Here is a 115,343-nt window from a genome sequence, read left to right on the forward strand (position 1 = left end):
GTGGCAACGCTCACGAGGAGCGTGGGCTCACCAGGAGCTCTTGTGCACGCCCGGGAGCTCGCCGCGGTGGGCCATTTCGCGCAGGCACACGCGGCACAGGCCGAACTTGCGGTAGACCGCGTGGGGGCGGCCGCAACGCTGGCAGCGGGTGTAGGCGCGGACCGCGAACTTCGGCTTGGCGTTGGCCTTGTTGACCAGTGCTTTCTTGGCCATGTGCTCAGTTCTCCTTGAACGGGAAGCCGAGGTGCTTGAGCAGCGCACGGCCTTCTTCGTTGTTGGTCGCAGTGGTCACCACGGTGATGTCCATACCGCGCGGGCGGTCGATGGAATCCACGTCGATCTCGTGGAACATCGACTGCTCGCTCAGGCCGAACGTGTAGTTGCCGTTGCCGTCGAACTGCTTCGGCGACAGACCGCGGAAGTCGCGGATACGCGGCAGCGCGATGGAGACCAGGCGGTCCAGGAACTCCCACATGCGGTCGCCACGGAGGGTGACCTTGGCACCGATCGGCATGCCCTCACGGAGCTTGAACTGCGCGATCGACTTGGTGGCCTTGCGGACCTCCGGCTTCTGACCGGTGATCAGCTCGAGGTCCTTGATGGCACCGTTGATCAGCTTCGCGTCACGGGCGGCGTCACCGACACCCATGTTCACGACGACCTTGACGACGCCCGGGATCTGCATCACGTTGGCGTACTCGAACTCGCTGTTCAGCGCGTCCTTGATCTCGGCGCGGTAGCGCGCCTTCAGCCGGGGCTGAGTCTGCTCAGAGGTGGTCATGTCAGATGTCCTTCCCGTTCTTACGGGAGATCCGAACCCGCTTGCCGGTCTCTTCGTCGGTGCGGTAGCCGACGCGGGTCGGGTTACCGTCGGAATCGACGACCATCACGTTGGAAACCTGGATGGGGGCTTCCTGGGTCACGATGCCACCCGAGGACGCGCCACGCTGGTTCGCGGAGTCCGCGACGTGCTTCTTGATGCGGTTCACGCCTTCGACGAGAACCTTGCCGGTCGCCGGGTAGGCCTGGATGACCTTGCCCTTGGCGCCCTTGTCCTTGCCCGAGATGACGAGGACGGTGTCACCCTTGTGCACCTTCATGGTCAGAGCACCTCCGGGGCCAGCGAAACGATCTTCATGAAGCGCTTGTCGCGCAGCTCACGGCCGACCGGGCCGAAGATGCGGGTGCCGCGAGGATCGTTGTCCGGCTTGATCAGCACGGCCGCGTTCTCGTCGAACTTGATGTAGGAACCGTCCGGACGGCGGCGCTCCTTGACGGTGCGCACGACGACAGCCTTGACGACGTCGCCCTTCTTGACGTTCGCGCCGGGGATGGCGTCCTTGACGGTGGCGACGATGATGTCACCGATACCGGCATAGCGACGCGACGAGCCACCGAGCACGCGGATGCAAAGGATTTCCTTCGCCCCGGTGTTGTCGGCGACGCGCAGTCGCGACTCCTGCTGAATCACTTCAGCACCTCCTGGACCTGGATGTATACGTACGCCGGATTGCCGACCCGACGCACATGGTCAGTCACCACCGGACGCGCGCCTGCCAGCGGGAATACCGACCACTGGGGGTTCACTGCCGGATCGCGGGCGCAGAGCTCCCGCAGGCAACCGGTCTAGTGTAGGGGAAAGCCCAGGTCGTCCCAAATCGGGGGTCGGCTGCCGCGACGACCCCACCGTGTGGCCCGCGCGCCGGTAGCCTGTGCGAGCTGGATCGCAACGAGCACGGGTGCGGGTGCCGCATCGGGGAAGGACAATCCTGTGACAATGGATCGCCGCGCATTCCTGATCGCCATGGGGCTGGTGCCCGTGGCGGCGACGCTGGCCTCGTGCGCCACCGACGATCCCACAGTCCGGCTCACCGGTGTGGACATGGGTGGCGGCGATCTGACGATCCGCCCGCAGGACGACCTGTACCGCCACGTCAACGGCGCCTGGCTGCGCGACTACCAGCTGCCGCCGGACAAGGCCTCGGTCGGCGCGATCACCGACGCCAACGACCGCACGCTCGATCAGCTGCGCGCGATCATCGAGGGCATCAGCGATCCCGAGCAGGGGTCCGAGGCCCAGCAGATCAAGGATCTCTACGACGCGCGCCTTGACCTCGACGAGATCGAGCGTCTCGGGATCACCCCACTGGCCGGACTGTTCGAGGCCATCGACAAGGCGCCGGGCAAGCCCGAGCTGGCCAGGGTGATGGCCGAGGCGCCGATCGCCGGGCTGATCGGGATGGGCATCGGCATCGACCGCAAGAATTCCAAGGCCTATATCCCCAGCGTCAGCCAGTCCGGGCTGACGCTGGGCGAGCAGTACTACCGCAAGCCCGAGTTCGCGGCCCAGCTCGCCGGGTACCAGACCTATCTCGAGAAACTGGCCGCCGGTCTGGGCCTGGCCGACCCGGTCGGTGTCGCCCAGCGCACCGTCGACCTGGAGAAGCGTATCGCCGCCGGGCACTGGGACAGCGTGCGCCTGCGCAACACCGACGCCACCTACAACCTGATGAGCTGGCAGGAGCTGACCCAGCTCGGCCCGCAGTTCGACTGGGACCCGTGGCTGGCCGGGATGACCGACCGCCCCAAGTCGCTGTTCGACAAGATGGTGGTGGGCCAGCCCTCCTTCATCACCGCGGCCGCGCAGTTGTGGGCCGAGGTCGACATCGCGATCTGGCGCGACTACCTCAAGGTGCAGGTGGCCGAGAACTACGCGCGCTTCCTGCCCAAGGCCATCGCCGACGCGCGCTTCGATTTCGTGGGCCGGGTGCTCAGCGGGCTGACCGAGAAGCCGGAGATGTGGCGCTCGGCGGTGGGCGTGGTCGACGACAATCTCGGCGAACCGCTGGGAAAGCTCTACGTGGACAAGCACTTCCCGCCCGCGGCCAAGGAACGCGCGCTGGCGATGGTCGCCGACCTGCGCGCCGCCTACCACGACAATTTCACCAACTCGAGCTGGATGTCGCAGCCCACCCGCGAGGCCTCGATCGCCAAGCTGGACAAGATCGTGGCCCAGATCGGCTACCCCGACAAGTGGGTCGACTACTCCTCGGTGAAGATCACCCGCGGCAGACTCATCGAGTCGCTGCTGGCGATCAACACCTTCGAGTCGCGGCGCGCGTTCGCCCGGCTGGGGACCGAGGTGGACAAGTCGGAGTGGAGCATGTCGCCGCAGACGGTGAACGCCTACTACAGCCCGACCACCAACCAGATCGTCTTCCCCGCCGCCTACCTGCAGCCGCCGTTCTTCGACAAGGACGCCCAGGACGCGGTCAACTACGGCGCGGTCGGCTCGACCATCGGTCACGAGATCGGCCACGGCTTCGACGACCAGGGCTCCAAGTACGACGGTGACGGCAACCGCCGCGACTGGTGGACGCCCGAGGACCGGGCCGCCTTCGAGGCCAAGACCCAGCAGATCATCGAGCAGTACGACGTGCTCGTCCCGGAGGGCGCGCCCGAAGGCCAGCATGTGAACGGCGCGCTCACCGTGGGCGAGAACCTGGCCGATCTGCGCGGTCTGCAGATCGCGCTCGCCGCCTACCGCAAGGTCGCCGAGCGCACCGGGGTCGAGCCCGACTACCAGAGCATGTTCTTCTCCTGGGCGCGCCAGTGGCGCGACAAGCAGACCGAGGAGGCGACGCTGCAGGGTCTGCAGGACACGCACTCCCCCAACGAGTTCCGCTGCAATCAGGTGGTCCGCAATATCGCCGAGTTCTACTCGACCTTCGAGGTGAAGGACGGCGACAAGCTGTTCCTGGCGCAGGACCAGCGCGTCACGTTGTAGAACTGCCCGCCACGACCGTAGCTGTAGGTTAGCCTTTGCTGACCTACGGTACCCGGGTCTATGGAGGGTGTTCGATGACCACTGTTCGGATTTCGCGCGGGTGGCGGCGCGGGGCGGTGGCGGCGCTGGCCAGCGCGCTCGTCCTCGGTTTGGCCGCCTGTGGTGCCACCGACGACGACACCGCCGGGGGCGGCGAGCCGGTGACCATCACCCACTCCAAGGGCGAGACCACCGTCACCGGCACACCCGACAAGATCGTCGCGCTGGGCAACCAGTGGCTCGACACCACGCTCGCGCTGGGCGTGGTGCCCATCGGCTACATCGACAATGTCGCCGCGGTCTCCAAGACCACCCCGCCGTGGGAACCGGAGAGCCTGAAGTCGGCCAAGGCGCTCAGCACCACGGGCAATGTCGCCGAGCAGGTGGCCGCGCTGGAACCGGATCTGATCCTGGTCGACCCGTTCATCGCCGATCAGAAGACCTACGACGAGCTGTCCAAGCTGGCGCCGACCTTGCCCGCGCTGACCAAGGACGCCGTCGCGCCCTGGCAGGACCAGGTCACCGCGCTGGGCAAGGTGTTGCGCAAGGAGGACGACGCGGCGGCGGTGATCAAGTCCGTCGACGACAAGATCGCCGCCATCGGCACCGCCAACCCCGGCCTGCAGGGCAAGACCTTCGCCAGCACCTGGCTGGCCAGCCCATCGCAGCTCATGGTCCTCACCGACCCGAACGACGGCTCCGCCCAGCTGTTCACCCAACTCGGCATGACCATCCCCGCCAACCTCACCGCCCAGCCCTCCAACCAGGGCCGCCTGGCGCTGTCCCCCGAACGCGTCGACGAACTCGGCGCCGACCTCCTGCTCGCCGGTTACTCCGCGGGCATGGACGAGAAATACCGCCAACTCCCCGGCTTCAGCGATCTGCCCGCTGTCAAGAAGGGCGCCGTCGTCTTCCTGACCACCCAGGAGATCAGCGCCGTCAACCAGCCCACCGCCCTCTCGGTCCCCTACATCCTCGACAAGCTCGACCCCTACTTCGCCGCCGCCGCGAAATAGCCCTGGTCGAGGGCACGCGTCGCCGCCTCGGGTCGCCGATCCGCGCTGAGGTCAGGGGGCGAGTTTGGCGAGGATCTCGCGCAGGTTCGCGCGCTCCTGGTCGTTCAGGCGTGCGAAGAATTCGTCGGCTTCGCGTGTTCTGGCCTCGGACAGGGTGGTGAGGGTCCGGCTGCCGTGGTCGGTCACCGTCACGAGGACGGCGCGGCGGTCGGTGGGGTCGGGTTCGCGGGTGACGAGACCGGCCTGCTGCAACGCGTCGATCACCTCGGTGGCCGAGCGTGGACTGATCCGCAATGCCTCGGCGATCGCCGACAAGCGCAGCCCGTCGTGCTCCCCGGCCACCCGGAGCGCGCGGGCCTGGTGCGGGGTGAGGCCCAGCGGGGCGTAGGCCGCTGACCAGCGTCGGCGCAGCGTCCTGGCGACCTGCATGAGCAGGTCGCTCTCGTTGTCGGGCATAAACCGGCCTCTCGATGTGTTTCCACTACCAGATAGTGAGGTAACCTCAGCATTACAGCACAACCCGGAGGGGGTTGCACATGGAAGACACTCCCCGCGGCCGCACCCGCCGCACCGATCCGGCCGACCGCGCCCAGCTGCGCGAGTCCCCGGTCTCCCTGCGCCGCGTCGCCGCGCTCTTCGCGCCGTATCGGCTCCAGCTCGCCCTGCTCACCGGCCTGATCGTGGCGGCCTCGACGATCAGCCTGGCCTCGCCGTTCCTGCTGCGCCTGGTGATCGACGACGCGCTGCCCCAGCAGGACATCACCCTGCTGCTGTGGGCGGTGGGCGGCATTCTCGCCGTCACCGTGCTCACCGCGGTGCTCGGCGTCGCCCAGACGCTCATCTCCACCACCGTCGGGCAGCGCGTCATGCACGCGCTGCGCACCGACGTGTTCGGGCATCTGCAACGGCAGTCGCTGGCGTTCTTCACCCGCACCCGCGGCGGTGAGGTGCAGTCGCGGCTGATCAACGATGTCGGCGGCATGCAGTCGGTGGTCACCAGCACGGCGACCTCGATCGCCAGCAATGTCACCACCGTGGTGGGTATCGCGGTGGCGATGGCGGTGCTGTCGTGGCGGCTGTCGCTGCTGTCGCTGGTGGTGCTGCCGCCCGCGATCTGGCTGACCCGTCGCGTGGCGCTGTTGCGTCGAGAGATCACCGCGCAGCGGCAACGTCGGCTGGCCGACCTGCACGGTCAGGTCGAGGAAGGGCTGTCGGTGAGCGGCGTGCTGCTGGGCAAGACCCTCGGCACCGGGCCCATGGCCAACGAGCACTTCGCCACGACCTCCGGCGACCTGGTCGGGCTCGAGGTGCGCTCCCAGCTCGCGGGCCGCTGGCGGATGGCGACGATGAGCATTCTCTTCGCGGCCATCCCCGCCCTGATCTACCTCGCCGCGGGCTTTCCCGCCACCAGCGGCGGCATGACGATCGGCACGCTGGTGGCCTTCACCAGCCTGCAGTCCGGGCTGTTCCGGCCGCTGATGAGCCTGCTCAATGTGGGTGTCGAGATCACCAGTTCGATGGCGTTGTTCAGCCGGATCTTCGGCTACCTGGACCTGCCGGTCGAGATCGACGAACCCGCGCGACCGGTGCGCCTCGACCCACGCGAGGTGGTGGGCGAGGTGCGTTTCGAGGACGTCGGCTTCCGCTACGACCCCGAGGGTCCCGACGTGCTCGACGACATCTCGCTGGTGGTACCACCCGGGACGACGCTGGCGCTCGTCGGCGAAACCGGTTCCGGCAAGACCACTCTCGCCTCCCTGGTCGCGCGTCTGCACGACCCGACCCGGGGCCGGGTGACCATCGACGGTGTCGACGTGCGCGATCTGGAACTGGGCACCCTCGCCCGCATCGTGGGCGTGGTGTCGCAGGAGTCCTACCTGCTGCACACCAGCATCCGCGAGAATCTGCGCTACGCCGCGCCCACCGCCACCGACGCCGAGATCGAACGCGCGGCCCGCGCCGCCCGGATCCACGACCTGATCACCTCGCTCCCCCAGGGCTACGACACCGTGGTCGGCGCCCGCGGCCACCGCTTCTCCGGCGGCGAGAAACAGCGCATCGCCCTGGCCCGCACCCTCCTGCGCGACCCCCGCGTCCTGGTCCTCGACGAGGCGACCAGCGCCCTGGACACCGAAACCGAACGCGCCGTCCAGGCCGCCATCGACGTCGTCGCCCAGGGCCGCACCGTCATCACCATCGCCCACCGCCTGAGCACCATCCGCGACGCCACCCAGATCGCCGTCCTCCACCACGGCCACATCGCCGAACTCGGCGACCACACCACACTGGTGGACGGCGGTGGGCGCTACTCCCGACTGCACGGCGTCACCGAAGTCGCCGCGGCATAGGGAGACCGCGCGATCAGCTCTGGGCTGCCTTGCGGTAGCCGCGGATGGCGAGGCCGCCGAAGATCGCCAGGCCGCCGATCGACCAGGCGATGGTTTGGAGGAGGGGGGTGGCTATGGGGCCGCCGAGGAGGAAGGCTCGCATGGTGTCGATGGCGCAGCTCATGGGTTGGTATTCGACGAGGGGCTGGAGCCAGCCGGGGTAGTTGTCGACGGCGACGAAGCCGGAGTTGAAGAACATGCCGACCAGCACGACGATGGCGAAGATCTGGACGACCTGGCCGCCGATCTTGCTGACGCCCACCATGACCACCAGCGGGGTGAAGCCGATGATGACGATCACCGGCACGGCCAGCACGCCCAGGATGCCGAGCAGACCGGCCTCGAAACGCAGGCCGAGCAGCACGCCGACCAGGACGACGACGATGGTCGCGGCCAGCGCGCGCAGGCATTCGGCCAGCAGCCTGCCGAGCAGGCCCGCGCTGCGGTGGATGGGCAGCACCCAGAGCCGGCGCAGCAGCCCGCTCTCGCGTTCGCCGAACAGCGACTGCCCGGTGCCCATGGCGCCATACATGGTCCCGGCGACGGCGATCATCGGGACGAAGCCGTAGATCGGTTCGTCGCCGCCGCCCATCTCGAGGGTGCGCGAGAGCACGAGCTGGAACATCAGCAGCAGGAGCACCGGCAGCACCAGGGTGCTGGTGAGCACCTCGTGCTGACGGCTCCAGCGGCGCACCAGACGGCCCGTCTCGGCCAGACTCTGATCGATCAGCGTGGTCACCGGCGCTTCCTTTCCACCAGAACGGCCAGCACCGCGCCGCCGATCAGCATGGCGGCGATCCAGATCGCCGACACCGTCAGTTCCGCGGGATAGCGCCCCTCGGACAGGCCGCGCAGCGCACCGGCCACCTGGGAGACCGGCTGGTTGCGCACGAACGGCTGGATCCAGCCGGGGAAACCCTCGGCGGGCACGAATCCGGTGGACACCATCACCAGCAGCAGCTGCGGCACGAACAGCACCGTCGCGCCGAGTTCCGGATTCCCGGTGACGGTCCCGAGCGCGTCGGAGGCGATCACCAGCGCCGCGCCGAAGGCGAGCGTGAGCCCGACGAACACCAGCGCGGGCACCAGCCCGTGGAACCGGAAACCGAACAGCGTGCCGATCACCAGCGCGCCGATCAGCGCCGACAGGGCGCGCACGAGATTGGCCGACATCCGCGCCAGCGGCGGCACCCACGAGCGCACCGGCAGCGCGCGCAGCCGGGTGCCCATGCCGCCGGAGACCTCGCGCGCGGCACGGTCGGCGGCGAACATGGAGGTGAAGAACATCGACTGCACCAGGATCAGCGGCAGCAGGTACTGCGCGTAGTCGATCCCGGCGCCTTCCATCGACTTGCGCAGCGGCACATAGAAACAGATGAAGAAGACCAGCGGCGAGGCGAACCCGAGCACCAGGTCACCCTCGCGCACGGCCGCGCGAATTCCGCGCTCGCTCAGCGCACTCCACTGTTCGACAGGTGGAACCCGTACCGGACCGGGCGGATTCACCGTCGTCATGCGCACACCTCCCGACGGACGTGGACCGCCGTTCCCCGCTGCCCGCTCATGCGACGGGCGCCTTGTCGTCGGACGGTGTGGTGAGCTGGATGAACACCTCGTCCAGCGAGGGCCTGCGCAGCGCGATGTCGATGAGCTCGATCCCGGCGGCGTTGACCCGGTCCAGGGCGGCGGTGAGGGTGGCCGCGCCGTCGGGGGCGGGCAGCGAGACGCGGTCGGCGGACTCGGGCACGGTGGTCTCGCCGAGGCCGCTCAGCGCGGAGACCAGCGCGGGCACATCACCGGCGGCCACCGGGACCACCTCGCAGTAGCTGGCGCCCGCGCGGGCCTTGAGCTGATCGGCGGTGCCCTCGGCGATGACCGTGCCCTTGTCGACGACGATGATGTTGTCGGACAGGACGTCGGCCTCCTCGAGGTACTGGGTGGTGAGCAGGATGGTGACGCCCTGGTCCTTGAGTTCGCGCACCAGCGTCCACAGGCTCTGCCTGCTCACCGGGTCCAGGCCGGTGGTGGGCTCGTCGAGGAAGACGACCTGCGGCTGCCGCACCAGCCCGCAGGCGATGTCGATGCGCCTGCGCATACCGCCGGAGTACTGCCCGACCCGCCGATCGGCCGCGGCCACCAGGTCGAAGCGCTCGAGCAGTTCGTCGGCCTTGGCCTTGGCGGGCTTGCGCCCCAGCCCCATGAGGCGTCCGAAGAGCACGAGATTCTCACGGGCGGTGAGCATTTCGTCGAGCGCGGCGTACTGGCCGGTGAGCATGATCGAGGCGCGCACCTCGTCGGCCTGGGTGACCACGTCGTATCCGGCCACGGTGGCGCGGCCCGCGTCCGGCCGCACCAGGGTGGACAGCACCGAGACCGTGGTGGTCTTGCCCGCGCCGTTGGGGCCGAGCACGCCGAGCACGCTGCCCGCGGGGGCTTGGAAGCTGATGCCCCGCAGGGCCTTCACCTCACCGAACGACTTCTCGACGCCTTCGACGGCAATCGCCGTACTCGATGTCAACGCTGTTCTCCGATCGTGATGGTAGCGAGAGTCCTGTGCGTCACCGAGACACCGAGCCCCCTCGTGACTTTGGTAACGCTAACCTAATGGCCGTATCGGTGGGCGACCCACCTCATGCCCGCAGCAATCCGACCACCTCGTCCAACGACGCGCCGCCCATGATGGCGGTGACCGGCAGTTCCAGCCGCAATTCGTTCTCGACGCGCTTACGCAGGTCGAGAGCTTGCAGCGAGTCCAGGCCGAGCGCGACCAGCGGCACGGCACCGTCGATCGGCTCGGTGGCGTCCAGGCCCATCACCTCACGCAGGGCGAAGCGGACCCGCTCGGCGGTGTCGACTTCGGCGGTGGGCGTGGGGGTTTCGGCGACCGGGGCGGCGACGACCACCGGTTCCGGGGTGACCTCGACCACCGACTCGGGCACCTTCAGGTCCGCGAACAGCGCGCCCAGCCCGAAGGCGGTGAACACCTCGGTGACGCGCGGCCAGTCCGCCGCCACCACGATGACGTTCTCGGCCACGGTGGTGATGCCCGCGGCGACGGCCCCGGCGGGGTCCATGGCCCGCAGCCCGGTGCCGCTGATGGCGGCCAGCGCGTCGTCCTGGTCGGCGCCGACGGCCCGCCACAGTCCCCACTGGACCGAGCTGGCCGCGATGCCCTCGGCGCGGTAGCGTGCGGCGGCGGCGTCGAGCATGCGGTTGACCGCCGAGTACACCGCGTGTCCGCGACCGCCGACGGTGGCCGACAGCGACGAGCACAGCAGCACCCGCCCGCGCGGACCGCGCGGCAGCAGGGTGACCAGGTGGTCCAGGGCCACGATCTTGGGCGCGGCGGCCGCGCGGATGGACTCGGGCGAGGGTTCGGCCGAGGCCGCGTAGTCGACGGCGGCGTGCACCAGCAGGTCGACCTCGCCGAGTTCGGCGGCCAGCGCGCGCACCGCGTCGGGATCTGTGACATCGGCGGTGAGCACCCGTACCTGGGTGCCCCCCGCCGCGATCTCGGCGATCCTGGCCAGCGCGTCGGCCGAGCCGCCGGAACGGCTGATCAGGGTGATCCGCCCGGCGCCCGCGCGCGCGAATTCGGCGCAGAAGTCGAGGCCGAGTTTGCCGGTGCCGCCGACGATCACGACTTCACCGAGGTCGGCGTCGGACAGCCCGCTCACCACCGACTCGTCGGCGACGAGGCGCTTGCCGTACCAGTTCGATTCGCGCACAGCCAGTTCGGGCTCGCCCGCGGTGTGCACCGCGCCGAGGATGAGCTTGGCCCGGTCACCCACGTCGGCGGGCAGGTCGAGATGCCGGAAGGCGACGCCGGGGTATTCGGCGGCCAGGCAACGGAATCCAGCCTGCGCGGCAGCCGGGAACAGACCGGGGAGATCACCGTCGACGACCTGTTCGCCGCCGACGGTGACCAGCCAGATGTCCTTGACCCCGGTGGTGTCGGGCAGCCACGAGCGCTCGCCGAGGAACGCGGCCAGCTCCGTGACGGCCGTGTCGACGCCGTCTTCCACGGCGGGCAACAGGACGGCGATGGTGTCGTAGACCGTTCCGGCGCTGCTGGTTCCGTGTTCGTGGTCGACGATGGTCGCGCCGTGCCGGGGCGCACCTGCGCGCAGCGCCTCGACCAGCTCACCGTGGGTGCCCGCGACGTCGACCACGGCCAGCGCGCGCGGCGGCACCAGGCTGCGGCGCGGCAGGTGCACCCACTGCTCGGTGATGCGCGGCACCGCGACGGGCTCTGGTTCGGCGGGCAGCTGAGCCGTCTTGCCGGTGTAGTCGTGCGGGGCCCACAGGTGCTTGTCGTTGGTCTGGGTGTTCGGGAAGTCGAACAGCGGCAGCCGGGTGGTGCGGGGTCCGTCGACCAGCAGGCCGTCCCAGTCGAAATCGGTGTTGCTCACCGCGATCTGGGCGATGCTGCGGGTGAACTCGGCCAGGTCGGTGGCGGTGCGGCGGGAGGTACCGGTGACCAGGTAGTCGCGCTGGGGGGCGAGAGTGGCCAGGTTCTCCTGCACCGCCAGCATGAGGGTGGGGTGGTCGGCGATCTCGAGCAGCGTGTCGACACCGTGTTCGGCGGCGGCCGCGATGGCGAGGTCGAAGCGCACGCGGTTGCGCAGGTTCCAGTACCAGTAGTCGCCGGTGGGCAGGTCGGGGGTGATGGCCTTGCCCAGTGCGCCACCGAAACTCGGTACCGCCGTCTCGGCGAAGACCGGGCGGTCGAGCTGGCCGACCATGCTGCCGCACAGGATGTCGCGGAACTTGCTGACGATGGAGGTGTGCGCGGGGTAGGCGACCTTGATCTCCTTGGCGAAAACGCCCATCCCGGTGAGGGTGTCGACGGTTTCGGTGATCATGGCCCGCTCGCCGGAGATGGCCAGGATGTGCGCGGAGTTCACCACCGACAGCTCGGCCCAGCCGGAGTTTCGCGCCAGCAGCGCCTCGCACTGGTCGCGGTCGACGCCGAGCACGGCCATGGAGTAGGCACCGGCGATCCCGGCCTCCTGGCTGACGGTGCCGACCAGCTGGGCGCGGATGGTCACCACGCGCACGCCGTCGGCCAGCGGGATCAGCCCGGAGACCACGGCGGCGGCGATCTCGCCCTGGGAGTGGCCGACGGTGGCGGTGGGGGTCACCCCGACCGCGCGCCACATGGCCGACAGGCCGATCATCTGCATGAACAGCGCGGGCTGCACGATGCGTACGTCGTCTTCGAGCTCGCCGTCCTCGTGCAGCAGGTAGGCCAGCGGGGAGATGTCGTAAAGGTCCTGGAAGACGGCCTCGGCCTCGTCGACGGCGGCGCGGAAGGCGGCCGAGTGCTGGTAGAGCATCCGTCCCATGCCGGGACGCTGGCTGCCCTGGCCGGGGTAGACGTAGCCGATCTTGCGCGGAATCGCCGTGCCGCGCACGAGCTTCGGATGCGAGGTGCCCTCGGCGACGGCGCGCAGCGCGGCGAGCAGGTCGGCGCGGTCGGTGACCATGATCAGGGCGCGGTGCCTGCGCGCGACGCGGGTGCGCAGCAGCATGTCGGCGACCGGGGCGGGGCCGAGGTCGGGGTGCTGCTCGCAGTAGGCCAGCACGGCGGCGCCCTCGCGGCGCAGTGAGTCGTCGGTGTCGGAGGACAGCAGCACCGGGATGGTGCCGTCGGGCAGACGATGGTCAGACATGGGTCACCTCTTGGGCGGGCATCGCCACGATGGCGTGTGCGTTGGTTCCGGCGACGCCGAAGGAGGACACCGCGCCGTAGCGGACACCGTCGACGGGCGCCCAGTCCTGCAGTTCCTGGGCCAGGCGCAGCGTCGAGGCGTCCCAGTCCACCTTCGTGGTGGGGTTGTCGGTGTGGCGGGTGGGCGCGATCTGCCCGTGCAGGCCGCTGAGCAGCACCTTGATCAGGCCGAGCAGGCCCGCGGCCGCCTGGGCGTGGCCGAGGTTGGACTTCACCGAACCCAGCAGCGGGCTGCCAGCGCCGTAGACCCGTTGCAGCGCCGAGAGTTCCAGCGGGTCACCCACGGCGGTCCCGGTGCCGTGGCCTTCGATCATCCCGATCGCCTCGGCCGGAATTCCGGCCGCCGCCACGGTCTTTCGCATGAGCTGTTCCTGGGCGTCGGTGCTGGGCACCGCGATCGGGGCGCCCTTGCCGTTGTGGTTGACCCGGGTGGCCAGCAGCTCGCCGTAGATCCGGTGGCCCAGTTCCTCGGCGCGCGAACGCCGTTCGAGCACGATCACGCCAGCGCCCTCACCCCAGAGGGTGCCGGTGGCGTCGGCGGAGTAGGGCTTGCACTGGCCGTCGGTGGACAGCGCGTTGGCCTTGGAGAACTCGAAGAAGCCCGCGGGCGAGCCGAGCACGCACACGCCACCGGCCAGCGCCCACTCGCAGTCGCCCGCGCGGATGGCCGAGGCGGCCAGGTGCACCGCCGCGATCGAGGACGCGCAGGCGGCGTCGACGGTCATGGTCGGGCCGACCAGGCCGAGCCCGTGCGAGATGCGGCCCGAGATGGCGCCGTAGGCGCTGCCGGTCGCGCGGTAGCCGGTGTGCTCGTTGACCTCGGCGCCGTGCGGGCCGTAGTCGGTGTGCGAGGCGCCCATGAAGCAGCCCACCTCGGCCCCGTCGAGGCTGCCGGGGTTGATGCCCGCGTTCTCCAGTGCCCGCCAGGCCACCCGCATGGCGACGCGCTGCTGCGGGTCCATGGCGACGGCCTCGCGCGGGCTGATCCCGAAGTAGCCGGGATCGAACTGCGCCGCCTTGTCGAGGAAACCACCGGAATCGCGGACCGGGCTCCAGCCCTCCTGGCGACCGGCGGCGAACATCCGCGCCAGCGGCCACCCGCGATCGCGCGGGAACGGCCCAAGCAGATCGCGGGATTCGGCCAGGGCCGTCCAGTAGCCGCTGAGGGTCTCGACCCCGCCGGGGGCCTCCACGGCCATCCCGCTGACGACGATCGGATCGTGCTCGCTCATCGGGTACCCACCGTCAGGCCGGTGCCCAGCAGTTCGGCGATGTCGCCGACGTGATCGTGCAGGTAGAAGTGCCCGCCGTCGAACATGCTCACCTCCAGGGGGTGCTCGGTGTGCTGCTGCCAGGAGTACAGGTCACCGATGGAGACGAACTCGTCGTCGCTGCCGCCCAGCGCCAGGATCGGCGCGCCGACGGTGACGTCCTTGCCGCAGACGTAGGCGTCGAAGGCGGCGTAGTCGGCCTTGAGCGCGGGCAGGGCCATGCGCATGAGGTCGCGGTTGCCGAGCACGTCGGCGCCGGTGCCCTCCAGGCCCGCCATGTGCTCGAGCAGCTCGTCGTCGTCGGTGGGGTGGTTGGGCATGTCGGCGACCTGCCAGGGCGCGACCGCGCCGGACACGCCCAGCAGCCGCACCGGGAGCCCGGCGGCCTCGGCCAGCCGGGTGAACTCGAAGGCCACCATGGTGCCCATGCTGTGTCCGAAGACGGTCAGCGGGGCGCCGGTCGCGGCGAACGGCGTGCGGGCGTATTCGTCGAAGGCGCCGCGCGCGAGTTCGGCGATGCTGCCCTTGGCCGGTTCGGCGGCCCGATCCTGTCGGCCGGGGTACTGCAACAGCACCACGTCGAAGTTCTCGGACAGGGCCTTCGAGAAGGGCCGGTAGCTGGACGCGCCGCCGCCCGCGTGCGGGCAGATCACCAGTGGTGGAGCGCCCGCGGTGCGCGGTCGATGGAACTTGCGGAGCCAGCCGGGTGAGCCTGCCATTACCTGTTTCTCCTAGCTAGTGCGGCGGTCACTGCCACATTCGTCTCATCGCCAACATGGCCGCGTCGTCGTCGCCGAGGATCTCCGTCGCGCCGATGCGGCGGTCGAGATCGCCCGCGAGCGCGCGCAGGGTGTTGGTGAAAGCGGTTTCGATGATCTCGGCGTCGCCCGCGTCGAAGCAGTCCTCGGCGTAGAACACGACCACCTGCCACGGTTCGCCCGGGAACAGCAGATCCGCGGGGAAGACCATGACCATCAGCGCGTTGTCGGTGGCTCCGCGCCCGGCGAAGTCCACCAGGTCGAGCTCGCGGGCACCGAGCAGGCGGACCAGCTCGTCGCGGCCGGACGGGTAGGACTGGAACACGAACATGCTGTCGAAGAGCTTGCGCGCGCCCGTGGCCTTGTTGGCTGTGGTGAGGCGCAGCTGGTGGTGCTCGAGCAGTGCCATCCGCCGCCGCTGCGTCTCGGTGACGGTCTCGCGCCAAGTGCGGCCCGCGTCGAGGTCGATGGCGACGGGCACGGTGTTGACGAAGCAGCCGATGGCGGTGTCGACGTCGTCGAGGTCGGCCGGACGACCCGAGACCACCTCGCCGAAGACCGCCGACTCCTCGCCGGTGACCCAGCGCAGCACACTGCCCCAGGCGAGCTGGCACAGCGCGCTGAAGGTGGTGCCCAGTTCGGCGGCGCGCTCGGTGAGCGCGTCGGCCAGCTCCGGCTCGATCGGGAACCGGTGCTGCACCGGCACTTCCGAGCCGCCGGTGGCGCGGTCGGGGGCGACCAGGCAGGGGCGCACGTCGGCCAGGTACTCGGTCCAGGCGGCTTCGGTGGCGGCCTCGGTGGCGCGGGTGTGGCGCAGGAACTCCGCGAAAGTGCCGGGGTCGCCGAGGGGTTCGGTGCCGTTGTCGGCGTAGTCGGCGAAGATCTCGCGCGGCAGCAGCTGACCGGACCAGCCGTCGGTGAGGATGTGGTGCGAGGCGAGCACCAGCATGTGCTGGTCCTCGGGCAGGTGCACCACCGTGGCGCGCATGAGTGGGCCGCGCGCGAGGTCGAAGGGCTTCGCCTGGTCGGCGTCGAGGAAACTCTCGAGTTCGTCGGCGGCCAAGGCGATCTCGTCGACCTGGAAGTCCATCCGCTCGGCCACGATCGCGTAGGGCTGGCCGGACTGCGAGACCGACACCGCGATGCGCAGGTTCGGGTAGCGGTTGAACACGGTGTTCAGCGAGTCGGTCAGCCGGGTGACGTCGAGTGCGCCGCGCACGGTGATGGTGGTCTGCACGGTGTAGGCGTCACGGCCCGCGGTGCTCAGGGCGGTGAAGTAGAGCCCGGCCTGGAGCGGGGCCAGCGGGTAGACGTCGGCGAATCGGCCGTACTGCTTCTGCCAGCGGTCCAGGTCGAGCTGGGAGACCTCGCTGGCCAGCACATCGCTGGGGGTGAGGCGGGCCCGCGGGTCCTCCCGGACCGTCTTGGCCAGCTCGCGCAGGGCGGCCGTCCACAGCGCCGCGAACTCGCCGACCTCGGCGTCGCCGAGCACACCGGTCGGATAGCGGAACGAGGCGCGCAGGGCGGGCTGTTCGCCGGTCTCGACCAGGGCGACGGTATTGATGTCGAGCACGGCCGGGGCGGGCATGGCGGGGTCGGCGTGGCCGCCGAGGTAGCCGAATTCCGGTGCGGCGTCCCAGGTGCTGGCGTCCTGGGCGCTCGCCAGGGCGAAGCGGCCCATGTAGTTGAAGCTGATCTGCGGTGCGGCAGTGCTTTCCAGCGCGGCACGGGTATCCGGGTTCAGCCAGCGCAGCAGCCCCCAGGCGATACCGCCGTCGGGCACCGCGAGCACCTGCTCCTTCACGGCTTGCACCGCGCGGACCATCTCGGGCTCGAATTCCGCACGGCCGCCGCTGATGTCGAGTGCCATCGGGTAGGCGGTGGTGAACCAGCCGACCGTGTTGGCCAGGTCGGCACCGGCGAACAGGTCGTCGACGCGGCCATGGCGTTCCATGGTGACCGACAGGGTGGCGTCGTCGCGACCGCGATCGCGGCGGAAGCGGTGGGCGGCCACGGCCAGGGCGGCGACCTGGATGTCGAGGAAGTCGCAGCGGAAGGCTTGGGCGGCGGTGGTCATGAGGAACTGGGTGTCGTCGGCATCCAGTTCGGCGGTGACCTCGGCGACCGTCGCCACCGTGTCGAGGGCGGGGTCGTAGGCACGCGCGCCCAGCAGCGGGTCGGCGGCTTCGGCCACGGCCTGCCAGGTGGGCAGGGTCGCGGTGATCTCCGGAGACTGCGCGAGGGCGGCGAGGTTGGTGTTCCACGCCTGCACGGAGGTGCCCGCCGTGTCGAGATCGGCGGCGCCGTCCCAGTATTGGCGTAGGTCGTCGTGCAGGATGCGCCAGGAGACGCCGTCGACCACGAGATGGTGGGCGACCAGCAGCAGGCGTCCGGCGGAGTTGTCGTCGGTGCGTAGCCAGACCGCGCCGACCATCCGGCCCGTGGCGGGGTCCAAGGATTCGGCGATGTCCCGCAGTAGCCGCTGGAGCAGATCGCCCGCGGAGGTGACCCATTCGGCCCGCGGGACCAGCACTTCGGCCACCGCTGGGTACCCGATGGCGGTGACGTCGTCCGAATCACCCTGCTGAACAGCAGTATCCGAGTCGACGTACCCGGACTCGACCACGCGGCCGACATTGACACCCGCGCGGCCGACGGCACCCGCACCGGTGACGGCGGCGCGGCGCACAGGTGTGCCGGGGTCCGCTGCCGTCGACGCGCCTCCCGCACTGGTGAGCAGGGGCTGGCCGGACTCCGGCACGAGGTATCCCAGCACACCATCACTGTTCGGCGCCAGGGACGCGCGCAGCAGGGAGTGGCGGTCGATGAGGTGGTGGACAGCGGCGGTGATGCGGTCGAGGGTGGCGTCGGCGGGGGTGACCACGGCGGTGGCCTGGGAGTAGGCGTTGTAGTCCGACGAGCCGGTGGTGAGCAGGGTGGCGATGGGCTGCAAGGGAATCCATCCGGTGCCGTCGCCGGATTCGATGAGCGTCGGGCCCGCCGCCTCGTCGAGGGGGGTGGTCGCGGCGGCGATGGCGGCGACGGTGCGGGCCTCGAACAGGGTGCTGGTGGTGATGAGCAGGCCGCGCTTCTTCAACGCCGAGGCCATGCGGATGGCGCTGATGGAGTCGCCGCCCAGGGCGAGGAAGTCGTCGTCGGCGGCCAGGGCGTTGTCGATACCGAGAACCTGCCGGATGACGTCGGCGACAGCGGTCTCCGCGTCACCGCGCAGCGCGCGACCGTTGCCGGACTCACCGCCGAGATCGGGCTGCGGCAGCGCCTTGCGGTCGAGCTTGCCATTGGCGGTGAGCGGCAGTTCCGTCAGCCGGACCAGGGCGGACGGGATCATGTAGTCGGGCAGCAGCTGCGAGAGCTGAGCGCGGATGACACCGGCGTGTTCCTCGGCGTTACCGCTGGCCAGTGCCGATTCGGGCTCGGCCACGTAGTAGGCCACCAGCACGGATTCGGCGCCGCGCGGCACGGCGACGGCGACCGCCGCGGCGATGCCGGGCACCTGCCGCAGCACGGTGCCGACTTCGCCGAGTTCGATACGGTGGCCGCGAATCTTGACCTGGTCGTCGACGCGGCCCAGGTATTCCAAGCTGCCGCTGGGGTGCCAGCGCACGATGTCGCCGGTGCGGTACATGCGCGCGCCGGGCTCGTCGGCGAAGGGGCAGGCCACGAAGGTACCCGCGCTCAGACCGGGGCGACGGTGGTAGCCCTGGGCGAGCTGGATGCCGCCGAGGTAGAGCTCGCCGGTGACCCCGGTGGGCACCCGGCGCAGCTGCTCGTCGAGCACGTGCACATCGGAGTTCCACTCCGGCAGGCCGATCAGCGCCGAGCGGAAGGCCGCCGGGTCGGCCAGCGCGCCGGAGAAGTCCTCGTGGGTGATGTCCATGGCGCCCTCGGTGGGGCCGTACAGGCCGAGCACCGTGCCACCGAAGACCCGGCTGGCCTCCTCCACCAGCGGCGGCGGGACGGCCTCGCCACCGAGGTAGACGAAGCGCATGGACCGCAACCGCGCCGGGTCGGGCCCGGCATCGAGGAAGGCGCGCACCACGCTGGGCACCAGCGAGATCTGGGTGATCCGGTGCCGTTCGATGATGGCGGCCAGCGCCTCCACATCGGCCTGCCACCATTCCGGCGGCGGCAGCACCGTCGCCGAGCCCGTGCACAGCGCGTTGACCAGCTCGAACACCGACACATCGAAGCCGATGGGTGCCTTCTGGAGAATGCGTTCGGCCGTCTCCGGCACGGTCTGCCCGAGCTTGCCTCGCGTGCCGACGGGGTCGGGCAGCTCACCGCTCGCGTCGGCGCTGCCACCGAAGCCGAGGAAATCGCGCATCCACTGCACGTGGTTGGCCACGGCCCGGTGGTTGATCACCACGCCCTTGGGGCGGCCGGTGGTGCCGGAGGTGTAGAGCAGGTAGGCGGCGTCGAGGGGGTGAATCGGGCGGGCGGGCGCGATCGCGGAATCGTCGAAAGCGGCCAGCGCGGAACGGGTCTCGTCGGTGTGCACGTCGATCACCGGGACCGGCAGTGTGCCGAGATCGCGGTCGCGCTCCCCCGTCACCGCGCGCACCAGCAGGGCGGGCTCGGCGTCGGCGAGCATGAATTCGATGCGGTCGGCGGGGTAGCTGGGGTCCACCGGCACGTAGACCGCGCCCGCGCGCAGCACGGCGGCGAACAGCACCGGCAGGTGCTCGCTGCGCTCGGCGAAGATCCCCACCCGGTCACCGGATCGGACACCGCGCGCGAGGAGCAGGCGCGCGAATCTGTTGACGCGGGAATCGAATTCGGCGTAGTCGAGCTCGATATCGCCGAAGACCACGGCGGTGCGCTCGGGGTAGGTGGCCGCGGAGTGGCGGATCATGGCGTCGACGGTGTCGCGCTGGACGCGTACCCGGCCGCCGCGCGACCAGGTGTCCAGGGCCGCGCGGTCGCGCGCGGAGAGCGTGAGCAGCTCGGTGAGCGGGCGCGGCGCGGTGGCGGCGGCGAGGACCTGGTCGATGTACTCGTGTAGGCGCACGATGGTCGACTCGTCGAAAAGGTCGGTGCGGTAGGTGATCTGGACGTCGACGCGGTCGGCGTGCATGAACGCCTCGACCGCGATGGGCAGCAGCGAGGCGCCGTGGTCGGCGAGCTGCCAGGTGGTGCGCGCGCCGGGCAGCTGGGGGCCGTCGATCTTCTGGTGCAGGAACAGCACCATGGTGTCGAACAGGCGCGAGCCGATATTGCCGGTGGCCTTGTTCACCGCGCGCACCACGGCCTCGGCCGGGAAGTGCTTGTGCCGGAAGGCTTCCGTGGTGACGGCGCGCACGTGCTCGACCAGGTCGGCGAAGGTGTCGACCTGCCCGGTGAAGCGCAGCGGCAGCATATTGCTGAGGTTGCCGATCAGCTGGTCCATGCCGGACTCTTCGCGATTGGCGACGGTGGTACCGACCACGATGTCGGACTGGCCGGTGAGCTGACGCAGCGCCACGTAGTAGGCGGCCAGGAACACCTGGAACGGGGTCACCCGCAGCTGGGCCGACAGCGCGCGCAGGTTCGCGTCGGCCTCGGTGCCCAGCAACCGGTCCAGCCGCACCCCCGCCTCGGAGACCACGGCGGGCCTGCGGTTGTAGGGCAGCGCGAGTTCGGGGACCTCACCGTCGAACTGTCCGGCCCAGAACTGTTCGGTGGCACTGTGATCGGTCTCGGCGAAGCGGTCCTGTTCCCATTCGGCGAAGTCGGCGACCTGCAGGGCCAGCGGTTCGGCGGTGATCTCACCGGTGAGCGCCTGGCTGTAGAAGCGCTCCACATCGCGCGAGAGCGCGGGCAGGGTCATGCCGTCCCAGGCGATGTGCTGGATGACCAGCACCACCACCATGGTGGTGGCGTCCAGGCGCACGAAGCTCAGCCGCAGCGAGGACTCGGCCGACAGGTCGAAGGTGTCGTGCGCGGCCGCCGCGACCAGCTCGGCCAGCGCGGCGTCGGCCTCGGGACGCGGACGGTCGGTGAAGTCCAGCTCGGTGATCCGGGGCGGCAGCTCGTCGTGGACGCGCTGGTAGGGGTTGCCCTGGTCGTCGTTGTGGTAGGTGGTGCGCAGTACCTCGTGGCGGCGCGGCAGCGCGGTGAAGGCGCGGCGCAGGGCGGTGTCGTCGACGTGACCGGTGAAGGTCAGCGCCAGGCACAGGTTGTAGGCGCTGCTGTCGGGCGAGATCTGCTGGTGTGCCCAGACATACCGCTGACCGAAGGAGAGGGCGGCGCGAGCGGGGTCCCGGCGCCGGGCCACCTCGGGGGTGGTGTCCAGGCCCTCCTGCGCAAGGCGGGCACGCATTGCGGCTTGCAGGTCTTCCAGGGATCGCATCTCGGTCTAACCAATCTTCGTACTGCGGTGGTTCGGTACAAGCGGTGCCCGTGGGCAGGTGCTCAGCGAGTGAGTACCGGTTCCGGCAGGTCGATCTCGGCCAGTTCGCACAGGATGCGCGCCACCTGGAGCAGGCGGGCGGGCACGGGTTCGGCGGCGAGCAGGCCCTCGGCGATGCGGCGGACGGTGCGGCCGTCGAGCACCGCGGCCACGCCGAAACCGTCGACGGCGAGCAGGCCGCGCACCTTGGCGGTGAGGGTGGTGGCCAGGATGGAGTTGCCGCCGACATCGAAGAAGTCGGTCTCCACGCCGATCCGGTCGGTGTCGAGCACCTGGGCGGCGATATAGGCCAGCGCGGCCTCGAGTTCGTTGGCCGGGGCGACGTAGGCGCTCACCGCGTCACCGTCGGCGGCCAGGCGCTTGCGGATGGCGGCACGGTCGAGTTTGCCGTTGGTGGTCAACGGGATGCGATCGAGGACTTCCAGCGCGTCGGGAATCATGTACGGCGGCAGGGCTTCGCTCAGCCGCTCCAGCACCGTCGCCGCGGTGAGCGAACCGGCGGTGAGTCCCGGACCCGAATCCGCGGCCTCGGCTCCAACAGCGGTGGTGACGGCGGCGGCGAGGCGGCCGGAGTCGGTGATCAGGGCGACGGCCTCGGTGATCTCGGGCAGGGCGGTGAGCGCGGACTCGATCTCACCGAGTTCCACGCGGTAGCCCCGGATCTTCACCTGGTGATCGGCGCGGCCCAGGAAGTCGACGGTGCCGTCGGGCAGGTAGCGGGCCAGGTCGCCGGTGCGGTACCAGCGCACGCCGTCGCGCTCGACGAAGCGGTCGGCGGTGCGTTCCGGGTCGCCCCGGTAGCCGTCGGCCACGCTCGCGCCGCCGATCCACAGTTCACCGAGCACCCAGTCCGGGCAGTCCTCGCCGCGCTGATTCACCACGCGCAGCGCCACATTGGCCAGCGGGGTGCCGTAGGGGACGTTGTCCCATTCGGCGGGGAAGTCGTCGGTGACCTCGCAGACGGTGGAGTGGATGGCCGTCTCGGTGGTGCCGCCGAGGCCCACGAAGCGCAGGCCGGGCACCAGCGCGCGCAGCCGCTGGGCGAGGTCGGTGCGGACCCGGTCGCCGCCGGTGAGCACCAGGCGCACGGTGCGCAGCTGCTCGGCGGTGCCCAGTTCGAGCAGCATGGTGATCAGGCCGGGCGCGGCGTTCACCACGGTGACACCGGTCTCGGCGATCAGCTCGGACCAGGCTTGCGCGTCGCGCTCGGTCTCGGTGTCCACGCAGACCAGCGCGCCGCCCCGGGCCAGCGGGGAGAAGATGTCGTAGACCGACAGGTCGAAGCCCAGCGCCGACAGGCCGATCGCGCTGTCGTGCTCGCCGACGCCGAACCGGGTGTCGATGGCGTCGATGGTGTTGGCGGCGGCGCGATGACTCACCTCCACGCCCTTGGGTTCACCGGTGGAACCGGAGGTGAACAGGACGTAGGCGAGGTCGTCGGGGGCGCCGACGACGGGGGCGGCCAGCGCGGGACCGGCCAGTGCGTCGGTCAGCTCGACGGCGCGCACCTCGCCGGGCAGGGCGGCGTCGGACTGCTCGGTGACCGTGGAGAGGCCGTCCACCAGCGCGACGCGCACATTCCCGCGCGCCAGAATGCGGTCGCGGCGGGCGGCGGGCTGGTCGGTGGCGATGGGCAGGTAGGTGGCACCGGCGGCGAGGATGCCGAGCACTGCGGGGATCTGGCGGTGGCCCTTCGGCACGATCACGGCGACCGTATCGCCCTGACGCACACCGGCTTCGGCGAGAGCGTGGGCGACCGACAGCGCCTGAGCGGCGAGTTCGCCGTAGCTGGCCGAACCACCGGCACGCCAGCGCAGCGCGGTGCGGTCGGGGCGCTGCGCGGCGCGCGCGAAGAAGGCGGCGTGCAGGGTGCGCGCGCCCAGATCGGCGGCGGTGTTGTTGGCTTCGGCGCGCACGGCGAGCTGGGCTGCGGGCAGGTCGATGGTGAGGTCGGCGGACCAGTCGGCGTCGGCCGCGACGAGCCGGTCCACGATGCGCCGGAACTCGGCGAACATGGCCTCGGCCACGCCTGTGGGCAGCGCGTCGCGACGGATGTCCCAGTTCACCAGCAGGCCACCGCCGAGCTCGGCGACCTGGGCGTCGATATCGACCTGCGGGCCCTGCGAGATGATCCACACCGGCTCACCGAACACCCGGGTGACCCGCTCGGAGAACAGCTCCCCGAGGTCGAGGCCGGAGGTGAACACCACCGACGGGGTCACCGGTCCGCCGCGCAGTTTGCCCAGGTCGCGCAGCACATCCAGACCCTCGTAGGCGGAATGCTCGGCGCAGGTGTGCAGTTCGCGCTGCAACCGCTTGGCGCGGGCCACGGTGGACTCGCGCTCGCTCGCGTCGACCTCGACCAGCACGGAGTTGGTGAAGTCGCCGACCACCTGGTCGATGTCGTCGTGCAGTTGCTCGCGCGCGAACAGCGGGAGGTTGAGCAGGAAGCGCTGCTTGGCCGACCAGCGCGCGAGGGCCTCCCCGAAGACGGTGGCCAGCGCGACCGCCGGGGTGACACCGTTGCGGTGCGCGTTGCGGTGCAGCGCGGCCTTGCTCTCGGCGTCGAACCAGTGGTGCAGGCGGATGCTGCGCGCGGCGTCGGCGCGCTCGTTCTCGGGCACGACCGGCAGCGACGGGATGTCGGGCAGGTCGGTGATCTTGTCGGCCCACCAGGCGGCGTCGGCGCTGTTGTCGGCGGCGTTGGCCGCCTTGGCCGCGAGATACTGGCGGAAGGTGACGCCCAGCGCGGGCAGGGTGTCACCGCCGTCGGCCTCGTAGAGGCTGGCCAGGTCGTCGAGGATGCGGCGGTAACTCTGGGCGTCGGCGGCGACCATGTCGACGTCGAGGTGCAGGCGGTGGCGGCCCTCGGCCAGGGTGCTCACCGCGATGTCGACGACCTGTCCGGCGCCGACATCCATGCGCTGGTGGCTCTTGTCCTGCCGGATGCGCTCGAGTACCTCGGCGGCGTCGGCGCGGGCGCTGAGATCGACGCTGGCGAACACCGGGACCAGCGGCTGGGGCAGGACGCGCTGGGTGCCGCTGTCCAAAAACTGGGCGCGCAGCATGTCGTGGCGGCGCAGCAGCGCGTCGACCGCGCGCCGCAACCGCTCGGGCTCGAGCCCAGCACCGTCGAATTCGACGTAGAGGTGCGCGGCCACGCCACCGAGCGCCTGGCCCTGCCGCCGCCCGACCCAGTAGGCGTGCTGCATGGTGGCGAGCTCGAATTCCTCACCGACCACATCGGGCGCCACAGTCACGGCGGGCGCGGGTTCGGCGGCCCCACCCGCGGCGGCCAGCAGCTCGACCCAGGCATTGATGGTGGGCCGCAGCGCGAGGCTGGAGCTGCGCAGGTCGTAACCCTGCTTACGCCACTTGGCGGACAGGTGCATGAGCTTCATGGAGTGCATGCCCAGGCCGACCAGGTCGTCGTCGAAGCCGATGCTGTCGGGGGCGATGCCGAGATCTGCCGCCACGAGCTCGCGAACTTCCGCCTTGCCGAACATCTGACTCCTCAATCAACCAGAACCGTCCCCCCGGGGACACAAGGCAAGCCTTGCCTAACCTTGCTGGCATCGTAACTCATGAGGGCAACCTATGTTGCTACCCCGATATCGACGCCGTCACACATTCACGAAAAAGGGGAACGGCCGGTAGTCGCGGGATCACCGCGATACCGGCCGTCCGGCTGGATCAGGCCGAGTAGGCCACGACCACGTCGTACCAGCGGCGGGTGAGCTCGGTGAGCCGCGCCGGTGGGAGAACCGCTGTGTTGCCGTCGAACTGGGCGACCAGGCACGGGCGACCGTCGCGAGCGACCATCGCGGTGGTGATGTCGACGGTGAAGCGCAGGGGCAGCGCGGGGTCGACCGCCACGCCGAACTCGGCGGTGAACTCAGCCAGCGGGATCGGCGACCAGGGCCCGCTGCCGAATTGCAGCACGTCGAACCGGCCGAGGTGGTTCAGCCGCAACTGCGCGCGCGCCGTGCGGTCGCGCTCCCCCAGCTCGGGCCTGCCCGAGGCCGGGGTCCAGGTCGCGGCGAGGCGCCCCGGCACGGCCAGGGTCTCCTCGACGGTGAACCAGCCGACCCGACGCGAGTCGTCCTCGGCCGGGCGGCCGTGGGATTCGCGGGTCAACGCGATGGCGCCGGTCTCGTCGGCGGTGTCGGGGAAGGCGGCCGCGCAGGCCACCAGCATCGCCTCGTCCAGGCTCACCTCGTGCTCGGCGCAGGCCGCCAGCAGCCGCTCGGTGTGGTCGGGGCCCAGTTCCACCACCTGCTGGACGGCGTGGGTGGCGCGGTCCAGCGCGGGGTCGGTGTAGCGGTCACCGAGCACGCCGCCGCGGATCACCGGCGCGACCGGAGCCGAATCCACTTCGGCGCCACCACCTTCCGGGGCGATCTCGCGACCCTGTGCCAGGTTGCGCAGGTCGTCGGCGAGGATCAGCCAGGAGACCACGTCCACCGCGAGGTGGTGGATCGAGAGCAGCAGCCTGCCGTCGAGGACGGTGGCCGCGACCATCCGCCCGGCGTCCGGGTCGAGCCGGTGCACGGTCTGCGCCAGGGCGGCCGCCGCGGTGAGCGAGCCGTCGGCCACGACGGTGAGCTCGGCCGCGCTGGAGGTCTGCTCGACCACCAGCACCGCCGCGGCCCCGTCGCGCCGCAGCCGCGAACGCAGCGTGGGGTGGGCCACGGCCAGCGCCTCCAGCCGGGCGACGACCTCGGTGACACCCACGCCCTCGGGCAGCGTGAGCACCTGGCTCTGCGCCAGATACCGGTAGTCGCCGTGGGCGAGGATCTCGTGGGCCAGCGCGGTCAGCGGCAGTTCGGTGCCCGCCGGGGTGACCTCGGTCGCCGCGAGACCGGTCTCGCCGTTGTCGATCCGCTCGGCCAGCTCTCGCAGATCCGCCGCCGCGAGCACGTCTTTCGCGGCCACGCTGTACCCGGCGCCGCGCAGCCGCGAGACCAGGTCGATCACGCCGATGCTGTCGATACCCAGGTCGATGAGGCTGTCCAGGATGCCGATGCGCGCACCCGCGCCGTCGCGCATGGCCGTGATCAGTTCCAGCAGCGCGCGTTCGGTGTCGGTGGCCGGTTCGGCCTCCGGGCCCCGCGCGACCGGGGCGGTGAGCAGGGCGGTGGCGGCGTGCACGTCGAGTTTGTCGTTGCGGTTCAACGGAATCCGCGCGACGTGCACGATCCGGCTCGGCACCAGGAACTGCGGCAGGCGGCGCGCGGCGGCCTGGCGGATCTGCGCGGCGGTGCGGTCGGCGACCACCAGCGCGCCCAGCCGAGTACGGCCGTTGTCGGTGAAGGCGAGGGCGACAGCGTGGTCGACACCGTCGATCTCACGCAGCACCACGGTGGCCTCGTCGGGCTCGACGCGATAGCCGTTGATCTTGACCTGGCTGTCGATGCGACCCTCGTAGATCACGGTGCCGTCGGTGGCGCGGCGCACCAGATCGCCGGTGCGGTAGCGGCGTCCGGCCGCACCGGCGACGAAGGTCGCCGCCGTGGTGGCCGGACGGCCCAGATAGCCCAGCGCCAGCTGACGACCGGACAGGTACAGCTCACCCTGTCCGCCGGGCGGTACCGGACGCAGCCGGTGGTCGAGTACCTCGGCGGTCATGCCGTCGAAGGTGCGACCGATGGTCGGCGCGGCGTGCTCGTGCACGTCGGCCATCAGCGCCTCGACCGTGGTCTCGGTGGGGCCGTAGAAGTTGATCACCCGGGTGTCGGCCAGACCCTGTAGGCGCCGCCAGGTGTCCTGGCTGATCGCCTCGCCGCCGAGGGCGAGCACCGACAGGGGGCACTGTTCGCGCCCGTCGACCGTCTCGAACAGCCCGGCCTCGATCAGCCTGCTGAGCATGGACGGCGAGGTGTCGAAGATGTCGATGCCCTCGGCGCGGATGGCCGCGACGATGCCGTCGGCGTCGGTGCGCACCTTGTCGCCGAGCAGCACCACCGCGTGCCCGCTGAGCAGCGCGACGGTCGGCTGCCAGGCCGCGTCGAACCCGGTCGACCAGCCGTGCCCGATCCGCAGCTGTCCTCCGGCGCGCTCGGCGGCCGGGGCGAAGATGCGGTGTTCGTGATTGGACCAGTGGTTGAGCAGGGCGCCGTGCGGGACGACGACACCCTTCGGGCGACCGGTGGTGCCCGAGGTGAAGATGACGTAGAACGGCGTGCGCTCGTCCGGAACCCGGTGCACCGCACCGCGAGACCCGGCGCCACGCGCTGAGCCGACCCCGACGGCCGACCCATCTCCCAGCCGTCCGGCCGCTCGTCGCGCGGCGGCCCTGGGCGACAGCGGGTCGACGGTCGACGGCGAGGCGCCGGAGTTGCCAGGCCCGTCGACGACAGGCGCCACGGTGGCAGCGGTTCCCCGACGCAGGACGCCGGAGTTGTCCGGCACCAGGTGTGCGAATTCCCTTCCCTCGGAACGCACTTCGGCCAGCAGACCGGCCAGTGATTCGTCGGCCAGCACCACGCGCACGTCCGCGGTCTCGAACATGTACGCGAGCCGGTCGGCCGGAGTCGCCGGGTCGACGTGCACGCACAGACCCCCCGCTTCAGCGATGGCGAAGGGGGCGTGCAGGACTCGGCGATCACGCGGGAGCACCACGGCGACCGCCGTACCGTTCCCGACACCGTGCGCGCGCAGTCCACCGGCCAGCACCCGCACCGCGGAACCGAATTCGGTGAAGGTGTGCTCGCCGATCTCGTCCACCACGGCCACCCGCGACCCGGCGGTGTCGGCGGCGGCCAGCAGCGCCTGCGGCACATTCGCGAACGGCACCGGATGCGCGGGGCCCACGGCCAGCGCGGCGGGTTCGTCGGCCAGCAGCACCGGGACGGCGCAGCCGCGCTCGGCGTCGACGAGGGCGCGGACCACCGCGAGCAGTCGGCGGGCGAGCCGGTCCGGCTCGAAACGCTCGACCAGGTCGGGGCGGATCTCCACGCGGGTGATCAGCTGGTTGTCCTCGACCACCGGCACCACCGCGATCGGGTAGTGGCTGGGCGAATCGATGCGGCGCGGGGCCAGGGTGGCGCCGTCGGCCAGCGGCATGCGCGCGGTGATCGAGCCCATCGGGGTGTTCTCGAAGACCAGCAGCGTGTCGAAGAGCTGGCCCACACCGGCGTGCTTGGTGATCTCGGCGATGCCGAGGTACTCGTGGGCGCGCAGGGCGGCGACTTCACGCTGGAGCTCGGCGCCGAGAGCGGCCGGGGTGCGCTCGTCCATGCGCACCCGCACCGGGATGGTGGTGACCAGCGCGCCGACCAGGCGATCGGCATTGGGCAGCGAGGCGTCGCGCCCGGAGGTGGTCTGGCCGAACACCACGTCGTCGCGGCCGGTGAGGCTGGACAGCACACGGCCCCAGGCCATTTGCAGCACGGTGTTGAGGGTCAGGCCGTTGGCCCTGGCCCAGCGGGTGACCGTCTCGGTCTCGGCGCGGTCGAAGCGGGCCTCGCCGAGCACGGGGATGTCGGCGGGGGCGGGCCCGGCGAGCATCGGCATGGGTGCCAGGCCAGCGAGGGCGGTGGTCCAGGCCGCGATGGAGGCGGCGGTGTCGCGCGAGGCCAGCCAGGCGGCGTGCTCGCGCAGCGGCGGGGCGGGCGGCAGGGCCGCGCCCTCCCCGCGATGCAGCGCCATCAGGTCCGAGAACAGCAGCGGGATCGACCAGCCGTCGACCACGATGTGGTGCGCGGTGCAGATCAGCTCGTAGTCCTGCTCGCCCACCCGCGCGGCGGTGACGCGGAACAGCGGACCGTTGTCCAGGTCGATCCGGATGCGACCCTCGTCCCAGTAGCGCTGCCGGGCAGCGGCTTCCGGATCGGCGGTGTCACGCAGGTCGAGTTCGGTCCAGCCGATGTGCCCGGCGGTGGTGGTGAGCAGCACCGGGTGCGGCAGGCCGTCGGTGACGACCGAGCCGCCCAGGTGCGGATACCGTTGCAGCACTTGGTCGAACGCCTTGCGCAGCGTCGACAGGTCGGCCAGGCCCTCCACCCGCACGGCGAAGGTCACCAGGTACGGGTCCACCGCGCCGGAGGTGGTGCTCACCGAGTAGAGCCCGCGCTGCAACGGCGACAGCGCGACGACGTCGAGGATCTGCGTGCTCACTGCCCGAGCTTCTTCCCCAGCGCCGCCAGCATGGCCGGATCGAGTCCCGAGGCGCTCAGCGGGGCCACTTCGGCCGGGGCCGGGGCGGGTTCGGGCGCGGGCTGGTCGGCGGTCTCATCGATCAGCGCGGCCAGTTCATGGATGGCGGGCGAGCCGAAGACCTGCTGCACATCGAAGGTGTAGCCGTTCTCGGCCAGGTCGGTGACCAGGCGCAATGCCGCGATGGAGTCGCCGCCGAGGGAGAAGAAGGTGTCCTCGCGGCCGATCTCGTCGTCGTCGTCGAATTCGAGCACCCGCCGGATGGCCTCGATGACCGCGCGCTCGGTGTCGGTCTGGGCGGGTCCGCCCTGGCCGGGCAGGCCGAACAGATCGAATTGCGTTGCGGGCGCGGCGAACAGGCCCAGCGTGCACGTCTCGTCGGTGCCCGTGGCCCAGGCTCGGCAGCGCCGTTCCAGGTGGGCGGCGAAGGCGTCGAGGTCGGGCAGGGCCGGGCCCTGGAGGGTCACCACGACACCATCGGCGTCCCCGGCGATGTCGACGACCAGGTCCACACCGTGCGGCTGGACCAGCCGACGATCCAGTTCACGCACCTCGCAGCCACGCAGCCGCGCGGTCCGCGCCGCGGCGCGCACGCCGACCAGCACCTGGAACAGGCCACCGGTGGCGACCGCACCGGCGCCTTTGAGCTGATGGGTGAGCCGCTCGACGCGGGTGCTCGCGTTGGCACGCGCGGTCGCGACGAGTTCGGCGGCCGCGGCGACCTGATCGCGCGGCGTGCCGGTGGTGCTCGTGTCGAACCGCAGCATCAGGTGATTGGCGAAGTGACCGATGGTCTCCTCGGCGCCTTCGGCGTCGCGGCCCTGGTCCAGGAGGCCGACGGCGAGATCGGTGCCGAGGCCCGCCTCGCTCAGCGAGCGGGCGACCAGGCTGGCGAAGGCCGCCGCGCGGTCGTGTCCACCGGCGAAGTCGGCCAGGATCTCCGGGTCCACGCGGAAGCGGCGGACCGGGTCGGCGGACGCGGCGCCCACGACGAGTTCGGCACGCTCGGGCAGTCCGGCCAGGCGCTCGAGCCAGTAGCTCAGCGACGGGTCGTCGGTCGGGGTGGTGGTCAGGCTCTTGAGCTGACGCGGCACGAACTCCGCGAACTGCGCGACCGCCGGGGCGACGGTGCCGGTGTTGTAGGCCGTGCACAGGGCCTCGACCAGCAGGTCGAGGGCGAGGTCGTCGGCGGCGACCGGATGCACGGTCAGCGTCAGGATCGAACGCTCCCCCACCACGAATCGGCGGAGCCGCACCGGGACGCGCTCGACCAGGTCGAAGCGGTGCGCGGCCTCGGCGCGCAGGGCCTCGGCGAGCTGGTTCTGTTCGACCGCGACGGTCTCCACCACCGTGTCCGGCACCGCGACGACCCGCTGATACGGCACGCGCCGATCCGCGGGGAACACGGTGCGCAGCGCGGTGTGCGCCTCGAACACACCGGCGGCCGCGAGCTCGAGTGCCTCGGCGTCGATCTCACCCACGAGTTCCAGGGCGAGGAAGACATTGGCCGCCGGGGTGTCGCGCAGACGCTCGGGCAGCAGGGCGGCCTGCTGCGCGGGCGCCAACGGAACAGGGCGCGCGGGCGAGCTCATCGGCCGACCGCCGCGAAGGTCGGATCGAGGGTCTCGAGCAGGTACGGGATCGACAGCGGGGTGGGGGTGTTCACCGCGCTGATCGTCTTGGTGTCGACGAAGGCGATGCCGCCGGAACGCACCGCGGGCAGGTCGTTGTAGCCGGGCAGTTCCTTGAACTTGGCCTCGAACTGCGGCATCGCGCCGCAGATGAGCGCGTCGGAGGTCAGCTCGTTGAGCCGCTCCGGCGACAGCGCCAGGCGGCCACCGGCGGGGGCCTGGGCGGTGATGTTGGCGGGGATGCTCATGCCGAGGCGGGTGAACAGCTCCGAGGAACCGTCGTTCTGGTCGGCCAGCACCATCAGCTGGGCCGGGCCGGTCAGCATGCAGGTGAGGAAGGTCTTGCCCTTCAGGTTCGGGTACTTCTGCGAGACCGCGTCGATCTTGCCGTTGACACCGGCGATCACCTCGGTGGCCTTGCCCTCCTCGTGCAGCACCTTGCCGAGCACGGTGAGCTGGTCGGACCACTTGTCGACCTGGGCGTTCGGGGTCACCGCGCCGATGGTGGGGGCGATCTGCGAGAGCTTCTCGTACATCGGCTGGTCGACCAGGAAGCTGGGCACCAGGATCAGGTCGGGCTCGACCCCGGCGATCTGCTCGGCCATGTCGCCGCCCATCTTCAGGACGGTCGCCTTCTCCAGCTCCGGCGGGGTCCAGGGCAGCTGTGACTTGCCGCCCATGGCGACGCTGTCGGCGTAGGCCACCGGGGTGATCCCCATGGCCTGGGTGGCGTCGAGCCACTGGCTGCCCAGAGTGACCACGCGTTCGGGCGTCCCGGACACGGTGGTCTCCCCGAAGTTGTGCGTGATGGTCACGCCGGTGCCCGCCTCGGTGTCGTCACCGGAACCACAGGCGACCAGGCCGGAGACCAGCCCGAGCACCAGCAGCACCAGTCCGGCCCGAGAGGCCGCGCGCCTGCGCGGTGCCTTGTTGTCTCGCCGCATAGTCATGGACAGAGCTCCTTGTGTACGCGCCCGCGGATCGTTCAGCAGGTCTTTGTCGATAGTAGGTTAGGCTAAGCGAATTTCAGCCAGCCATCAGTGGTCCAGTGCGCACGATCACCGGTCGGCAGGAGTTCGCCGCCGTCCGGGCCCGCCTGCGCCACGCCACCGATCCACACCTGTCCGGTCACTCCGGGCGGCACCGGGGCACCCGATTCGTCGAGCACCACGACGCGCGCGCCCGGCACCGGACGCACCCGGCCGGACCCGTCGAGCGGCCCCCTGGCCACCGTCCCCGCGTAGCCGGACACCGCGTACCCGACCATGCCGAGCATGCCCTGCGGCGCGGCGACCCGTAGTCCCTTGTCGCCCAGCACATCCCAGCGCCTGGTCCCGGCCTCGGTCGCATCGGCGGGCAGCGCGGTCGCCGTGGCGACGACATGGGTCGCGCGCTCCGACACCACCGCGGCCACGCCCTCGGGCGCGAGTTCCACCAGCGCGCCGTCGGCCAGTCCGGCCAGCGCCTCCACCAGCAGACCGACCGGCCCCGCCTCGACACCGATCACCCGGCACTGCGCCGTGGAGCGCGCGGGATCGGGGCGCGCGGTGTCGCGGCTCGCGGCCACGCCGCGCCGGTCGGCCACCGCGGCGGCCAGAGCGGCGGGGCGGAAGGACGGCGTGCCGGGGAATTCCAGCAGCGTGCCGGTGGTGTCGGCCGCGACCAGTCGTTCGAGGGTGGTGAGCAGCGTGTCGAGCGGGCCGCCTCGCTGTGCCGTGGCGGGGATCGTGTCGTCCGTGGAGTCCTGTCGGTCCCGGGCCGCCAGCGGACCGTCGATCGTGGTGTGTTGGACGCGGGCGGCGGCGAGGCGCGCACAGACCGTACCGAAGTCGAGCGTCTCGGTGCCGCAGCGCAGCGCCGGGCGCACCGACGGGTAGGTCAGCGCGCGGTCGAGCAGGTCGGCGAGATCGGGGATCTCGGAAACCTCGACGCCACAGGACCATTCACCGAGCACCCGCCTGCGTTCCTCGGCGGGCATCACATCCAGATCGGCCAGCGCCAGATCGGGAGTGTCGGCGAACGCGCCGAGGACGCGCAGCATGCGCCGGGCGAACAGGTGCGCGGTGTCACGGTGGTAGCGCTCGGCATTGAGGGTGACCGTGGCGGCGAACCCGCCCTCGTGGTCGGCGGTGAAGCCGAAACCGATATCGCGCAGGGCACCGTCGAATTCAGGGGGCAGCACGGTGGCGGTGAGACCGGCGCCGAAGTGCGGTGCCACCAGCCGGTCCTGGTCGCTGAAGTGCAGGATCGTCGCGTAGCTCTCGGAACCGTCGACCGCGTCGCGTGCCACGTCCTGGTGGCCGTAACCCGCCAGCGCCGTGGCGCGGGCCCGGTCCAGCACGGTGCGCAGCGACGGGTTGCCGCGCAGATCGGTGCGCAGCGCGACCACGCCCGTCAGCGGGCCGACCACGCCCGCGGCCATCGCCTCACCGCGTCCACCCACGGCGGCGCCGAGCACGAGATCCGTTCCGGCACCGAGCTTGTGTAGGAGAGTGAGGACGGCGGCCTGGTAGAGCATGAATTCCGAGGCACCGGCCGATTCGGCCAGCGCCCGCAACCGTTGGCGCAGCTGCGCCGGAACCGGGAATCGGGCCGAATGCCCGCTGACCCCGGCGCGCCGCGCCGCCGACGGCGCGGCGATCGGCAGGTCGGGCGCCGGACCGAACGCCACCGGCGCACCGGCCAGGGCAGCTCGCCAGTAGTCGCGCTGGGCGGCGAGCGCGTCAGCCGCCTCGTCTTCCCAGCGCGCCACATCGGCGAAGTCGAATTCGACCGCAGGCCAGTGCGGTTCGGCGTCGGCCACGCGGGCGCGGTAGGCGATCGCGGTCTCGGCGAGCAGGATGCGCAGTGAGCGGTGGTCGGCGATCAGCTCGTGAGCGGTGAGGACTACGACGTGGGACTTCTTGTCCGCCACCAGGATCCGGATGTCCAGCGGAGGCGCCACGCAGGGGTCGAAGGACTGTCGTACCGCGGCGGTCCGTGCCGTTGCCAGCGCGGGCGCCCCGGAGGTCGGCAGAACGGTGATCGCGATCGGCTCGGCGGACCGTGAGGCGACGGGCACGCCGTCGACCTCGGTGAACACCGTGCGCAGGATGTCGTGTCGGCCGACGGCCTCGACCAGCGCGTGACGCAGCGCGTCGACGTCGAGGCGACCGTCCAGCCGCACCGCCAACGAAACATTGCCCGCGCCCTGCGCATCCGTCGTGCTGTCAGCAGCGACCGGATCGGCTGTGGTGGTCCCGGCGAGTTTCCGCGAACGGTATCGATCCCAGCTCGCCCGTTGCGCCCGTGTGAGCGGTGCCGGGCCCGCGTCGGCCTGTCTGCGCAAGGGCGGCAGGGGAATACGGGCCGGGGGGCGGGATTCGATGAGGGCCGCCAGTCCGGCGACGGTGGGAGTGTCGAAGGGGACGCGCACGTCGATGTCGACGCCGAACTCGGCCCGGATGCGGGCGACCAGGCCAGCGGCCAGCAGCGAGTGGCCACCGAGTTCGAAGAAGGAGTCCTGGGCGCCGATCTCGGTGCGGCCGAAGAGTTGGGCGAACAGGGCGGCCAGGCGGATCTCGGTCTCGGTGGCCGGGGCCCGGTGCGCACCCGACCCGGCGCGCAGGGCCGCGGGGAGGGCGCGGCGGTCGAGTTTGCCGTGTTCGGTGAGCGGCAGCGCGTCGAGCAGCACGAACTCCGCGGGCACCATGTAGTCGGGCAGGGTGGCGGCGACGTGCGCGCGCAGGGCGGTGAGATCGGGTGAGGTCCCGGCGGCGGGCACCACGTAGGCGGCCAGCACCGTGCCGAGCGCCGGGTCGGCCGAGGCCACCACGGCGCACTGACCGACCTCGGGATGACCGGCCAGCGCGGCCCGCACCTCGGCCGGTTCGATCCGGAAACCGCGCACCTTCACCTGCTCATCGGCCCGGCCGACGAATTCCAGTGCGCCGGAATCGTTGCGGCGCGCCAGGTCACCGGTGCGGTAGAGGCGCGAGCCCGGCAGGAAGGGATCGGCCACGAAGCGCTGCGCGGTGAGCGTCGGACGATCGTGGTAGCCGCGCGCCAATTGCGCACCGCCCAGGTAGATCTCGCCGACCACACCGTCGGGCACCAGCCCGAGCCGCTCGTCGAGCACATAGGCGTACACATTGCGGTTCGGGATGCCGATCGGCACCGTCCCCGGACCCTGCGGGCCGACGACGGGCATGTGCGTCGCGCAGACCACGGCCTCGGTCGGGCCGTAGTGGTTGCGCAGTTCGGCGTCGAATACGCCAGCGAAGCGGTCGGCGACCTCGCCGGTCAGCGCCTCGCCACCCACCGGAACATGGCGCAGCGCACCCCATTCACTCACTTCGGGCAGCAGCAGGAAGGTGCTGAGCGTGGAGGGCACCATGTGCAGCACGGTGATCGCGCAGCGCGAGATGAGCTCGGCGATGTGCGCGATGTCGCGGAAGGCGTCGGGTTTGGGCACCACCAGGCAGGCGCCCACAGTGAGGGTGACGAAGATGTCGAGCAGCGAGGCGTCGAAACTCACCGACGACGACTGCAACACCCGGTCCTCGGCGGTGAGGTCCCACTGCGCGCAGAAGCCGATCAGGTGCTCGGCGATCGCCGCGTGCGGCACCGGCACGCCCTTGGGCTGGCCGGTCGAGCCGGAGGTGTAGACGAGGTAGGCCAGATTGCCCGGGCGCAGCGGCCGCCGCCGTTCGGCGTCGGTGGGCGGGTGTTCGGGCAGGTGCAGCGCGGTTTCCTCGGCGGCGGCCAACTCGACCGGGCCGAGCATCAGGCGCGCGCCCGCGTCGGCGTCGAGGAAGGCGATGCGCTCGTCGGGGTAGGCCGGGTCGATGGGCAGGTAGGCACCGCCCGCCTTGAGCACGGCCAGCACCGCGACGATGAACTCCACCGAGGTGCTCGACCGCAGGCCGACGATGTCCTCGGTGCCGATGCCCTGGCCGATCAGCCAGTGCGCCAGGCGATTCGCGCGCAGATCGAGGTCGCGGTAGGTGAGCGCGAGATCGGCGGCGTGCTCGCGGCCGGGGGCCAGCAGGGCGAGGGCGTCCGGGCGGGCGCGGACCTGGTCCTCGAACAGCCGGACCAGGGTGGTCGGCGGGGTCGCGACGAGTTCGCCGCGCGAGAGAGCCAGGAGGTGCTCGCGTTCGTCGGCGTCGAAGAGTTCGAGGTCGCCGAGGCAGGTGTCGGGGGCGGCCGTGGCCCGGGTGAGCAGGTGCCGGTAGTGGCGCAGCAGCCGGTCGACCAGGGCGGGTTCCAGGCGGTCGGTGGTGTATTCGGCGTCCAGCCGGGCACTGTCGGCGCCGACGACGACGCTCAGGCGCAGCGGCAGCCGCGCGCGGCCCGCTTCGTCGTCGAGGCGGGTCGCGGTGACTCCGGCCAGGCGCAGCGGCGCGGGCTCGGCGCGCACGGCGAAGCCCAGCTGGGTGATGACCTCGAGGCCGTCGCGCCCACCGGTGCGGCTGGGGTTGACCGCGCGGACCACGTCATCGATGCCGACGCCGCCGTGCGCGCGGGCCCCGGCGCAGGTGACCTCGGACGCGGCGACCAGCTCGGCGAAAGTCTCGGCGGCGGAACAGGAACCGCGCAGCAGCACGGTATTGCCGTAGTAGCCGATCAGCTCTTCGGTGTCGGCGGCCCTGGTGGTGACGGGGGCGGCGACCAGGAATTCGGTCGCGCCGGTGTAGCGCGACACCGCGGCCTGCCAGGCGGCGAAGAACACCGCGAAGGTCGAGACGCCGTGCTCGGCCGCGAATTCCCCGACCGTGGCGAGCAATTCGGCGGGCAGTGCGGCTCCGGCCCGACGGCCACGCCCGGCCTCGGTCTGCGCGAACTGCGGACGGCCCGGCAGTTCCAGCGCGTCGGGCAGCACGTCGAGGGTCCGGCGCCAGTAGTCCAGCGCCTGCTCGGCCGAGCCCAGCGCCTCCGCCCGGGGCACACCGAAACCGTCCCCGACTGTCGGGGAGTCATCCCGGACCGGCCGCTCGTCCGGCGCGCCGACAGCATCCGAGATCCGGTTGGCAACCGGGACGTCGGTCACGGGCGAGTCCGACCCGTCCGCGTCGAGATACGCCGCCGACAGCGCGGTGGCGAAGATCGATGCCGACTCCTCGTCCCAGGCGATGGTGTGCGCCACCAGCGAGAGCACGAATTCGGCTGCGCCGGTGCGGATCAGGGTGACCCGCAGCGGGGCCTCGCCGGTCAGGTCGAACGGAGCGCCGACCGCCCGGCGCAGCAGCACCGCGACGCGGCGGTCCCGGCTGCGCGCGGACAGTTCGGACAGGTCGTGCTCGGTCCAGCTCGGCAGCACCGCCGCGTCGACCACCTGATACGGCTCGCCGTCACCGCCGAGACCGTAAGTGGCGCACAGGATCCGGTGCCGCTCGGCCACCGCCGCCACCGCCGCGCGCAACCGTCGCACATCCAGTGCCCCGGTGAGCCGGTAGCTCACCGCGACATTGAGCGAGGCGTCGGCCAGATCCCGGGTCTGCAGGAACCAGGCCCGCCGCTGCCCCGGCGCGAGCGGGGCCCGCCCCGGCCTGGACACGGCCGCGATCTCCACGGTGGGCACCCGGCTGGCGGGGTGGGCGACGGTCGTCATGACTTCCTTCCGACCTGGGTTGAACTGATTACTCCGCGGAGTCGGTGAGATATCCACCGCGCCGGAAGAATTCGGCGCCGTCGTGCTCCACGCCGTCGGCGGTGCGCACGCGGGTGATCACCAGGCCGCGGTTCTGGCCGCGCACCGGGTTCGGGCCGCTGACCACGGCGCCGCCGTCCTCCTGCACGATCACGCGACCGTTGGTGCCGCCGTAGCGGGCCTCGGAGACCTTCGCGGCCAGCACCTCGACGCGCTCACCGCGGTAGTAGCTGTAGGCGCGCGGGTACGGCTCGGACAGGGCGCGCACGAAACGCTCCAGGTCGACCGCGTCCCAGGTCCAGTCGACGCGGCTGTCGCGGTCGGAGCGCTTGTGGAAGTAGGTGCGCTCGGACTTGTCCTGCGGACGCCACTGCGCGGTGCCCGACTCGAGCGCGGCCAGGCCCTCGGCGACCGCGCCGGGGATGAGCTCCATGCCCGCCAGCACCAGTTCGGTGCCGGTGGCGGTGGGGCCGATGGGCAGGCGGTGCTGCACCAGGATGTCGCCGGTGTCGAGCTGCTCGTCCATGCGGTGCACGGTGAGGCCGAACTCGGACTCGCCACTGATCAGCGCCCACAGCACCGGCGAGAAGCCGGTGAACTTGGGCAGCAGCGAGTCGTGCAGGTTCAGCGTGCCGTAGCGCGGCATGTTGTAGAGCTCGGCGGGCATCCAGGTGTACCAGCTGTTGACCACGATCACATCGGGCTCGGCCCGCTTGACCAGGTCGATGGTCTCGGCGTCGGCCGACTCGGTCAGATGGACCGGGATACCGTGCTCGCGCGCCAGCTCCTCCACCGAGTCCGACCAGATCCCCTTGTAGGAGTCCTCGCTCGCCGGGTGGGTGACCGCCAGCACGACCTCGTGCTCCGAATCGATCAGAGCCTGCAGGGTTTTACGGCCCCAGGTCTGGAAGCCGAACGACACGATACGCATGAACCGAACCTCATCTTCTCGAATTAGTAAGGCTAGCCTATCCTAGTGCCCTGTGCAGTTCGGACGCGGCCCTGAGTGCCGCGCCGGAGCGCACCGAGGACTCCGCGAGCACCCGGTCGGACAGTTCGCCCAGGCAGCTGAGGTTCGGGAAGCCGGGCCCCTGCGCCATGCCCGCCATGTTCGGCAGGAAGAGCTTGGCCTCCATGCCCGCCACCGCGAGGTCGTGACCGATGGCGGCCTCGAGCCGGGTGCGGTCGATCGGGCCGCCGATGGCCAGCTCGACGAGGTCGGCGGCGTCGGAATCGAACATCTCCAGGAACCACAGCGGCTGACCGCCGGTGGCATCGATCACCAGATCGAAGGTGTGGGTCGCGTCGGGGCGGCGCTCGTTGCGCAGGGTCAGCTCGATGCCGTCGCCGTCGCCGCCCACGCGGACCACGCGGCCCTGCAGGTGGTGCACGCGACTGTCGCCGAGCAGGTTCTCCTGCACCCGCACCGAGAACACGCCACGGTCGGTGCGGCGCACCACATCCCGGCGCTCCTCGATGCTCAGCGCGCGCCACTTGCCCGGGTCGCTGTAGAGGGAGTTCTCGAAGTAGCTCTCGCCGCGGGTGTAGATGGTGGCCGCGGGCGAGATGACCGAGACGGTGAGCACGTCGTGGCGCACCAGTTCGTCCATGGCCGAACCGGCCGTCTCACCGCCACCGATGACGGCGGCCCGCGAGGTGGACGGCAGTTCCCGGCGCCCCACCAGATCCCAGAACTCGGCGATGGACAGCATCTTCGGGTGATCGGCCAGCGCGCGGCCGCTGTTGCCGGGGCCGGTGATCATCAGGGCGTCGGACTGCAACCGGCTCTCGGCGCCGTCGGCGTCGACGACCAGGACCTCCCAGCCCTGCGCGGCGGCGGAGATCGTGCGCACGGTCGCGTGCACCACCTCGACGCCGGACTTGCGCGCCACCCACTGCAGGTACTTGGCCCACACGTGGTGGTGCGGACTCGGCCTGCCGCGGTCGACCCACTCGGCGTAGGTGCCGCGCTCGACCAGGAACGAGGTCCAGCTGAACCCCATCATCGCTTCGTTGATGGCGCGGTTGTGCCCACGCGCCCAGGACGAGTGATAGGGGAAGCCGATGTCCTTCTCCGGGCTGGTGCCCAGACGATGCTGACCATCGGTCCACCCACCGGTCGGCAGCCAATTACCGCCCACCGCATGGGATTCGATCACGACGACCTCGGGAGCGGGGAGTCCCAGCTGCCGCAGCACGTGCGCTTTGGCGGCGACCGCCATGGCCTTGGGGCCCGCACCGACCACCAGAAGTCTGTCCACCGAAGTTCTCCCACGTTCAAGCGTTTGAGCACCCGATTCCGGGGGCACTCTTACATGTTTGCATAGGCTTACCTTATATTGGGGACCGATGCCAGTCACCGTGGTGAAATCACAGACGAGCAGCATCCACTCGCAACGATGGGAACCGAGAAGATGATCAAGAACAAGGTTCGCGCCACCACGGCCGCCTTCGCCCTCACCGCCGCGGCCGTCCTCGGCACCGCGGGCACCCTCGCGACCGCCGCTCCGGCCCTGGCCGGGCCGTCGATCGTGCGCACCACCCCCGCCCCCAGCTCCGGCCAGCTCCAGGCCAAGCTGCAGCTGGTCCTCAACACCGGCGCCGACCGCGGCACCCGGGCCAACGAGCTGGAGAACGGCGCGGCCGGTCTGCCGCTGATGGACCAGATCGGCAGCGTCATGGCCTCGGTCCCCGGCTTCGCCTGGACCGTGAGCAACGCCTACACCGAGGGCTCCTACACCTACGCCGACCTGCTCGTCACTGTGCCCGGCTTCGGCACCTTCCCGCCGATCGCGGCCAGCTGGGTCGATGTCGACGGCACCTGGAAGCTCACCTCCGAGTCGCAGTGCACCATCGCGTACTACGCCTCACTGTCCTGCTGAGCCATCCCCCAGGTCATCCGGCCCGGCAGCCCGCGGTTTCGCGGGGGCCGGGCCGTCGGCTTCTCCGGCGCCCGGATCGCGACAAACCGAGATGGTTAGGTTAGCCTTACAACATGGGTAAAGGAACCAATGGCCTGATCATGAAGGTCTGGCGCGCCGACAACTACGAACTGCGCGTCACCTCGGTGGAATCGGTCACCGACAAGTACCTGCGCATCGGATTCGAAGGCAACGGCCTGCTCGCCGAGCACCCCGCCCATCCGACCCAGTTCATCCGCATCTGGATCCCCGATGCCGAGAGCGACAAGCTGCACCACCGCGGCTACACCCTGATCAACCAGGACCCCGAGAACGACCGCTTCGACATCGAATTCGCCCTGCACGGCGGCCCGGCCAGCCAGTGGGCCGCGCGCGCGGTCGTCGGCGACAAGCTCGAGGCCAGCTCGCTGGGCATGGACGCCTCGCACCCCGACACCGACCAGAGCGACTACGTCGTCTTCGGTGACACCGCCTCGCTCCCGGCCATCAACTCGCTGCTCGACGCGATCCCCGACGCCACCGCCCGCGTCTGGCTGGAATCCCAGTACGACTCCGACCCCACCCTGCCGGTGCACGCGCACGGCAAGCACGAGGTCACCTGGCTCCCCCGCGTCGACGACGGCCGCCTGCTGCGCGAGAAGGCCCAGGAGATCACCTGCACCCCCGGCACCTACGCCTGGGTCGCCTGCGACGGCGCCACCACCCGCTCCCTCGTGAAGACCTTCCGCACCACCCACGCCCTCCCGAAAACGTCCATCAAGGCCCGCGCCTACTGGAAGTAGTCCAGCGGCCTCGGCCGCTGACGGCCGGGATGTTGTAACAGTTGTTGTCGTACACTCGTCGTATGACAGCTCCCCGCCCGGGCTCGACCTCCAACGTCTCGGTGTCGCTGCCCGTCGACGTCCTCACCGCTGTCCGTGATCGCGCGGGGCGGCGGGGCGTCTCGGCATACATCACCGAGGCCGTGCGGCATCAACTCGAGATGGACGGCCTCGCGGAGATCGTCACGGACTTCGAAACCACGCACGACCCGTTGACCGAGGACGAGATCGCGGCGGCCGCCGACGACATGTTCGGCGATACCGGCGAAGCCGACGGCCGGGGTGCCCCGTGAAGGAGCCGCAGGTGCGCTCCGTCGTTCTGGATTCCCAGGCATTCGCTCTCCTGCTGCGGCAGGACCGTGCCATGACCGCGCGCATCGAGGCAGCCCGTCGCAAGGGCATACCGGTGCGGATCTCCGCCCTGACCATCGTCGAGTCCGTCTACGGCAAAACGGATTTCGCGCGTCTCAGCTGGTATCTGGCCCGGCTCCGAGTCGAGTCCGTCACCCAGGACGACTCCTTGCTCGCGGTACGGCTGCTCCGCGACGCGGGCGGCTTGCACGGACACAAGTACGCGATCGACGCCTTGGTCGCGGCGATGGCCCTGCGCGCACCGGCGCCCGCCCTCGTCCTCACCTCGGATCGAGACGACTGGCAGAAGTTGTGCGGAGATCGGGTCTTCGTCCGCGACGTCTGACCGGGAGGATTCCCAGCACGGTGATGCCGAGTCATCCTTGGGAGTGACCCTGAATCCCACCTGACGACGACGCGCGGCGCGGCTGTGATCCGGCACGCTGGACGGACAGTCGTGCGGATGCCGTGCGACCCGATGTCGCCGAGGGGGCCGGGTGTCTGTGATCGACGCCGTGTTGTGGGGTTCCGCCGTGGTGTTCGCGGTGGTGTTGATCGCCTTTCCGGCGCGGGGGCGGCGGGTGGCGCCGCTGGTGTTGGCGCTGCTCGGGGTGGGGATGGTGATGCAGTGGGCCGTCGGCGGGTATTGGCACATGTGGCCGGTGTATCTGCTGATCGTGTCGATGCTGGTCTACGTGCTCACCGATACCGCGCCGCCTCGGCGGCGGATCGTCGCGCGGACCGGGCTCGGGGTGCTCGCGGCGGTGTCGATCATTCCGTGGGTGGTGCCGCCCGTGCCCTCGCTTCCCGCCCCGACCGGGCCGTACGCGGTGGGGTCGGAGATCTTCCGATGGGTCGACGAGTCGCGTGCCGAACCCGCGACCGAGGCCGATGATCGCCGCAATGTCGTTGTGCAGGCGTGGTATCCGACCGCCACCGTGTCCGGCAGGCAGTGGGTATACCTGGACGGATCGACCGATCTGCCTGCGCGCGTCAGCGGGATTCCCGGCTTCCTCCTGCGCTACTACGACCGGATCGACACCCACGCGAGCGCGCAGACACCGGTCTCCGACGCGCGCCCCCGCTGGCCGGTCGTCCTGTTCTCCCCCGGCTACGGCGCGCCCCGCGCCTTCTACACCGGACTCCTCACCGACCTGGCCAGCCGCGGCTTCGTCGTCCTGGCGGTCGACCACCCCTACGAATCCGGCGTCACGGAACTGGCCGACGGCACCATCGCCACCACCGTCGAGCACTTCCCCGCCGACGACCCCGACGGCCTGCGCTTCATGACCGAACGCCTCGACACCCGCACCGCCGACCTCCGATTCGTTCTCGACCAGCTCGAACACCCCGACGCGATGGGCCTACTCGCCACCCACCTCGACACCACCGCGATCACCGCGACCGGCCACTCCCTCGGCGGCGCCACCGCCCTGTCCGCGCTGTCCACCGACCCCCGCCTCCAAGCCGCCGCCAATATCGACGGCACCCTCTACGGCCCCCTCCTCGACCGCACCCTCGACCGCCCGGTCCTGCTCATCGACAGCGACCACGACGAAACCGACCATTCCGCCCGCTACCTCGACGGCAACCAGGCCCTCCTCACCCACCTCACCGCCCCCGGCTTCCGCTACGAAATCACCGAAGCCAACCACTACACCTTCACCGACGCCCCCCAATTCCTCTCCACCCCAGCCCGTTTCCTCCTGACCCATTTCATCGGCGGCAGCCGAGGCACCGCCGAAACCCAGCACACCACCAACGACCTCCTCGTCCCCTTCCTCACCGGCAACCACGCCGACATCCCCGCCGCAGCAACCGCACATTCCGGTATCACCGGCGGCCCGGTCCCCCGCTGAAGACCCGGACCTACGTGCCGATGTAGTACCAGCCTTCGCCGGGGACCTCGAAGCAATCGCCGAAGTAGGTGTCCGGGTACTGGCCCACGTCCATGGACCGGATCATCCCGCAGCCGTACTGCGACGCGTACGGGCCGAATATGCCTGCACCGCTGGAGTCAGCGGTGGCGATGCCGCTGGTTCCGAGAACAGCGGTGGCGATGCCCGCTGCCACCGCCAGCGTGCAGCTGGTGAGTCGTTCGGTTCTTGTCTTCATCGCAACCTCCGATGTCATCCGACGGCCGTACCGTCGGGCTCACCGAGGAGATGCGAACGCCCTCGACTTCGGTTCGCGATCGCGGGCATGGCATTTGAAGTACTGGCTCTGCCCGACCTGCGGTCGGGGTTGTGCTCATGCGGTCAGTGGAGGACTTGGCGGTAGGTCACGGAGTTTCGGGGGTTGAAGCCCGCGCGCTGGTAGAGGCGGTTGGCTGATTCGCGGTCGGGGCGGGAGGTGAGGTCGAGGGTTCGGGCGCCGGATTCTCGGGAGGTGGTTATGGCGGCTTCGGTGAGGGCGAAGGCTACGCCTCGGCCTCGGGCGGATTCATCGACGACTACGTCTTCGATGCGGGCGCGTTTTCCGGTGGGGATCACGTAGGTGACCAAGGTGAGCATGCCGACGATGTCGTCGTCCGCTCGTGCGACGAACAGGGTGATGTGGTCGTCGCCCAGGAGTTCGGTCAGTTGGGCCGTGGTGAATTCGGGTGCCGAACTCGACAGCTGCGGTAGGAGTTTCGAAATCGCCCGCGCGGTGTCGTCGGTACCCCGGCGCAGGACCTCGACCGTGATCTCACCCATGCGATGAACGTAACAAACCACCAACGACTTCCGGTTCGACAAAGGCCAGCTCAACGCACTCCACTGGATCCTGCAGGGCCATCGGCACACATCGCGCAAGCCCGCGGGGCAGTGGCGTCCCGGACCTGTCTATGTCACGGACGCCCGCGATCCGAGCATCGCGGCCTACACCGCGCCCGATGCCGACCGGGTCCCCGCGCTGGCTGACGAACTCGTCGACTGGCTCAACACTCCGGACGACACGCACGCGCTGGTCCGCGCGGCGATGGCGCACCTGCGCCTGGTCGCGATCCACCCCTGGTGCGACGGCAACGGGCGCATGTCACGGTCGCTCCAGACACTGCTGATCGCGCGAGAAGGAGTGTTGGCACCCGAATTCTCGTCGATCGAGGCGTGGCTCGGAAGACCCGGAAACACCTGGGAGTACTACCAGGTGTTGAGCCGCCGAGGTGCGCGTTACCAGCCGGATCAGGATGTCTCCGAATGGATCAGCTTCAATCTGCTCGCCTACCACCAGCAGGCACAGTCGGTGCGGGCACGGTTCGAGCGATCCGGACGGGTGTGGGAGCGATCAGCGGAATTCACTGCTCGAGCCGGGCTCGACGAACGCGTGGTCTCGGCGCTGCACGATGTCGCGACGTCGGGGCGCGTGCGCAGGTCCCGCTACGGGGACAGTGAGGGACTGAGCGTCCAACAGGCTCAACGCGATCTCAAAGTGCTGACGCAGCGGGGCATCCTCGCTCCCGTCGGGCGGACCCGCGCGCGCTTCTACATCGCCGGGGACGACTTCCCGGAAGATGTGCTCGAGCAGGCACGCACCCCCTTCAGCCTGATGGATCCGTATCGACACTGATCACCTTCCGAACGTGCGCGGGCTCTCGGGCCGGAGACAGAGCAGTGGCCCCGCGGATCGGGATCTGCGGGGCCACTGAGGGGGTGGGTCAGGCGGGGATCGGTTCCAGGCGCCAGCCGGTGGCGCGTTCGCGTTCGTTCCAGAAGGCGGCGTAGCGGCCGTTGGCGGCGAGGAGTTCGGTGTGGGTGCCGCGTTCGGCGATGCGGCCGCCGTCGAGGAACAGGATCTGGTCGGCGTGGGCGATGGTGGCCAGGCGGTGGGCGACGACGAGGACTGTTTTGTCCCTGGTCAGTTCGTGGATGCCACGGACGACCACGGCTTCGCTGTGCGGGTCCAGCGCGCTGGTGGCCTCGTCGAGCAGGACGATGGGGGCGTCCTTGAGCAGGGCGCGGGCGATCGAGACGCGCTGGCGTTCACCGCCGGACAGCGAGGCACCGCCCTCGCCGACCTGGGTGTCGAAGCCCTCGGGGAGGCGCTCGACGATCTCGTCCACGCGGGCCGCCCGGGCGGCGCGGTTCAGGTCGTCCTCGGTGGCCTCGGGGTTGCCGATGCGGATGTTCTCGGCGACCGAGCGGTTGAACAGGTAGACGTTCTGGAACACCAGCGACATCTGGCCGAGCAGGGTCTCCGACGGCTGGGCGCGCACATCGTGCCCGCCGACCGAGACCGCGCCGGACTCCACGTCGTAGAAGCGGGCGGCCAGGCGCAGCAGCGTGGTCTTGCCGGAACCGCTGGGGCCCACGATGGCCGTGGTGGTCCCGGCGGGCACGGTGAACGTCAGGTCCGACAGCACCGGTTCGCCGGGGCGGTAACCGAAGCTGACCTCGTCGAACTCCACGGCGGGAGCGCCGGGGGTGACGGCTTCGGTGGCCTCGGGCAGGGTCGGCTCGTCGAGCAGGTCGGTGATGCGGTCGGCGGCCGCGGCGGCCGAGCGCAGTGCCGAACCCAGCTGGGCGGCCTGGTTGACCGGTTCGATGAAGCGCGAGCTCACCGCGATCAGCGCGATGGCGACGGCGGCCGAGATCGAACCGTCGGTCACCTGCACGACCGCGAGGTAGACCAGCACCAGGAACACGGCCTGCACGAAGATCGCGAAGACGACCAGACCGGGTACGGTCGCGACCATCATCCGCATGACCGCCGACCGATGACTCACCAGCGCGGCGTCGAGCTTCTTGTTGCCCGCGCCCACGGCGCCGAAGGCCCGCAGCACCGGCTGGGCCTGCGCGAATTCGACCACGCGCGAATCGGCTTCGGCGGCGGCGTCGTGCAGCCGGGCGTCGGCGCCGGTGTAGGCGCGGTTGGCCAGGTTGTTCACCAGGTAGAGCACGGGCGCGGCGAGCAGCATGGCCAGCCCGATCCGCCAGTCGATGAACAGCATGCCCAGGCCGACGGCCAGCGGCACGATGATGCCGGTGAGCACCTTGGTGAGCAGGTAGGCGATCAGGCCCTGCATCTCGCGGACCTGCTCGACCACCACGCGCGAGAGCGGTCCGGCGTCGCGGCCCTCGAACCAGCCCAGCGGCAGCGCGTTGAGCTTGTCACCGAGGCTGGTCTGCAGACCCGACTGCATGCCGAGACCGATGCGCAGACCGAGCACGGCCTGCAGGTAACCGAACACGATCAGCCCGCCCACGGCGACGGCCATGCCCAACGCCCACAGCCAGGCGGCGCCCAGGTCGTCGTCGATCAACGATTCGAGCACCGGGACCAGCAGCAGATACGCGGCGGCCTGGCACAGCGCCTGGAGCACGATCGCGGCGAGCAGTTTGGGCACGAGCGGCCCGAATTCGGCGGGAACCAGCCGGAATACCTTGCGAATCATCGTGCGTCCTCCACCAGGGCGAGCGTGCCGAGCGCGGCCTCGTTGATCTCCCAGAGCCGCTGATAGAGCCCACCGGCACCGACCAGATCGGCGTGGCTGCCCTGTTCGGCGAGGGTTCCGTTCTCCAGCACCAGGATGCGATCGACCCCGGTGATGGTGTGCAGGCGGTGCGCGATCACCAGCACCGTGCGACCAGCGACGAGGGCGGCCAGCGCGTCCTGCACGGCGGCCTCGGACTCCGGGTCGGCGAAGGCGGTGGCCTCGTCCAGGACGAGCACCGGGGTGTCGGCGAGCAGGGCGCGCGCGATCGAGAGGCGCTGCGCCTCACCGCCGGAGAGGGTGGCGTCGACGCCGATCTCGGAGTCGTAGCCACGCGGCAGGGCGAGGATGCGGTCGTGGATCTGGGCGGCGCGCGCGGCGCGTTCGATGGCGGCGTCGTCGGCGTCGGGGCGGGCCAGCGCCAGGTTCTCGCGGATCGAACCGCGGATCAGGCGCACGTCCTGGAAGACGAAACCGACCGTGCGATACAGCTCTTCGCTGCCGTATTCGCGGATGTCACGGCCGCCGATGGTGATCCGGCCCGCGCCCACGTCGTAGAAGCGGGGCAGCAGTTTGGCCAGGGTCGACTTGCCCGAGCCGCTCGGGCCGACCAGGGCGGTGATGGTGCCGGGGCGCAGTTCGAGGTCGAGGCCGCGCAGCACGTCGTGGTCGGTGCGGTAGCCGAACTTCACGTCCTCGAAGCGGACCACACCGGCTTCGCCCTCGGTCGCCGACGCGGTGTCGGGCGCCTGCTCGAGTTCGGGAGTCTGCTGCAGTTCGTGCAGGCGCAGGGCGGCGGCGCCACCGGCGCGCAGGGCCTGCGAGCCGTAGCCCAGGCCCAGCAGCGAGCTGCCGATCCCCAGGCCGACCAGCACGAAGGGCAGCATGTCCAGCGGTTCGACCCAGCCGAGGCCGACGCCGCCCAGTCCGCCGAGCACCACGACCAGCATCACGAACACCGGCGCGACGACGATGTCGGAGGCGGCCTGCACGCGCAGGATCGGCATCTTCATCCGTTGCGCGGACTGCACCAGACCGTCGACCGAGTCCTGGAATTCGCGGTGCGCCTTGCCCGCCTGACCGAACGCGCGCACCACCTGGATGCCGTCGACGAACTCGATCGCGGCCTGCGAGGTGCGCTTCTCCCAGCGGGTGTAGACGGCGACGCGGTCGCGGCCGTCGCGGTCCATGATGCGGCCGAACAGGCGCACGTAGACGAGCAGCGGGATCAGCAGGACCAGGGTGAGCCGCCAGTCGACGGTGAACAGGTAGCCCAGCGTCACGATCGGCACCACCAGCGCGCCGACGAATTCGAGGCGGGCGTGCGCGACCAGGTAGTGCAGGGCTTCGACGTCGTCGCGCAGGTAGGTCTTGACCTCGCCGGAGCTGCGCTCACCGAACCAGCCCAGCGGGACCCGGGTGAGCTTGGCGGCCAGCGCCCGGCGCAGGCTCAGCTGGTAGCCCGCGTCCACCGCGTGCGACCAGAGCAGCACGACGACCTGCAGGAACGCGCGCACCAGCAGCACCGCCACGGCGGCACCGAACAGCCACCACACGCGATCGGTGTCGACCGGGGACTCGAGCAGTTCGCGGCAGGCCTGCACGATCAGCAGGAACGGCACGACCGCGCAGATCGAGGCGACCGCGACGATCAGACTCGCCACCGTGAGCATGCCCGACACCGGCGCGAGGATCTCCTTGCGCGCCTGCGCCTCCTGCTGCTTCTTCGCCTTCGCGACCGCCTTGGGCGGCCGGTTGCCCGACTCCGCCCCCGGCGGCGGCGCTACCTGCACCGTCATAACGTTCTCGCCTCTCGACTGTTCGCGGCAACTCGCCGAGGATAGGTTAGCCTAAATTGCCCGGCTGTGAACCGGTGGGCAGGGTGGATGAGCTGCGCGGTTGAACACGCGCGCCGCGGGGAATGGCGAAGGTATGTTCGCTCCCCTGCCGTCCTCGGCCGCATGGCGTCAGCACGACGCGCGCACCGGCTTCGAGGTGGCGTGTTTCCGTGACGGCGAGCGCGGGGTCGTCGCCGAAGGCGTGGTGACCGCCGTCGAGGACGACTCGCCCTGGGCGATCGAGTACCGCCTGCGCGTCGACGAGGGCTGGCACACCCGTTCGGCGCAGATCACCGCCCGCTACCCCGGCGCCCGCCGCGCGCTGACCCTACAGTCCGACGGACTGGGCCGCTGGCAGATCGACGGGGTGACCGCCCCAGAACTCGACGGCTGTCTCGATGTCGACCTGGCGGCGTCGGCGTTCACCAACGCCCTGCCGGTACACCGCCTCGCCCTACCCGTCGGCGAGGGCGCCGACACCCCCGCGGTCTACGTCGCCACCGACCTCACGGTGAGCCGCCTCGACCAGCACTACCGCCGCCTCGCCGACGGCACCGCCCAGCGCTACGACTACGCCTCCCGCCGCTTCGACTTCCGAGCCACCCTCGACTTCGACGAGTCCGGCCTGATAGCGAACTACCCCGGCCTGGCCACCCGCACCGCCTGACCCAGCCCCGCACGCCCGACCTCGAGGAGGGCAGGCCGACGAAGTCGGCCGTCGCGGCCCGTCCAAGGGGGCCGCGACTCGAGCGCGCCAGCGCTCCAACAACACTGTTCCTATGCGACGTAGGCAGCAGCCGCCGCTGCCGAAACGGCACGGCCTCGATCCCGCCCGGCTCCGGCTCCCGGAGGACGGGCACTGGGCGACCGTGCGTGAGCACCTGGTCGAACGGTTGCCGAGGGTGGACCCGGCGCGGATCGACGCCATGCTGGCGGCGGGTGAGATCGTCGACCTGGACGGTCCGCTGACCCCGGACGCGCCGTATGTGCCGGGCGGCGCGGTGTGGTTCCACCGCGACCTGCCCGTCGAACGCGAGGTGCCCTTCGAGATCGGGATCGTGCACCGCGACGACGACCTCCTGGTGATCGACAAGCCCCATTTCCTGGCGACCATCCCGCGCGGCCAGCACATCCTGCAGACCGCGCTGGTCCGTCTGCGCCGCGATCTGGACCTGCCCGATCTGATCCCCGCGCACCGCCTCGACCGGGTGACCGCCGGATTGATCCTGTTCGTGGTGAATCCGGCGGCCCGCGGCGCCTACCAGACGATGTTCCACCGGCGGACCGTCCGCAAGGAGTACGAGGCCATCGCGCCCTACGATCCCGCGCTGGCTCTACCGCGCACCGTGCGCAGCCGGATCATCAAGGAGAAGCATGTGCTCGCCGCCCAAGAGGTGCCCGGCGAGCCCAATGCCGAGACCGAGGTGGAGCTGCTCGAGCACCGCGACGGACTCGGCCGCTACCGGCTGCGCCCGCACACCGGCCGCACCCATCAGTTGCGGCTGCATATGAACAGCCTCGGGGTGCCGATCCTCGGTGACGATTTCTATCCGGTCGTCACCGACAAGTCCGTCGACGACTACTCCCGGCCGCTGCAACTGCTGGCCGCCTCGCTCGCGTTCACCGATCCCCTCAGCGGTCGGCCACGCCGCTTCGAGACCGGGCGCCGTCTGCAAGCCTGGGACGACCTGCCGGGATGGTCCGGATCACCTGTCGAGTAGCTCACAGCGCCGCGGTGCCGTGTCGATCTTGATGCTCGCGCACGGCGCCGGTCGGTCCCCGTTTCGGCCGGAAATCGGGCGCTGACCTGCGTTCACTCGACCGTTTCCTTTTCGTGATATTTCCGTACACTCGGTCGGGTGCCCTCACCCGCGTCCGTCGCCGAACCCCGGCCCAAGCTGCACGCGTACCTCGATATCGCCGTGGTCGTGGTCGTGCTGGCCGGGACCAATCTGATCGCGCATTTCACCACCGCGTGGGCCAATATCGTCACCGTGCCGATCGCGGCGTTCGCGCTGCTGGCTCTGATGCGCAAGCGTGGGCTCGGCTGGGCCGAACTGGGTCTGTCGCCGCGGCACTGGCGGCGCGGGACGCTCTACGCGCTCGGCGCCGTCGGCATCGTGCTCACGGCCGTGGCGATCGGCGCGATCCTGCCGGTCACCCGGCCGTTCTTTCTGGCCGACCGCTACGCCACCATCTCCGGCGCGCTGATCGCCTCGATGATCGTCATCCCCTTGCAGACGGTCATCCCCGAGGAACTCGCCTTCCGCGGGGTGCTGCACGGGACACTGGACCGGGTGCTCGGCGTGCGCGGGCTGTTCGCGGCCGGGTCGCTGCTGTTCGGTTTCTGGCACATCGCCTCATCACTGGGTCTGACCAGCGGAAACAAGGGGCTTTCCGGGATCGTCGGGGGCGGACTGGTCGGGCAGGTGATCGGCATCGCGCTCGCGGTGGCGGCGACCGCCGGGGCCGGGGTGGTGTTCACCTGGCTGCGCAGGCGCAGTGGCAGCCTGCTCGCGCCGATCGCGCTGCACTGGTCGCTCAACGGCGCGGGCGCGCTGGCGGCGGCCGTCGTCTGGCACACCGCACTGAGCTGATCGCGACTCGCGTGGCATTCTGAGCCCGTCTTCCGACATGATGTCATGTCAGAAGCACCGTTGTTTTCGATCGAAAGGCTCACCGCCGATGAAACGCATCCATGCCGGGCTCGTCGTGGCAGTCACCGGCGGCGCCGCGGGCATCGGCCGCGAGATCGCCCACCAGTTCGCCGCGGCGGGGGCACGGGTGTGCATCGGCGATCTGTCGGGTCACGACGCGCGGGTCACCGCCCGCCAACTTCCCGGCACGGTGCACGGATGCGAACTCGACGTCACCGACGAGCGCTCCTTCCACAGTTTCCTCGCCACCACCGAGGCGCTCCTCGGGCCGATCGACGTGCTCGTCAACAACGCGGGCGTGATGTGGGTGGGCTCCTTCGACACCGAACCCGACACCGCCACCGCGCGCATGATCGCGGTCAACCTGCACGGCGTGATCCGGGGCGTCCGCCTGGTCGCGCCCGGGATGCGGGCACGCAAGCGCGGACACATCGTCACCATCGCCTCGGCCGCGTCCCGACTCTCCCCGCCCGGCGAGGCCACCTACGCCGCGACCAAACACGGCGTGCTCGGCTATCTCACCGCCGTGCGCGAGGAACTGCGCGGCACCGGCGTCCAACTCTCGGTGATCATGCCCGGCGTCGTCGACACCGAACTGGCCGTCGGCACCGCCACCGGCGCCGCCGAACTCCTCGACCCCACCGACGTCGCCCACGCGGTCATCGACGTGGTCGAACGCCCCCGCTTCGAAGTCTCGCTACCCGCCTACATCAGCCCGCTCGTCCACCTCGCCGGTCTGCTCCCCCAGCGCCTGCGCGACCTCGCCCTGCGCCGCGCCGTCCCCAACCAGGTCGCCGCCACCCGCGGCTCCGCGGCCCGCACCGCCTACGAGAACCGCGTCCTGCGCGAGCCCGACGCCTGACGCACCCGTCCAGCGGATTCCGCTGTGTCGTTGACCATCCCGCGGCCGACGTTTACGCTCTCTGGCAATCACACATATGTTCGATAGTCCATATGTTCGAGTGACGCGGAAGGCGCGAGATGTCCGACGACCGGTCGATCGAGAATGCCCTCAGCACGCCGGACACCGCGATCACCGCCCTCGCGCAGCAGGTGGCGACGGCGCGAGGAAAGATCGGGCTGCAGCACGACACCGCGCTCTACGAGGCGCTGTCCGACTCCGAGATCCGCGCCGAACGCGAACTGGCCGAATGGGTGCGCGCGCAGCGACGGAAACAGCGGCGCCGCGTCGTCGCCGACGAACTCGCCACCGACCGCCGCGACCGCCGCACGGGCGCGCTCATCCGCCGCGCCGACGAGGCCGACGCGCGCTGGCATCGCAAGGCGCTGGCCGCGCGGCGGCGGGTGTCGAGCGCCGATGCCCGGCTCGCGCAGCTGTATCGGCGGTCGGAGTGGTCCTCGCGGGCGCTGATCGGGGTCGTCGTGCTCGGGATGGTCTGGGCGGGTGTGAACGTCCAGCGCAATCTCGTGCCCAGCGGGGACATGAGCGACCCGCTCTACTGGCTCAGCTACGGCATCGAGGCGATGATCTCGATCCCGATCATCGTCATCATGATCACCGCCACCACCGCCGCCCGCTGGGGCCGCGAACTGGAACGCGGCAAGGTCCTGCTGTTCGAACTGGCCCTGCTCGGCACCACCGTCGCCCTGAACGCGGGCCCGCACCTGGCCGCCGGATCCTTCGGCCGCGCCGCCGAATACGCCATCGCGCCGGTGATGGTGGGGGTCGTCATCTGGCTGCACGCCTGGGTGTCGGCGCGGTACGCGCTGCTGATCGAAGCGGCGTCGGTGGGGTTGCCGGGTGAGGTTCCTGCCTACGTGCCCGCCGAGCGGGTGATGTCGAGTGATGCCGCCGTGTCCGAATTCGGTGTCGGCTCGACGGAGCAGGTCGCACCCGTGGAGATGCCGGTCGACGTGACGTCCGCCGAGATCACGGAACTGCCGGACACCTCGGACTCGGATACGGAATCGGCATCCGACGCTCCCGACACCGATATGCGTACCGAACAGCCTGTGGCGCAACGAAAGCAGAGCGCTCGCCGCGTCGCGGTCTCGACCGCTCCCAGCACCCTCGAACTCATCCACAAGGCCGCCGCCGACCACCGGCGCAACGGCACCGACCAAACCGTTCGGATACCCGCCCCCACCACCCGGCGAATACCGGTGGCCGCCGCCGCGCAGACTCCCGCGGGCGACGCGACCGGCACCGACCCGGTTCCCGAGGCGACGGCGCACGCCGACACCGTCGCCCGTGACCCCAACGGCGACACCCCCGCACCCACCGAATCGGTAGTGGTGCACAACGATCCACAACCCCCGGCCGACGAGCCCGAACAGCTCACCCTCACCCCCGACCTCGCGGCAACGACATCGACAACGGCAACGAAGCGACACCCCGCCCAGCCCACCGCGGCCACGTCGCCAACCGCCGCCGACATGCTGCCCTCCGCCGAGGAGACGCCAGCCGTCGACATGGTGTCCACGGCCGACGGCACGCCGACCGTCAGCAAAGTCCCCACCGCCGACAGCACGCCGACCGTCAGCGAAGTCCCCACTGCCGACACGACGTCGAAAGCCGACAAGACGCCGACAGCCAATGGCGCACCTACCGCCGACCAGGCGTCCACCACGCCGACGAACGATCAGCCGCCGACCACCCCCGAATCCCCCGCCGACCAGCACCCGGAGCCCGAGCCCACCCCGGACAACCTCCACGCAGTCGACGAACCACTCACCGACACCCCCGACTTCGACGACCAAGACCTCCCCCACGACTTCGACGACGACACCGAAGTCCGTGCCTTGGCCCGCCAGATCGCCCACCGCAACCCCTTGCGCCTGACCATCGACCAGATCGAGGAGATCCTCGAACTCACCGACCAGTCCTGGTCGGCCCCCAGCATCGGCGCCGAGGTGGGCGTCCCCGGCACCACCGTCACCAACATCGTCGACTTCGCCCGCAAGATCCGCCAGCCCTACGCCTACACCGGCTGACCCAGACCGCGCCCCGGCCCCGATTCCGCTCGGGGCCGGGGACGCTTCTCCTGGCCGCCGATCAGTCGCAGTCGTCAGGGAACAACCGAAATGCCGGGTAGCCGTTCAACGGCCTGAGGACGCGGAAATCGCGACGGTCCAGCGTCAGGATCGCATCGGTGTCGAACTCCGACGCCAGGGCGACCGCGACGGCGTCCACCAGGTCGAGGTCGAGGCTGTCGTAGGTGGCCCGTACCGCGATCGCGGTCTCGAGCTGGGCGGCGTCGACCTGGGCGAGTACCACCCGGGTGGACGCGACACGCTCGGCCAACGATCCGAGTATCCGATCAGCGACCTTTCGGTTCGCGCGAACGGTCGCCACGTGGTGCACTTCGGTCAACGCCATCGGGCTGACCACCAGCGCGCTGGCCGAATCGGCGGCCCGTCGCACGGCGAAGTGCTTCGGGTCCGAGCGATTGAACAACGCGAGCAGGCCCGAGGTGTCGGCGACGACGATCACGCCCGTCGGCTCATTGCCGCACGAATGTCGTCCTTGCTGATCGGGCCGCCCAGATCGAAGGTCTCGTCATCGCCGACCAGCGGCGTGTCCCACTGCCGGTTGCGCAGGAGGTAGGCCCGCAGCGCATCGCGCATGATCTCGTTCTTGGACCGGCCTTCGCCGTGGGCCTGCGCGGCCAGCGCCGCCTCTTCTTCGTCGGTGAGTCGCATCGTCCAAGCCATACGACCAATGGTATCAACCATGACACCACCGAGGTCTGGAGACACGACGAAGGCCCGCTTCCCCAGGGGAAACGGGCCTTCGTGGCAACGATCTCGATGGATCGAGGAGGGACCTTACTTGGCCTTCTCCAGGACCTCGACCAGACGCCAGCGCTTGGTGGCCGACAGCGGACGGGTCTCCATCAGCTGAACGCGGTCGCCGACACCGGCGATCTCGTTCTCGTCATGCGCCTTCACCTTGGAGGTGGTGCGAATGATCTTGCCGTAGAGCGGGTGCCGGTGACGGTCTTCCAGCTCGACGACGATCGTCTTGTTCATCTTGTCCGAGACGACGTAGCCGCTGCGTACCTTGCGGCTGTTGCGCTCTTCCTTGTTCTCGCTCATGCCGCGTCTCCCTTGCCAGCGGGTGCCGTGGCCAGGCCGAGCTCGCGCTCACGCATGACCGTGTAGATGCGCGCGATCTCGTGGCGGACGACGCGCAGACGACGGTTGTTGTCGAGCTGACCCGTCGCCATCTGGAAGCGCAGGTTGAAGAGCTCTTCCTTGCTCTCGCGCAGTTTGGCCACGAGCTCTTCTTCGTTGAGCTCGCGGAGCTCTGCGGCCGGTGTTCCGGTAGCCATCAGAACTGCTCCTCCCTGGTCACGATCCTGCACTTCATGGGGAGCTTGTGCATCGCGCGACGCAGGGCCTCGCGAGCGATCTCCTCGTTGGGGTAAGACATCTCGAACATGACCCGACCGGGCTTCACGTTCGCGACCCACCACTCCGGCGAACCCTTACCGGAACCCATGCGGGTCTCGGCGGGCTTCTTGGTGAGCGGGCGGTCGGGGTAGATGTTGATCCAGATCTTGCCGCCACGCTTGATGTGGCGGGTCATCGCGATACGCGCCGACTCGATCTGACGGTTGGTGATGTAGGCGGGCTCGAGGGCCTGGATGCCGTACTCACCGAACGCCACCGCGGTGCCGCCCTTGGACATGCCGGAGCGGGACGGGTGGTGCTGCTTGCGGTGCTTGACGCGACGGGGCATCAGCATGCGTCAGCCCTCCTGGTTCTCTGCCGGTGCGTCGGCCACAGCGGTGGCGGCGCGACCGACCTCGGTCGAGGTCGCGGTGGTGCCGGCGGAACCGGAACGACGCGGGCGGCTCGGACGCTCGCGACGCGGGCGCTCCGGAGCAGCGGCGGCGGCGGTCAGCTCACGACGACCACCGACGATGTCACCCTTGTAGATCCAGACCTTCACGCCGATGCGACCGAAGGTGGTCTTGGCCTCGTAGAGGCCGTAGTCGATGTCCGCACGCAGGGTGTGCAGCGGAACCCGACCCTCACGGTAGAACTCCGAGCGCGACATTTCGGCGCCACCGAGGCGGCCCGAGCACTGCACACGGATGCCCTTGACGTTCGGCGAACGCATGGCCGACTGGATGGCCTTGCGCATCGCGCGACGGAACGCCACACGGTTGCTGAGCTGCTCGGCCACACCCTGGGCCACCAGCTGCGCATCCGACTCGGGGTTCTTGACCTCGAGGATGTTCAGCTGGACCTGCTTCTTGGTGAGCTTCTCCAGCTCGGCGCGGATGCGGTCGGCCTCCGCGCCACGGCGACCGATCACGATGCCGGGACGCGCGGTGTGGATGTCCACACGGACGCGGTCACGGGTGCGCTCGATCTCGACCTTCGAGATGCCTGCCCGCTCCATGCCGGTGGCGAGGAGCTTGCGGATCTGAACGTCTTCCTTCACGTATTCCGCGTACTGCTTGTCCGCGTACCAACGCGACTTCCAGTCGGTGGTGATACCGAGGCGGAAGCCATGGGGGTTGATTTTCTGTCCCATTTACTTTGCCCCTCCCTTCCGGCGGCTACGAGTGGCAGCGCCGACGGTGGGCACGCTCTCGACCTCGATGGTGATGTGGCTGGTGCGCTTGCGGATCCGGAACGCGCGGCCCTGGGCCCGCGGCTGGAAACGCTTCATGGTGGCACCCTCGTCGACGAACGCGGTCGAGATGACCAGGGTGGCCGGGTTCAGGCCGAGGTTGTTCTCGGCGTTCGCCGCGGCACTGGCCACGACCTTGGCGACCGGCTCGCTCGCGGCCTGCGGCGCGAACTTCAGGATCGCCAGGGCGTCCTCGACGCGCTTGCCGCGGACCAGGTCCACGACGCGACGCGCCTTCATCGGGGTGACCCGCACGTGCTTGGCGGTGGCGCGGGCAGTCGGGTTCTGAATGGTTTCAGTCATCGCCGCTTGCTCTTCCGGTCGTCCTTGACGTGGCTCTTGAACGTCCTGGTCGGCGCGAACTCACCGAGCTTGTGTCCGACCATGTTGTCCGAGACGAACACCGGGACATGCTTGCGACCGTCGTGGACGGCGAAAGTGTGGCCGATGAAATCGGGGATGATGGTCGAGCGACGCGACCAGGTCTTGATGACCTGCTTCGTGCCCTTCTCGTTCTGCACGTCCACCTTCGCGAGGAGGTGGTCGTCGACGAACGGGCCCTTCTTGAGGCTGCGTGGCATTTCTTACCTCCTCCTTAGCGCTTCTTGCCGGTCTTGCGGCGGCGAACGATGAGCTTGTCGCTCGGACGGTTGGGCTTACGGGTGCGGCCCTCAGGCTGACCCCACGGGGAGACCGGGTGGCGACCACCGGAGGTCTTGCCCTCACCACCACCGTGCGGGTGGTCGACCGGGTTCATGACGACACCACGGACGGTAGGACGACGGCCCTTCCAGCGCATACGGCCGGCCTTGCCCCAGTTGATGTTCGACTGCTCGGCGTTGCCGACCTCGCCGACGGTGGCGCGGCAGCGCACGTCGACACGGCGGATTTCACCGGAGGGCATACGCAGGGTCGCGTACGGCCCTTCCTTGCCCAGCAGCTGGATGCTCATGCCCGCGGCACGAGCCATCTTGGCGCCGCCGCCCGGACGCAGTTCCACGTTGTGGATCGTGGTACCGGTCGGGATGTTGCGCAGCGGCAAGTTGTTGCCCGGCTTGATGTCGGCCGTGGGGCCGGACTCGATCGGGCTGCCCTGCTTGATGCCCTTGGGCGCGATGATGTAGCGCTTCTCGCCGTCGGCGAAGTGCAGCAGGGCGATGTTGGCGGTGCGGTTGGGGTCGTACTCGATGTGCGCGACCTTGGCCGGGATGCCGTCCTTGTCCAGTCGACGGAAGTCGATGACACGGTAGGCACGCTTGTGACCGCCACCGCGGTGACGCGTGGTGATGCGACCGTGCGCGTTACGACCACCGGACTTGGTGAGCGGGCGCAGCAGCGACTTCTCCGGCGTCGACCGGGTGATCTCGGCGAAGTCCGAGACGCTCGAGCCACGACGGCCCGGCGTAGTCGGCTTGTACTTACGGATTGCCATGAGTTCTTCTCTGCTTTCTGGATGACCAGCCGCTTACGCGACCGGGCCTCCGAAGATCTCGATGGGCTTGCTGTCGGCCGAGATGGTCACGAGCGCGCGCTTGGTGTCCTTGCGCTTGCCGTAACCGAAGCGGGTCCGCTTGCGCTTGCCCTGACGGTTGGCGGTGTTGACGCTGGTCACCTTGACGCCGAAGACCTTCTCGACGGCAATCTTGATCTGCGTCTTGTTCGAATCCGGGTGCACCAGGAAGGTGTAGGTGCCTTCCTCGATCAGTCCGTAGGACTTCTCCGAGATGACCGGTGCGAGCAGGATGTCGCGGGGGTCGGCGATGGTGCTCACTTGCTCTCCTCCTGGGCCGCCTCGGCGGGACCGTGAACGAACGCGTTCAGGGCCTCGACGCTGAACACCAGTTCGTCGCTGTTGAGGACGTCGTAGGTGTTGAGCTGATCCGGGGCGATCGGCAGCACGTTCTGCAGGTTCGCCACGCTCTTCCACGCGGCGACGTCCTCGCGACCGACCACGACCAGGAACTTCTTGCGATCCGACAGCTCGGACAGGAAGCTCTTGGCGGCCTTGGTCGACGGGGTCTGACCCGCGACCAGTTCGGTGATCACGTGGATGCGCTCGTTGCGGGCCCGGTCGGAGAGGGCACCGCGCAGGGCGGCGGCCTTCATCTTCTTGGGGGTCCGCTGGCTGTAGTCACGCGGCTGCGGGCCGTGGACGGTGCCACCGCCGGCGAACTGCGGCGCACGGGTCGAACCCTGGCGGGCGCGGCCGGTGCCCTTCTGGCGGTACGGCTTCTTGCCACCACCACGGACCTCACCACGAGTCTTCGTGGCGTGGGTGCCCTGACGAGCGGCGGCGAGCTGAGCGATGACGACCTGGTGCATCAGCGAGACGTTGGCGGTCACGTCGAAGATCTCCGCGGGGAGCTCGACGGTGCCCTCGGTCTTGCCGCCTGCGGCCTTGACGGTCAGCGTCAGGTTGGCCTTCTTCTCGAGGCTGGTCATGCGTGCGCACCACCCTTCACGGCGCTCTTGACGATTACGACGTTGCCCTTGCGGCCAGGGATCGCGCCCTTGACCAGGAGCAGGCCGTTCTCGGCGTCGACCTTGTGAACCGAAAGGTTCTGCGTGGTGACGCGGTCGTTACCCATACGGCCCGACATGCGCATGCCCTTGAACACGCGGCCGGGAGTGGCGCAGCCACCGATGGAGCCCGGGCGACGGTGCACAGCCTGCGCACCGTGCGAGGCGCCCTGGCCCTTGAAGCCGTGACGCTTCATGGTGCCGGCGAAGCCCTTGCCCTTGCTGATTCCGGTCACGTCGACGTAGGTGCCCTCTTCGAAGACATCGGCGGAGAGCTCCTGGCCGATCTCGAAGGTGGAGGCATCCGCGACGCGGATCTCGGTGACGTGGCGGCGCGGGGTGACACCGGCCTTGGCGAACTGGCCGGAAGTCGGCTTGTTCACCTTGCGCGGGTCGATGGCGCCGAAAGCGATCTGGACGGCCGAGTAGCCGTCGCGCTCCACGGTGCGGATCTGGGTGACCACGTTCGGGCCCGCCTTGATGACGGTGACCGGGACGACGCGGTTCTTCTCGTCGAAGACCTGGGTCATGCCGAGCTTGGTGCCCAGGATTCCGGCCGCGGGCCGGTTCTTGTTGTCAGTCATATCTCGAGTCCCCGTCACTGAATGTTGACGTCGACGCTGGCCGGAAGATCGATGCGCATCAGCGCGTCGACGGTCTTCGGCGTCGGGTCGAGGATGTCGATGAGGCGCTTGTGTGTACGCATCTCGAAGTGTTCGCGCGAGTCCTTGTACTTGTGCGGCGAACGGATGACGCAGTACACGTTCTTCTCGGTGGGCAACGGCACAGGCCCGACCACGCGGGCGCCGGTGCGGGTCACCGTCTCCACGATCTTGCGCGCAGACGCGTCGATCGCCTCGTGGTCATAGGCCTTGAGCCTGATGCGGATCTTTTGTCCCGCCACGCTAAGTGTCCTTTTCTCCGCTTTCCTTCGTGGTCACAGGAGCTGGCTCCTGCACCACCCTCATTTGCACAGCCCGAACACACGAAAGATCTCAGTCCTGGAGACCGCGACCGGGCGCCTGCCCGATCCTCGCCGCTGTTCATCTGTCATGGTTCTCCGGTCCACGCGGTCGGGCGTGTCGCCTTTTCGCTCATTCTTCAGCCCTGATCACTTGCTCATCATCGGCCTGGAACGTAGTCCCGGACGCATCCACACCCGGCGAACCGGGGAGATACAAACTTCTGCTCGCCTGTCTCGGTCCGTCCCTCCGAAGAGAAGACATGATCCTGTGCAAGGCAACCCGAACAGTATGCACCATCCCGACAACGCTCTTCAAATCGGGGGTCATGAGGTATCGATCACGCCCTCACGAGGGCGTCTACCTGGACCGCTTCGCCGGAACGGGCTGTACCGATCCATGGTAGCTGGCACGATGCCCGCCCCCGCGCCGGAGGGTTCCACGCTATCTTACTTTTGAGTAAGATATCCCGCATGACACAGGAAACCGCGACCTACCGCGGCTGGAAGAAGCTGCCCGACAACCGCCTCGGGCACACGCTGTTCTCCCTGGGGATGGTCGCCCGGGTCCCCTACTTCGGCACCGTGCTGCCCCAGGTGGTCCGGCTCGAACCCGGCATCTGCGAGGTCACCTCGCCCAAGTGGTTCGGTATCCACAACCATCTGGGCACCTTCCACGCCATCGCGGCCTGCAATCTGGCCGAGGTCGCGATGGGCATGCTCTCCGAGGCCACCGTGCCCACCACCCACCGCTGGATCCCCAAGGCCATGAACGTGCAGTACCTGGCCAAGGCCGAGAGCGGACTGCGCGCGGTCGCGAAGCTGGCCGAGGTCCCGGACTTCGCCGCCATCACCGAGGGCACCGAGCTCACCGTGCCGGTCTCGATCTACGACAAGGACGGCGTCGAGGTCGTGCACGCCGACATCACCACCTGGGTCACCCCGCGCTGAGTCCGACTCCCGAAAGTCGTTGGATCGGTACGGTTGTGATCGAGACGACGACAGAAGGGGGCCGGGATGCTGGAAGTCGAGCGGCTGGTGCGCCGGTTCGGCGAGCACGTGGCGGTCGACGGGGTGTCGTTCGGCGTGCCGCCGGGCGCGCTGACCGGATTCGTCGGCGGCAACGGCGCGGGCAAGACCACCACCATGCGGATGATCATGGGCGTGCTGGCCGTGCAGGGCGGGGAGATCCGCTGGGACGGCAAGCCGGTGACCGCGCTGGACCGGCGGGGCTTCGGGTACATGCCCGAGGAGCGGGGGCTCTATCCCAAGCAGCCGGTCCTCGATCAGCTGGTCTATCTGGCCCGGCTGCGCGGACTGGACGCGGCCGAGGCCAAGCGGCGGGCCGGGGAACTGCTCGCGCGCTTCGGGCTGGCCGAGCGGGGTAGGGACAAACTCGAGTCGCTGTCGCTGGGCAATCAGCAGCGGGTGCAGATCGCGGCCGCGGTGATCGCCCAGCCCACGGCGCTGATCCTGGACGAGCCGTTCTCCGGGCTGGACCCGGCCGCAGTGGATTCCATGGTGGAACTGTTGCGTGAATACGCCGATCAGGGTGTGCCGGTGCTGTTCTCCTCGCATCAGCTGGATCTGGTGGAGCGATTGTGCGATCAGCTGGTCATCCTGGCCGGTGGCCGGGTGGTCGGGCAGGGCTCGGTGGAGTCGCTGCGCGCCGGTGGCGCGGCCCGGTACCGGCTGGTCGTCGACGGTGATCCGGCGTGGTTGCGCGAATTCGCCGGGGTGCGGGTGATCTCGTTGGACGGTCCGGTCGCCCAGCTGGAACTGACAGGGACGAGCACCGACGCGGTGCTGACCGAGGCGCTGGCGCGCGGGTCGGTGCGGGAGTTCGCCGAGGCGCGGCCCACCGTCGCCGAGATCTACCGGGAGGTGACGGCATGAGAACTCAGCGGCCGCAGGTGACCACCGACGACGCCCGAGCGTGCCAGGAGGCCCGAGTATGAGTGGAGTGTGGCGGATCGTCGCCGCCAGGGAGATCGTGGTGAAGCTGCGCGATCGCAACTTTGTCGTGTCGACCGTGGTCACCATCGTCGCGATCGTGGCGTCGCTGGCCATCAGCGGATTCCTCAGCAGCAGGCCCGACAAGGTCGACGTGGCGATCACCGGGCCCGAGACGGCCGTCGTCCTCGACACCGCCAACGGCCTGGCCGACGCCGCCGACAGCGACACCACCTTCACCGGCCATCCGGCCGCCGATCGCGCGGCCGTGGAACAGCAGGTCCGCGACGAAACCGTCGACGTGGGTCTGGTGCCCGCCGAATCCGGTGGCTGGCTGCTGCTCGGCAAGACCGCCGAGGACGACAACGCCACCACCTACATCACCGCCGCCGCCCAGCAGCTCGCCCTGCAACGCAATGCCGAGGCCGCGGGCGTCTCGCTCGCGGAACTGGGTCGCGGCGCGGACGTGCGCTACGACCTGTTGGAGACGAGCGCGATCGACCCGGGCCTGAGCAAGATCGTGGCGCTGGTGTTCGCCTTCCTGTTCTATCTGGCCTCGGTGCTGTTCGGCATGTCCATCGCGCAGAGCGTGGTGGAGGAGAAGCAGAACCGGATCGTGGAGATCCTGGCCAGCGCGATGCCGCTGCGGCAGTTGCTGATCGGCAAGGTCGTCGGTAATTCGGTGCTGGCCTTCGCGCAGCTGGCGTTGTTCGTCGGCGCCGGGCTGGCGGGGCTGGCGGCGACCGGCAAGGCCGATCAGCTGGGGCAGATCGCCGGGGCCGCGGGCTGGTTCATCGTGTTCTTCCTGGTCGGGTTCATCGCGCTGGCCAGCCTGTGGGCGGTGGCCGGTGCGCTGGCCACCCGCAGCGAGGACCTGCAGTCCACCGCCACTCCCCTGTCGATGCTGATCATGATCGTGCTGTTCGCTGGCATCTTCCTCAGCGGCACCGCGCGGGTGGTTGCCTCCTATGTGCCGATCATGTCGATCGTCGCGATGCCGGGGCGGCTGGCCGAGGGCACCGCGGCCTGGTGGGAACCGATCGTCGCGCTGGTGCTGATGGGAGTGGCGGCCTACGCCATCGTCGTCGTGGCGGAGAAGATCTACCGGCGGTCGCTCATGCAGACCCAGGGCCGTCTGACCATGCGCCAGGCCCTGGCACTCGAGGACTAGCGCGAGCCATGTCCGCCGACGCGGCGAGGGTACCGACCGGGAGATGGGACCGCCGCACCGCGACCGGTCCGGATCTCGGGCCGCGCCGGTGATATCGGCGACCGGTGCTTGCACATCGTCGTCGGGAGCGGATTGAATGCGGACGTGAGTAGTACGCGGGAATTCGATGTGTGCGTCGTCGGGCTCGGCCCGACGGGGCGGGGGCTGGCGCATCGGGCGGCGGTGGCCGGACTGCGGGTCGCGGCCGTGGACCCCCGGCCCGAACGGCTGTTCCCGCCGACCTTCTCCTGCTGGGTCGACGAGCTGCCGGACTGGCTGCCCGAGACGGTGATCGCGCAGCGCATCGCGACCCCGACGGTGTGGACGAAGACCGAGCACCGGATTCCGCGTGAGTACTGCGTGCTGTCCAAGGCCGGGCTGCACGCGGCGCTGGCCCTCGACGACGCCACCGTCTTCGCCGAGCGCGCCCGCCGGGTCGACCAGCACGAGGTGGAACTCGCCGACGGGACCGTCATCGGGGCGAACACCGTCTTCGACACCCGCGGCCTGCCGACCCTGGGCAAGCGCCGCGCCGCCTCCGCGCACGGCATCTTCGTCGACGCCGAGACCGCCGCACCCATGGTCGCCGACGGCGAGGGCCTGCTGCTGGACTGGCGCCCCGAGAACGGCGCGGGCCCGGACGAGCCGCCCTCGTTCCTCTACGCGGTACCGCTCGGCGACGGCACGGTGATCTTCGAGGAGACCAGCCTGGGGCTGCGCGGCGGTATGCCCCAGCACGAACTACGCAAGCGCACCCTGGCCCGGCTCGCCGCGCACGGCATCGTCCTGCGCGGGGACGAGCCCAGCGAGGCCGCGCACTATCCGCTCGACCAGCCGCCGCCGAAGAAGGGCGCGGCCGTGGCGGTCCCGTTCGGCTCGCGCGGCGGCATGATGCACCCGTGCACCGGCTATAGCGTGGCCGATTCGCTGGCCCTGATCGACACCGCTGTCACCGCCGTCCAGCGCGGCGCGGACCCCGTCGAGGCGCTGTGGCCCTGGCAGGCGCGGGCGGTCTACTGGATGCGGATGCGCGGCCTGTTCGGCCTGGGCCGACTCACCACCGCCCAGTCGATCGCCATGTTCGAGGCGTTCTTCACCGAGTCCGAACGCGGCCAGCGCGCGCTGCTCTCGGCCCACGACGACTACACCGCCCTCGGCGCGGTGCTGTTCAACACCGTCGCGCACACCTGGCCGTTCCGCTGGCGCTACGACCTGGTCGGCTGGACCAATCGCGATCGCTGGGTCGACTACCCGTTCGCGCCCGCCGAGGCGCACACCGGCTGAAACAGCGACGCCCGCAGTCACGAGGACTCCGGGGCGCGGCTGATGGTGCCGAGACTATGCCGTCTGCGCGGCTTTCTTGTATCCCGCGATGGCCGGGTAGGCGAACACCGCGATCATGCCGACCGTCCAGGCCAGCGTCTTGAGCAGCGGCTCGGTCACCGGGCCGCCGTAGGACAGGCCGATCATGGCGTCGATCGCGCAGCTCATCGGCTGGTTGGCGACGATGGTCTGCAGCCAGGTCGGGTAGGCGATGATCGGCACGAAACCGGTGTTGAAGAACATCAGCAGCGTGTTGACGATGCCGATCAGGCTCACCAGCATCACGCCCTCGGTGATGGTGGCCAGCGCCGTCACCATCACCGCGAAGCCGAGCCCGAACAGCACTGGCACGCTGACCAGCGCGATGTTCGTCAGCGGCGACTCCATGAACAGGAAGCCCAGCGGCACCGCGACCAGCAGCACGATGATCGTGGTGATCAGGATGCGCAGCACCTCGGCCAGCAACCGGCCGGTGAGCAGCGAGGCCTTGTTCAGCGGCATCGTGTAGAAGCGGCTGAGCAATCCGGCCGCCTTCTCGCGCTTGAAGCCGAGGGCGCTGACGACCGCGCCGGTCATGGCGGCGACCAGCGTGAGCAGCGCGGCCTGGCCGTAGATGGCGGGCATGCCGCCGTAGGCGGTGATGTAGTCGCCGAGCACGATGCGGAACATCAGCAGGGTCACCGCCGGGTAGGCGATGGTCTGGATGGTGGTCGACGGGTCGCGCAGCCACACCATCAGCAGGCGCTTGGCCTGGATGACGCTGTGCGTGGCCCACACCGACACCGCGCCCTCGGGCTTGGCGTGCACCTCCGGCAGCTGGGCCGCGGTCAGGGTTGTCGTCATGATCGCCTCACACTCGCCCACACAGCCAGTGGGAGGAAGAAGATGGCCAGCCCGCCGAGCCAGACCAGCGAGACCCAGGTGCCCGCCCAGCTCAGATCACCGGCGGCCATGTCGCTGAGGGTCTGCGCGGCCTGCGAGATCGGCTGGTTGCGCGCGAAGGCCCGCGCCCAGGTGGGGAACGCCTGCTCGGGCACGAAACCGGTGGAGAGCATGCCGAAGATCAGGATGGGCAGGGTGAGCGCCTGGCTCAGTGCCTCGGGGTTCTTGGTGAGGCTGCCCAGCGCGTCGGCGCCCAGCGTGAGCACCACGCCGACCGCCAGGGCGAACCCGACGAAGGCCAGCGCCTGCACCCAGCCGCCGGTGAACCGGAAGCCGATCAGATAGCCGTAGCCGACGGTGGCGATCAGCGAGACCACCGAGCGCACGATGCCCGCGCTGATCCGCGAGAGCAGCGGCACCAGCGACCCGATCGGCATGGTCTGCAACCGGGTGCTCAGGCCGGTGAGCGCCTCGAACGCGGCCAGCTGGGCGTTCGACATCATGGTCATGGCCATGGTCTGCAGCACGATGATCGGCATCACGTACTGCGCGTAATCGATGCCCTGCACCTTCATGACATAGCGCAGCGGCAGGTAGAACGCGACCGTGATGACCAGCGGGAACAGCACCGCGACGATCAGCTCGCCCTTGGTGACCATGGTGCGCACGATGCGCCCGGTCAGCGCGCGCCACTGCGCGAAGCTGCTCGGACGCGCCTCGGGGAGATCGGCGAACAGCGTGTTCGCCGTGACGGCGGGGGCACTCACTGATGCCCGCCCGAGTGGCCGGTGATCGAGAGGAACACGTCGTCGAGCGAGGGCCTGCGCAGCGCGATGTCGGCCAGGTCGATGCCAGCGGCGTCGAGTCTGCGCAGCGCCTCGGCCAGGGTGGCGGCACCGTCGGGGGCGGGCACCGAGAGCTTGTCGGCGCCGCTGATCTCGGCGGCCACGGCGGCCGGGACCAGATCGCCCAGCGCCTGCACGGTCGCGGCCAGCTTGCTCGGGTCCAGCGGGACGATCTCGCAGAAGCTGCCGCCGGTCTTGGCCTTGAGCTGGTCGGCGGTGCCCTCCGCGATGACGGTGCCCTTGTCGATGACGATGATGTTGTCGCTGAGCACGTCGGCCTCTTCGAGGTACTGCGTGGTGAGCAGCACCGTGATGCCCTGGTTCTTCAGCGCCGTGACCAGGTCCCACACGCCCTGGCGGCTGCGCGGGTCGAGGCCGGTGGTCGGCTCGTCGAGGAACACCACCTCCGGCCGTACCACCAGACCGCAGGCGATGTCGACGCGTCGGCGCATACCGCCGGAGTAGTTGCGCACCGCGCGCTTACCCGCGCTGACCAGGTCGAATTCCTCGAGCAGCACCTCGGCGCGCTTGCGGGCGGCCGACTTGGTCAGACCCATCAGGCGGCCGAACAGCTCGAGGTTCTCCCGGCCGGTGAGGTTCTCGTCGAGGGCGGCGTACTGGCCGGTCATCATGATCGCGCGGCGCACCCCGGCGGCGTCGGTGCGCACGTCGTGCCCGGCGACCACGGCGGTGCCGGAGTCGGGGCTGAGCAGGGTGGACAGGATCTTGACCGTGGTGGTCTTGCCCGCGCCGTTGGGTCCGAGGATGCCGAGCACGCTGGCGCGTTCGGCCTGGAAACTGATGCCTTGCAGGGCGTGCACGTCGCCGAAGGACTTGCGCACGTCGGATACCAGCACCGCGGGCTCGTCGCGCCGCTGCGCGAGGCCACCTGCGGGCGCATCCACTGAGTTCGAACTCGGCATCAACTCTCCACCATCGGTCCGGGCGCGCGCGACCCGCTGGGAGGCGCGCACACGGAATTTTTCGTCTCGGTAGGTGATCCATACCGTTCGGCGCGATGTTACCGGTCCGGCGCATCCGCTGGTCGCGTCTCGGTCTGACTCGTCCGTTTTCCACACCTGTGTGGTCTTGCTCACGAGGGCAGTGCAAGGGCAGTGCGACGACCTTGTCGGGCCGCCCGGGCGGCCATACGCTGACTTTCGGGGAAACACTCGTCTCACCGGCCCGTTCCGACGGGCGTGTTCGATCCGCCGTGAGAGGTGACAATGATCGAGTCAGCACCGGCGGGCGCCACCGCGCCCGCGGGCCGAACCGACGTGCTGACGTCGTTCGACCCACGCACCGGCGAACAACTCACGCAGTATCCCGTCACCAGCGCCGCCGAGGTCACCCGCGCGGTCCGCACCGCCAGGGCCACCCAGAACTGGTGGGCCGAACTGGGTTTCGGTGACCGCAGGCGCCTGCTGCTGAAGTGGCGCCGTCACATCGCCCGCAATGCCAACGCCCTGGTCGAGGTCCTGCGCAGCGAGACCGGCAAGCCCGAGGCCGACGCGGCACTCGAGGTGATGCTGGCGGTGGAGAACCTGGACTGGGCCGCCCGCAACGCCGAGCGCACGCTGGGCCGCAAGCGACTGCCCTCGGGCTGGTTCACCCGCAACCAGCACGCCTCGGTCGGCTATCTCCCGCTGGGTGTGGTCGGGGTACTCGGCGCCTGGAACAACCCGGTCTTCACGCCGATGGGTGCCATCGCCTACGCCATGGCCGCGGGCAACACCGTGGTGTTCAAGCCGCACGAGCTCACCACCGGCGTCGGCGTCTGGCTGGCCCAGAGCTGGACCGACATCGCCCCCGACCATCCCGTCCTACAGGTCGTCACCGGTGACGAGCGCACCTCGACCACGCTGTGCCGGGCCGAGGTCGACAAGATCGCCTACGCCGGTCCCGAGGCGGGCGGGCGCGAGGTGATCGCCCAGTGCGCGCGCACGCTCACGCCGGTGGTCGTCGAGCACAGCGGCAAGGGCAGCATGATCGTGCACGTCGACGCGGTGCTCGACGCGGCGGCCGAGGCCGCGGTGTTCGGCGCGATGGCCAACGCGGGCCAGAACGCCACCGGCATCCAGCGCTGTTATGTCGCCGACTCGGTGTTCGACGATTTCCTGGCCAGGGTGGCCGAGCGCGCGGCCCGGTTGCGGCCCGGCGCCGACCATCGCGCCGCCTACGGGCCCATGATCAACGCCGCCCAGGTCGACGTGGTGCGCCGCCAGGTCCGCGACGCCATCGCCCGTGGCGGGCACGCGGTACTCGGCGGTCCCGAGTCCTTCCGCGACCCGTATGTGGAGCCGATCGTGCTGGCCGAGGTGCCCGAGGAGAGCATCGCCATCACCGGCGAGGGCATCGGCCCGGTGCTGGTGGTCAACCGGGTGGCCGACCTGGCCGACGCCGTCACCCGGGTGAACGCGGCGGGCAACGGCATCGCCGTCACGGTGTTCACCCTCGATATCGCCAGCGCCGAATTCATCGCCGAACAGCTGAAAGTCGGCGTGGTGACGGTGAATTCGTCCACCGCCTTCACCGGCATTCCGGCACTGCCCTTCGGCGGGGTCGGTGAATACGGCCAGGGCCACAGCCACGGCCAGCAGGGCCTCTACGAGTACAGCCGCACCATGGCCATCGCCCGCAGGCGCTACCGCGCGCCCGTGCGGCTGTCCACCTTCGACCGCCACCCGCGCCACCTGCGCACCGCCAAGGCGTTCTTCCGGTTACGCCACGGCCGCTGAGACCCCGGCTCAGTCCTGATCGGTGGGGTTGCCGATCAGGACTGCGCCGGTCAGCGCGGCCAGCCGAGCCAGCTGCTCGGGCCGCGAATCGAAGCGCAGCAGTCTGCCGACATCGATGATCTGCCCGATCGCCGCGTGGACGCGGAAGCGCGCCTCGATCGGGTCGCCGTCGAGCAGGTTGGCCCATTCCAGGACGTTCTGGCGCTGGATGGCGCGCAGCCGGTGCTGTTCGGCCTGCGGCAGGTTGCTGAACTCCGCGTAGTAGACCGGCATGATCTCCGGGGTCGCGAAGGTGAGCCGGGCGTAGCGGTCGGCGATGCGGCGGGCGGCGTCGGCGCGGCTCTCGGACTCGGCCAGCGCCTCGCCGATGGCGACGGCGAGGCGGTCGCCGGTGCGGTGGAAGGCGGCGGCGAGCAGGTCGGCCTTGCTGTCGAAGTGCCGGTAGACGCTGGAGGCGTTGATGCCGACGGCCGCGCCGATCTCCTCGATCCCGGACTCGTGGTAGCCGTTGCGGCCGAAGATCCGGATCGCCTCGGTGAGCAGCTGTTCACGTTTCGAGGTCACCGGCAGGCCGCGGTTCTGCCGGTCCGGTTCGGCGGCCGAGGGGGCGGGCGGCAGCTCGGCGCGCACGATCGACCAGGCCATATCGAGTTGCAGGGCCAGGATCCGCGCGTTGGACAGGGTGGTGCGGTGCGCGGCGATGCTGGCCAGCGCGCTCAACGCGCCGACGGCCAGCAGCGTGACGTCCTCGGGGCTCGCCTCCGGTCGCAGTTCGGCGATCGGCGCGGCGACCATCGCCTCCAGTTCCCGGTAGAAGGCGCGGATGCGCACCCGGTCCTCGCGCTCGAGGTAGCGGCGTTCCCAGCGGTAGAGCCCGGCCTCGCGCCGGAAGTCGATGTTCTGCTCGGCGACGGCGGTGAGCAGCGCGTCGAGCCGGGCCTCGGGCGCCAGTGCGGGGTCGTCGGCGGCGGCCGCGCCGTCGCGCAGGCCACGCGCGCCCGCCTCGGCGGCGGCCACGAGCAGGGCGTACTTGTTGGCGAAGTGGCGGTAGAGGGCGGGTCCGGAGATGCCGACCTCGGCGGCGATCTCGTCCACCCCGACCGGGTAGTACCCGCGGGCGCTGAAGGCGCGCGCGGCGGCGCGCATGATCTGCATCTTGCGGTCCTTGGGCCTGCGACGCACGACCCGCGCCGGTGCGGTGGTCGGCTCGCAGGCGCGTTCGGCCTCACTGCGATCGGCGACCATGCACTCACTTTCCGTTCCGCGTACCGGGGTCATCGACTACTCGGGCGCTGCGGCGGGGCAGCGCCGGACCAGTCAACCTAAGTTAACCACAATTCGCGAACGCCGAGAGGCGGGTCGGCCAAACGAAAACCGCCCCGCCGGTATGGCGGGGCGGTTCGTCGAGCGTGTGAGCTACAGGCCCAGGCCGCGAGCCAGGGTCGGCCACGACAGCTTCAGCTCGTCCTTCCAGTAGCCCCATGAGTGGGTGCCGTTGGGACGGAAGTTGAAGGTCGCCGGGATGCCGAGCTCGTTCAGCCGGTTGGCCAGGTTGTGCGTGCAGTAGTTGGTGCCCGCCTCGATGACGCCACCGATGACGATCTGGTTGGCCAGCCCGTAGGCACCGGGCAGCGCGTACGGACCGTCGAGGGTGTCGTACGGGCCGGGCAGGCCGTTGCCGGTGGAGATGTAGAGATCGAGCCCGCGCAGCCCCTCGGCGTTGACGTACGGGTCGTTCTTCACCCACTCCTCCGAGCCCTGCGGGCCCCACATGTTCATGGTGTCACCGCCGCCCCAGGTCTCGACGGTGAGCTTGACGAACTCCGAGCCGACCGGATCGGAGGTCTGCGCGCACCCGCTGTAGGCCGCGACCGCCTTGTACAGGCCGGGCTTGGCGATGGGCAGCGCGAGCACGGTGGTGCCCGAGGTGGACAGGCCCGCGATGGCGTTCACGCCGTTGGTGCCCAGCGCGCCGTCGATCAGCGGGGGCAGTTCCTCGGTGAAGAACGTCTTCCACTTGTTGCGCCCGACCACCGGGTCGTCGGCGATCCAGTCGGTGTAGTAGCTCCAGGCGCCACCGATGGGCTGGATGACGTTGACGTTCTTGTCGCCGAGGAACTCGAGCGCGTCGGTCTTGGCGACCCAGGACGCCGAGTCCTCGCCACCGCCCGCGCCGTTGAGCAGGTACAGGGTGGGGCGCGGCTCCGACGCGTCGGCCGGGCGCTGCACGTCGACGATGATGTTCTGGTCCATGGCCGCCGAGTACACGTGCAGCCGCAGGCTGCGCGAGTCCTTCACCTCGGCCTTGACGATCTTGGAGCCGTCCGGGGCGACCGGGTTGGCCAGCAGGCTCTGGGAATCGATGATCGGGTCAGCCGAGGCGGGACTCACGCCGAGGCCGGACATCAGTCCGGCCATCACTGCCGTTGCCGCGATCATCGCCGCGGCGCGGGAGCCACGACGCCGGGTCTGCCGACGCATCAATTTCGCACCTTCGCTTCGTCTCGAATTCGTTTGCTGCGTGCCCAAGATACGGGTTATGCATTCGATACAACAGTAGTAACCACTACAACAGTGCGGTCACATCATGCCTCACGTGCCACAGTGCTGTCACCGGGCCCCGGACTCCCGGTCACCGGCGTCGAGCAGCTCGGCCAGGCGAGGGCCGATCTCGGCCAGCGCCTGGGGCGAGGTCATCTGATCATGCACCACCGCGACCGGCCGATCGCGGATCTCGCCGTCGACATACGGAGCCCAATTCCCGGCGGCCGCCTCATGACCCAGCGCGCTGAAGTACTCGAGCCTGCCCCGGAACACCGAGGGCCGGTGTTCGGCGATCAGTTCCGCCGAACGCACCGCGCTGCGATAGATCCGACGCACCCGTTCCGGGGTCAGCACGGCCATATTGGCCGGGATGATCGCGTGCAGGGCGGCCAGTCCGTCCTCGCTGAGTTCGCGCACGCCCGAAGCGGGCAGCGCCGCGCCGATGTCCACGCCGAGTTCGGCGAGCGCGGCGCGGACCGCGGTGTGGAAGTCGGGCACGTCGATGTCGGGGTGCGAGTCGAGCATGGCCAGCAGCGAGACCCGTTCCCCCGACGCCTGCAGTTCGGTGGCCACGGCGTGCGCGAGCACTCCGCCCAGCGACCAGCCCATGAGCCGGTAGGGCCCGTGCGGCTGTTCGGCGCGGATCTCGGCGACGTAGCGGCGGGCCATATCCGCCAGCGTGCCGGGCAGGTAGCCCGCCTCGCTCAGCGCCGGTGACTGCAGGCCGAAGATCGGGCGCCGGGCCGGAATGTACTGGGCGAGTCCGGCATAGCACCAGGACAGGCCGTACATCGGGTGCACGCAGAACAGCGGTCCACCCGCCTCGGTGCCGTGCGGCACCCGGTTGCGGATGGGTAGCAGAACGCCGAGGGCGTCGTCGGATTCCTGGTCGTAGTCGCCGCTGCCCGCCTGGGTGGCGTCGATCCGGTCCGCCAGCGCGGCCACGGTGGCGTCGGTGAAGAACCACTGCACCCGCACTTCGGCGCCGACGCGGGTGCGCAGCCTGCTGATGGCCTTGGTGGCGATCAGCGAGTTGCCGCCGAGTTCGAAGAAGTCGTCGTCGAGGCCGACCTTGCCCGCGCCGAGCACCTCGGCGTAGACCTCGGCGACGGCGCGTTGCAGCGGGGTCGTCGGGGGTCGGTAGGGCCGGGTGGTGAAGGCGGGCACGGGCAGCGCCTTGCGGTCGAGCTTGCCGCTGGCGTTGAGCGGCAACGACTTCAGCACCTGCAGGGTGGCGGGCACCATGTAGGCGGGCAGGGCGGCCCTGGCGTGCGTGAGCACCGCCGCCTCGTCGATCGTGGCGGCGGGGTCGATGGAGTAGCCCACCGGCGCGGTGGCCGGTGCGGGCTCGGGCGGCACGGGAACGACGTAGCCGACCAGGCGGTCCCCGGTCGGCCCGTGCACCAGGGCGACGGCCGCGTGGCGCACGGCGGGATGGTCGCGCAGCACGGCTTCGACCTCGCCGAGTTCGATGCGCTGACCGCGCAGCTTCACCTGGAAGTCGCTGCGGCCCAGGTACTCCAGCTCGCCACCGGCCCAGCGGACCATGTCGCCGGTGCGGTAGAGCCGTCCGCCACCCGGCGAGGCGACGAACCGTTCGGCCGTCAGCGCGGGCGCGGCGAGGTACCCGCGCGCCAGTTGCACACCTTCCAGGTACAGCTCACCGGCCGTGCCCGGGGGCACCGGGCGCAGCTGCCGGTCGAGCACGTGGACGCGCATGTTGGCGACCGGCGCGCCGATCGGCACACTCACCCCCGCGACCCGTCCCGCGTCGGCGGCGGTGACCACGGTGGCCTCGGCGGGCCCGTACCAGTTGAGCAGGTCGACTCCCGGCAGCACCTGACCGAACCGGAGCGCGGTCGACACCGACAGCGCTTCACCGGCGGCGAACACCCTGCGCAGCGACGGCAGTTCGTCGATGTCACCGTCGGCCAGGAACGCGTCCAGCATCGAGGGCACGAAATGCACCGTGGTGACGGCCCGTTCGGCGATCACCCGCGCGAGGTACGACGGATCGCGATGTCCGTCCGGTTCCGCGATCACCACGGTGGCGCCGGTCTGCAACGGCCACAGCAGTTCCCAGGTGGAGATGTCGAAGGTGACCGGCGTCTTGTGCAGCACCACATCACCCGGCCCGTGCGGGTACGCGCGCTGGGCCCAGCGGAACTGGTTGACCAGCTGACGATGGGTGAGCATGACACCCTTGGGCCGCCCGGTCGACCCGGAGGTGTGGATGACGTAGGCGAGATCGTCCGGCCGCGCGGCCGCGAACTCTCCGGCCACCGATTCGGTGCCGAGCGTGTCGACCGCGATCACGGGAACCTGTGCGCCGGTGGTGAATCCGGTGCCGGAGGTGGTGAGCACACAGACCGGCCGGGCCGAGGCCAGCACGCGTTCGGTGCGCTCGGCGGGGTGATCCGGGTCCACCGGAACGTAGGCCGCGCCGGTCCGCAGTACCGCGTAGATCGCGGTCACCAGGTCGATTCCGCGCCGCATGGCCACGGCGACCAGCGTCTCCGGGAACGCCCCGCGCGCCTGGAGTTCGACCGCCAGCGTCCGCGCCCGCGCGTCGAATTCGGCGTAGGTGTAGGTGTTCTGGCCGTCGATCAGCGCCGTGGCGTGCGGGGTACGCGCCACCTGCGCGTCGAACAGCGACAGCAGCGTCGCGTCGTCGAGCAGTTCCGGCGCGTCGGTGGCATTGACCGAGGCCAGCCTCGCGCGCTCCTCGGCCAGCAGCACGTCGATCTCGGCGATCCGCGCGCCCGGCTCGGCGATGAACCTCGCCAGCACCATCGACAGGCGCTGGGCCAGGGCGATGGCGGTGTCGGCGGCGAAGACGTCGCGCAGGTATTTCACCGAGACCCGCAGCTGCCCGTCGGCCACGACCTGCACGGTCAGCGGGTAGTGGGTGCCGTTGGTGGCGTCCATGCCGGTGACCGCGGCCGAGCCGGTGGCCGCCTGGGCGAGCGCGGCCCGGTCGACGGGGAACGACTCGAAGACCACCAGCGAGTCGAACAGCGCCTCGATGCCCGCGATCTCCTGGATCTCGCCCAGGCCCAGGTAGTGGTGGTCGAACAGGGCGGCCTGCTCGTCCTGGAGGGTGCGCAGCAGTTCGGCGACGGTGTCGGCGGGCCGCAGTCGCACCCGGACCGGGATGGCGTTGAGGAACAGTCCGACCATGCGTTCCACGCCGTCGAGCACCGCGGGCCTGCCGGACACGGTCGCGCCGAAGACCACGTCGTCGCGGTCGACGAGTCGACCGATGAGCAGCCCCCAGGCCGCCTGCACCACGGTGTTCACCGTGACGCCGAGGTCGGCGGCCAGCGCGCCGAGGGCGGTGGTGTCGGCGGGCGAGAGCGCGAAGCCGGTCTCCCCGGTGCCGGTGGCGATCTCGCGACCCTGGTCCACCGGGGCGAGCGGGGTCGGCTCGGCCAGACCGGTGAGCGCGGCGCGCCAGGCATGGCGGGCGGCCTCGAGATCCTGATCGGCGAGCCAGACCAGGTAGTCGCGGTAGGGCGCGACCTTGGGCAGGCGCCTGCTGCGGCCGCCCAGCGCGTAGGCGGTGAGCAGTTCCTGCAGCAGCAACGGGGTCGACCAGCCGTCGATGAGGATGTGGTGGCTGGTGACCAGCAGATGCGCGCCGGTGGGCGTGCGCACGAGGGTGAAGCGCAGCAGCGGCGCGGTGGCCATGTCGAAATGGGTGGCCAGGTCGGCGGCCACCACGCGCGGGTAGGTATCCTCGTCGGCCTCGACCACGCGCCACGGCACGGTGAGGTCGTCGAGCACGATCTGCAGGGGGGTGCCCGCCGCGTCGGTGGCGAAGGCCACGCGCAGGTTGTCGTGCCGGTCGAGCACGGCCTGGGCCGCCTCGTGCAGCCGATCGGTGTCCACAGCCGGGTCCAGATCGAGGACGAACTGGGTGATGTAGGGGTCCACCGAGTTCTCCGCGAGCAGCGCGTGGAACAGCATCCCGGACTGCAGCGGCGTCACCGGCCACACATCGCTCAGGCGCCGATAGCGCCGCACCAGACGGCCGAGTTCGGCCTGCCCGAGCGTCACCAGCGGGAAGTCCGACGGGGTGAATCCGCCCGCGCCGGGCCGCAATCCGTGTTCGGCGAGGCCGCCGAGCGCGCGGATCCAGTGTTCGGCGAAGGACTTCACCGCGTCGGCGGTGAGCACCGAGGTGGCGTAGTCGAAGCGGGCGACCATGCCGTCGGGGGTGGCGTCGACGGTGAGCACGAGGGCCAGGTCGTCGACGGCGAGATCGGTGTGCACGACGGCCGGGCGCAGATCGCGGTAGCGCACCGCGAAGCGGCCGCGATCGAGCGCGCGCACGCTGTCGGCCGCCTCGATGTCGAGGTGGCGCAGCAGCCCGAAGCCCGCGCCCTGGGCGGGGACCGTGCGGCGCAGTTCCTTGATCTGGGCCAGGGCCGTGCCCGCGGCCGGTCCGCCGACCAGCGCGTCGGCGATATCGATGCCGTCCAAGCGCAGCGGCAGCGGGAAGTCGGTGGTGAAGCCGCCGACCACGTTCTCCGCGTCGGCCCGGCCCAGCCGCCGCTGGTCGGCGCGCAGCCGGACCACACTGCCCAGCACTCGGGCCGCGGTCGAGTCGGCGGCGGTCTGCAAGGCCAGCGCGGCGGCGGTGAGCAGCACCTCGTCGATGGTCGCGCGGTAGGCGTCGGCCACCCCGGACACGGCGGCCGAGCCCTCGCCGGTGATGGTCAGCGAGACCCGGTTGCGTTGCCGCAGGTCCACGGATTCGTCGGCGCGCGAACGGATCACGCGATGCCAGTACTCGCGCTCGGCGCGCGCCGCGACGGTCGACGGGTAGTCGGCCAGCCTGCGGACCAGATCACCGAGCCCGGCATCCGGGCCACCCGGGGCCGCGTGCCTGCCCCGGCTCCACGCGGAGCTCAGCTGGTCGACCACGGTGCGCCACGAACTCTCGTCCAGCACCAGCGCGTTGGCGACGACCACCAGCGTGGCCGGGCCGTCACCGACCCCGGTGAGCACGAAGTGGATATTGCGACCCTCGTCCGGGTCGAGCGCGGCGGCGGCCGCGGCCACCACATCGTCGACCGGCAGCGTGGATTCGCCGTCCTCGGCGTCGAGCCGACGGAAGGCCCCGCCGATGCGCTCGTCCTGCGGCGGGATACGCAACGCCGGGGTGTCGCCGGTGCGGTCGAGCAGCGCCCACAGCATCGGGTGCTGGTTCATCACCGCGGCGGCGGCGTCGGCGACGGCCTGGTCGGGGCAGTCGGCGGGCACGGCGAGCAGCACCGCGCGCGGTTCGACGGCCCGCTCCCCCGCCTCGATGAGCTGGGCGGCGGTGGCGGTCAGCGGCAGGTCGGCCCGCAGGGCGCCCGCCTCGGCGGTGAGTTCGGCGCGTTCGGCCAGCGCGCCGACGGTGCGCGCGTCGAACAGGTCGCGCGGGCGCAGCACCACCCCGGCGGCCCCGGCCCGCGAGACCACCTGGATGGCGGTGATGCTGTCGCCGCCGAGGGCGAAGAAGTCGTCGTCCAGGCCCACCCGGTCGTGCCCGAGCACGTCACCGATCACGCGCGCGACGGCACGCTCGGCGGCGGTGCGCGGCGCCCGGTGTTCGCGGCGCGCCACCACCGGATCGGGCAGCGCGCGACGGTCCAGCTTGCCGACGGGCGTCAGCGGCAGTTCGTCGAGGACGATGATCGCCGCCGGAACCATGTAGTCCGGCAGCACCTGTGCGGCCAGGGCGGTCAGCTCGGCCGGAAGGTCTTCGTGCCCACCGTCTTCCGGCAGCACATAGGACACCAGCATGGTCGACCCGGACCCGTTGTCCCGGCCGATGGTGGTCGCCCAGGCGACACCCGGCGCGGCGGCCAGTACGGCGTCGATCTCGCCCAGCTCGATCCGCAGTCCACGGATCTTCACCTGGAAGTCGTTGCGCCCCACGAACTCCACCACGTCACCGCGCCGCCGCACGAGGTCACCCGTGCGGTAGAGCCGAGCGCCGGGGTCGGTGTCCGTCGCGTACGGGTCGGCGACGAAGCGGGCGGCGGTGAGGGCCGGACGCCGGTGGTACCCGCGGGCCAGCTGGATGCCGCCCAGGTACAGCTCGCCGGTGACGCCTTCGGGCACCGGGCGCAGCCGCGAGTCGAGGATCAGGGCGCGCACGCCCCGGATCGGACCGCCCATGTGCACCGGCTCGCCGGGGCGCAGCGGGTCGCTGATGGCGGTCATGATGGTGGTCTCGGTGGGACCGTAGCCATTGTGGAAGTGCCGCTGCGGCAGGGTGTTCCAGCGGGCGGCCAGGTCGGCGGGCACGTGTTCGCCGCCGACGACCAGCGCGCGCAGGCCGGGCACGCCCTCGGGATCGAGGGTGGCCAGCACGGTCGGGGTGAGGAAGGCGTGGGTGACGCCCTCGGCCCGGATCAGTTCGGCCAGTTCGGTGCCACCCACCGACCCGGCGGGCGCGATCACCAGCGTGCCCGCGCCGCCGAGGGCGAGCAGCAGTTCCAGCATCGAGGCGTCGAACGACGGCGAGGCGAAAGCCAGTGCGCGCGAATCGGTGTCGAGCTGGTAGCGCTGCTTCTGCTCGGCGCGGAAATTGGCCAGACCGGCGTGGGTCACCACGACGCCCTTGGGCAGACCGGTCGAGCCGGAGGTGTAGATCATGTACGCGGCGTGGGCGGTGTGCGCCGGTCGGCGCAGCTCGATCTCGCGCAGCGCGACCCCGGGGTATCCAGCGATCTCGGTGGTGAAACCGCGCTCGTCCAACGCGACCCAGCCGATGCCACCGTCCAGTGGCGGCAGTTCGGCGAGTTCGGCGGAGATGGTGATGCCGAAGCGGGCGCCGGAGTCGGCCACCATGTGACTGATCCGCTCGGCGGGATAGCCCGGATCGATCGGCACGATCATCGCGCCGGTGCGCGCGATGGCCCACACCGCCAGCACGGCTTCGGCCGAGCGCCGGATGGCCACGGCCACCGCGACTTCCGGCCCGGCGCCGCGCGCGAGCAGGCCGCGCGCGAGCTGATTCGCGGCCGCGTCGAGGTCGCGGTAGGGGTAGCCGCGACCGTCCGCACGCAGCGCCAGCCCGGTCGGGTTGGCCTGAACGGCCGCGTCGAGCAGCGCGGCGAGGGTGCGCGGCGGTTCGGCGGCCGGACCGGTGAAGCTGGTCTGTCGGGCGATCTCGGCGGGCTCGAGCAACTCGACGTCACCGACCGCGCGATCGGGATCGCTGACCAGCCCGCCCAGCAGTCGCTGGAAGCGCACCGCCAGGTCCCGCACGGTCGAGGCGTCGAACAGGTCTGTCGCGTAGGTGAATTCGGCGTGGAGGCCGCCGAGGTCGGGCAGCTCGCGCAGGGTGAGCAGCAGGTCGAATTTGGCCTCGGCGGTGCGGGCGTCGAGCGCGCTCACCGCCAGTCCGGGCAGCTCGACGGCCACCGGCGCGAGGTTCTCGAACGACAGTGCCACCTGGAACAGCGGGTGTCGGCCCGCCGACCGCGCGGGCTGCACCGCGTCGACCACGCGCTCGAACGGCACATCGGCGTGCGCGAAGGCCCGCAGGTCGGTCTCGCGGGTCCGGGTGAGCAGCTCGGTGAACGGCTCCCCCGCGTCGACGTGGCTACGCAGCACGAGCGTGTTGACGAACATGCCGACCAGCTCGTCGAGTTCCCTGGCCCCGCGTCCGGCGATCGGCGTGCCGATGGCGACGTCGTCGGTGTCGGCGAGGCGGGCCAGCAGCGTCGCGAGCGCGGCCTGTACCACCATGAATACAGTGACGCCCTGGGCCCGCGCGAGTTTCGCGATCTCCGCGTGCAGCCCGGCATCGAGGGTGAACTCGCTGGTGGCGCCCGCGAAGGACTGCACCGGCGGGCGCGGCCGATCGGTGGGCAGCGCGATCTCCTCGGGCAGCCCGGCCAGCTCGGTCTTCCAGTAGGCCAGCTCCCGCGCCGCGATCGAGGACGGGTCGTCCTCGGCGCCGAGCGAGTCCCGTTGCCACAAAGCGTAATCCGCGTACTGCACCGGCAGCGGAGCCCATCCGGGTTCGGTTCCGGCGGTCCGCGCGGTGTAGGCCAGCACCAGATCGCGTGTCAGCGGGCCCAGGGAGAAACCGTCGGCGGCGATGTGATGCGCGACGAAGACCAGCACGTACTCGTCCGCGCCACCGACCCGCAGCAACCGCACCCGGACCGGCGGCGCGACGGTGACATCGAACCCGATGCCGACGATGCGCCGGACCGTCTCCGCCACCTCGTCGGCCGTCACCGTCACGGGCGTCAGATCGATCGGCACCGCTCCCGGCGCCAGCACCTCCTGCAGGGGCCCGCTGCCGCGAGCCACGTCGCCCGCAGTGCCCGGTCGCGATCCGGAGCCGACGGCCGTCCCGCCGACCTCGGGGTACCGCGTCCGCAGCACCTCGTGCCGGGCGAACAGATCGCCCACGGCCAGGCTCAGTGCCACCGGGTCGAGGTCGCCGGTGAGGCGGATGGCGGCGGGGATGTTGTAGACGGTGGCCTCGGGGTCGAGGCGGTTGAGCAGCCACATGCGGTGCTGGGCCAGCGACAGCGGCACCCGGTCGGGACGCGGCCCTGCGACCGGCGGCAGCGCGGCCAGCGCGTCGGCGCGGTGCACGCGCAGCGCCAACTCGGCCACGGTCGGCGCCTCGAAGAGCAGACGGACGCCGACCGCGCGGTCGAGCGCGGTGCCGATGCGGGCGGCGGCGCGGGTGGCGAGCAGGGAGTTGCCGCCGAGGGCGAAGAAGTCGTCGTCGGCGCCGATGGTGTCGAGTTCGAGGATCTCGCCGTACACACCGGCGATCAACTGTTCAGTCGGGGTGGCGGGCGCACGGAAGGCGGCCATCTCGAAAACCGGTGCGGGCAGGGCATTCCGGTCGAGTTTGCCGTTGGCCGTCAGCGGGAGCGCGTCGAGCGCCACGAAGGCGTCGGGCACCAGGTAGGTGGGCAGCTTGTCGCGCAGCCCCGACTTCACCTGCGCCACATCTGTTCCCTCGCCGACCACGTAGGCGACCAGTCGGTCACCGAAGTGGGCGTCGGTGCGGGCGAGCACGGCGGCCTGGCTGACACCGGGCAGCGTCAGCAGCGCGGCCTCGATCTCCCCCGGCTCCACCCGGAAACCGCGGACCTTCACCTGGAAGTCGGTGCGGCCGAAGTAGATCAGCTCGCCGCCGACCGTCCTGGCCACCAGGTCACCGGTGCGGTACATGCGCGCGCCCGGCTCGAACGGGTCGGCGAGGAAACGCTCCGCCGTCAGCGCGGCCTTGCGCAGGTAGCCGCGCGCCAGTTGCACGCCAGCGAGATACAGCTCGCCCCTGACCCCGGGCGGCACCGGGAGCAGGCGCTCGTCGAGGACGTAGACGCGGCTGTTCCACTCCGGCGTCCCGATGGGCACGGTGAGCACATCGGCCGCGCTCACCCGGTGGTCGGTGATCGAGACGGCGGCCTCGGTCGGGCCGTAGAGGTTGTCGATCCTGGTGTCGGGCAGGGCATTCAGCAGTCGCTGGGCCAGTGCGGCGGGCAGCGTCTCACCGATGGCGAGGATGCGGGCCAGCGGGCGCGGGCTCGCCTCCCAATACCCGGCGAGCGCGTCCAGCAGCGACGGGACGGCGGTCAGCGTGGTGACACCGGTCTCGGCGATGAGCGCGTCGAGATATCCGGGGTCGCGGTGCCCGTCCGGCGCGGCCAGCACCAGCGTGCCGCCGCAGACCGCGGCCGACCAGAACTCCCACACCGACAGGTCGAAGGTGGCGGGCGTCTTGAGCAGGAACACATCGGAGGCGTCGGTGCCGAATTCGCCGCGCAGCCAGTGCAACTGGTTGATCACCGCGCCGTGCGGCACGGCGACACCCTTGGGCCGACCGGTCGAGCCGGAGGTGAACAGGACGTAGGCGGTGTTCTCCGGCCGCAGCGGCGCACGCCGGTCGGCATCGGTGACGGGCCCGGGGTCCTGGGAGGCGATGACCGGATGATCCACGTGCACCACCGGCGCGGCGTCGGTGCGGAAACCATTGGTGAGCACACAGATCGGTGCCGCGGTGCCGAGAATGTAGTCCGTGCGGTCGGCGGGCTGGTCGGGATCGATGGGCACATACGCGCCACCGGCCCGGACCACCGCGTACATGGCTACGACCAGTTCGATCGAGCGCGGCAGCGCCAGGGCCACCAGCGACTCGGGTCCGACGCCGAGGGAGATGAGGTGGCGGGCGAGCCGGTTGACCCGTGCGTCGAACTCGGCGTAGGTGAGTTCGATTCGGCCGTCCGGCAGATCGGCGACCAGCGCGGTGGCGGTGGGGTCGGCGTGCGACGGCAGGTCGGCCAGCGTCCCGCCGGGGACCGCGAGATCGGCTGCCCCGCTGACGATTTCACCGGCGATCTCGGCGGCCGTCCGCAATTCCACCGCACCGACGACCACCGAGGGTTCACGCACGACGGCCGCGAGCAGCAGCGTGAGCCGCTCGGCGAAGGCCGTGACGGTCGCGGCGTCGAACAGTTCGGTGGCGTAGGTGAAGAAGCCCTCGATCCCGGTCGGGGTGCCGTCGGCGGTGTAGCCGTCACCGACGATCAGGTGCAGGTCGAACTGTGAGACCGCCAGCTCCGCCGCGACCGGCGCGATCCGCAGCCCGGGCAGTTCCAGCGCGGCCCGGTCGACGTTCTGGAACGACAGACCCACCTGGAACAGCGGGTGCCGCGCCGTCGAGCGCGGCGGGTCGAGCACCTCGACCAGCCGCTCGAACGGCACATCGGCCGCGGCGAACGCGGCCAGATCGCGGGCGCGCTGGGCGTTGAGGAGGTCGGTGAAGGTGGCGGCACCGTCGTAGCTCGTGCGCAGGACGACCGTGTTGACGAACATGCCGATCAGGTCGTCGAGTTCCCGCTCGCCACGTCCGGCCACCGGGGTGCCCACGGCGACCTCGGTGGTACCGGCGAGGCGGGCCAGCAGCACGGCGAAGGCGGTGTGCAGCACCATGAACACGGTGGCGCCGCTGTCGCGGGCGATCCGGGCGAGCCCGGCGTGGGTGTCGGCGTCGACGCGCACCGGCACCCGCGCGCCCGCCAGCGAGGCGACGGCGGGGCGGGGCCGGTCGGCCGGGAGTTCGAGCAGGTCGGGCAGCCCGGACAGTTCCGCGCGCCAGAACGAGATCTGCTGGGCGGCCACGGAATCGGTGTCGTCCTCGGTGCCGAGGCGGTCGAGCTGCCACAGCGCGTAGTCGGCGTATTGCACCGGTAGCTCGGCCCACTCGGGGGCGCGCCCGGCGGCGCGGGCGAGGTAGGCGGTGGTCACATCGCGCACCAGCGGCGGCATGGAGGACGCGTCGGCGGCGATGTGATGCACGACCACGGCCAGCACGTACTCGGTGGCCGCGTCGGGCTCGGGCTCGGTGATGTCGAGCAGCCGCACCCGCAGCGGGACCTCGGTGGTGACATCGAAGGCGGTGGCCGCGAGCGCGCCCACCTGTTCGATCAACTCTGCGACATCGCCGCGGCGCGGGGTGACGTCGAGGTCGACGGCCTCGACGGGCAGCACCCGCTGGATCGGACCGTGCTCGGTCTCGGGGTAGACGGTGCGCAGCACCTCGTGCCGGGCCAGCACGTCGCGCAGGGCGGCACCGAGAGCGTCCACATCGAGACGGCCGGTCAGGCGCAGCGCGAAGGGCAGGTTGTAGGCGGCGGCCCCGTCACCGCCCATGCCCTGGTCGAAGCGGTTGAGGAACCACATGCGCCGCTGGGCGGGCGAGAGCGGCAGCTCGGCGGGCCGGTCCAGGGTGCCCAGCCCGCTGGCGACGGCGGGCTCGGCATCGACGTCGAGGACGGCGGCCAGCGCGGCCACGGTCGGGTTCTCGAACAGGGTACGCACCGCGACGCGCGCGCCGGTGGCGGCGCCGAGCCGGGCGATGAGTTTGGTGGCGATCAGCGAGTTGCCGCCGAGGGCGAAGAAGTCGTCGTCGACGCCGATGTCGGTGCGGCCCAGGACCGCGCCGAACTGTTCGGCGACCAGCCGCTCCGCCGCCGTCGATGGCGCCCGGAAGACCCGAGTGCGGAAGTGCGGCGCGGGCAACGCTTTCCGGTCGAGCTTGCCGCTGGCATTGAGCGGCAGCGCGTCGAGCACGGTGACCGAGGCCGGAACCATATAGGCGGGCAGGGTTTTCGCGACCACCGCCTGCAACCGGTCGGCGTCGGCGGCGTGGCCGGGGGTGGGCACCACATAGGCGACGAGCTGGTCACCCAGTTCGGTCGCGGCGACCACGGCCACCGCCTGGTTGACGGATTCGTGGGCCAGCAGCGCGGTTTCGATCTCCCCGAGCTCGATGCGCTGGCCACGGAACTTCACCTGGAAGTCGATGCGACCCAGGTAGTCGAGGCGGTGCGGCGCGGTGGCCGTCGGCTCGCGCCAGACCACCAGATCGCCGGTGCGGTAGAGGCGCTCGCCGGTGCCGAACGGGTCGGCGACGAACCGGTCGGCGGTGAGTCCCGGCCGCGCGACGTACCCGCGCGCGAGCTGATCGCCCGCCAGATAGAGCTCTCCCGCGATCCCCGGCGGCACCGGGCGCAGGCGCGAGTCGAGCACGTAGACGCGAGTGTTCCACTGCGGCAGGCCGATCGGCACCGAGCGCTGACCCGCGCGGGCGGGCCAGTAGGTCACCGAGACGGCGGCCTCGGTGGGGCCGTAGAGATTGTGCAGCCGCGCCGAGCTGACCTCGGCCATGGCGTCGACGGTCTCCGGCGGCAGCGCCTCACCGATCACGAACACCTCGCGCAGCGAACCGAGGCTGCCCGGGGTCGCCTCCGCGGCGAACACCGTAAGCATCGAGGGCACGAAGTCGGTGACGGTCACGTGGTGGCGCCCGATCAGGTCGATCAGGTAGGCCGGGTCGCGATGCCCGTCCGGGGTGGCCAGCACCAGCGTGGCGCCCACGCGTAGCGGCATGAAGTAGCCCCACAGCGACACGTCGAAGGTGGTGGCGGTCTTCTGCAGGTACACGTCACCCAGGACCAGCGGGTATTTCGCCAGCATCCACACCAGCTGGTTGTGGATGGCGGCATGGGTGACGGCCACGCCCTTGGGCTTGCCGGTCGAGCCGGAGGTGAAGATGACGTAGGCCGGGTGCTCGGGGCGCAGCGGGGCGCGCAGTTCCTCCGGGCGCACGGCGTCGACCGGCACCGCGCGGGTGTCGAGTTCGTCGAGCAGCAGCAGGTCGATGTCGGCGGGCACCGCGATGGCGTCGGCGCGGGTGCTCAGCACCGCGGCGGGGCGGGCGGTGTCGAGGATGTAGGCGAGCCGGTCGGCCGGGTGGTCGGGGTCCAGCGGCACGTAGGCGCCACCGGCGGTGAGCACCGCGTACATGCCGATGACCAGCTCCGGCGAGCGCCGGATGGCCAGGCCCACCAGCGCTTCCGGGCCGACGCCCGCGCCGATCAGCACGCGGGCCAGGGTGTTGACCCGCTCGTCGAACTGCCGGTAGGACAGCTCGACGCCCTCGTAGACCAGGGCGGTCGCCTCCGGATACGCCTTCACCGCGCGGCGGTAGGCGTCGAGCATCAGCTCCGGCGCCACCGGGTGGGCGGTGCCGTTCCAGGCCGTCAGCGTGAGTTCGCGCTCGCGCTCGGTGATCAGGCCGATCTCGGCGATGGCGGTGTCGGGGGCCGCGGCGACCGCGCCGAGCAGGTGGGTGAAGCGGGCCGCGGTCGTCGCGATGGTGTCGGCGTCGAACAGGTCGGTCGCGTAGGTGAACGACGCGCCCATCGGTTCGGCCGGGTCGGTGCCGGGCACGACCGTCAGTTGCAGGTCGAAACGCGCGACGGTGCCGCCGAATTCGACCGGGGTGGCGTCCAGGCCGGGCAGGCGCAGGTTCGGCAGGTCGAGGTTCTGGAAGAACAGCGCCACCTGGAACAGCGGGTGGTGGGCCTGCGAGCGGACGGGGTCGAGCAGTTCGACCAACCGCTCGAAGGGCAGGTCGGCGTGGGCGAAGGCGGCCAGGTCGGTCTGCTTGGTGGCGCGCAGCAGTTCGGCGAAGCTCGCGCGCTGATCGATCCGCGAGCGCAACACCAGGGTGTTGACGAACATGCCGATCAGATCGTCGAGTTCACGGGCGCCGCGCCCGGCGACCGGGGTGCCGATGGCGAGGTCGTCGGCGTGCGCGACCCGACTGAGCAGCACGGCGAAGGCCGCGTGCACGACCATGAACTCCGAGGCGCCGCTGCGCTGGGCCAGGGCGGCGAGGGCGGTGTGTACCTCGGCGGGGATCTGGAAGGCGTATTCGGCGCCGCGGCCGGTGAACACCGGCGGCCGTGGACGGTCGGTGGGCAGGTCGAGGCGGTCCGGCAGTCCGGCCAGCGCGGTGCGCCAGTAGGCGATCTGGGCGGCGGCCAGCGAGTCGGGGTCGTCCTCGGCGCCGAGCAGTTCCCGGTGCCAGAGCGTGTAGTCGGCGTACTGCACCGGCAGCGGCTGTTCCCTGGGCCGCGAGCGGTTGCGACGCGCGAGGTAGGCGCCGAGCAGATCACGCAGCAGCGGCGCGATGGAGGCGCCGTCGGCGGTGATGTGGTGCAGGGCGACGGCGAGCACGTGGTCGTGCGGGCCGAGCTGGGCCAGCGCCACCCGCAGCGGTACCCCGGCCGCCACATCGAAGCCGGTGGCCGCGAATTCGCTGAGCCAGAGCGGCAATTCGTCCTCGGTCAGCGAGTCGACCAGCACATCGGGCACGGCCTCCTCGATCGGCAGGATCACCTGGTGACCCACGCCGTCGACCGCCGGATACCAGGTGCGCAGCGATTCGTGACGGCGCACCAGATCCGACAGGGCCGCGTGCAGGGCGCGCGCGTCGAAGGGTCCGGCCAGGCGCAGCGCGAACGGGATCGTCTCCGCGGTGGAGGCGGGATCGAACTGGTTGAGGAACCACATCCGCCGCTGGGCGGGCGAGAGCGGGATCAGGTCCGGCCGTTCGCGACGGGTCGGGGCCTCGTGTCCCCCGGCCCCCTTGAGTGGTTCCAGCAGCACGGCGAGCCCGGCGACGGTGGGACTCTCGAAGACATGACCGGCGGGCACCCGCCCGGACAGCTTGGCGCCGAGCCGGGCGGCGGCCTGGGTGGCCAGCAGCGAGTTGCCGCCGAGGGCGAAGAAGTCGTCATCGGCGCCGATCGGGCGTTGCGGGGTCAGCAGTTCGGTGAAGACCTGGGCGACCAGTTCCTCCATCGCCCCCGAGGGCGCCCGGAATTCCGTGGCGCGCAGCGACGGTGCGGGCAGCGCGGCCCGGTCGAGCTTGCCGACAGGGGTCAGCGGGATGACGTCGAGTTCGGTCAGCGCGGTCGGGACCATGTGCGCGGGCAGCCCGGCCCTGGCGTGCGCGAGCAGTTCGTCGTGGTCGACGCGCGCGCCCGGGGTGGCGTGCACGTAGGCGGCGAGAATGGTGGTGCCGTTGTCGAGTTCGTGCCCGACGGTGACCGCGAAGTCGACGCTGTCGTGCGCGGTGAGCACCGTGTCGATCTCGCCGAGCTCGATCCGGAAGCCGCGCACCTTCACCTGGAAGTCGTTGCGGCCCACGAACTCCACGGCGCCATCGGGGCGGCGGCGCACCAGGTCACCGGTGCGGTACATGCGGCCACCGGCCGCGTCGAAGGGGTCGGTGACGAAGCGGGCGGCGGTCAGCGCGGGCTGGTGGTAGTAGCCGCGGGCCAGACCGTTGCCCGCGATGTAGAGCTCGCCGACCATGCCGTCAGGCACCCGGACCAGCCGCTCGTCGAGCACGTATTCGGTGACCCCGCGCAGGGGCGGGCCGAAGTTCATGGTGTCGCCGACCATCAGCGGCGCGCTGATATTGGTGACGATGGTGGTCTCGGTCGGGCCGTAGCAGTCGTGGAAGCGCCGGGTGCCGGTGGCCCAGCGCCGGATCAGATCCGGCGGACACGCCTCACCACCGGTGGTGACCACCGCCAGATCGTCCAGGCCGGTCGGGTCGAGCCCGGCCAGCGCGGCGGTGGTGATGAACATGTGCGTCACCGCGTCGCGGCGCAGCACCTCGGCCAGTTCGGGGCCGCCGAGGATACCGGCGGGCACGATCACCATGGTGGCCGCGGCGCTCACGGCCATCAGCAGTTCGAGCACCGCGCCGTCGAAGGAGGGCGAGGCGAAATGCAGGGTGCGCGAGGTGGGTTCGACGCCGTAGTGCGCGCGCTGCTCGGCGCAGTAGCCCGCCAGACCGGCGTGGGTCACCGCGACGCCCTTGGGCAGACCGGTGGAGCCGGAGGTGTACACCACGTAGGCGGGGTGGGTCAGGCGCAACGGACGCACCCGGTCGGCGAAGGTCACCGGATCGCCCGGCTGCTCCTCGACCGCGGCGCGCACGGCCTGGTCGTCCAGGCACAGCCAGTCCAGACCGCCGGGCAGCCGGTCGAGATCGGCACCGGTCGACAGTCCGGCCACCGCCCCGGAGTCGGCCAGCATGTGCTCGACGCGGGCGCGCGGATAGTTGGGGTCGACCGGCAGGAAGGCCGCACCGGCCTTGGTGATCGCCCACATGGCCAGCACCGAGGCGGGCGAACGCGGCAGCCCGACGGCGACCACGTCCTCGGGACCGATGCCGCGCGCGATCAGCAGCCGGGCCAGCCGGTTGGCGCGTTCGTCGAGTTCGGCGTAGGTCCAGCGCACCGGTGCGGAGACGCCGTCGTCCCAGCTCAGCGCGAGACCGCCCGGATTGGATTCCACCGCGACGGACAGCAGTTGCGGCAGCGACTTTCCGCGCTGCCGGGCACGGGCACCGGAGGCCCGAGACGCCCGGGTCACGCCAGTTCCCTCCGTTCGAGCGTGAGGACTAGCCGCTGCCCGGTCATGCGCTTTCCACCTATCCATCCATGCCGATCACCGCGCGCCGCTGCTGCGGCACTCCGGCGTCGCCGATCATCTCACCCAGCGCGACAATCGTCGCGCCCGCGCCGTCACCCGGCGCCGCCACCGCCACCGCCGCCTCGGTGAACACGTGGCTCACCTCGTCGTCCCCGTCGTCGGCGGACAACACCACCGTCGCTCCCGCGATTCCCGCCGCCACGATCTCCAACACGGCGGCCACCGAATCCGGCCGCCCCGCGGCACGGGTCCGCGACTCGAAATTCAGACCGGTCCGCTGGGCCACCCGTTCGGCGGCCCCGGCCAGCTCGTCGTAGCTGAGCGTGCGGCCGCCCCCGACGAAGGCCACATCGTCCCCGCGCAGGGCACGGGTGCGATGCGCGTAGCCGATCGGCCGCGGCGACTCGGCGGCCAACTCGGCCTCGAGCGCCGGATCGGCCAGGTCGTACCAGTCCAGGCCGTCGGGAACATCGTAGATGTCCAGTGTCAGACCGAGTTTCACCTCGAGTCCATGCGGCAGCTGGGCGTCGAGCCGGGCCAGCGGGACCACCGCCGCACCGGCCTTGAGCACCGCCCACGTCGCGATCGCCGCCTGCACTCCCCGGTCCAGCCGCACCGCGACACCTGTTCCCGGACCGGCGCCGCGCGCGATGAGCGAGCGGGCCAACTGCGAAGAGCGGGCGTCGAATTCGTGGTAGGCCAGCTCGGTGGTGCCCAGGTCGAGCGCGGGCGCCTCCGGGTCCTCCTCGACGGCCGAGGCCAGTTCCTGGGCCAGCGCGGCGCCGTTGGCCGAGGGCACCGGGGCGTAGGCCGCGGCGGTGAGTTCGCGTTCGCGCTGCTGGGCGTCGCGCAGATCGATGTCACCGATGCGCACCCGGGGGTCGGCGGCCACCGCGTTGACGATCTCGGTGAGGCCGTGGGCGAACATCGTCACGGTGTGCTCGTCGAAAAGGTCGGTGGCATAGGTGAACACGATGTTCACCTCGTCGGGTTCGCCCTGCTGGGTGAGGCGCGGCTCCACGTTCACCTGGAGGTCGAACTTGGCCGGGCGCGCGGCCAGGTCCATGGCCTCGATGGTGAGTCCGGGCAGGCGCAGCACCGGGGCCTCGTTGTTGTGGAACGAGAGCACCACCTGGAACAGCGGATTGTGCGAGACGGTGCCGGTGGGCGCCACCTCCTCCACGATCCGCTCGAAGGGCAGGTCGGCGTGGGCGAAGGCGGCCAGGTCGACTTCGCGTGCGGCCGTGACCAGTTCGTCGAACCCACGCTGTGGCGACACCTCGGTGCGCAGGGCCAGGGTGTTGACGAACATGCCGACCAGATCGTCGAGTTCCGGTTCGCCGCGACCCGCGATGGGCGTACCGATGGTCACGTCACCGCTGCCGGACAACCGCGCCAGCAGCACGGCCAGCGCCGCGTGCACCACCATGAACAGCGAGGCATTGTGCGCGCGAGCGATATCGGTGAGCCGCGCGTGTACGTCGGCGGGCAGCGTGGTGGTCACGTCGGCGCCGCGCAGCGAGGCGTGCGGGGGCCGGGGATGGTCGTGGGGCAGTTCCACGGTGCCGGACTGTCCGGCCAGGGTGCGCCGCCAGAAGTCCAGTTGCCGTGCGGCGGTGGACTCCTCGTCGGACTCCTCGCCGAGCACCGCGCGCTGCCACAGCGCGTAGTCGGCGTACTGCACCGGCAGCGGCGCCCAGCTGGGCGAGCGGCCCTCGACCCTGGCCCGGTAGGCGATCACCAGATCGCGGGCCAGCGGCGCCAGCGAGGCACCGTCGGCGATGATGTGCTGCACCACCACGGCCAGCACGTGCTCTTCCTCGGCCAGCGGATCGTCGTCGGGGGCGGTGAACAGCCCGGCGCGCAACGGAACTCGCTCGGCGACGTCGAAACCGCCCGCGAGCAGCCGCATCACGCGCTCACGCGGGTCGTCGCACTCCTCCACCGGCAGCCCGTTGGGCAGCACCGCGCTCACCGGCAGGATCTCCTGGTACGGCACCGCGTCGGGGCCGTCGGCCGGGAAGCGGGTGCGCAGCGCCTCGTGGCGTTCGAGCAGGTCGGCCACGGCGTAGCGCAGGGCCGAGGTGTCCAGCGCGCCACGCAGCCGCAGCACCAGCGGGATGTTGTAGGCCGGGGAATCGGGGTCGATCCGGTTGAGCAGCCACATCCGCTGCTGGGCGGGCGAGAGCGGGACGCGGCCGCGCTCCTGGGCCGGGAGCAGCGGCGGGCGAGGGGCGGCGAGCGCGCCGGGACGCACCCGGCTCGCCAGGGTGGCCACGGTGGGCGACTCGAACAGGTCGCGGACCACCAGGTCGGCGCCGAGGGCCTGATCGATGCGGGCGATGGCCCTGGTCGCCAGCAGCGAGTTGCCGCCGCGGTCGAAGAAGTTGTCGTCCAGGCCGATCTCGGGCACGCCGAGCAGCGCCGCGAAGACCTCGGCGATGCTCAGCTCGATCGGCGTGGTCGGCGCCCGGAAGGCGGTGGCGGCGGTGAACTCCGGCGCGGGCAGCGCGGCCTTGTCGAGCTTGCCGTTGGCGGTCATCGGCAGTCCGGCGACCACCACCACGGCATCGGGAACCATGTAGCCGGTCAGGAAATCGGCGACCACGCCACGCACCGCGATGGGGTCGAGGACGGCACCGGCCGCCGGGACGACATAGCCGATCAGCCGGTCACCGGCGTGTTCGTCGGCGCGCACCACCACGGCGGCCTGACCGACCCCGGGCACGCCGAGCAGCGCGGCCTCGATCTCGCCGGGCTCGATCCGGAAACCGCGCAGCTGCACCTGCTGGTCGCCGCGACCGCCGTACTCGAGGGTCGGGGTGCCGCGGAAACCGATCCAGCGGCCGAGGTCGCCGGAGCGGTAGCGGCGGGCGCCGGGCGGGCCGAACGGGTCGGCCACGAAGCGGGTGGCGGTGAGCCCCGGCTTGCCGAGGTATCCGCGCGAGACCTGGTTGCCCGCGATGTAGAGCTCTCCGGCCACACCGAAGGGCACCGGCCGCAGCCGGTCGTCGAGCACGGCCACCGACAGGCCGGGCAGCGACCGGCCGATCAGGCTGCCGGGCAGGTCCACCGGCGTGCCGTCGGCGTCGGCGGGACGCGGGGTGATGGCCATGTGCGAGACGTGCACCGTGGTCTCGGTGATGCCGTACATGTTCACCAATTGCGGTGCGTCCGGGCCGAATCCGTAGCGGTCGTACCAGCGGTTGAGCTTGCGCGGGTCCAGCGCCTCACCGCCGAAGACCACATAGCGCAGTGCCAGCGGCGCGGCACCGGCTGCCTGGGCGGCGCGGTCGGCCTCGTCGAGTTGGGCGAAGGCGGTGGGGGTCTGACTCAGCACCGTCACCCGTTCGCGGGCGAGCAGGTCACGGAACTCGATGGGCGAGCGCGAGGTGAGATGGTCGACCACCACCACCGACGAGCCACCGGCCAGCGCGCACCACAGTTCCCAGACGGAGAAGTCGAAGGCGACCGAGTGGAACACCGTCCACACATCGGATTCGTCGAAGGTGAACAGCACCTGGGTATTGGCGAAGAGCTCCAGCACATTCCGGTGACTCACCGCCACGCCCTTGGGCAGACCGGTGGAGCCGGAGGTGTAGATGATGTAGGCGAGGTGGTCGGGCCGCAGCGGCGCGCGCCGCTCCTGCGGACGCACCGGCGCGGTGGCGTGGGCCGACCACTCGTCGAGCAGCACCACCGGCAGTCCGGCGGCGGGCACGCGCTCGCGTTCGCTCGAGGTCGTCAGCAGCACAGTCGGTTTCGCGTCGGCGAGGATGTACTCCAACCGCTGGGTCGGGTAGCTCGCGTCGATCGGCAGATAGCCCGCACCGGCGAGCAGGACCGACAGCAGCGCCACCGGGAGGTCCTCGGTGCGCGGAACCGCCACGGCCACCAGGGTTTCCGGCCCGGCGCCGTGCGCGATGAGGGCGCGCGCGAGGGCCGAGGCACGGCCGAGCAGCTCGGCGAAACTCAGCGAGTGGTCCCCCGCGCGCACCGCGATCGCGTCGGGCCGCTGCTGGGCCTGGGCGGTGATCAGGTCGGCCAGGGTGACCTCGGGGACCGCGATGCCCGGCGAATCCCCTTCGCGCAGCACCAGTTCGCGCTCACCGGGGGCGAACACGTCGATGTCACCGACGGGCACGGCCGGGTCGGCGACCACGGCGGCGAGCACGCGCGACCAGCGGTCGGCGAAGTCGGCCACGGTGGCGCGGTCGAACAGGTCGGTGGCGTAGACGAACGAGACGGCCATGCCCTGTGGGGCGCCGTCGGCGCCGATGTGCTCGGCCAGCTCGAGTTGCAGGTCGAATTTGGCCAGCGGCACCGTGAAGTCCGCGCCGGAGACGGCCAGACCCGGCAGCGCCAGCTCGGTGCGGGCCAGGTTCTGGAAGGTGAGCATCACCTGGAACAGCGGGTGTCGCGCGGTCGAGCGCACCGGCTCTAGCAGTTCGACCAGGCGCTCGAAGGGCACGTCGGCGTGGCCGAAGGCGGCCAGGTCACCGGCCCTGACGTCGGTGAGCAGGTCGGTGAAGCGGGTGCCGGGGTGCACCTCGGTGCGCAGCACCAGGGTGTTGACGAACATGCCGATCAGCTCGTCGAGTGCCTGCTCACCGCGCCCGGCCACGGGCGTACCGATGGCGATGTCGCGGGTGCCGGACAGGCGGGCCAGCAGCAGCGCCAGCGCGGTGTGCACCACCATGAACAGAGTGGCGTTGTGCTCGCGGGCCAGCGCCGCGAGTCCGGCGTGGACCGAGGCGGGCACCTGGATGTTCATCGTCGCGCCACGGCGGCTGGCCACGGCGGGGCGCGGCCGGTCGGCGGGCAGGTCGAGCTGTTCGGGCAGACCGGCCAGCGTCGAGCGCCAGAAGGCCACCTGGGCGGCCAGCAGCGCCTGCGGGTCGTTCTCGACGCCGAGCAGTTCGCGCTGCCACAGCGTGTAGTCGGCGTACTGCACGGGCAGCGGCGGCCACTGCGGCGCGCCCCCGCCCCGGCGCTCGGCGTAGGCGGTGAGCAGATCGCGGGTCAGCGGCGCGAAGGAGAACCCGTCGGCGGCGATGTGGTGCACCACGCACACCACCACGTGCTCGGTCGACGCCGTGTGCTCGCTCTCGGCGAGCTGCTCCTGACCCGCCGCACGCGGCGCGGACACCACCAGCACCCGGACCCGCACCGGCGGCCGGGCGGTGACATCGAACCCGGTGAGCGCGGCCTCGGCGATGGCCTCGGTGACCTCGCTCTCCGCGACCTCCACCACCTCGAACTCCGGCGCGGCGGCCGGATCGCCCGGCGCGAGCACCACCTGGTGACCCTCGCCGTCGAGCACGGTGTCGGTGGGGACGCCGTCGTAGACCGGGTAGACGGTGCGCAGCACCTCGTGCCGGGTCACCAGATCGGCGACGGCGGCCTGGAGCGCGGGCAGGTCGATGCGTCCGGACAGCCGCACGGCGACCGGGATGTTGTCCACCGCCGAGGCGGGGTCGAAGCGGTTGAGGAACCACATCCGCTGCTGTGCGTAGGACAACGGGATCACCGAGGGACGCGGGCGCGCGGTGAGCGCCAGCGCGCGGGCCGAAACCCGCTGCTGCTCGGCCTTGTTCGCCAACCCCGCGACGGTCGGCGCCTCGAACACCGCCTGCACCGGCACCCGCACATCGAGCGCGGCGCCGATACGGGCCACCGCTTGGGCGGCCAGCAGCGAGTCGCCGCCGAGTTCGAAGAAGTCGTCGTCGGCGCCGACCCGGCCCGCGCCGTCGCGCAGCAACAGCGCGGCGAACACATCGGCGACCACCTGTTCGGCGGGCGTGGCGGGCGCGCGGAAACCACGCACGGTGAACACCGGTGTCGGCAGCGCGGCGCGATCGAGCTTGCCGACCGAGGTCAGCGGCAGCGCGTCGAGCACCATGATGACGGCCGGAACCATGTACGCGGGCAGCGATTCGGCGAGGAATTCAGCCAGCTCACCGGTGTCGACCGTGCGGCCGACGCGCGGCAGCACATACGACACCAGACCGGTCGCCCCCGAGGGCATGGCCTTGCCGAGGGTCACCGCGTAATCGAGGTCGGGGTGGGCGGTGAGCGCGTTGTCGATCTCGCCCAGCTCGATCCGGAACCCGCGCACCTTCACCTGGAAGTCGGTGCGGCCCAGGTATTCCAGGCTGCCCTCGGGTTCGAGCCTGCGCACCAGATCGCCGGTGCGATACAGCCTGCCCGCCCCGAACGGCGAGGCCACGAAGCGGTCGGCGGTGAGCCCCGGCCTGCCCAGATAGCCCTGCGCGAGCGCGGGCCCGGACAGATACAGCTCGCCGACCACGCCCGCGGGCACCGGCCGCAGCCGCGCGTCGAGCACATAGAGCCCCATGCCAGGCACGGCGCCGCCGATGGTGATCGGCGCGTTCGACCGCAGCGGGCGGGTGCTGGTGGCCAGGATGGTGGCCTCGGTGGGCCCGTAGCCGTTGTAGAAGGCGCGCGTGTCGGTGGCCCAGCGGCCGACCAGCTCGGGACCGAACCGGTCACCGGCCACGACCACCGCGCGCAGATCCGGCAGCCCGGCCGGATCCACCGATTCCAGCGCGCCCGGAGTGATCAACAGATGGGTGATCTGTTCGCGGCGCAGCAGATCCGACAGCTCGAAGCCGCCGAAGATGCGCGGCGGCGAGATCACCAGGGTGGCGCCGGTCGCGAAGGCCAGCAACAGCTCCAGCACCGACACGTCGAAGTTCGGCGAGCACACATGCAGCACACGCGAATCCGGCTCGACCCCGTAGTGCTCACGCTCGGCGGCGACCAGCGCGGCGAGGCCGGTGTGGGTCACCACCACGCCCTTGGGCTTGCCGGTGGAGCCGGAGGTGTAGATGACGTAGGCCGGGTGCCGCTCGTCGATCGGCCGCAGCCGGTCGGCGTAGCTCACCGCGTGCGCGGGCCGCGCGGCGATGCGCTCGGCGACCACCGGGTCGTCGAGTTCGATCCAATACAGGCTGGTGCCCAGCAGCGCGCGATGCGCGGCGGTGGTCAGGCCCAGGACGGCGCCGGAGTCCGCGACGATGTGCGCGATCCGCTCGCTGGGATAGGCCGGATCGACGGGCACGTAGGCGGCGCCGGTCTTGGCCACGGCCCAGACCGCCAGCACCGATTCGATCGAGCGGGCGATGGCCACGGCGACCACGTCACCCGCGCCGACGCCACGGTCGATCAGCTCACGGGCCAGCCGTGAGGATTGCTCGTCGAGCTCGCGATAAGTGAGTTCCCGTTCACCACCGGGCATCCCGGTGGGGTTGTAGCGAACAGCTATCGACCCGGCCGCGGATTCCACGGCGGCCGTGAGCAACTGGCCGAACAATGTACCGGTAGGGCGACGCCTACCGGTGCGGCCAGAGCGGCGGGAGTTTTCCACAGACCAATACACCTCTCGCGTCCGGCGGGCCGATTCGGACACAGCATAGCCACACCTACCTTGCTACCGCCGACCGTCGCCGAGGTGTGCGCCACGACACACCAACTCTCTCGAAACGAAATCGTAATCCCCCGGCGACCCGTTACGGGCCGCTATCCGACTACCGCTCGAAAAGGGCGAGGACCTGGGCCGTTACCGGACCCACCGTGGCCGAGGACACGGGCGAGAGCAGTTCGTTATGGCTCGCGTCCACCGGATGATCGGTGATGACCCCCGAGATATGGGCACGCCAGCGCGATGCGCCACCGCGTATCGAGGCCGGATTCCGCAGTGCGGTGAAGTAGGTGAGATCACCGTCGTATCGGGTCGGCGACAGTTCTGTCACCGCGGTCACGGTGTGCAACGCGCCCCGATACATACCGAGGAACTGCTCCCGCGAGATCGGGATGTCCCCGGCCAGCACCGCGTGCAGCGCGGCCACGGCCTCGTCGCTCAGCTCGGTGAGCCGGTCGGCGGCGGGCAGTTGGTGATCCGGGATTCCCAGTTCGATCAGGGCGTGGCGCAGCTCGTCCCGGAAGTCGGCCAGCTCGGCGCCGGGGACGCTGTCGAGCATGGTCAGCGAGGCCACCGTCTCCCCCTCGGCCTGCAGCCGGGTGGCGACGGCCTGGGCCAGCACGCCACCCAGCGACCAGCCGAGCAGGTGATAGGGCCCGTGCGGGCGCACGGCGCGGATCTCGGCCAGGTACCGGTCGACCAGTTCGGTCGCCGAGGCGGGCCGGAAGTCCGGGTCGCTCAGCGCCGGGGACTGGATGCCGATGATCGGCTGGTCCGCGGGCAGGTGCGGCTCGAGACTGGCGTAGGCCCACGCCAGGCCCGAGACCGGGTGCAGGCACAGCAGCGGCGCACGGCCGCCACCCGCGCGGATGGGCAGCGCCACGGCCAGCGCGGCGGCCAGGTCGCCCGCGCCCGCGTGCTCGTCACCGACGCGGGCGGCCAGCCCGGCCACGGTCGGGTCGACGAAGAACGCGGCCACGGTGAGTCGCGCACCGGTGCGCTCGCGCAGCAGCTGCACCACCCGGGTGGCCAGCAGCGAGTTGCCGCCGAGGGCGAAGAAGTCGTCGTCGAGGCCGGGATGTTCGGCACCGAGCACCTCGGTGAACACCGTGGCCACCGCGATCTCCTCGGCGGACTCCGGCGCCCGGTAGGTGCGCGGTTCCAGCGCCGGTGCGGGCAGGGCGGCACGGTCGAGTTTGCCGTTCGCGTTGAGCGGCAGCTGCTCGAGCACGACGACGGCGGCGGGCACCATGTACGACGGAAGTACCTGCGACACCGCGGCTTTCACGCTCGCCGGGGCGAGGTCGGCGCCGGGGGCGGGTACGACGTAGGCGACCAGCCGGTCACCGAGCCGCGGATCGGTCCGCGCCACGACGGCGGCCCGCGCGACATACGGCGCGGCCAGCAGAGCGGCTTCGATCTCGCCGAGCTCGATGCGGAACCCGCGGATCTTCACCTGGAAGTCGGTCCGGCCACGGTATTCGAGTTCGCCGTCGGCGGTCCAGGCCACCAGATCACCGGTGCGGTACATACGCGCGGGGCGACCTCCAGCAGCGGCCGACCGGTCGCTCTGCCGTACCGGGCGTTCGCCGGGCCGGGCAGGGTCGTCGGTCTGGTGCACCGGGCGTTCAGTCTGCTGAGCTGGACGGTCGGTCGCACCGCTGGTGGCGGAGGCGAACGGGTCGGCGACGAACCGGTCGGCGGTGAGATCGGGACGCGCGAAGTAGCCGCGGGCCAGCTGCTCACCGGCCAGGTACAGCTCACCGGAGACACCGACCGGCACCGGGCGCAACCGGGCGTCGAGAACGTAGACGCGGCTGTTCCATTCGGGGGCACCGATCGGGACGGTGACGCGGTCCGCCACGGTGACGCGGTGATCGGTGATGGAGACCGCCGCTTCGGTGGGGCCGTAGAGATTGTGCAGCGCGGCGGTGTTGCCGTCGAGGAAGCGCTGGGCGGTCGCGGCGGGCAGCGCCTCACCGATGGCGAGCACGCGACGCAGCGAATTCGGCAGGGCGCCACCGGCTTCGGTGAGCAGCGCGTCGAGCATGGACGGCACGACATGCAGCGTGGTGACCGCGTGCCGGGCCAGCGTCCGCACCAGATACGCAGGGTCGCGATGCCCGTCGGGCGCCGCGACGACGAGGCGTCCACCGCACACCGCCGCCGACCAGAACTCCCACACCGAGAGGTCGAAGGTCGCGGCGGTCTTCAGCAGCACCGAGTCGTCGCGGCCGAGACCGAAACGGTCGGTCTTCCACCGTAATTGGTTGACGATCGCGCCGTGCGAGACGGCGACACCCTTGGGCTTGCCGGTCGAGCCGGACGTGAAGATCACGTACGCCGTGTTCTCCGGACGCAGCACACCCCGCCGCTCGTGCGCGGCGATCGGCGTGCCCGCGATCCCGGCCAACTCGACCGCATCGATGGCGACCACCGGCGGGGCACCCGCCGCAGTCTCGCGAGCGTCGGTGGCCACGGCGGGGGAATCCACAGCCGTGTCGGCCTGACGTGTCGTGGCCTCCCGAGCGGTGGCGGCCGGGTCCGCCGCTGGCGCACCGAATCCGTCGCGTGTGGTCGTCAGGACGCGGACCGGCGCGGCGGTGTCGAGGATGTGGGCGACGCGGTCGGCGGGCTGATCCGGGTCGATCGGCACATAGGCCGCGCCCGCCTGGGTCACCGCGTACATGGCGACGACCAGATCGGTGGATCGCCGGATGGCCAGGGCGACACGGTCTTCCACGCCGACACCCTCGGCGATCAGGTGTCGGGCCAGCCGGTTCACCCGGTCGGCGAAGTCGCCGTAGGTGAGTTCGGTGCCGTCGGGATCGACCAGCGCCACCTCCGACGGATGGGCGGCGGCGGTCTCGGCGAACAGCGCGGCCAGGGTGGTCGGGGCGACCGGATGGCCGGTGTCGTTCCAGCCGTGCAGGATTCGCGCGCGCTCGGTGTCGGAGAGCAGGTCGAGTTCGTCGACCGGGCGCTCGGGAGCGGCGGCGACGGCGGCCAGCACTCGCGCGAAGCGGTCGGCGTAGGACCGGGCGGTGGACTCGTCGAAAAGGTCGGTGGCGTAGGTGAAGACGCCGCTGATGCCCTGGGCGACGCCGTCGCCGTCGTAGTGGTCGGCGACGATGGCGTGCAGGTCGAACTGCGAGACCGCGAGGTCCACGTCGACGGCCTCGACCGCCGCCTGGCCCAGTTCGAGGCCGGTGCGGGTGAGGTTCTGGAAGGACATGCCCACCTGGAACAGCGGGTGCCTGGCCGTGGAGCGGGCTGGGTTGATCGCCTCGACCAGCCGCTCGAAAGGCAGGTCGGCGTGGGCGAAGACCTGTAGGTCGATATCGCGCTGGCGGGCCAGCAGGTCGGCGAACGGCTCGCCGGGGGTGAGGGTCGTGCGGAAGACCAGGGTGTTGACGAACATGCCGATGAGGTCGTCGAGCGCGGCCTCTCCGCGTCCGGCGATGGGCGTGCCGATGGCCAGATCGTCGGTGCCCGCCAGCCGCGCCAAGGTCACCGCGAGCGCGGTGTGCACCACCATGAACAGGGTGGCGCCCTGGGCGCGGGCCAGGGCCAGCAGCGCGCGATGGGTCTCGGCGTCGATCTCGACCGGTACCCGGCCACCCGCGAAGGACTGCACGGCGGGGCGCGGGCGGTCGGCGGGCAGGTCCAGCTGGTCGGGCAGTCCGGCCAGCGCCTCGCGCCAGTAGGCCAGCTGCGCCGAGGCCAGCGAGTCCGGGTCGTCCTCGCTGCCCAGCAGCGCGCGCTGCCACAGCGCGTAGTCGGCGTACTGCACGGCCAGCGGCGCCCAGTCCGGCGCGGCACCGTGCGCGCGGGCACCGTAGGCGAGCATCAGGTCGCGGGTCAGCGGGGTCAGCGAGGAGCCGTCACCGGCGATGTGGTGCACGACCACGGCCAGCACCGATTCGGCGTCACCGAGCTGGAACAGCGCCACCCGCACCGGCACCTCGCCGCGCACATCGAACCCGGACGAGCCGAATTCGTGCATGGCGGCAGTGAGTCGATCGGCGGCGACGCGCCGCACCTCGAGCCGGGGCGTGGCGTCCGAGGGGTCGAGCACCCGCTGCACGGGTCCGTCCTCGGTCTCGGGGTAGATGGTGCGCAGCGTCTCGTGCCGGGCGACCAGATCGCCCACCGCGGCCCGCAGCGCCTCGACGTCGATGGCGCCATCGAGCCGCACGGCCATCGGGATGTTGTAGGCCACCGAGCCGGGGTCGAACTGATTGAGGAACCACATGCGCTGCTGGGCCAGCGAGAGGGGGATGCGCTCGGGCCGCTCCCCCGCCACCAGCGCGGGCCGGGCCCCGGCGCCCGCGGTCTCGGTGAGCCGCTGGGCCAGCGCGCCGACCGTGGGTACCTCGAACAGCAGTCGGACCGGGAAGTCGGTGTCGAGCGCGGCACCCAGGCGCGCGGCCACCTGGGTGGCCAGCAGCGAGTTGCCGCCGAGGGCGAAGAAGTCGTCGTCCAGGCCCGGCGTCGCGTCCTCGGCCAGGTCGAGCACCTGGGCGAAGGTCCCCGCGACGATCTGCTCCACCGGGGTGGACGGCGCGCGGAACTCGGCGTGTTCGAGCACCGGCTCGGGCAGGGCCCGCCGGTCGAGCTTGCCGACCGGGGTCAGCGGGATGGTGTCCAGCGGCATGATCACCGTGGGCACCATGTGCGCGGGCAGAGCGCGTTCGGCGACGGCGATGAGCGCGGGCGGGTCGACGGTGGCGCCCGGCGCGGCGTGCACATACGACACGAGAATGGTGGCGCCGCTGTCGAGTTCGTGGCCGAGGGTCGCCGCGAAGTCGAGACTCTCGTGGCTCGAGAGCACCGCGTCGATCTCACCGAGCTCGATACGGAAGCCACGGATCTTGACCTGAAAGTCGTTGCGGCCCACGTACTCCAGGGCGCCGTCGGCGGTCCAGCGAACCAGGTCACCAGTTCGGTAGAGCCGAGATCCCGCCGGATCGAACGGATTCGCGACGTAGCGGGAGGACGTCAGGCCGGGGCGAGCGTGATAGCCGCGGGTCAGCTGGGCGCCGGTGATGTAGAGCTCGCCGGTGACGCCCGGCGGCACGGGACCGAGCCGGTCGTCGAGGACGTACTCCGCGACGCCGCCGATCGGCCCGCCGATGGTCAGCGGGTCGCCGGGCTTCAGCGGCACACTGATATTGGTGACGATGGTGGTCTCGGTGGGCCCGTAGACATTGTGGAACTCACGCAGCGTCCCGTCGGCCAGCGGAACCGCCCAGCGCCGCAACAGGTCCGGCGGACACGCCTCGCCACCGACGGCGACCACCCGGAAGTCGTCGAGCCCGGCCGGGTCGATGGAGGCCAGCGCGGCGGGGGTGATGAACGCGTGACTCACCCGTTCGCGCCGCAGCAGCGCGGCCAGGTCGTCACCGCCGAACACACTCGGGTCGACGATCACCATGGTCGCGGCCGCACCGACCGCCAGCAGCAGTTCCAGCAGCGACGCGTCGAACGACGGCGACGCGAAATGCAGCGTGCGCGAATCGGATTCGACCCCGTAGAGCCTGCGCTGTTCCTCGCAGAATGGCGCCAGCCCGGCCTGGCTGACCGCGACGCCCTTGGGCAGGCCGGTGGAGCCGGAGGTGTAGATGATGTAGGCCAGGTCCTCCGCGCGGACCGGGCGCAACCGGTCGGCATTGGTGATCGGCTCGGCGGAGACCTCGTCGAGCAGCGCCTCGGCGCGCGGGCCGTCGATGGCCAGCCAGTCGACCTCGGTGGGCAGTCGATCGGCGACGGCGGTGACGGTCAGGCCGAAGACCGCGCCGGAGTCGGTCACCATGTGCGACACGCGATCCGGCGGATAGTTCGGGTCCACCGGCACGAAACCGGCACCGGTCTTGGTGACGGCCCACACGGCCAGCACCGACTCGACCGAACGCGAGATGCCCAGTGCCACCAGGTCACCCGCGCCGATGCCGCGCGCGATGAGCAGCCGCGCGATGCGGGTGGACCGCTCGTCGAGCTCGGCGTAGGTGCGGCTGTCGAGGGTGCGCGTGGCGTCGGCCAGGACGACGGCGGTGCTGTCGGGAGCGGTCTCGACGGCGGTGGCCAGCAGCTGCGCCAGGGTGGTCACCCGGGGCCGCCGCGTCCGTACCGGTCGGGTCCGTGCCGGTCGTGTCATTGCTGTTCCACCTCACCCATCACCGAAACTTGTTGCCTCGCCTGCCCTTCGCTCGCGCGCGGGTGGTCTCAGGCGACCGGCGCGCGCAGATCCTCGAGTACCAGGACCACCTCGGCGGGACCGGGGTTGCCCGGGGCCGCGTCGTCGGCGATCACGGCGCGCAGGTCCTCGAGTTCGGCGGTGTCGACCGTCTCCAACGCGGCGCGGTCGCCGAACAGGTGGCTCACCCATTCCTCGGCGAGCGCGTCCGAGTTCGCCAGCACCATCGACGCACCGGCCACCCCGGCGGCGACCGGCTCGACCAGGGCGGCGAAGCTGTCACCCGCGCCGTGGCCGAAGGTGCGTGACTCGTAGGTCAATTCCGCGTCGGCGCGCACCCGCGCACCGGCGGTGGCGAGTTCGTCGTAGCTGCGCACGCCGTCGGCGCCGACGAAGGCCGGGTCACCGCCGCGCAGGGCCCTGGTGCGGTCGGCGTAGGTCACCGGACGCGCGGACTGCGTGGACAGTTCGGTCCGCACCGCCGCGTCGTCGAGCACGACCCAGTCGATCTCCCCCGCGGGCGCGCTGCCCAGGGTGATCCCGATCTTGGCGCACGGCTCGCCGCTGTCGCGACCGTTCGGCACCGGCACCACGGCCGCGCCGGACTTGAGTACGGCCCAGACCGCGACGGCCCAGTCGACCCCGCGCGGAAGATCCAGTGCCACACCGGTTCCCGGCCCGAAACCCCGGCCGATCAGCAGCCGGGCCAGGCGCGAGGAGCGGGCGTCGAGCTGCTCGTAGGTCAGCGACTGCTCGCCCCACACCAGCGCCGGGCCGTCCGGGTCGTCCTCGGCGGCGGCGGCGAACGCCTGCGCCAGGGTGGTGCCGCCGGTCGGCGCGCTGGCGGCGGCGGTCTGCTCGGCGCCACCGAGCAGCCGGGCGCGTTCCTGCTCGTCGAGGATGTCGATGTCGCCGATACAGAGCTGCGGGTCGGCGGCGACGGCGGTGAGGATGCGGGCGAAGCGGGTGCCGAGGGTGCGCACGGTGGCCTCGTCGAACAGGTCGGTGGCGTAGTTGAACAGCGTCACCAGCTCGTCGGGCTCCCCGGCGTCGGTGAAGCGCGGTTCCACGTCGACCTGCAGATCGAACTTGGCCGCCACCGCGGTCTCCAGCGCGGTCACGGTCAGGCCCGGCAGTTCCAGCGCGGCGGCCTCGTTGTTGCTGAAGGTGAGCGCCACCTGGAACAGCGGATTGTGCGCGCTGCCCTTGCCCGGCGCGACCACCTCGACGACCCGCTCGAACGGCAGGTCGGCGTGGGCGAAGGCGCCCAGGTCGGTATCGCGGGCCAGGTCGACGGCTTCGTCGAAGGACCCGGCCGGATCGAGCGGGGTGCGCAGGGTCAGCGTGTTGACGAACATGCCGACCAACTCGTCGAGCGCGCGCTCGCCACGACCGGCGACCGCCGTGCCGATGGCGATGTCGGCGGTGCCCGACAGCCGGGCCAGCAGCACGGCCAGCGCCGCGTGCACGACCATGAACAGCGACGACTTGTGGTCGCGGGCCAGCTGGTTCAGCCGCGTGTGCACCTCGGCGGGCAGCCGCAGTTCGGTGGTGGCACCACGCAGCGTCGGGACGGCCGGACGCGGGCGGTCCTGCGGCAGTTCCAGCAGCGGCGGCAGACCGGCCAGCTGCTCGCGCCAGTAGTCGAGTTGGGCGGCGGCGCCCGAGCCGGGCTCGTCGTCGGCGCCGACCACCTCGCGCTGCCAGAGCGCGAAATCGGCGTACTGCACCGGCAGCGGGGTCCAGGCCGGGGCCTGCTGTCCGGCGCGGGCCACGTAGGCGGTCATCAGGTCGCGAGCCAGGGGTGCCAGCGAGGCGCCGTCGGCGGAGATGTGGTGCACCACGAACACCAGCAGCCAGTCGGCGGCCGAACCGTCGGTGAGCAGTCGCACGCGCAGCGGCACCTCACCGGTCACGTCGAAACCGGCCTCGGCCAGCTCGGCGACCCGGGTCAGCACCTCGGTGGTGGTCTCCACCTCGAGGCCCTTCGGCAGCACCTCGGCGACCGTGCGGATCTCCTGCACCGGCGTGCCGTCGACGGCGGGGAAGCGGGTGCGCAGCGACTCGTGCCTGCCGAGCACATCCAGCACCGCCGCGTCGAGAGCGGCGACATCGAGGTCGCCGGACAGGCGCAGGGCGAAGGGGATGTTGTAGGAGCCCGAGGCCGGGTCGAGCTGGTTGAGCACCCACATGCGCTGCTGGGCCAGCGACAGCGGAATCCGTTGCGGCCGTTCGGCGGCCACCAGCGCGGGTCGACCGGCGGCGGCACCGGTGGCGCCGACGCGGGCGGCCAGCGCCGTCACGGTGGGTGTCTCGAACAGGTCGCGGATGGTGAGGTCGGCGTCGAGGGCCTCGTTGATCCGGGCGACGGCGCGGGTGGCCAGCAGCGAGTTGCCGCCGAGCGCGAAGTAGTCGTCGTCGGCGCCGACGCGGGCCATACCGAGCAGGTCGGCGTAGACCCCCGCCACGATCTCCTCGGTCGGCGTGCTCGGCGCGCGGAACACCCCGGCGGTGAAGGTGGGCGCGGGCAGGGCCTTGCGGTCGAGCTTGCCGCTGGTGTTGAGCGGGAAGGCGTCCAGCGTCACCACGGCGGCGGGAATCATGTACGCGGGCAGCGATTCCCCGACGGCGGCCAGCAGCGGCGCCTGCTCGATCTCGGCGCCCGGCTTGGGCACCACATAGGCCACCAGCTGCTCACCGACCGCCGAATCGGCGACGATCGCCACGGCCTGGCTGACCTCGGGCTGGGCCAGCAGCGCGGTCTCGATCTCGCCGAGCTCGATGCGCTGACCACGGAACTTCACCTGGAAATCCGTGCGGCCCAGGTATTCCAGCACGTGCGTGTCGGCGGTCGGCGTACGCCAGACGACGAGGTCACCGGTGCGGTACATGCGCGCGCCGGGCTCGAAGGGGTTGGCCACGAACCGATCCGAGGTGAGATCGGGCCGCGCGACATACCCGCGCGCGAGCTGGTCACCGGCGAGATACAGCTCGCCGACCACCCCGGCCGGAACCGGACGCAGCCGCGCGTCCAGCACGAAGACCCGGGTGTTCCACTGCGGCACGCCGATCGGCACCGAGCCACGATCGGTCTCGCCCGCGGGCCAGTAGGTCACCGACACGGCGGCCTCGGTGGGGCCGTACAGGTTGTGCACCTGCGCGCTCGACACCGCGCGCAGCGCCGCGACCGTCTCCGGCGGCAGCGCCTCGCCGATGGCGAACACGTCGCGCAGTGTGGGGATCGAGCCCGCGGTGGTGTGCGCGGCGAACACGGTGAGCATGGACGGCACGAAATCCGTCACCGTGACGCCCTGGGCCGCAATGGTTTCGGCGATGTAGGCCGGATCGCGGTGCCCGTCGTGGGTGGCCACCACCAGCTTGGCGCCGGTGCGCAGCGGCATGAAGTAGCCCCACAGCGACACGTCGAAGGTGGTCGCGGTCTTCTGCAGGTAGACGTCGCCCGGGCCCAGCGGGTACTCCGCGAGCATCCAGGCGGTCTGGTTGTCGATCGCCGCGTGCGAGACCGCGACGCCCTTGGGACGGCCGGTCGAGCCCGAGGTGAAGATGACGTAGGCCGGGTGCTGCGGCAGCACCGGACGCAGCAGTTCGGCGGCGGTCAGCGGCTCGGCCGAGAAGTCGTCCAGCGCGGCGGTATCCAGGGTGATCACCGGCGTCCCGGCGGGCACCTCGACGGCGTCCGCGGTGGTGGTGAGCACACACACCGGCTGCGCGGTGTCGAGAATGTGCGCGATGCGCTCGGCCGGGTGATCCGGGTCCAGCGGCACGTACGCGCCACCGGCGGTGACGATCGCGTACATGCCCACGACCAGATCCAGCGAGCGCCGCACGGCCAGGCCGACCAGCGCTTCCGCGCCGACCCCGCGCCGCACCAGCAGCCGGGCCAGCCGGTTCACCCGCTCGTCGAACTCGCGGTAGGTCAGTTCGGCGCCCTCGTAGGCCACCGCGATCGCCTCGGGGTGCGCGGCCACGGCCTTGCGGTAGCCGTCGAGCAGCAGCGCGGAGGGCAGCGTGTGCGCGGTGTCGTTCCAGCCCACCAGGATTCGCTCGCGCTCGGCGGGCTCGAGCAGCTCGATCGCGCCGACGGGGCGGGCCGGATCGGCGACGACCTGGGTGAGCAGGCGCACCAGCCGGTCGGCGAAACGGGCGACGGTGGCCTCGTCGAACAGGTCGGTGGCGTAGGTGAACGCGGCCGAGACACCGTCGGCGACCCCGTCGGTCTCCAGCGGCACCATGGTCAGTTCCAGGTCGAACTTGGCGAACGGGGTGGCCAGGTCGACCCCGGCCACGGTGAGCCCGGGCAGTTGCAGTTCGGTGCTCGCCAGGTTCTGGAAGGTGAGCATCACCTGGAACAGCGGGTGGCGAGCCATGGACCGGGCCGGATCGAGCAGTTCGACCAGCCGCTCGAACGGCACGTCGGCGTGACCGAAGGCCGCCACGTCGGTGGTGCGGACCGTGCCGAGCAGCTCGCCGAAGCCGCGGGCCTGGTCGACCTCGGTGCGCAGCACCAGGGTGTTGACGAACATGCCGATCACGTCGTCGAGCACGGCCTCACCGCGCCCGGCCACCGGCGTGCCCACCGCGATGTCGGTGGTGCCCGACAGGCGCGCCAGCAGCACCGCCAGCGCGGTGTGGACCACCATGAACAGCGTCGAATTGTGTTCGCGCGAGAGGCGATCCAGCGCGGCGTGCACCTCGGCGGGGATGCGGAAGTCGTAGCTCGCGCCGCGATTGGTCATGGCGGCGGGGCGCGGACGGTCGGCGGGCAGGTCCAATTGTTCGGGCAACCCGGCCAGTTCGTCACGCCAGAACGAGATCTGCTGGGCCAGTAGCGAATCCGGGTCGGACTCGGCGCCCAGGGTGTCGCGCTGCCACAGCGTGAAGTCGGCGTACTGCACCGGCAGGGCGTGCCAGCGCGGGGCGAGCCCACGCAGGCGATCGGAGTAGGCCGAGATCAGGTCGCGGGTCAGCGGCGCCATGGAGAAACCGTCGGCGGCGATGTGGTGGACCACGCACAGCAGCACGTGTTCCCGCTCGCCGAGACGGAACAGGCGCAGCCGCACCGGCGGTGCCTGCGTCACGTCGAAACCGGCCACGGCCAGCTCACCGATGAGCGCGGGCAGCTGCTCGGCGGTCGCGTCGACCACCTCGAGGCGAGGGACCGCGCGCGGATCGCTGACCGGCAGCACCAACTGCACGGCGTCGCCATCGACCACCGCGTTGTGATCGGCGGGCCCGGAGGCGGTAGCGGAGCGTGACCACGCAGGGCCCTCGGTCGCGACGCCATATACCGGGTAGATGGTGCGCAGTACTTCGTGGCGGGCGACGAGATCGGTGACCGCGGCGCGCATGGCGGCCAGGTCGAGCACGCCCGACAGCCGCACCGGCAGCGGAATGTTGTTGGCGCCACTGGCCGGATCGAACCGGTTGAGGAACCACATCCGCTGCTGCGCGTAGGACAGCGGGATCTGTTCCGGGCGGTCCTGCGCCGTCAGCGGATGACCGGTGCCGACGCCGATGTGCGATTCGACGCGCGCGGCCAGCGTCGAGACCGTCGACGCCTCGAACACCAGCTGCACCGGCACCCGGGTCTCGAGCGCGGTGCCGATGCGGGCCACCGCCTGCGCGGCCAGCAGCGAGTTGCCGCCCAGCTCGAAGAAGTCGTCGTCGGCGCCGACCTGTTCGCTGTCGTCGGGCACCAGCAGGTCGGCGAACACCCTGGCCACGATCTCCTCGACCGGGGTGCTCGGCGCGCGGTAGGCCCGCGCGGTGAAGGTGGGCTCCGGCAACGCTTTCCGGTCCAGCTTGCCGACCGGAGTCAGCGGGATCTCGTCGAGCAGCATGACCGCCGCGGGCACCATGTACGCGGGCAGCAGCCCGGCCAGGTGCGCGGTGAGCTCGGCCGGGGTCACCGCGGCTCCCGCGCGGGGCAGCACGTAGGACACCAGCGAGGTCGCGCCGCTGGCCAGTGTGCGGCCCAGGGTGGCGGCGAAGTCCACGTCGGGGTGGGTGGTGAGCGCGTTGTCGATCTCGCCCAATTCGATGCGCAGGCCGCGGATCTTGACCTGGAAGTCCGAGCGGCCCAGGTACTCGAAATCGCCGGAGGCGCTGCGGCGCACCAGGTCACCGGTGCGGTAGAGGCGGCCACCGGGCGCACCGGCGTCGGCGCCGAACGGATTGGCGACGAACCGCTCCGCCGTCAGGCCGGGGCGATCCAGATAGCCCTGTGCCAGTGCGGGTCCCGCCAGATACAGCTCGCCGACCACTCCGGCGGGCACCGGCCGCAGCCGCGCGTCGAGCACGAACGCGGCCACACCTGGGATCACCGAACCCAGCGTCACCGGCTGACCGGCGACCATCTCGCCGGTGGTCACCATGACGGTGGCCTCGGTCGGGCCGTAGGCGTTGAACACCGAACGGCCCCGCGCCGCCCAGCGATCCACCAGTTCCGGGCCGAGCTTGTCACCACCGGTGACGACCACCCGCACGCTCTCGACGGCGTTCACGTCGACCGATTCCAGCGCACCGGGCGTGATCAGCAGGTGCGAAACCTGTTCGCGGCGAACCAGATCGGCCAGCTCCACGCCACCGAACACCGTCGGCGGCACCACCACGAGGGTGGCGCCAGCGCTGAAGGTGAACAGCATCTCCATCAGGGAGAAGTCGAAGCTGGGCGAACTCAGGTGGGTCACCCGCGCGTCGGCGTCGATGCGGTACTGCCTGCCGACGGCGGCCATGGTCGCCAGTCCGGCCTGGGTCACGGCGACGCCCTTGGGCAGGCCGGTGGAGCCGGAGGTGTAGATGAGGTAGGCGGGGTGACGCTCGTCGAGGGTGCGGACCCGGTCGCTGTAGGAGATGGCGTGCGCGGGGCGGGTCGCGACGGCGGCGGCCAGGGTGGGGTCGTCGAGTTCGAGCCAGGCGGTGCTGTCACCGAGGCTGTCGCGATGCGCGGTGGTGGTGAGGCCGAGTACGGCCCGCGAATCGGTGACGATGTGGGCGATGCGGTCGGCCGGGTAGGCGGGGTCGATCGGCACGTAGGCCGCGCCGGTCTTGGCCACCGCCCACACGCTCAGCACCGACTCCACCGAGCGGGTGATCGCGACGGCGACGATGTCACCGGGGCCGACACCGCGCCCGATCAGCTCGCGGGCCAGCTGGGAGGACCGCTCGTCGAGTTCGCGGTAGGTGAGTTCGCGCTGGTCGGCGGGCTCGCCGGTGGGATTGAACCGAAGGGCGACGGCCTCGGCGGCCGATTCGACCGCTGCCGTCAGCAACTGCCCGAAAGTCGGACTGCTCGACCGGCGACGGCGGTTACCGCGGGCAGAACGACGGGCAGTTTCCATTCGGGTTCATTCACCTCTCATCGAGCCTGGACGCGCGGCGACACCGCACCGTGCAGATCGAGCCATCATATCGACCGGTGACATCGCCCTGCCGGTCGCGCCGGTGCCCCCAGCACTCGGGGCCCAGAGGAGTATCGGCCCGACCCCGGACGGTGTTGCCGGTTCAACGGCAAAGTGACGGGGGTCATAGCCAACCACCGCCACTGTGCTCACGCGAAGGAATTCGCGTCGAAAACGCTCGCTCAGTGCGAGGACGGGCCCCATTCCAGCGGCACACCCTTGGCGGCCAGGTAGGGCATGGGGTCCATCTTGGCGCCGCCCTGATCCCAGATCTCGAGGTGCAGGTGCGGGCCGGTGGACTGGCCGCGGTTGCCGACGGTCGCGATGACATCGCCCGCGTTGACCCGCTGACCCTCGCTGACCAGCATCTCGTTGACGTGGCCGTAGACGGCGGTGGTGCCGTCGTCCTGCAGCACCCGCACCCACAGGCCGAAGCCCGAGGCCGGGCCCGCCTCGATGACGGTGCCGTTGGACACGGAGTGGATGGGCGCGCCGATCTGGTCGGCGAAGTCGAGGCCGTAGTGCATGGCACCCCAGCGGGAGCCGAAGCCGGAGCTGATCGGGCCCGCGACCGGGCGCACGCTCTGCGGCGGCGCGACCTGGTGCTGGATGCCCTGGATGATGTCCTCGACCTGGCTGAGCGGGCCCGCGATCTCGGGCGGCAGGTTGCCGATGCCGAACGGCGCGGCCACGGGGGCGGCGATCGGGGCGGCGACGGCGTCGACCTGGGTGGGGGCCTCGGTGTGCGCGGAGACTTCCTGCGCGGCGACCAGGTTCACGTCCTGGCGGGCCGACTCGGGGACGACGGAATCCTGCACGTCGTCGTGGGTCGGCAGCAGCGGGGCGGCGTAGGCGATGGTGGGGGCGATCTGGGCGGCGATGCCGACCAGCGCACCGGTGGCGACAGCGGCGCTGGCGGCCACGCGCACCCGATCGGTCCGCGAGGGCTCGGCACGGTGCCTGCTGGGGCGCCCGGCCGCTCCGTCACCCAGCAGAGCCTGCACGGAGATCGATTCGGGGCCAACCCGGTGCTGCGACAACGTTTCGTCCTAGCGTCCGACTACAAGGAAAACGTCACCGGCGGGGCCGGTCCGGGAGCCTCCGAAGTGGTACCCGGTGCCGAACTGTCTGTAACGGTTCGGCATCCGTTGTGACGGGAACTCTACTCGGCCGTGATCATTCCGCAACCTTCTGGGGAATAAACGCAGGTAGATGACGTATCGCACAGTCACGGACGTCGTGTCCGACGGCTCACATCGAGTGCCAGGGGGCTGAACACGCGCCCGGACGAGCAGACTCTGAGCCATGGTGCTCGAGAGCTTGCGTGTCCCCATCGTCGCCGCGCCCATGGCGGGCGGCCCCACCACACCGGAACTCACCGCCGCGGTCTCGGCCGCGGGCGGCTTCGGCCAGGTGGCCGCCGGATACCTGACCGTCGCGGCGCTCGCCGAGCAGATCGCGGCCACCCGCGCCGCCACCGCCGCGCCGTTCGGCGTCAACCTCTTCTCCCCCGGCCCGGTGACCGAACCGGCCGACTACGCCGCCTACCTCGCCGAACTCGGCGCGCGCTTCCCCCTCGGCACCCCCACCCACGACACCGACGCCTGGGACGAGAAGCTCGACCTGCTGGTCGCCGACCCGGTCGCGGTGGTCTCGACGACCTTCGGCTGTCCCACCGCCGTGGAGATCGACCGCCTGCACGCCGTCGGCACCGAGGTCTGGGTGACGGTGACCTCCCCCGCCGAGGCCCTCATCGCCTTCGACGCGGGCGCCGACGCGCTGATCGCCCAGGGCGCCGAGGCGGGCGGACACCGGGCCAGTTTCGTCGACGACCCCGCCGACGACCCGGTCGACGCACTCGCCCTGCTGCCGCTGCTGCAACTGCTCACGGCCGTCACTGATCGGCCGCTGGTGGCCGCGGGCGGCATCGCCACCGGCGCGGGCGTGGCCGCCGTACTCGCCGCGGGCGCGCGGGCCGCCCAGCTCGGCACCGCCCTGCTGCGCTGCGCCGAGGCGGGCACCAACCCCGTGCACCGCGCCGCGCTCGGCTCGACCGAACCGACCATGCTCACCCGCGCCTTCACCGGACGACGCGCGCGCGGCATCCGCAACCGTTTCCTCGTCGAGCACTCGGCCGACGCGCCCGCCGCCTACCCCGAAATCCACTACGCCACCGCCCCGTTGCGGGCCACCGCGCGGACCGCGGGCAACCCCGACGAGGTGAACCTATGGGCGGGCCAAGCCCATGCGCTGAGCACCGGGCAATCGGCAAGCGAACTGGTCAGCGACCTCGCCGCTGACGCGAAAAGCGCTCTCCGAAAAGCACTTTCGGATTGAATCCAGGGTTATTGACAACGAATTTCGTTTAGACTCGGACAGGCACACCCCGCCCCAAGCTGGAGGAGAGCGCCATGTCCCTCGATGTACCCGCCGCCTTGCTCGAACGCGCCGAACAGGGCGATATCGACGACGCGGAATTCGTCGAATGCGTCCGCACATCACTGCCCTACGCCTGGGAAGTGGTGAGCCGGGTCGCGGGCGAACTGCGTGACGGCGACGCGGAATTCGCCGACAACGTGGTACCCCCGCCGGACGAGGTCGCCCGCGGCCAGCTGCTGCGCGCCCTGGCCTCCGACGCCATCCGCGGCGGCCTGGAACGCCACTTCGGCGTCAAGCTGGCCTTCCAGAACTGCCACCGCGTCGCGGCCTTCCCACTGTCCTCGGTCGGCGGCGAGACCTACACCCGCTACATCAGCCCCCGCGCCCAGCTCTTGAACCAGAGCCCCGAACTGCGCAACTGCTGACTTCCGGTCGACAACTGAATATCGACAACTGCATCGCACAACAGAATCCGACAACTGAATACGACACAGCGGGCGTGGAATCCAATTCCACGCCCGCTGTCGGTTTTCCGGGTCAGCCCAGGGTGACGACCTCGAGTTCCCCCTCGGCGTACTGGGCGCGCAGGCGCTTCTTGTCGAACTTGCCGACGCTGGTCTTGGGGACCTCCGCGATGAAGGTCCAGCGCTCCGGCAGCTGCCACTTGGCGAACTTGTCGGCCAGGAAGTCGCGCAGTTCGGCGGCCTCGGTGGCCGAGCCCTCGGCCCGCACGATGGCCACCAGCGGGCGCTCGTCCCACTTCTCGTCGGGCACGCCGATCACGGCGGCCTCGGCCACGGACGGGTGGCCCATCACGGCGTTCTCCAGGTCCACCGAGGAGATCCACTCGCCGCCGGACTTGATCACGTCCTTGGAGCGGTCGACCAGGGTGAGGTAGCCGTTGGGGCTGATCTTGCCGACGTCGCCGGTGCGCAGCCAGCCGTCGTCGAACTTGTCCGGGTCGATCTCGGCGCCGGTGGGCGAGTAGTAGGAGCCGGTGATCCAGGCGCCGCGCACCTCGAGCTCACCGAGCGATTCACCGTCGTTGGGCACCACCTTGCCGTCGTCGCCGACCAGGCGGGCCTCGACATTGGCCGGGAAGCGGCCCTGGGTGTAGCGGTAGGCCCAGGCCTCCTCGCCCTCGGCCCCGGCGGGCGCGTGCGCGACGCTGCCCAGCGGCGAGGTCTCGGTCATGCCCCACGCGTGCAGGATGCGCACGCCGTGCTTCTCCTCGAACGCGCGCATCATCGACGGCGGCACCGCCGAACCACCGACCACGGCGGTGTGCAGGTGCGAGATGTCCTGCGGCTGGGCGGCCAGCGCGGCCAGCACGCCACCCCAGATGGTCGGCACGGCGGCGGCGAAGGTCGGCTTCTCCGAGGCCATCATCTCCAGCAGCGGCGCGGGCTGCAGGAAACGGTCCGGCATCAGGATGTTGGCGCCCGACATCAGCGCCGCGTACGGCAGGCCCCAGGCGTTGGCGTGGAACAGCGGCACGATCGCGAGCACGTAGTCCGAGCCCTGGAAGCCCATGCCGTTGGGCGAGTTCACCTGCATGGCGTGCAGCCAGTTGGAGCGGTGCGAGTAGACGACACCCTTCGGGTCACCGGTGGTGCCCGAGGTGTAACACATCGCGGCGGCCGAACGCTCGTCGATCACCGGGAAGTCGAACTCGGCGGACTGGCCGTCGAGCAGCTCGCGGTAGGCGTGCACCGTGACGCCCTCGGGCGCGGTGAGCGCGGCGGCGTCACCGTTGACGACGATCACGTGCTTGACGGTCTTCAGGTTCGGCAGGTACTGCGCGAACAGCGGCAGCAGCGTGCCGTCGACGAGAACCACCTGGTCCTCGGCGTGATTGGCGACGAACACCAGCTGCTCGGGGAAGAGTCGGATGTTGAGCGCGTGCAGCACCGCGCCCATCGCGGGCACCGCGATGTAGGCGGTCATGTGCTCGTTGTTGTTCCACATGAAGGTGCCGACGCGGTCGCCCTCGCCGATGCCGAGCCCACGCAGCGCATTGGCCAGGCGGGCCGAGTCGGCGCCCAGCTCGCGGTAGGTCATGGTGCGCACGCCGTCACCGGTCCAGGTGGACACGGTCGAATCGCCCTGGAAAGTGGCGGCGTAGTTCAGCAGTGTGGCCAGCGACAGCTGGTCGTTCTGCATGGTGCTCAGCATTGTGGTGCTCCTTCGGTCCCTGCCATGGCATGAGCCACGTCACACCGGATGCTACCGAAAAGTATGCGTTCGGAGATTGTTTCCTCCGGCAACATTCCTGCAGGCACGAAGGGTCAGCGCGAAGAAGGCGGCGGGTCGTGCGGCGGCTGGGCGCCGGGGCCGCGATGATGCGCCGGAACGCCCGGTCCGGCGTGCTCGGCGTTGTGCACCGCGTCGACCACCAGCCGCCGGACGTGGTCGTTGTCGAGGCTGTAGTAGATGGTGGTGCCCTCGCGCCGGGTCCGCACCAGCCGCGCCATCCGCAATTTCGCCAGATGCTGCGAGACCGAGGGCCCCGGCTTCCCCACCCGCTGGGCCAGCTCGTTGACCGACAGTTCCGCGTCCGCCAGCGCCCACAGCACCTGCACCCGGGTGGCGTCGGCCAGCATCCGGAACACCTCGACCACCAGGCCGACCTGGTCCTCGTCCAGTGGCGGGCGGGCATCTG

The 115,343-nt window shown here is 70.7% G+C and carries 68 protein-coding genes and 1 pseudogene (1 of these 69 running past the window's edge); 21 read left to right on the forward strand and 48 right to left on the reverse strand.

Features of this window, described 5'->3' with window-relative positions; genetic code table 11:
• Positions 1-27: 27 nt before the first annotated feature.
• Genes QC180_RS21185 through rplN form a run of 4 tightly spaced genes read right to left on the reverse strand, consistent with a single transcriptional unit; the run spans position 28 to position 1,471 of the window.
• Positions 28-213 carry a type Z 30S ribosomal protein S14 gene (locus QC180_RS21185; RefSeq protein ID WP_014981705.1) on the reverse strand — a complete coding sequence of 62 codons (186 nt, stop codon included), beginning with the start codon at positions 211-213 and terminating at the stop codon, positions 28-30.
• A 4-nt stretch (positions 214-217) separates the two neighbouring features.
• Complete coding sequence (gene rplE / locus QC180_RS21190; RefSeq protein ID WP_019045062.1) at positions 218-781, reverse strand: 50S ribosomal protein L5; 564 nt, start codon at positions 779-781, stop codon at positions 218-220.
• Position 782: 1 nt separating this feature from the next.
• Complete coding sequence (rplX, locus tag QC180_RS21195) at positions 783-1,100, reverse strand: 50S ribosomal protein L24 (RefSeq protein WP_019045061.1); 318 nt, start codon at positions 1,098-1,100, stop codon at positions 783-785.
• Positions 1,101-1,102: 2 nt separating this feature from the next.
• A complete protein-coding gene (gene rplN, locus QC180_RS21200) occupies positions 1,103-1,471 on the reverse strand; it encodes a 50S ribosomal protein L14 (RefSeq protein ID WP_043647623.1) in 369 nt (122 codons plus the stop codon).
• Positions 1,472-1,777: 306 nt separating this feature from the next.
• Here rplN and QC180_RS21205 point away from each other — a divergent pair, with 306 nt between their 5' ends.
• Both QC180_RS21205 and QC180_RS21210 read left to right on the forward strand, forming a co-directional pair.
• Positions 1,778-3,787: a M13 family metallopeptidase gene (locus QC180_RS21205; RefSeq protein WP_278264546.1), complete on the forward strand. Its 2,010-nt coding sequence runs from the start codon at positions 1,778-1,780 to the stop codon at positions 3,785-3,787.
• Positions 3,788-3,861: 74 nt separating this feature from the next.
• Complete coding sequence (locus tag QC180_RS21210) at positions 3,862-4,842, forward strand: ABC transporter substrate-binding protein (RefSeq protein ID WP_278264547.1); 981 nt, start codon at positions 3,862-3,864, stop codon at positions 4,840-4,842.
• Between the two features lie 51 nt (positions 4,843-4,893).
• On the opposite strand, the gene QC180_RS21215 is transcribed toward QC180_RS21210, so the two are convergent.
• Positions 4,894-5,298 carry a MarR family winged helix-turn-helix transcriptional regulator gene (locus QC180_RS21215; protein WP_278264548.1) on the reverse strand — a complete coding sequence of 135 codons (405 nt, stop codon included), beginning with the start codon at positions 5,296-5,298 and terminating at the stop codon, positions 4,894-4,896.
• A gap of 80 nt (positions 5,299-5,378) precedes the next feature.
• On the opposite strand from QC180_RS21215, the gene QC180_RS21220 reads away from it, so the two are divergent.
• Positions 5,379-7,190: an ABC transporter ATP-binding protein gene (locus QC180_RS21220; protein WP_278264549.1), complete on the forward strand. Its 1,812-nt coding sequence runs from the start codon at positions 5,379-5,381 to the stop codon at positions 7,188-7,190.
• Positions 7,191-7,203: 13 nt separating this feature from the next.
• On the opposite strand, the gene QC180_RS21225 is transcribed toward QC180_RS21220, so the two are convergent.
• The 14 genes from QC180_RS21225 to QC180_RS21290 all read right to left on the reverse strand — a co-directional run bounded on the left by QC180_RS21225 (position 7,204) and on the right by QC180_RS21290 (position 40,081).
• On the reverse strand, positions 7,204-7,968 hold the full coding sequence (locus QC180_RS21225; protein ID WP_278264550.1) for an ABC transporter permease: 765 nt from the start codon (positions 7,966-7,968) through the stop codon (positions 7,204-7,206).
• The gene (locus QC180_RS21230; protein ID WP_278264551.1) at positions 7,965-8,744 is read right to left on the reverse strand and encodes an ABC transporter permease; all 780 of its coding nucleotides are present in this window, start codon (positions 8,742-8,744) and stop codon (positions 7,965-7,967) included. The genes QC180_RS21225 and QC180_RS21230 overlap by 4 nt, the downstream gene beginning before the upstream one ends.
• Positions 8,745-8,790: 46 nt before the next feature.
• Positions 8,791-9,747, reverse strand: a complete 957-nt coding sequence (locus tag QC180_RS21235; protein WP_278264552.1) for an ATP-binding cassette domain-containing protein — start codon at positions 9,745-9,747, stop codon at positions 8,791-8,793.
• 112 nt (positions 9,748-9,859) lie between these two features.
• Positions 9,860-12,904, reverse strand: a complete 3,045-nt coding sequence (nbtC, locus tag QC180_RS21240) for a nocobactin polyketide synthase NbtC (protein ID WP_278264553.1) — start codon at positions 12,902-12,904, stop codon at positions 9,860-9,862.
• Positions 12,897-14,195, reverse strand: coding sequence for a beta-ketoacyl [acyl carrier protein] synthase domain-containing protein (locus QC180_RS21245; RefSeq protein ID WP_278264554.1), 1,299 nt, complete (start codon positions 14,193-14,195; stop codon positions 12,897-12,899). The genes nbtC and QC180_RS21245 overlap by 8 nt, the downstream gene beginning before the upstream one ends.
• Positions 14,192-14,953 (reverse strand): thioesterase II family protein, encoded by a 762-nt coding sequence (locus tag QC180_RS21250; protein ID WP_278264555.1) that lies wholly within the window; start codon positions 14,951-14,953, stop codon positions 14,192-14,194. The genes QC180_RS21245 and QC180_RS21250 overlap by 4 nt, the downstream gene beginning before the upstream one ends.
• Before the next feature lie 28 nt (positions 14,954-14,981).
• A complete protein-coding gene (locus tag QC180_RS21255) occupies positions 14,982-21,341 on the reverse strand; it encodes a non-ribosomal peptide synthetase (RefSeq protein ID WP_278264556.1) in 6,360 nt (2,119 codons plus the stop codon).
• A gap of 62 nt (positions 21,342-21,403) precedes the next feature.
• Positions 21,404-24,907 carry an amino acid adenylation domain-containing protein gene (locus tag QC180_RS21260; RefSeq protein ID WP_278264557.1) on the reverse strand — a complete coding sequence of 1,168 codons (3,504 nt, stop codon included), beginning with the start codon at positions 24,905-24,907 and terminating at the stop codon, positions 21,404-21,406.
• Between the two features lie 187 nt (positions 24,908-25,094).
• A complete protein-coding gene (locus QC180_RS21265) occupies positions 25,095-29,519 on the reverse strand; it encodes a non-ribosomal peptide synthetase (protein WP_278264558.1) in 4,425 nt (1,474 codons plus the stop codon).
• Positions 29,516-31,150 carry a condensation domain-containing protein gene (locus tag QC180_RS21270; RefSeq protein WP_278264559.1) on the reverse strand — a complete coding sequence of 545 codons (1,635 nt, stop codon included), beginning with the start codon at positions 31,148-31,150 and terminating at the stop codon, positions 29,516-29,518. The genes QC180_RS21265 and QC180_RS21270 overlap by 4 nt, the downstream gene beginning before the upstream one ends.
• Positions 31,147-32,139, reverse strand: coding sequence for an ABC transporter substrate-binding protein (locus tag QC180_RS21275; RefSeq protein ID WP_278264560.1), 993 nt, complete (start codon positions 32,137-32,139; stop codon positions 31,147-31,149). The genes QC180_RS21270 and QC180_RS21275 overlap by 4 nt, the downstream gene beginning before the upstream one ends.
• Before the next feature lie 65 nt (positions 32,140-32,204).
• A complete protein-coding gene (locus tag QC180_RS21280) occupies positions 32,205-37,781 on the reverse strand; it encodes a non-ribosomal peptide synthetase (protein ID WP_278264561.1) in 5,577 nt (1,858 codons plus the stop codon).
• Positions 37,782-37,809: 28 nt separating this feature from the next.
• On the reverse strand, positions 37,810-38,751 hold the full coding sequence (locus QC180_RS21285) for a methionyl-tRNA formyltransferase (protein ID WP_278264562.1): 942 nt from the start codon (positions 38,749-38,751) through the stop codon (positions 37,810-37,812).
• 37 nt (positions 38,752-38,788) lie between these two features.
• On the reverse strand, positions 38,789-40,081 hold the full coding sequence (locus QC180_RS21290) for a SidA/IucD/PvdA family monooxygenase (RefSeq protein WP_278264563.1): 1,293 nt from the start codon (positions 40,079-40,081) through the stop codon (positions 38,789-38,791).
• 138 nt (positions 40,082-40,219) lie between these two features.
• On the opposite strand from QC180_RS21290, the gene QC180_RS21295 reads away from it, so the two are divergent.
• The 5 genes from QC180_RS21295 to QC180_RS21315 all read left to right on the forward strand — a co-directional run bounded on the left by QC180_RS21295 (position 40,220) and on the right by QC180_RS21315 (position 43,772).
• Positions 40,220-40,702, forward strand: a complete 483-nt coding sequence (locus QC180_RS21295) for an MTB12 C-terminal domain-containing protein (protein ID WP_278264564.1) — start codon at positions 40,220-40,222, stop codon at positions 40,700-40,702.
• A gap of 113 nt (positions 40,703-40,815) precedes the next feature.
• Positions 40,816-41,523, forward strand: a complete 708-nt coding sequence (locus QC180_RS21300) for a siderophore-interacting protein (RefSeq protein WP_278264565.1) — start codon at positions 40,816-40,818, stop codon at positions 41,521-41,523.
• A gap of 62 nt (positions 41,524-41,585) precedes the next feature.
• On the forward strand, positions 41,586-41,855 hold the full coding sequence (locus tag QC180_RS21305; RefSeq protein WP_278264566.1) for a hypothetical protein: 270 nt from the start codon (positions 41,586-41,588) through the stop codon (positions 41,853-41,855).
• A gap of 11 nt (positions 41,856-41,866) precedes the next feature.
• A complete protein-coding gene (locus tag QC180_RS21310; protein ID WP_278264567.1) occupies positions 41,867-42,259 on the forward strand; it encodes a PIN domain-containing protein in 393 nt (130 codons plus the stop codon).
• A gap of 151 nt (positions 42,260-42,410) precedes the next feature.
• The gene (locus QC180_RS21315; protein ID WP_278264568.1) at positions 42,411-43,772 is read left to right on the forward strand and encodes an alpha/beta hydrolase family protein; all 1,362 of its coding nucleotides are present in this window, start codon (positions 42,411-42,413) and stop codon (positions 43,770-43,772) included.
• A 10-nt stretch (positions 43,773-43,782) separates the two neighbouring features.
• On the opposite strand, the gene QC180_RS21320 is transcribed toward QC180_RS21315, so the two are convergent.
• Together QC180_RS21320 and QC180_RS21325 are read right to left on the reverse strand one after the other, a co-directional pair.
• Complete coding sequence (locus tag QC180_RS21320) at positions 43,783-44,028, reverse strand: hypothetical protein (protein WP_278264569.1); 246 nt, start codon at positions 44,026-44,028, stop codon at positions 43,783-43,785.
• A 143-nt stretch (positions 44,029-44,171) separates the two neighbouring features.
• A complete protein-coding gene (locus tag QC180_RS21325; RefSeq protein WP_278264570.1) occupies positions 44,172-44,609 on the reverse strand; it encodes a GNAT family N-acetyltransferase in 438 nt (145 codons plus the stop codon).
• Positions 44,610-44,658: 49 nt separating this feature from the next.
• Between QC180_RS21325 and QC180_RS21330 the strand changes: the two are divergent.
• Positions 44,659-45,462: pseudogene (locus tag QC180_RS21330) on the forward strand (Fic family protein); the annotation flags it as partial.
• An 88-nt stretch (positions 45,463-45,550) separates the two neighbouring features.
• Here the strand turns inward: QC180_RS21330 and QC180_RS21335 are convergent.
• Both QC180_RS21335 and QC180_RS21340 read right to left on the reverse strand, forming a co-directional pair.
• Positions 45,551-47,287: an ABC transporter ATP-binding protein gene (locus QC180_RS21335; protein WP_278264571.1), complete on the reverse strand. Its 1,737-nt coding sequence runs from the start codon at positions 47,285-47,287 to the stop codon at positions 45,551-45,553.
• Positions 47,284-49,125, reverse strand: a complete 1,842-nt coding sequence (locus QC180_RS21340) for an ABC transporter ATP-binding protein (RefSeq protein WP_278264572.1) — start codon at positions 49,123-49,125, stop codon at positions 47,284-47,286. Before QC180_RS21340 ends, QC180_RS21335 begins: the two co-directional genes overlap by 4 nt.
• 133 nt (positions 49,126-49,258) lie before the next feature.
• Between QC180_RS21340 and QC180_RS21345 the strand changes: the two genes are divergently transcribed.
• The 5 genes from QC180_RS21345 to QC180_RS21365 all read left to right on the forward strand — a co-directional run bounded on the left by QC180_RS21345 (position 49,259) and on the right by QC180_RS21365 (position 54,776).
• On the forward strand, positions 49,259-49,831 hold the full coding sequence (locus QC180_RS21345) for a putative glycolipid-binding domain-containing protein (RefSeq protein ID WP_278264573.1): 573 nt from the start codon (positions 49,259-49,261) through the stop codon (positions 49,829-49,831).
• A gap of 112 nt (positions 49,832-49,943) precedes the next feature.
• Positions 49,944-50,885, forward strand: coding sequence for an RluA family pseudouridine synthase (locus QC180_RS21350; protein WP_278264574.1), 942 nt, complete (start codon positions 49,944-49,946; stop codon positions 50,883-50,885).
• Positions 50,886-51,023: 138 nt separating this feature from the next.
• Positions 51,024-51,761 (forward strand): CPBP family intramembrane glutamic endopeptidase, encoded by a 738-nt coding sequence (locus QC180_RS21355; protein ID WP_278264575.1) that lies wholly within the window; start codon positions 51,024-51,026, stop codon positions 51,759-51,761.
• Between the two features lie 88 nt (positions 51,762-51,849).
• A complete protein-coding gene (locus QC180_RS21360; RefSeq protein WP_278264576.1) occupies positions 51,850-52,683 on the forward strand; it encodes an SDR family oxidoreductase in 834 nt (277 codons plus the stop codon).
• A 119-nt stretch (positions 52,684-52,802) separates the two neighbouring features.
• A complete protein-coding gene (locus tag QC180_RS21365) occupies positions 52,803-54,776 on the forward strand; it encodes a hypothetical protein (RefSeq protein WP_278264577.1) in 1,974 nt (657 codons plus the stop codon).
• A 61-nt stretch (positions 54,777-54,837) separates the two neighbouring features.
• Here QC180_RS21365 and QC180_RS21370 read toward each other — a convergent pair whose 3' ends face one another.
• The 13 genes from QC180_RS21370 to rpsJ all read right to left on the reverse strand — a co-directional run bounded on the left by QC180_RS21370 (position 54,838) and on the right by rpsJ (position 60,853).
• On the reverse strand, positions 54,838-55,275 hold the full coding sequence (locus QC180_RS21370; protein WP_278264578.1) for a type II toxin-antitoxin system VapC family toxin: 438 nt from the start codon (positions 55,273-55,275) through the stop codon (positions 54,838-54,840).
• Positions 55,272-55,496 carry a ribbon-helix-helix protein, CopG family gene (locus QC180_RS21375; RefSeq protein WP_278264579.1) on the reverse strand — a complete coding sequence of 75 codons (225 nt, stop codon included), beginning with the start codon at positions 55,494-55,496 and terminating at the stop codon, positions 55,272-55,274. Before QC180_RS21375 ends, QC180_RS21370 begins: the two co-directional genes overlap by 4 nt.
• Before the next feature lie 114 nt (positions 55,497-55,610).
• Positions 55,611-55,880, reverse strand: coding sequence for a 30S ribosomal protein S17 (gene rpsQ, locus QC180_RS21380; RefSeq protein ID WP_278264580.1), 270 nt, complete (start codon positions 55,878-55,880; stop codon positions 55,611-55,613).
• A complete protein-coding gene (gene rpmC / locus QC180_RS21385) occupies positions 55,877-56,116 on the reverse strand; it encodes a 50S ribosomal protein L29 (RefSeq protein WP_019045024.1) in 240 nt (79 codons plus the stop codon). The genes rpsQ and rpmC overlap by 4 nt, the downstream gene beginning before the upstream one ends.
• Positions 56,116-56,532, reverse strand: coding sequence for a 50S ribosomal protein L16 (gene rplP, locus QC180_RS21390; protein WP_278264581.1), 417 nt, complete (start codon positions 56,530-56,532; stop codon positions 56,116-56,118). The genes rpmC and rplP overlap by 1 nt, the downstream gene beginning before the upstream one ends.
• 3 nt (positions 56,533-56,535) lie before the next feature.
• Entirely contained in the window at positions 56,536-57,330 is a 795-nt protein-coding gene (gene rpsC / locus QC180_RS21395; protein ID WP_019045022.1) for a 30S ribosomal protein S3, read from the reverse strand.
• Entirely contained in the window at positions 57,331-57,732 is a 402-nt protein-coding gene (rplV, locus tag QC180_RS21400) for a 50S ribosomal protein L22 (RefSeq protein WP_278264582.1), read from the reverse strand. It abuts the gene before it with no gap.
• Positions 57,729-58,010 carry a 30S ribosomal protein S19 gene (gene rpsS / locus QC180_RS21405; protein WP_019045020.1) on the reverse strand — a complete coding sequence of 94 codons (282 nt, stop codon included), beginning with the start codon at positions 58,008-58,010 and terminating at the stop codon, positions 57,729-57,731. Before rpsS ends, rplV begins: the two co-directional genes overlap by 4 nt.
• 14 nt (positions 58,011-58,024) lie before the next feature.
• Positions 58,025-58,861 carry a 50S ribosomal protein L2 gene (gene rplB / locus QC180_RS21410; protein ID WP_067491152.1) on the reverse strand — a complete coding sequence of 279 codons (837 nt, stop codon included), beginning with the start codon at positions 58,859-58,861 and terminating at the stop codon, positions 58,025-58,027.
• 33 nt (positions 58,862-58,894) lie between these two features.
• Positions 58,895-59,200 carry a 50S ribosomal protein L23 gene (gene rplW, locus QC180_RS21415; protein WP_019045018.1) on the reverse strand — a complete coding sequence of 102 codons (306 nt, stop codon included), beginning with the start codon at positions 59,198-59,200 and terminating at the stop codon, positions 58,895-58,897.
• A complete protein-coding gene (rplD, locus tag QC180_RS21420; protein ID WP_278264583.1) occupies positions 59,197-59,871 on the reverse strand; it encodes a 50S ribosomal protein L4 in 675 nt (224 codons plus the stop codon). Before rplD ends, rplW begins: the two co-directional genes overlap by 4 nt.
• Positions 59,868-60,533 carry a 50S ribosomal protein L3 gene (rplC, locus tag QC180_RS21425; protein ID WP_071926407.1) on the reverse strand — a complete coding sequence of 222 codons (666 nt, stop codon included), beginning with the start codon at positions 60,531-60,533 and terminating at the stop codon, positions 59,868-59,870. The genes rplD and rplC overlap by 4 nt, the downstream gene beginning before the upstream one ends.
• A 14-nt stretch (positions 60,534-60,547) precedes the next feature.
• Positions 60,548-60,853 carry a 30S ribosomal protein S10 gene (rpsJ, locus tag QC180_RS21430; RefSeq protein ID WP_003938093.1) on the reverse strand — a complete coding sequence of 102 codons (306 nt, stop codon included), beginning with the start codon at positions 60,851-60,853 and terminating at the stop codon, positions 60,548-60,550.
• A 531-nt stretch (positions 60,854-61,384) separates the two neighbouring features.
• Here rpsJ and QC180_RS21435 point away from each other — a divergent pair.
• From QC180_RS21435 to QC180_RS21450, 4 genes are all read left to right on the forward strand, one after another.
• Positions 61,385-61,861 (forward strand): hotdog fold domain-containing protein, encoded by a 477-nt coding sequence (locus QC180_RS21435; RefSeq protein ID WP_278264584.1) that lies wholly within the window; start codon positions 61,385-61,387, stop codon positions 61,859-61,861.
• A gap of 66 nt (positions 61,862-61,927) precedes the next feature.
• On the forward strand, positions 61,928-62,806 hold the full coding sequence (locus tag QC180_RS21440; protein WP_278264585.1) for an ABC transporter ATP-binding protein: 879 nt from the start codon (positions 61,928-61,930) through the stop codon (positions 62,804-62,806).
• Positions 62,807-62,864: 58 nt separating this feature from the next.
• A complete protein-coding gene (locus tag QC180_RS21445; protein WP_278264586.1) occupies positions 62,865-64,034 on the forward strand; it encodes an ABC transporter permease in 1,170 nt (389 codons plus the stop codon).
• Between the two features lie 144 nt (positions 64,035-64,178).
• Complete coding sequence (locus QC180_RS21450; RefSeq protein ID WP_278264587.1) at positions 64,179-65,357, forward strand: lycopene cyclase family protein; 1,179 nt, start codon at positions 64,179-64,181, stop codon at positions 65,355-65,357.
• A 54-nt stretch (positions 65,358-65,411) separates the two neighbouring features.
• Here QC180_RS21450 and QC180_RS21455 read toward each other — a convergent pair whose 3' ends face one another.
• From QC180_RS21455 to QC180_RS21465, 3 genes are read right to left on the reverse strand one after another with little or no spacing between them, the layout of a single operon-like run.
• Entirely contained in the window at positions 65,412-66,239 is an 828-nt protein-coding gene (locus QC180_RS21455) for an ABC transporter permease (protein WP_278264588.1), read from the reverse strand.
• Positions 66,236-67,045, reverse strand: coding sequence for an ABC transporter permease (locus tag QC180_RS21460; RefSeq protein ID WP_278264589.1), 810 nt, complete (start codon positions 67,043-67,045; stop codon positions 66,236-66,238). The genes QC180_RS21455 and QC180_RS21460 overlap by 4 nt, the downstream gene beginning before the upstream one ends.
• Positions 67,042-68,046 carry an ATP-binding cassette domain-containing protein gene (locus QC180_RS21465; RefSeq protein ID WP_278264590.1) on the reverse strand — a complete coding sequence of 335 codons (1,005 nt, stop codon included), beginning with the start codon at positions 68,044-68,046 and terminating at the stop codon, positions 67,042-67,044. The genes QC180_RS21460 and QC180_RS21465 overlap by 4 nt, the downstream gene beginning before the upstream one ends.
• A 303-nt stretch (positions 68,047-68,349) precedes the next feature.
• Between QC180_RS21465 and QC180_RS21470 the strand changes: the two genes are divergently transcribed.
• Positions 68,350-69,861, forward strand: coding sequence for an aldehyde dehydrogenase family protein (locus QC180_RS21470; protein WP_278264591.1), 1,512 nt, complete (start codon positions 68,350-68,352; stop codon positions 69,859-69,861).
• Between the two features lie 9 nt (positions 69,862-69,870).
• On the opposite strand, the gene QC180_RS21475 is transcribed toward QC180_RS21470, so the two are convergent.
• From QC180_RS21475 to QC180_RS21505, 7 genes are all read right to left on the reverse strand, one after another.
• Positions 69,871-71,106: a TetR/AcrR family transcriptional regulator gene (locus QC180_RS21475; protein WP_278264592.1), complete on the reverse strand. Its 1,236-nt coding sequence runs from the start codon at positions 71,104-71,106 to the stop codon at positions 69,871-69,873.
• Between the two features lie 171 nt (positions 71,107-71,277).
• On the reverse strand, positions 71,278-72,300 hold the full coding sequence (locus tag QC180_RS21480) for an alpha/beta hydrolase (protein ID WP_278264859.1): 1,023 nt from the start codon (positions 72,298-72,300) through the stop codon (positions 71,278-71,280).
• 171 nt (positions 72,301-72,471) lie between these two features.
• Positions 72,472-89,181: a non-ribosomal peptide synthetase gene (locus QC180_RS21485; RefSeq protein WP_278264593.1), complete on the reverse strand. Its 16,710-nt coding sequence runs from the start codon at positions 89,179-89,181 to the stop codon at positions 72,472-72,474.
• Between the two features lie 58 nt (positions 89,182-89,239).
• The gene (locus QC180_RS21490; RefSeq protein ID WP_474646505.1) at positions 89,240-96,631 is read right to left on the reverse strand and encodes an amino acid adenylation domain-containing protein; all 7,392 of its coding nucleotides are present in this window, start codon (positions 96,629-96,631) and stop codon (positions 89,240-89,242) included.
• Between the two features lie 160 nt (positions 96,632-96,791).
• Positions 96,792-102,794 (reverse strand): amino acid adenylation domain-containing protein, encoded by a 6,003-nt coding sequence (locus QC180_RS21495; protein WP_474646506.1) that lies wholly within the window; start codon positions 102,792-102,794, stop codon positions 96,792-96,794.
• Between the two features lie 116 nt (positions 102,795-102,910).
• Positions 102,911-110,242, reverse strand: a complete 7,332-nt coding sequence (locus QC180_RS21500; protein WP_278264596.1) for a non-ribosomal peptide synthetase — start codon at positions 110,240-110,242, stop codon at positions 102,911-102,913.
• Positions 110,243-110,484: 242 nt separating this feature from the next.
• Complete coding sequence (locus QC180_RS21505; protein WP_278264597.1) at positions 110,485-111,306, reverse strand: M23 family metallopeptidase; 822 nt, start codon at positions 111,304-111,306, stop codon at positions 110,485-110,487.
• A 301-nt stretch (positions 111,307-111,607) separates the two neighbouring features.
• Between QC180_RS21505 and QC180_RS21510 the strand changes: the two genes are divergently transcribed.
• The gene (locus tag QC180_RS21510) at positions 111,608-112,639 is read left to right on the forward strand and encodes a nitronate monooxygenase (RefSeq protein ID WP_278264598.1); all 1,032 of its coding nucleotides are present in this window, start codon (positions 111,608-111,610) and stop codon (positions 112,637-112,639) included.
• 74 nt (positions 112,640-112,713) lie between these two features.
• Positions 112,714-113,106, forward strand: coding sequence for an SCO5389 family protein (locus tag QC180_RS21515; protein WP_278264599.1), 393 nt, complete (start codon positions 112,714-112,716; stop codon positions 113,104-113,106).
• 112 nt (positions 113,107-113,218) lie between these two features.
• Here QC180_RS21515 and QC180_RS21520 read toward each other — a convergent pair whose 3' ends face one another.
• Positions 113,219-114,856 carry a long-chain fatty acid--CoA ligase gene (locus tag QC180_RS21520; RefSeq protein WP_278264600.1) on the reverse strand — a complete coding sequence of 546 codons (1,638 nt, stop codon included), beginning with the start codon at positions 114,854-114,856 and terminating at the stop codon, positions 113,219-113,221.
• Between the two features lie 113 nt (positions 114,857-114,969).
• Positions 114,970-115,343, reverse strand: the 3' portion of a protein-coding gene (locus tag QC180_RS21525; RefSeq protein ID WP_278264601.1) for an ArsR/SmtB family transcription factor. It continues 7 nt past the right edge of the window; the window shows 374 of its 381 coding nt (coding positions 8-381); the start codon falls outside the window, past its right edge; the stop codon is at positions 114,970-114,972.

This window comes from Nocardia anocheti, from assembly GCF_029675105.1.
GTDB lineage: Bacteria > Actinomycetota > Actinomycetes > Mycobacteriales > Mycobacteriaceae > Nocardia.

What these genes read in the sequence shown, in the direction of transcription:
- QC180_RS21300 (WP_278264565.1), top strand. Translation starts at nt 40,816, where the DNA reads ATGGGTAAAGGAACCAATGGCCTGATCATGAAGGTCTGGCGCGCCGAC.
- QC180_RS21250 (WP_278264555.1), bottom strand. Translation starts at nt 14,953, where the DNA reads ATGGCAGGCTCACCCGGCTGGCTCCGCAAGTTCCATCGACCGCGCACC.
- QC180_RS21475 (WP_278264592.1), bottom strand. Translation starts at nt 71,106, where the DNA reads ATGGTCGCCGATCGCAGTGAGGCCGAACGCGCCTGCGAGCCGACCACC.
- QC180_RS21230 (WP_278264551.1), bottom strand. Translation starts at nt 8,744, where the DNA reads ATGACGACGGTGAATCCGCCCGGTCCGGTACGGGTTCCACCTGTCGAA.
- QC180_RS21350 (WP_278264574.1), top strand. Translation starts at nt 49,944, where the DNA reads ATGCGACGTAGGCAGCAGCCGCCGCTGCCGAAACGGCACGGCCTCGAT.
- rplP (WP_278264581.1), bottom strand. Translation starts at nt 56,532, where the DNA reads ATGCTGATGCCCCGTCGCGTCAAGCACCGCAAGCAGCACCACCCGTCC.
- QC180_RS21280 (WP_278264561.1), bottom strand. Translation starts at nt 37,781, where the DNA reads ATGACGACCGTCGCCCACCCCGCCAGCCGGGTGCCCACCGTGGAGATC.
- QC180_RS21510 (WP_278264598.1), top strand. Translation starts at nt 111,608, where the DNA reads ATGGTGCTCGAGAGCTTGCGTGTCCCCATCGTCGCCGCGCCCATGGCG.
- QC180_RS21275 (WP_278264560.1), bottom strand. Translation starts at nt 32,139, where the DNA reads ATGACTATGCGGCGAGACAACAAGGCACCGCGCAGGCGCGCGGCCTCT.
- QC180_RS21470 (WP_278264591.1), top strand. Translation starts at nt 68,350, where the DNA reads ATGATCGAGTCAGCACCGGCGGGCGCCACCGCGCCCGCGGGCCGAACC.
- rplD (WP_278264583.1), bottom strand. Translation starts at nt 59,871, where the DNA reads ATGACCAGCCTCGAGAAGAAGGCCAACCTGACGCTGACCGTCAAGGCC.
- rplX (WP_019045061.1), bottom strand. Translation starts at nt 1,100, where the DNA reads ATGAAGGTGCACAAGGGTGACACCGTCCTCGTCATCTCGGGCAAGGAC.
- QC180_RS21205 (WP_278264546.1), top strand. Translation starts at nt 1,778, where the DNA reads ATGGATCGCCGCGCATTCCTGATCGCCATGGGGCTGGTGCCCGTGGCG.
- QC180_RS21325 (WP_278264570.1), bottom strand. Translation starts at nt 44,609, where the DNA reads ATGGGTGAGATCACGGTCGAGGTCCTGCGCCGGGGTACCGACGACACC.
- QC180_RS21500 (WP_278264596.1), bottom strand. Translation starts at nt 110,242, where the DNA reads ATGGAAACTGCCCGTCGTTCTGCCCGCGGTAACCGCCGTCGCCGGTCG.
- QC180_RS21260 (WP_278264557.1), bottom strand. Translation starts at nt 24,907, where the DNA reads ATGTTCGGCAAGGCGGAAGTTCGCGAGCTCGTGGCGGCAGATCTCGGC.
- rpsQ (WP_278264580.1), bottom strand. Translation starts at nt 55,880, where the DNA reads ATGAGCGAGAACAAGGAAGAGCGCAACAGCCGCAAGGTACGCAGCGGC.
- rpmC (WP_019045024.1), bottom strand. Translation starts at nt 56,116, where the DNA reads ATGGCTACCGGAACACCGGCCGCAGAGCTCCGCGAGCTCAACGAAGAA.
- QC180_RS21455 (WP_278264588.1), bottom strand. Translation starts at nt 66,239, where the DNA reads ATGACGACAACCCTGACCGCGGCCCAGCTGCCGGAGGTGCACGCCAAG.
- QC180_RS21520 (WP_278264600.1), bottom strand. Translation starts at nt 114,856, where the DNA reads ATGCTGAGCACCATGCAGAACGACCAGCTGTCGCTGGCCACACTGCTG.
- rpsC (WP_019045022.1), bottom strand. Translation starts at nt 57,330, where the DNA reads ATGGGACAGAAAATCAACCCCCATGGCTTCCGCCTCGGTATCACCACC.
- QC180_RS21445 (WP_278264586.1), top strand. Translation starts at nt 62,865, where the DNA reads ATGAGTGGAGTGTGGCGGATCGTCGCCGCCAGGGAGATCGTGGTGAAG.
- QC180_RS21320 (WP_278264569.1), bottom strand. Translation starts at nt 44,028, where the DNA reads ATGAAGACAAGAACCGAACGACTCACCAGCTGCACGCTGGCGGTGGCA.
- rplC (WP_071926407.1), bottom strand. Translation starts at nt 60,533, where the DNA reads ATGACTGACAACAAGAACCGGCCCGCGGCCGGAATCCTGGGCACCAAG.
- rplV (WP_278264582.1), bottom strand. Translation starts at nt 57,732, where the DNA reads ATGACTGAAACCATTCAGAACCCGACTGCCCGCGCCACCGCCAAGCAC.
- QC180_RS21255 (WP_278264556.1), bottom strand. Translation starts at nt 21,341, where the DNA reads ATGCGATCCCTGGAAGACCTGCAAGCCGCAATGCGTGCCCGCCTTGCG.
- QC180_RS21465 (WP_278264590.1), bottom strand. Translation starts at nt 68,046, where the DNA reads ATGCCGAGTTCGAACTCAGTGGATGCGCCCGCAGGTGGCCTCGCGCAG.
- QC180_RS21245 (WP_278264554.1), bottom strand. Translation starts at nt 14,195, where the DNA reads ATGAGCGAGCACGATCCGATCGTCGTCAGCGGGATGGCCGTGGAGGCC.
- QC180_RS21285 (WP_278264562.1), bottom strand. Translation starts at nt 38,751, where the DNA reads ATGCGTATCGTGTCGTTCGGCTTCCAGACCTGGGGCCGTAAAACCCTG.
- QC180_RS21210 (WP_278264547.1), top strand. Translation starts at nt 3,862, where the DNA reads ATGACCACTGTTCGGATTTCGCGCGGGTGGCGGCGCGGGGCGGTGGCG.
- QC180_RS21360 (WP_278264576.1), top strand. Translation starts at nt 51,850, where the DNA reads ATGAAACGCATCCATGCCGGGCTCGTCGTGGCAGTCACCGGCGGCGCC.
- QC180_RS21375 (WP_278264579.1), bottom strand. Translation starts at nt 55,496, where the DNA reads ATGGCTTGGACGATGCGACTCACCGACGAAGAAGAGGCGGCGCTGGCC.
- QC180_RS21270 (WP_278264559.1), bottom strand. Translation starts at nt 31,150, where the DNA reads ATGAGCTCGCCCGCGCGCCCTGTTCCGTTGGCGCCCGCGCAGCAGGCC.
- QC180_RS21365 (WP_278264577.1), top strand. Translation starts at nt 52,803, where the DNA reads ATGTCCGACGACCGGTCGATCGAGAATGCCCTCAGCACGCCGGACACC.
- QC180_RS21215 (WP_278264548.1), bottom strand. Translation starts at nt 5,298, where the DNA reads ATGCCCGACAACGAGAGCGACCTGCTCATGCAGGTCGCCAGGACGCTG.
- QC180_RS21185 (WP_014981705.1), bottom strand. Translation starts at nt 213, where the DNA reads ATGGCCAAGAAAGCACTGGTCAACAAGGCCAACGCCAAGCCGAAGTTC.
- QC180_RS21335 (WP_278264571.1), bottom strand. Translation starts at nt 47,287, where the DNA reads ATGATTCGCAAGGTATTCCGGCTGGTTCCCGCCGAATTCGGGCCGCTC.
- QC180_RS21435 (WP_278264584.1), top strand. Translation starts at nt 61,385, where the DNA reads ATGACACAGGAAACCGCGACCTACCGCGGCTGGAAGAAGCTGCCCGAC.
- QC180_RS21340 (WP_278264572.1), bottom strand. Translation starts at nt 49,125, where the DNA reads ATGACGGTGCAGGTAGCGCCGCCGCCGGGGGCGGAGTCGGGCAACCGG.
- QC180_RS21305 (WP_278264566.1), top strand. Translation starts at nt 41,586, where the DNA reads ATGACAGCTCCCCGCCCGGGCTCGACCTCCAACGTCTCGGTGTCGCTG.
- QC180_RS21480 (WP_278264859.1), bottom strand. Translation starts at nt 72,300, where the DNA reads ATGATCGCGGCAACGGCAGTGATGGCCGGACTGATGTCCGGCCTCGGC.
- QC180_RS21440 (WP_278264585.1), top strand. Translation starts at nt 61,928, where the DNA reads ATGCTGGAAGTCGAGCGGCTGGTGCGCCGGTTCGGCGAGCACGTGGCG.
- rpsS (WP_019045020.1), bottom strand. Translation starts at nt 58,010, where the DNA reads ATGCCACGCAGCCTCAAGAAGGGCCCGTTCGTCGACGACCACCTCCTC.
- QC180_RS21295 (WP_278264564.1), top strand. Translation starts at nt 40,220, where the DNA reads ATGGGAACCGAGAAGATGATCAAGAACAAGGTTCGCGCCACCACGGCC.
- rplB (WP_067491152.1), bottom strand. Translation starts at nt 58,861, where the DNA reads ATGGCAATCCGTAAGTACAAGCCGACTACGCCGGGCCGTCGTGGCTCG.
- rplE (WP_019045062.1), bottom strand. Translation starts at nt 781, where the DNA reads ATGACCACCTCTGAGCAGACTCAGCCCCGGCTGAAGGCGCGCTACCGC.
- QC180_RS21345 (WP_278264573.1), top strand. Translation starts at nt 49,259, where the DNA reads ATGTTCGCTCCCCTGCCGTCCTCGGCCGCATGGCGTCAGCACGACGCG.
- QC180_RS21515 (WP_278264599.1), top strand. Translation starts at nt 112,714, where the DNA reads ATGTCCCTCGATGTACCCGCCGCCTTGCTCGAACGCGCCGAACAGGGC.
- nbtC (WP_278264553.1), bottom strand. Translation starts at nt 12,904, where the DNA reads ATGTCTGACCATCGTCTGCCCGACGGCACCATCCCGGTGCTGCTGTCC.
- QC180_RS21220 (WP_278264549.1), top strand. Translation starts at nt 5,379, where the DNA reads ATGGAAGACACTCCCCGCGGCCGCACCCGCCGCACCGATCCGGCCGAC.